This is a genomic window from Tianweitania sediminis (genome assembly GCF_017813335.1).
Classification (GTDB): domain Bacteria; phylum Pseudomonadota; class Alphaproteobacteria; order Rhizobiales; family Rhizobiaceae; genus Tianweitania; species Tianweitania sediminis.
Window position 1 is genome coordinate 165328 of sequence record NZ_JAGIYY010000004.1, and the last position, 111734, is coordinate 277061.

General features: G+C 62.5%; 110 protein-coding genes and 2 tRNA genes (2 of these 112 only partly in view). 60 read left to right on the plus strand and 52 right to left on the minus strand.

The genetic code is table 11. The features are described from left to right. Window positions 1–388, plus strand: partial view of a tRNA dihydrouridine(20/20a) synthase DusA gene (gene dusA / locus J5Y06_RS13740; RefSeq protein WP_209335750.1) — the end only. The gene continues 647 nt to the left of window position 1, outside the view; the window shows 388 of its 1035 coding nt (coding positions 648–1035); its start codon lies beyond the left edge, outside the window; its stop codon occupies window positions 386–388. Window positions 389–475: 87 nt separating this feature from the next. After that, complete coding sequence (locus tag J5Y06_RS13745; protein ID WP_385932140.1) at window positions 476–1273, plus strand: sulfite exporter TauE/SafE family protein; 798 nt, start codon at window positions 476–478, stop codon at window positions 1271–1273. Between the two features lie 3 nt (window positions 1274–1276). On the opposite strand, the gene J5Y06_RS13750 is transcribed toward J5Y06_RS13745, so the two are convergent. Then, window positions 1277–1993, minus strand: coding sequence for a TIGR02281 family clan AA aspartic protease (locus tag J5Y06_RS13750; protein ID WP_209335752.1), 717 nt, complete (start codon window positions 1991–1993; stop codon window positions 1277–1279). After that, window positions 1990–2226, minus strand: a complete 237-nt coding sequence (locus J5Y06_RS13755; protein WP_209335753.1) for a DUF1289 domain-containing protein — start codon at window positions 2224–2226, stop codon at window positions 1990–1992. The genes J5Y06_RS13750 and J5Y06_RS13755 overlap by 4 nt, the downstream gene beginning before the upstream one ends. 105 nt (window positions 2227–2331) lie before the next feature. On the opposite strand from J5Y06_RS13755, the gene J5Y06_RS13760 reads away from it, so the two are divergent. Further along, on the plus strand, window positions 2332–3321 hold the full coding sequence (locus J5Y06_RS13760; protein ID WP_209335754.1) for a nicotinate-nucleotide--dimethylbenzimidazole phosphoribosyltransferase: 990 nt from the start codon (window positions 2332–2334) through the stop codon (window positions 3319–3321). Window positions 3322–3334: 13 nt separating this feature from the next. Here the strand turns inward: J5Y06_RS13760 and J5Y06_RS13765 are convergent, their stop codons facing one another. Further along, window positions 3335–4855 carry an ATP-binding protein gene (locus J5Y06_RS13765; RefSeq protein WP_209335755.1) on the minus strand — a complete coding sequence of 507 codons (1521 nt, stop codon included), beginning with the start codon at window positions 4853–4855 and terminating at the stop codon, window positions 3335–3337. A gap of 158 nt (window positions 4856–5013) precedes the next feature. Between J5Y06_RS13765 and J5Y06_RS13770 the strand changes: the two genes are divergently transcribed. From J5Y06_RS13770 to J5Y06_RS13780, 3 genes are all read left to right on the plus strand, one after another. Next, window positions 5014–5625, plus strand: coding sequence for a glutathione S-transferase (locus tag J5Y06_RS13770; RefSeq protein ID WP_209335756.1), 612 nt, complete (start codon window positions 5014–5016; stop codon window positions 5623–5625). Next, window positions 5588–6265 (plus strand): uracil-DNA glycosylase family protein, encoded by a 678-nt coding sequence (locus tag J5Y06_RS13775; protein ID WP_209335757.1) that lies wholly within the window; start codon window positions 5588–5590, stop codon window positions 6263–6265. The genes J5Y06_RS13770 and J5Y06_RS13775 overlap by 38 nt, the downstream gene beginning before the upstream one ends. Before the next feature lie 66 nt (window positions 6266–6331). Beyond that, window positions 6332–6820 carry an Lrp/AsnC family transcriptional regulator gene (locus J5Y06_RS13780; protein WP_209335758.1) on the plus strand — a complete coding sequence of 163 codons (489 nt, stop codon included), beginning with the start codon at window positions 6332–6334 and terminating at the stop codon, window positions 6818–6820. Window positions 6821–6844: 24 nt separating this feature from the next. Here J5Y06_RS13780 and J5Y06_RS13785 read toward each other — a convergent pair whose 3' ends face one another. The 8 genes from J5Y06_RS13785 to moaA form a co-directional block, all read right to left on the minus strand. After that, window positions 6845–7714 (minus strand): NAD(P)-dependent oxidoreductase, encoded by an 870-nt coding sequence (locus J5Y06_RS13785; protein WP_245247847.1) that lies wholly within the window; start codon window positions 7712–7714, stop codon window positions 6845–6847. Between the two features lie 25 nt (window positions 7715–7739). Then, window positions 7740–8564 (minus strand): ABC transporter permease, encoded by an 825-nt coding sequence (locus tag J5Y06_RS13790; RefSeq protein WP_209335759.1) that lies wholly within the window; start codon window positions 8562–8564, stop codon window positions 7740–7742. Next, on the minus strand, window positions 8561–9274 hold the full coding sequence (locus tag J5Y06_RS13795; protein WP_209335760.1) for an ABC transporter permease: 714 nt from the start codon (window positions 9272–9274) through the stop codon (window positions 8561–8563). The genes J5Y06_RS13790 and J5Y06_RS13795 overlap by 4 nt, the downstream gene beginning before the upstream one ends. A gap of 112 nt (window positions 9275–9386) precedes the next feature. Beyond that, the gene (locus J5Y06_RS13800; protein ID WP_209335761.1) at window positions 9387–10151 is read right to left on the minus strand and encodes an ABC transporter substrate-binding protein; all 765 of its coding nucleotides are present in this window, start codon (window positions 10149–10151) and stop codon (window positions 9387–9389) included. Window positions 10152–10243: 92 nt separating this feature from the next. Beyond that, window positions 10244–10765 (minus strand): molybdopterin-guanine dinucleotide biosynthesis protein B, encoded by a 522-nt coding sequence (gene mobB / locus J5Y06_RS13805; protein WP_209335762.1) that lies wholly within the window; start codon window positions 10763–10765, stop codon window positions 10244–10246. Then, window positions 10762–11361, minus strand: a complete 600-nt coding sequence (mobA, locus tag J5Y06_RS13810; protein ID WP_209335763.1) for a molybdenum cofactor guanylyltransferase MobA — start codon at window positions 11359–11361, stop codon at window positions 10762–10764. The genes mobB and mobA overlap by 4 nt, the downstream gene beginning before the upstream one ends. Next, on the minus strand, window positions 11358–12278 hold the full coding sequence (locus J5Y06_RS13815; RefSeq protein WP_209335764.1) for a DMT family transporter: 921 nt from the start codon (window positions 12276–12278) through the stop codon (window positions 11358–11360). The genes mobA and J5Y06_RS13815 overlap by 4 nt, the downstream gene beginning before the upstream one ends. An 89-nt stretch (window positions 12279–12367) precedes the next feature. Further along, window positions 12368–13357, minus strand: coding sequence for a GTP 3',8-cyclase MoaA (gene moaA / locus J5Y06_RS13820; RefSeq protein WP_209335765.1), 990 nt, complete (start codon window positions 13355–13357; stop codon window positions 12368–12370). Window positions 13358–13475: 118 nt separating this feature from the next. On the opposite strand from moaA, the gene J5Y06_RS13825 reads away from it, so the two are divergent. The 4 genes from J5Y06_RS13825 (at window position 13476) to J5Y06_RS13840 (ending at window position 17568) form a co-directional block, all read left to right on the plus strand. Further along, window positions 13476–13829, plus strand: a complete 354-nt coding sequence (locus J5Y06_RS13825) for a gamma-butyrobetaine hydroxylase family protein (RefSeq protein WP_209335766.1) — start codon at window positions 13476–13478, stop codon at window positions 13827–13829. 336 nt (window positions 13830–14165) lie between these two features. Continuing rightward, window positions 14166–16103, plus strand: a complete 1938-nt coding sequence (locus tag J5Y06_RS13830; RefSeq protein ID WP_209335767.1) for a L,D-transpeptidase family protein — start codon at window positions 14166–14168, stop codon at window positions 16101–16103. A gap of 119 nt (window positions 16104–16222) precedes the next feature. Next, entirely contained in the window at window positions 16223–16963 is a 741-nt protein-coding gene (gntA, locus tag J5Y06_RS13835) for a guanitoxin biosynthesis heme-dependent pre-guanitoxin N-hydroxylase GntA (protein ID WP_209335768.1), read from the plus strand. Next, window positions 16963–17568, plus strand: coding sequence for a DUF1989 domain-containing protein (locus J5Y06_RS13840; protein WP_209335769.1), 606 nt, complete (start codon window positions 16963–16965; stop codon window positions 17566–17568). The genes gntA and J5Y06_RS13840 overlap by 1 nt, the downstream gene beginning before the upstream one ends. Before the next feature lie 24 nt (window positions 17569–17592). Here the strand turns inward: J5Y06_RS13840 and J5Y06_RS13845 are convergent, their stop codons facing one another. The 3 genes from J5Y06_RS13845 to J5Y06_RS13855 all read right to left on the minus strand — a co-directional run bounded on the left by J5Y06_RS13845 (window position 17593) and on the right by J5Y06_RS13855 (window position 19146). Then, window positions 17593–18243, minus strand: coding sequence for a hypothetical protein (locus J5Y06_RS13845; protein WP_245247848.1), 651 nt, complete (start codon window positions 18241–18243; stop codon window positions 17593–17595). A 62-nt stretch (window positions 18244–18305) separates the two neighbouring features. Beyond that, window positions 18306–18380, minus strand: a tRNA-Val gene (locus J5Y06_RS13850). Between the two features lie 82 nt (window positions 18381–18462). Beyond that, complete coding sequence (locus tag J5Y06_RS13855) at window positions 18463–19146, minus strand: HAD family hydrolase (protein WP_209335770.1); 684 nt, start codon at window positions 19144–19146, stop codon at window positions 18463–18465. A gap of 101 nt (window positions 19147–19247) precedes the next feature. On the opposite strand from J5Y06_RS13855, the gene rpiA reads away from it, so the two are divergent. The 6 genes from rpiA (at window position 19248) to J5Y06_RS13885 (ending at window position 25228) form a co-directional block, all read left to right on the plus strand. Beyond that, complete coding sequence (gene rpiA / locus J5Y06_RS13860) at window positions 19248–19946, plus strand: ribose-5-phosphate isomerase RpiA (RefSeq protein ID WP_209335771.1); 699 nt, start codon at window positions 19248–19250, stop codon at window positions 19944–19946. Between the two features lie 19 nt (window positions 19947–19965). Continuing rightward, entirely contained in the window at window positions 19966–20538 is a 573-nt protein-coding gene (locus J5Y06_RS13865) for a DUF2059 domain-containing protein (protein ID WP_209335772.1), read from the plus strand. 106 nt (window positions 20539–20644) lie between these two features. Beyond that, window positions 20645–22033, plus strand: coding sequence for a glutathione-disulfide reductase (gene gor / locus J5Y06_RS13870; RefSeq protein WP_209335773.1), 1389 nt, complete (start codon window positions 20645–20647; stop codon window positions 22031–22033). 134 nt (window positions 22034–22167) lie between these two features. After that, window positions 22168–23541 (plus strand): class II 3-deoxy-7-phosphoheptulonate synthase, encoded by a 1374-nt coding sequence (locus J5Y06_RS13875; protein ID WP_209335774.1) that lies wholly within the window; start codon window positions 22168–22170, stop codon window positions 23539–23541. Window positions 23542–23559: 18 nt separating this feature from the next. Next, the gene (locus J5Y06_RS13880) at window positions 23560–24840 is read left to right on the plus strand and encodes an FAD-dependent oxidoreductase (RefSeq protein WP_209335775.1); all 1281 of its coding nucleotides are present in this window, start codon (window positions 23560–23562) and stop codon (window positions 24838–24840) included. Next, window positions 24833–25228, plus strand: coding sequence for a GFA family protein (locus J5Y06_RS13885; RefSeq protein WP_209335776.1), 396 nt, complete (start codon window positions 24833–24835; stop codon window positions 25226–25228). Before J5Y06_RS13880 ends, J5Y06_RS13885 begins: the two co-directional genes overlap by 8 nt. On the opposite strand, the gene J5Y06_RS13890 is transcribed toward J5Y06_RS13885, so the two are convergent. Beyond that, window positions 25217–25816 (minus strand): DedA family protein, encoded by a 600-nt coding sequence (locus J5Y06_RS13890; protein WP_209335777.1) that lies wholly within the window; start codon window positions 25814–25816, stop codon window positions 25217–25219. The two genes, J5Y06_RS13885 and J5Y06_RS13890, sit on opposite strands and share 12 nt — an antisense overlap. Before the next feature lie 173 nt (window positions 25817–25989). Between J5Y06_RS13890 and gltX the strand changes: the two genes are divergently transcribed. Further along, window positions 25990–27363 (plus strand): glutamate--tRNA ligase, encoded by a 1374-nt coding sequence (gltX, locus tag J5Y06_RS13895; protein WP_209335778.1) that lies wholly within the window; start codon window positions 25990–25992, stop codon window positions 27361–27363. On the opposite strand, the gene J5Y06_RS13900 is transcribed toward gltX, so the two are convergent. From J5Y06_RS13900 to J5Y06_RS13920, 5 genes are all read right to left on the minus strand, one after another. Then, window positions 27281–28390: a DUF2865 domain-containing protein gene (locus tag J5Y06_RS13900; RefSeq protein ID WP_209335779.1), complete on the minus strand. Its 1110-nt coding sequence runs from the start codon at window positions 28388–28390 to the stop codon at window positions 27281–27283. The genes gltX and J5Y06_RS13900 overlap by 83 nt on opposite strands. An 81-nt stretch (window positions 28391–28471) precedes the next feature. Further along, window positions 28472–30796 carry an NADP-dependent malic enzyme gene (locus tag J5Y06_RS13905; protein WP_209335780.1) on the minus strand — a complete coding sequence of 775 codons (2325 nt, stop codon included), beginning with the start codon at window positions 30794–30796 and terminating at the stop codon, window positions 28472–28474. Window positions 30797–30905: 109 nt separating this feature from the next. Next, a complete protein-coding gene (locus tag J5Y06_RS13910) occupies window positions 30906–31673 on the minus strand; it encodes a glycosyltransferase family 25 protein (protein ID WP_209335781.1) in 768 nt (255 codons plus the stop codon). Window positions 31674–31711: 38 nt separating this feature from the next. Further along, window positions 31712–32557 carry a fumarylacetoacetate hydrolase family protein gene (locus tag J5Y06_RS13915; protein WP_209335782.1) on the minus strand — a complete coding sequence of 282 codons (846 nt, stop codon included), beginning with the start codon at window positions 32555–32557 and terminating at the stop codon, window positions 31712–31714. Between the two features lie 33 nt (window positions 32558–32590). Further along, window positions 32591–33370, minus strand: coding sequence for an SDR family oxidoreductase (locus J5Y06_RS13920; protein WP_209335783.1), 780 nt, complete (start codon window positions 33368–33370; stop codon window positions 32591–32593). A gap of 209 nt (window positions 33371–33579) precedes the next feature. On the opposite strand from J5Y06_RS13920, the gene J5Y06_RS13925 reads away from it, so the two are divergent. After that, window positions 33580–34725, plus strand: a complete 1146-nt coding sequence (locus J5Y06_RS13925) for an MFS transporter (RefSeq protein WP_245247850.1) — start codon at window positions 33580–33582, stop codon at window positions 34723–34725. Here the strand turns inward: J5Y06_RS13925 and dgcA are convergent. Continuing rightward, window positions 34695–35678, minus strand: a complete 984-nt coding sequence (gene dgcA, locus J5Y06_RS13930; protein WP_209335785.1) for an N-acetyl-D-Glu racemase DgcA — start codon at window positions 35676–35678, stop codon at window positions 34695–34697. The genes J5Y06_RS13925 and dgcA overlap by 31 nt on opposite strands. A 66-nt stretch (window positions 35679–35744) precedes the next feature. Between dgcA and J5Y06_RS13935 the strand changes: the two genes are divergently transcribed. The 4 genes from J5Y06_RS13935 (at window position 35745) to J5Y06_RS13950 (ending at window position 39830) form a co-directional block, all read left to right on the plus strand. Further along, window positions 35745–36923 carry an ABC transporter permease gene (locus J5Y06_RS13935; protein WP_209335786.1) on the plus strand — a complete coding sequence of 393 codons (1179 nt, stop codon included), beginning with the start codon at window positions 35745–35747 and terminating at the stop codon, window positions 36921–36923. A gap of 44 nt (window positions 36924–36967) precedes the next feature. Next, window positions 36968–37771 carry an ABC transporter ATP-binding protein gene (locus J5Y06_RS13940; protein WP_209335968.1) on the plus strand — a complete coding sequence of 268 codons (804 nt, stop codon included), beginning with the start codon at window positions 36968–36970 and terminating at the stop codon, window positions 37769–37771. Continuing rightward, complete coding sequence (locus tag J5Y06_RS13945; RefSeq protein WP_209335787.1) at window positions 37772–39145, plus strand: MlaD family protein; 1374 nt, start codon at window positions 37772–37774, stop codon at window positions 39143–39145. A gap of 85 nt (window positions 39146–39230) precedes the next feature. Continuing rightward, the gene (locus J5Y06_RS13950; protein ID WP_342453427.1) at window positions 39231–39830 is read left to right on the plus strand and encodes an ABC-type transport auxiliary lipoprotein family protein; all 600 of its coding nucleotides are present in this window, start codon (window positions 39231–39233) and stop codon (window positions 39828–39830) included. A 102-nt stretch (window positions 39831–39932) separates the two neighbouring features. Here J5Y06_RS13950 and J5Y06_RS13955 read toward each other — a convergent pair whose 3' ends face one another. Continuing rightward, a complete protein-coding gene (locus J5Y06_RS13955; protein ID WP_209335789.1) occupies window positions 39933–46751 on the minus strand; it encodes an apolipoprotein A-IV repeat region-like domain-containing protein in 6819 nt (2272 codons plus the stop codon). 260 nt (window positions 46752–47011) lie between these two features. Between J5Y06_RS13955 and J5Y06_RS13960 the strand changes: the two genes are divergently transcribed. Together J5Y06_RS13960 and J5Y06_RS13965 are read left to right on the plus strand one after the other, a co-directional pair. After that, window positions 47012–47386: an Hpt domain-containing protein gene (locus tag J5Y06_RS13960; protein WP_209335790.1), complete on the plus strand. Its 375-nt coding sequence runs from the start codon at window positions 47012–47014 to the stop codon at window positions 47384–47386. A 75-nt stretch (window positions 47387–47461) separates the two neighbouring features. After that, window positions 47462–47782, plus strand: coding sequence for a 2Fe-2S iron-sulfur cluster-binding protein (locus J5Y06_RS13965; RefSeq protein ID WP_209335791.1), 321 nt, complete (start codon window positions 47462–47464; stop codon window positions 47780–47782). A gap of 5 nt (window positions 47783–47787) precedes the next feature. Here the strand turns inward: J5Y06_RS13965 and J5Y06_RS13970 are convergent, their stop codons facing one another. After that, the gene (locus J5Y06_RS13970) at window positions 47788–48390 is read right to left on the minus strand and encodes a DUF922 domain-containing Zn-dependent protease (protein ID WP_209335969.1); all 603 of its coding nucleotides are present in this window, start codon (window positions 48388–48390) and stop codon (window positions 47788–47790) included. Window positions 48391–48531: 141 nt separating this feature from the next. Between J5Y06_RS13970 and folP the strand changes: the two genes are divergently transcribed. From folP to folK, 3 genes are read left to right on the plus strand one after another with little or no spacing between them, the layout of a single operon-like run. Further along, the gene (gene folP, locus J5Y06_RS13975) at window positions 48532–49389 is read left to right on the plus strand and encodes a dihydropteroate synthase (protein ID WP_209335970.1); all 858 of its coding nucleotides are present in this window, start codon (window positions 48532–48534) and stop codon (window positions 49387–49389) included. Between the two features lie 17 nt (window positions 49390–49406). After that, window positions 49407–49754 (plus strand): dihydroneopterin aldolase, encoded by a 348-nt coding sequence (gene folB, locus J5Y06_RS13980; RefSeq protein WP_245247852.1) that lies wholly within the window; start codon window positions 49407–49409, stop codon window positions 49752–49754. Then, window positions 49747–50256, plus strand: coding sequence for a 2-amino-4-hydroxy-6-hydroxymethyldihydropteridine diphosphokinase (gene folK / locus J5Y06_RS13985; RefSeq protein ID WP_209335793.1), 510 nt, complete (start codon window positions 49747–49749; stop codon window positions 50254–50256). Before folB ends, folK begins: the two co-directional genes overlap by 8 nt. A 4-nt stretch (window positions 50257–50260) precedes the next feature. On the opposite strand, the gene J5Y06_RS13990 is transcribed toward folK, so the two are convergent. The 5 genes from J5Y06_RS13990 to J5Y06_RS14010 form a co-directional block, all read right to left on the minus strand. Next, complete coding sequence (locus J5Y06_RS13990; RefSeq protein ID WP_209335794.1) at window positions 50261–52111, minus strand: monovalent cation:proton antiporter-2 (CPA2) family protein; 1851 nt, start codon at window positions 52109–52111, stop codon at window positions 50261–50263. Between the two features lie 88 nt (window positions 52112–52199). Next, complete coding sequence (locus tag J5Y06_RS13995; RefSeq protein ID WP_209335795.1) at window positions 52200–52736, minus strand: hypothetical protein; 537 nt, start codon at window positions 52734–52736, stop codon at window positions 52200–52202. Between the two features lie 62 nt (window positions 52737–52798). Next, window positions 52799–53887, minus strand: coding sequence for a YcjF family protein (locus J5Y06_RS14000; protein ID WP_209335796.1), 1089 nt, complete (start codon window positions 53885–53887; stop codon window positions 52799–52801). Beyond that, window positions 53884–55344, minus strand: a complete 1461-nt coding sequence (locus J5Y06_RS14005) for a YcjX family GTP-binding protein (RefSeq protein ID WP_209335797.1) — start codon at window positions 55342–55344, stop codon at window positions 53884–53886. Before J5Y06_RS14005 ends, J5Y06_RS14000 begins: the two co-directional genes overlap by 4 nt. Before the next feature lie 75 nt (window positions 55345–55419). Next, on the minus strand, window positions 55420–55908 hold the full coding sequence (locus J5Y06_RS14010) for a SixA phosphatase family protein (RefSeq protein WP_209335798.1): 489 nt from the start codon (window positions 55906–55908) through the stop codon (window positions 55420–55422). Between the two features lie 264 nt (window positions 55909–56172). On the opposite strand from J5Y06_RS14010, the gene dksA reads away from it, so the two are divergent. Continuing rightward, the gene (gene dksA / locus J5Y06_RS14015) at window positions 56173–56589 is read left to right on the plus strand and encodes an RNA polymerase-binding protein DksA (protein WP_209335799.1); all 417 of its coding nucleotides are present in this window, start codon (window positions 56173–56175) and stop codon (window positions 56587–56589) included. A gap of 66 nt (window positions 56590–56655) precedes the next feature. Here dksA and J5Y06_RS14020 read toward each other — a convergent pair whose 3' ends face one another. Beyond that, window positions 56656–57483 (minus strand): flagellar biosynthetic protein FliO, encoded by an 828-nt coding sequence (locus J5Y06_RS14020; RefSeq protein ID WP_209335800.1) that lies wholly within the window; start codon window positions 57481–57483, stop codon window positions 56656–56658. Between the two features lie 163 nt (window positions 57484–57646). Between J5Y06_RS14020 and cckA the strand changes: the two genes are divergently transcribed. The 5 genes from cckA (at window position 57647) to alaS (ending at window position 65492) form a co-directional block, all read left to right on the plus strand. Then, complete coding sequence (gene cckA, locus J5Y06_RS14025) at window positions 57647–60247, plus strand: cell cycle histidine kinase CckA (protein WP_209335801.1); 2601 nt, start codon at window positions 57647–57649, stop codon at window positions 60245–60247. 75 nt (window positions 60248–60322) lie between these two features. After that, a complete protein-coding gene (locus J5Y06_RS14030; protein ID WP_209335802.1) occupies window positions 60323–60517 on the plus strand; it encodes a hypothetical protein in 195 nt (64 codons plus the stop codon). 101 nt (window positions 60518–60618) lie between these two features. After that, entirely contained in the window at window positions 60619–61266 is a 648-nt protein-coding gene (locus J5Y06_RS14035) for a YiaD family glycine zipper/OmpA-like lipoprotein (RefSeq protein ID WP_209335803.1), read from the plus strand. A gap of 308 nt (window positions 61267–61574) precedes the next feature. Continuing rightward, window positions 61575–62675, plus strand: a complete 1101-nt coding sequence (gene recA / locus J5Y06_RS14040) for a recombinase RecA (RefSeq protein ID WP_209335804.1) — start codon at window positions 61575–61577, stop codon at window positions 62673–62675. 150 nt (window positions 62676–62825) lie between these two features. Next, the gene (gene alaS, locus J5Y06_RS14045) at window positions 62826–65492 is read left to right on the plus strand and encodes an alanine--tRNA ligase (RefSeq protein WP_209335805.1); all 2667 of its coding nucleotides are present in this window, start codon (window positions 62826–62828) and stop codon (window positions 65490–65492) included. A gap of 48 nt (window positions 65493–65540) precedes the next feature. Here the strand turns inward: alaS and J5Y06_RS14050 are convergent, their stop codons facing one another. The 4 genes from J5Y06_RS14050 to J5Y06_RS14065 all read right to left on the minus strand — a co-directional run bounded on the left by J5Y06_RS14050 (window position 65541) and on the right by J5Y06_RS14065 (window position 68568). Next, the gene (locus tag J5Y06_RS14050) at window positions 65541–65906 is read right to left on the minus strand and encodes a PRC-barrel domain-containing protein (protein ID WP_209335806.1); all 366 of its coding nucleotides are present in this window, start codon (window positions 65904–65906) and stop codon (window positions 65541–65543) included. Window positions 65907–66016: 110 nt separating this feature from the next. Continuing rightward, window positions 66017–66634: a glutathione S-transferase family protein gene (locus J5Y06_RS14055; RefSeq protein ID WP_209335807.1), complete on the minus strand. Its 618-nt coding sequence runs from the start codon at window positions 66632–66634 to the stop codon at window positions 66017–66019. Window positions 66635–66694: 60 nt separating this feature from the next. After that, window positions 66695–67315, minus strand: a complete 621-nt coding sequence (locus J5Y06_RS14060; RefSeq protein WP_209335808.1) for a glutathione S-transferase family protein — start codon at window positions 67313–67315, stop codon at window positions 66695–66697. A gap of 38 nt (window positions 67316–67353) precedes the next feature. Then, a complete protein-coding gene (locus tag J5Y06_RS14065) occupies window positions 67354–68568 on the minus strand; it encodes an NADP-dependent isocitrate dehydrogenase (protein ID WP_209335809.1) in 1215 nt (404 codons plus the stop codon). Window positions 68569–68711: 143 nt separating this feature from the next. On the opposite strand from J5Y06_RS14065, the gene J5Y06_RS14070 reads away from it, so the two are divergent. Further along, window positions 68712–69560: an RNA methyltransferase gene (locus J5Y06_RS14070; RefSeq protein WP_209335810.1), complete on the plus strand. Its 849-nt coding sequence runs from the start codon at window positions 68712–68714 to the stop codon at window positions 69558–69560. Then, the gene (gene murI, locus J5Y06_RS14075; protein WP_209335811.1) at window positions 69557–70372 is read left to right on the plus strand and encodes a glutamate racemase; all 816 of its coding nucleotides are present in this window, start codon (window positions 69557–69559) and stop codon (window positions 70370–70372) included. The genes J5Y06_RS14070 and murI overlap by 4 nt, the downstream gene beginning before the upstream one ends. 19 nt (window positions 70373–70391) lie before the next feature. On the opposite strand, the gene J5Y06_RS14080 is transcribed toward murI, so the two are convergent. After that, window positions 70392–71039 carry a class I SAM-dependent methyltransferase gene (locus J5Y06_RS14080; protein WP_209335812.1) on the minus strand — a complete coding sequence of 216 codons (648 nt, stop codon included), beginning with the start codon at window positions 71037–71039 and terminating at the stop codon, window positions 70392–70394. A 295-nt stretch (window positions 71040–71334) separates the two neighbouring features. On the opposite strand from J5Y06_RS14080, the gene rpsD reads away from it, so the two are divergent. Together rpsD and ttcA are read left to right on the plus strand one after the other, a co-directional pair. After that, window positions 71335–71952 (plus strand): 30S ribosomal protein S4, encoded by a 618-nt coding sequence (rpsD, locus tag J5Y06_RS14085; RefSeq protein ID WP_209335813.1) that lies wholly within the window; start codon window positions 71335–71337, stop codon window positions 71950–71952. A gap of 120 nt (window positions 71953–72072) precedes the next feature. Continuing rightward, window positions 72073–72939 (plus strand): tRNA 2-thiocytidine(32) synthetase TtcA, encoded by an 867-nt coding sequence (gene ttcA / locus J5Y06_RS14090; protein WP_209335814.1) that lies wholly within the window; start codon window positions 72073–72075, stop codon window positions 72937–72939. Here ttcA and J5Y06_RS14095 read toward each other — a convergent pair. The 10 genes from J5Y06_RS14095 to purC form a co-directional block, all read right to left on the minus strand. Further along, complete coding sequence (locus J5Y06_RS14095) at window positions 72933–74156, minus strand: multidrug effflux MFS transporter (protein WP_209335971.1); 1224 nt, start codon at window positions 74154–74156, stop codon at window positions 72933–72935. The genes ttcA and J5Y06_RS14095 overlap by 7 nt on opposite strands. A gap of 219 nt (window positions 74157–74375) precedes the next feature. Then, the gene (gene grxD, locus J5Y06_RS14100) at window positions 74376–74708 is read right to left on the minus strand and encodes a Grx4 family monothiol glutaredoxin (protein WP_209335815.1); all 333 of its coding nucleotides are present in this window, start codon (window positions 74706–74708) and stop codon (window positions 74376–74378) included. A 97-nt stretch (window positions 74709–74805) separates the two neighbouring features. Beyond that, on the minus strand, window positions 74806–75348 hold the full coding sequence (locus J5Y06_RS14105; protein ID WP_209335816.1) for a hypothetical protein: 543 nt from the start codon (window positions 75346–75348) through the stop codon (window positions 74806–74808). 8 nt (window positions 75349–75356) lie between these two features. After that, window positions 75357–76052 (minus strand): HAD-IA family hydrolase, encoded by a 696-nt coding sequence (locus tag J5Y06_RS14110; RefSeq protein WP_209335817.1) that lies wholly within the window; start codon window positions 76050–76052, stop codon window positions 75357–75359. Between the two features lie 9 nt (window positions 76053–76061). Next, the gene (locus J5Y06_RS14115; RefSeq protein ID WP_209335818.1) at window positions 76062–76295 is read right to left on the minus strand and encodes a BolA/IbaG family iron-sulfur metabolism protein; all 234 of its coding nucleotides are present in this window, start codon (window positions 76293–76295) and stop codon (window positions 76062–76064) included. 4 nt (window positions 76296–76299) lie between these two features. Continuing rightward, window positions 76300–78528 (minus strand): phosphoribosylformylglycinamidine synthase subunit PurL, encoded by a 2229-nt coding sequence (gene purL / locus J5Y06_RS14120; protein WP_209335819.1) that lies wholly within the window; start codon window positions 78526–78528, stop codon window positions 76300–76302. Window positions 78529–78539: 11 nt separating this feature from the next. Then, window positions 78540–79064, minus strand: a complete 525-nt coding sequence (locus tag J5Y06_RS14125; RefSeq protein ID WP_425348071.1) for a hypothetical protein — start codon at window positions 79062–79064, stop codon at window positions 78540–78542. Continuing rightward, window positions 79009–79680, minus strand: coding sequence for a phosphoribosylformylglycinamidine synthase subunit PurQ (gene purQ, locus J5Y06_RS14130; RefSeq protein ID WP_209335821.1), 672 nt, complete (start codon window positions 79678–79680; stop codon window positions 79009–79011). Before purQ ends, J5Y06_RS14125 begins: the two co-directional genes overlap by 56 nt. 232 nt (window positions 79681–79912) lie before the next feature. After that, window positions 79913–80155 (minus strand): phosphoribosylformylglycinamidine synthase subunit PurS, encoded by a 243-nt coding sequence (gene purS / locus J5Y06_RS14140; protein WP_209335822.1) that lies wholly within the window; start codon window positions 80153–80155, stop codon window positions 79913–79915. 17 nt (window positions 80156–80172) lie between these two features. After that, complete coding sequence (gene purC, locus J5Y06_RS14145; RefSeq protein WP_209335823.1) at window positions 80173–80967, minus strand: phosphoribosylaminoimidazolesuccinocarboxamide synthase; 795 nt, start codon at window positions 80965–80967, stop codon at window positions 80173–80175. Between the two features lie 224 nt (window positions 80968–81191). Between purC and J5Y06_RS14150 the strand changes: the two genes are divergently transcribed. Next, window positions 81192–81509 (plus strand): DUF1476 domain-containing protein, encoded by a 318-nt coding sequence (locus J5Y06_RS14150; protein ID WP_209335824.1) that lies wholly within the window; start codon window positions 81192–81194, stop codon window positions 81507–81509. 12 nt (window positions 81510–81521) lie between these two features. Then, window positions 81522–82301 carry an HpcH/HpaI aldolase family protein gene (locus J5Y06_RS14155; protein WP_209335825.1) on the plus strand — a complete coding sequence of 260 codons (780 nt, stop codon included), beginning with the start codon at window positions 81522–81524 and terminating at the stop codon, window positions 82299–82301. Here the strand turns inward: J5Y06_RS14155 and J5Y06_RS14160 are convergent. From J5Y06_RS14160 to erpA, 3 genes are all read right to left on the minus strand, one after another. Further along, window positions 82298–82849, minus strand: a complete 552-nt coding sequence (locus J5Y06_RS14160) for an RBBP9/YdeN family alpha/beta hydrolase (protein WP_209335826.1) — start codon at window positions 82847–82849, stop codon at window positions 82298–82300. The genes J5Y06_RS14155 and J5Y06_RS14160 overlap by 4 nt on opposite strands. Window positions 82850–83037: 188 nt before the next feature. Next, window positions 83038–83835, minus strand: coding sequence for an exodeoxyribonuclease III (gene xth / locus J5Y06_RS14165; RefSeq protein WP_209335827.1), 798 nt, complete (start codon window positions 83833–83835; stop codon window positions 83038–83040). A 4-nt stretch (window positions 83836–83839) separates the two neighbouring features. Next, on the minus strand, window positions 83840–84190 hold the full coding sequence (gene erpA / locus J5Y06_RS14170) for an iron-sulfur cluster insertion protein ErpA (protein ID WP_209335828.1): 351 nt from the start codon (window positions 84188–84190) through the stop codon (window positions 83840–83842). A gap of 97 nt (window positions 84191–84287) precedes the next feature. Between erpA and J5Y06_RS14175 the strand changes: the two genes are divergently transcribed. From J5Y06_RS14175 to J5Y06_RS14235, 13 genes are all read left to right on the plus strand, one after another. Further along, complete coding sequence (locus J5Y06_RS14175; protein WP_209335829.1) at window positions 84288–85502, plus strand: deoxyguanosinetriphosphate triphosphohydrolase; 1215 nt, start codon at window positions 84288–84290, stop codon at window positions 85500–85502. Window positions 85503–85565: 63 nt separating this feature from the next. Beyond that, the gene (argS, locus tag J5Y06_RS14180) at window positions 85566–87323 is read left to right on the plus strand and encodes an arginine--tRNA ligase (RefSeq protein WP_209335830.1); all 1758 of its coding nucleotides are present in this window, start codon (window positions 85566–85568) and stop codon (window positions 87321–87323) included. 96 nt (window positions 87324–87419) lie between these two features. Further along, the gene (locus J5Y06_RS14185; protein ID WP_209335831.1) at window positions 87420–90641 is read left to right on the plus strand and encodes an SPOR domain-containing protein; all 3222 of its coding nucleotides are present in this window, start codon (window positions 87420–87422) and stop codon (window positions 90639–90641) included. An 84-nt stretch (window positions 90642–90725) separates the two neighbouring features. Next, window positions 90726–91745, plus strand: a complete 1020-nt coding sequence (nagZ, locus tag J5Y06_RS14190; protein WP_209335832.1) for a beta-N-acetylhexosaminidase — start codon at window positions 90726–90728, stop codon at window positions 91743–91745. A 52-nt stretch (window positions 91746–91797) separates the two neighbouring features. Beyond that, window positions 91798–92643 (plus strand): segregation and condensation protein A, encoded by an 846-nt coding sequence (locus J5Y06_RS14195; protein ID WP_209335833.1) that lies wholly within the window; start codon window positions 91798–91800, stop codon window positions 92641–92643. Between the two features lie 2 nt (window positions 92644–92645). Then, the gene (gene scpB, locus J5Y06_RS14200) at window positions 92646–93350 is read left to right on the plus strand and encodes an SMC-Scp complex subunit ScpB (RefSeq protein ID WP_209335834.1); all 705 of its coding nucleotides are present in this window, start codon (window positions 92646–92648) and stop codon (window positions 93348–93350) included. 268 nt (window positions 93351–93618) lie between these two features. Further along, a complete protein-coding gene (locus J5Y06_RS14205) occupies window positions 93619–93852 on the plus strand; it encodes a twin-arginine translocase TatA/TatE family subunit (protein WP_209335835.1) in 234 nt (77 codons plus the stop codon). A 35-nt stretch (window positions 93853–93887) separates the two neighbouring features. Then, window positions 93888–94571, plus strand: a complete 684-nt coding sequence (gene tatB / locus J5Y06_RS14210; protein ID WP_209335836.1) for a Sec-independent protein translocase protein TatB — start codon at window positions 93888–93890, stop codon at window positions 94569–94571. After that, window positions 94568–95419 carry a twin-arginine translocase subunit TatC gene (gene tatC / locus J5Y06_RS14215; protein WP_209335837.1) on the plus strand — a complete coding sequence of 284 codons (852 nt, stop codon included), beginning with the start codon at window positions 94568–94570 and terminating at the stop codon, window positions 95417–95419. The genes tatB and tatC overlap by 4 nt, the downstream gene beginning before the upstream one ends. A 107-nt stretch (window positions 95420–95526) precedes the next feature. Next, the gene (gene serS, locus J5Y06_RS14220) at window positions 95527–96834 is read left to right on the plus strand and encodes a serine--tRNA ligase (RefSeq protein WP_209335838.1); all 1308 of its coding nucleotides are present in this window, start codon (window positions 95527–95529) and stop codon (window positions 96832–96834) included. Between the two features lie 31 nt (window positions 96835–96865). Beyond that, the gene (gene surE / locus J5Y06_RS14225; protein WP_209335839.1) at window positions 96866–97624 is read left to right on the plus strand and encodes a 5'/3'-nucleotidase SurE; all 759 of its coding nucleotides are present in this window, start codon (window positions 96866–96868) and stop codon (window positions 97622–97624) included. Then, window positions 97621–98274 (plus strand): protein-L-isoaspartate(D-aspartate) O-methyltransferase, encoded by a 654-nt coding sequence (locus J5Y06_RS14230; protein WP_209335840.1) that lies wholly within the window; start codon window positions 97621–97623, stop codon window positions 98272–98274. The genes surE and J5Y06_RS14230 overlap by 4 nt, the downstream gene beginning before the upstream one ends. Window positions 98275–98376: 102 nt before the next feature. Further along, complete coding sequence (locus J5Y06_RS14235) at window positions 98377–99552, plus strand: peptidoglycan DD-metalloendopeptidase family protein (RefSeq protein WP_209335841.1); 1176 nt, start codon at window positions 98377–98379, stop codon at window positions 99550–99552. Window positions 99553–99609: 57 nt separating this feature from the next. On the opposite strand, the gene J5Y06_RS14240 is transcribed toward J5Y06_RS14235, so the two are convergent. After that, window positions 99610–100473 (minus strand): ATP-binding protein, encoded by an 864-nt coding sequence (locus J5Y06_RS14240; RefSeq protein WP_209335842.1) that lies wholly within the window; start codon window positions 100471–100473, stop codon window positions 99610–99612. A gap of 178 nt (window positions 100474–100651) precedes the next feature. On the opposite strand from J5Y06_RS14240, the gene yajC reads away from it, so the two are divergent. Genes yajC through J5Y06_RS14260 form a run of 4 tightly spaced genes read left to right on the plus strand, consistent with a single transcriptional unit; the run spans window position 100652 to window position 104844 of the window. Further along, a complete protein-coding gene (gene yajC, locus J5Y06_RS14245) occupies window positions 100652–100993 on the plus strand; it encodes a preprotein translocase subunit YajC (RefSeq protein ID WP_209335843.1) in 342 nt (113 codons plus the stop codon). Between the two features lie 53 nt (window positions 100994–101046). Further along, entirely contained in the window at window positions 101047–103608 is a 2562-nt protein-coding gene (gene secDF, locus J5Y06_RS14250; protein WP_209335844.1) for a protein translocase subunit SecDF, read from the plus strand. Window positions 103609–103612: 4 nt separating this feature from the next. Continuing rightward, window positions 103613–104002, plus strand: coding sequence for an Mth938-like domain-containing protein (locus J5Y06_RS14255; RefSeq protein WP_209335845.1), 390 nt, complete (start codon window positions 103613–103615; stop codon window positions 104000–104002). Window positions 104003–104007: 5 nt separating this feature from the next. Beyond that, window positions 104008–104844 carry a phytoene/squalene synthase family protein gene (locus J5Y06_RS14260; protein ID WP_209335846.1) on the plus strand — a complete coding sequence of 279 codons (837 nt, stop codon included), beginning with the start codon at window positions 104008–104010 and terminating at the stop codon, window positions 104842–104844. Between the two features lie 3 nt (window positions 104845–104847). Here J5Y06_RS14260 and trmFO read toward each other — a convergent pair whose 3' ends face one another. Both trmFO and J5Y06_RS14270 read right to left on the minus strand, forming a co-directional pair. Next, the gene (gene trmFO / locus J5Y06_RS14265) at window positions 104848–106266 is read right to left on the minus strand and encodes a methylenetetrahydrofolate--tRNA-(uracil(54)-C(5))-methyltransferase (FADH(2)-oxidizing) TrmFO (protein WP_209335847.1); all 1419 of its coding nucleotides are present in this window, start codon (window positions 106264–106266) and stop codon (window positions 104848–104850) included. 399 nt (window positions 106267–106665) lie between these two features. Beyond that, on the minus strand, window positions 106666–106806 hold the full coding sequence (locus tag J5Y06_RS14270; protein ID WP_209335848.1) for a DUF1127 domain-containing protein: 141 nt from the start codon (window positions 106804–106806) through the stop codon (window positions 106666–106668). Between the two features lie 192 nt (window positions 106807–106998). Here J5Y06_RS14270 and J5Y06_RS14275 point away from each other — a divergent pair, with 192 nt between their 5' ends. The 4 genes from J5Y06_RS14275 (at window position 106999) to tig (ending at window position 110439) form a co-directional block, all read left to right on the plus strand. Continuing rightward, window positions 106999–108105 carry a DUF2157 domain-containing protein gene (locus J5Y06_RS14275; protein ID WP_209335849.1) on the plus strand — a complete coding sequence of 369 codons (1107 nt, stop codon included), beginning with the start codon at window positions 106999–107001 and terminating at the stop codon, window positions 108103–108105. Then, on the plus strand, window positions 108102–108677 hold the full coding sequence (locus J5Y06_RS14280) for a GDYXXLXY domain-containing protein (protein WP_209335850.1): 576 nt from the start codon (window positions 108102–108104) through the stop codon (window positions 108675–108677). Before J5Y06_RS14275 ends, J5Y06_RS14280 begins: the two co-directional genes overlap by 4 nt. Before the next feature lie 125 nt (window positions 108678–108802). Further along, window positions 108803–108887: transfer RNA gene (locus J5Y06_RS14285), tRNA-Leu, on the plus strand. Between the two features lie 82 nt (window positions 108888–108969). Beyond that, window positions 108970–110439, plus strand: a complete 1470-nt coding sequence (gene tig / locus J5Y06_RS14290; protein ID WP_209335851.1) for a trigger factor — start codon at window positions 108970–108972, stop codon at window positions 110437–110439. Window positions 110440–110509: 70 nt separating this feature from the next. Here the strand turns inward: tig and radC are convergent, their stop codons facing one another. Beyond that, on the minus strand, window positions 110510–111361 hold the full coding sequence (gene radC, locus J5Y06_RS14295) for a RadC family protein (RefSeq protein WP_209335852.1): 852 nt from the start codon (window positions 111359–111361) through the stop codon (window positions 110510–110512). A 7-nt stretch (window positions 111362–111368) separates the two neighbouring features. Beyond that, a protein-coding gene (gene map / locus J5Y06_RS14300; RefSeq protein WP_209335853.1) for a type I methionyl aminopeptidase crosses the window boundary here: on the minus strand, window positions 111369–111734 show its 3' portion. It continues 462 nt past the right edge of the window; the window shows 366 of its 828 coding nt (coding positions 463–828); the start codon falls outside the window, past its right edge; it ends in the stop codon at window positions 111369–111371.

The window sequence follows — 111734 nt, forward strand, 5'->3', positions numbered from 1 at the left end:
CATCGGCATCAACGGTGGCATCCAGAGCTTGGAAGAAGCCGCCAACCATCTCGAGATGGTGGATGGCGTGATGCTTGGCCGGGCAGCCTACGGGACGCCCGCGGTTCTGGCGGGTGTGGACTCCACCTTCTTCGGAGCGCCGCCCGCGCCAACGGATTACCGGGCGCTCTTCGAGACCATGGCAGACTACGCCACCCGCCACATCGCGGCGAGCGGCCGGCTGTCTCATGTGGCGCGGCATATGGTCGGCTTGTTCCACGGCTATCCTGGCGCACGGCGCTACCGCCAGATCCTTTCCACCGACGCCAACCGGCCGGGAGCGGGTGCGGAAATCTTGTGGCGCGCTCTGGATGCCGTTGATCTATCCCTCGCAAGCGCAGCGGCTTAAGGTTTACACCTCATCCCTGAAGGCGTAGCCGTCGCCCCACACGCCGGACGTGGTGCGGAGCTCGTTTTGTTTTCCCTTACAGAACTGATGATGTTTGCCGGCGCGACCGTGTTAGGCGGGGTGGTGTCCGGGTTCCTGGCAGGGGTGTTTGGGATCGGCGGCGGTGCCGTTCTCGTGCCCATGTTCTACCAGATCCTCGGCATGTTGCAGGTCGATGACAGCGTTCGCATGCATGTCGCGGTTGGAACCTCGCTTGCGATCATTGTTCCGACATCGCTGCGATCGTTCCAGGCCCATTACAAGCGGGGGGCGGTGGACATGTCCCTGCTGCGCAGCTTCCTTTTCCCTGTGCCTGCGGGCGTGGTGCTTGCGTCGCTCACGGCGGCCTACATATCCAGTGAGGGCCTGCGCATCATATTTACTGTCACAATGGTGGTGGTCGGGTTGCGTCTCCTTTTCAATCGCGAAAGCTGGCGGCTGGGCAGCACGGTGCCGGGCGGCGCTGCGCGGGTTCTGACAGGCGGGCTGATCGGCTATTTTTCGACCCTGATGGGGATCGGAGGCGGCATCATGAACAACACCTTCATGACGCTTTACGGCCGGCCCATGCACCAGGCCGTTGCCACATCCTCTGGCGTCGGCGTGCTGATCGCGGTGCCGGGAACGCTCGGCTACATCTGGGCGGGCTGGGGCGAGCCCTTCCTGCCGCCAGGTTCAACAGGCTTTGTGAACTGGATCGGTCTCGCCTTGATCATCCCGATTGCGCTGGTGGTGACGCCGCTGGGCGTGCGGGTTGCGCATGCGCTCTCGAAGCGCAAGCTGGAGGTGGCGTTCGGGCTGTTTGCTCTCGCGGTGTCCTTGCGCTTCTTCATCAGCCTTTTCTGACCGTCAGTCGCGCAGGATCATCCGGTCGCCGCGCACATCATATCCGGACAATGTGCCCATGAAGTTCATGCCGAGCAGGCTGCGGCTGAGCCCGCCGGCGCGGGCAACAAGCATAGGCACCCGAGATCGGGTGATGTCGCCGATCTCGATCGTGCCGGCGGGCGCCCGGGCGGCCAGCGAGGTGCCGTTGGCCGTGGAGATGGCCACGTTGTAGGTGAGGGATGCGACGTCAATGCCCACAGCTTCGGCATCGCTGGTTGTCAGAACCGTGGTGCTTGCGCCGGTGTCGATCAGCAGGCGAACCGGCGTGCCGTTGATCCGCCCCCGCGCCTCGAAATGGTTGTTGGCCGATCGGCCGATGGTCACGGTGGGGCGGCCGTTATCGCTCAGCGTCGAAAGCGGACTGCCGGGCACAAGACCCGCCGACAAGCGGTTGGCGACGTCCTGCAACTCGTAGCGATAAAGGTAGCCCGTGGTGAGCAGGAGCAGGATCACGCACCAGATTGCAAAATTTCGCGCGAGGTGGCCGAACCGCCCGCGGGAAGCGACGATGGCAACCGAAAACACCGTCAGGAGCACGCCCGTCCGCAAGAGATGCGCAAACGCATCATTGTCGAGGCCAAAGGTGGTGCCCGCATCGTGGTTGAGAACCAGAAGAACCAGTCCGCCGGCAAGAACGGCCAAGATGATCCAAAGCAGCTGCGGCGGACGTCGCCTCACGCGAGGGTCCCGCGCTCGCGAGCCATCCGCGCCCGGCGTGTTTCGCGGCGCGGCCGGCGTTCCACCGTTTCCAGCCGGGCCGGCAGTTCCGCCATCACCGAACGCCTCCGTTCCGGCGTCATGTCGATCCAGGCGCCGATCTCGTCGCGCGTGCGGCCGCAGCCGAAGCAGTAGCCGGTCTTGGCATCAACGGAGCAAACGAGAATGCAGGGGGATTCAATGGCGGCGGTCATGGGCTTCAACGGCTCGGGCTGCGTTCCACATGGGATGAACGGCTTGCCAATGCAAGCACCGAACGCTATCGCGCCGCGAGCCGGCTCATCCGGCGGAGCGACCCAATGACCAGCGCCTTGCCCTTCGATGATTTCCGCAGCCTCGTCCAGCGATTGCCGGAAGCCAACGATTTTGCCGGCAACCGTGTGCGCGAACGGCTGCGCGAGCTTGGCAGCCCTGGGGAGGGCCTGGGCAAGATCGGGGACCTGGCGGAATGGCTCGCAACTTGGAGCAGTCGTCCGGCCCAGGTGAACCGGCCACTCGTTGCGATCTTTGCCGGCACCCATGGCGTGATGAAGCAGGGTGTCGCCCGCGAGCGGCTGGAAGCCACGGCAGCCACCGTGGAGCATCTGGCGGCGGGCGGAGCGGCGGTCAGCCAGATCTGCGGCGCCAACGACCTTGGCCTCAAGGTCTTCGATCTCGCCCTAGACATGCCGACCGAGGATCTGTCGACGGGCGCCGCGTTCGACGAGCGGGGCTGTGCCGCTACGATGGCCTTTGGCATGGAAGCCGTTGCCGGAGGGTTCGATCTGGTTGCTCTGAGCGCTACGGGTGTCGGCGGCGACTTTGCGACGGCGACGGTCTTGACCGCTCTGTGGGGCGGCGCGCCATCCACTTGGATCAGCACGGAGGATGACAAGCTGGCTTCACGGCAGGCTGACGTGATTGATCAGGCGCTTCGCTTCCATGGTGCGGGCAATCTGCGTGATCCGTTTGAAATCCTGCGACGGGTCGGCGGGCGCGAGGTCGCCGCTCTTGTCGGCGCCATCATCGCGGCGCGAAGTGAGCGGATCCCGGTTATTCTCGACGGCTATCCTGCGCTTGCCGCGGCCGCTTTGCTGCAAGCCGGCAATCCCGCCGCCGTGGACCACTGCCAGGTGGCTTCCACGATGGGAACGTTGGCCGGGCGCGCCATTCTCGACCGCCTGGGCATGCAGCCGATCCTTGGCCTCAACGTTTCGCAAGCCGGCGTCGGAGCAGGGCTTGCGACCCTGGTTGTGCGCACGGCAGCTCAAGTGGTGAGCGGACTGCGGGCGATGCCCACGCCGAACTGAAAGCGGCAACCGTTCAGTAGCGGCGGCCGCCCATGGCTGCCGTGGGAAGAGGCGCCAGCGCTTCCATCACGCGCGAGGCGGGGAAGGTTGCGATCACTTCCGTGCCTTCGCGCAGCCTCGAGCGCAGTTCAAACGTTCCGCCGTGGATTTCCACGAGGCCCCGAACGATCGGCAGGCCAAGCCCGGTGCCCTGTTCTGCGCTCTTGATTGCGATGGATCCTTGCCCAAAGGCGGATAACACCACGGGAATCTCGTCGGCCGGAATACCCGGACCATTGTCACGGATGGAGAGATACTGCCCGCCGCCAGCAGTCCAGCCGACGCGCACCTGAATCTCACCCCCGCTCGGCGTGAACTTCACGGCGTTCGACAGGAGGTTCAAGCAAATTTGGCGCAGCGCGCGTTCATCGCCGTAAAGGCGCGGCAGGTCGCGTTCGAACTGCTGCACGATCCGGATCGCCTTGTTGCTTGTGCGCAGCTCCATCAGGTGGCAGCAGTCTTCCACGATGGAGGCGAGCGCGACCGCTTCCTCGTTGAGCTGGTACCGGCCGGCCTCGATGCGCGACAGATCGAGGATCTCGTTGATGAGGTCCAGCAGATGCGTGCCGGAATCGTGGATGTCCTGCGCGTAACCGCGGTAGGTCTTGTTTTCCAGCGGTCCCAGCACTTCGGTCGCCATTACCTCCGAAAAGCCGAGGATCGCGTTGAGTGGCGTGCGTAACTCGTGGCTCATCGAAGCCAGGAACCGGCTTTTGGCGAGGTTCGCTTCTTCCGCCCGCCGCCGCGCCTCGTCGGACATGGACTTCGCCGTTTCGAGTTCGGCGATCAGGGCGTCCTTTTCGCTGCGGAACGCCAGCAGCATCACGGCCGAGCGGTTGAAGTGGCCGGCTACGTAAGTGAAGAACGGCAAGGACGCGATCAGCAGGAAGACCATCAAAAGGTCGACCGGTCTCGATAATCCCGTGCCGCTTGCGGCAAACACGATCACGGGCAGCGCAAAGGTGGCGACGAGCGCGCCTTGAAGGGCGGAGGCGATGATGGCTGTGACCGCGATCGCCAGGAGAAGGATCACGGCCTTTACGACGGAAAACGGTTCCAGGCCGCAAGCGTCGCAGGCGATCCAAACAAAATAGATCCAGCCGATGCCGCTGACGGCGTGGGCCATCAGCAGGCGTCGCGACCACCGTGCGGCGTCGAGGTCGCCGCTGCCGAGGCGCTCCACCCGCCGCGCAACCAGCGCCAGCGCGGCGTAGCCCAGCATGGTCAGCGGCGCCCAGATCAGGAGTTCGATGTTCATGCCGGCGGTCAGCCCGGCCGCTGCGATCAGGATCACGAGCAGCGGCATGGCCACCACGGTGTTGATCATCGCGTGGGCGTGGAGCTTCAGGAGTTCGCGTTCGAAGGCAGGCGATCCGACCTGTTCCGCCAGGCGGTCGCGGGTGCGGCGAACGGCGCGTGCCACCTCGCTGCTCCGGCGGGCATTGGTGCGATCCACAATGATCTTGTCGGCCGAAGCCGAGCGCTGCACCGCCATGGAACTCGCAACCAAACCCTAACAACTATCCTTAACGGCAGACTAAGCGGCAATGATTAAGAGACCCTTCAGCGCATGTTGCGGAGGCGAGGGGCTTGGCGCGGGCGGCTGAATGTGATCAGAAAACGCCCGAGACCTGACATCGGGGAGGACCGGCGATGAAGCTTTACGACGGAGGACGCGCGCCCAATCCGCGTCGTGTGCGCATTTTCCTGGCGGAGAAAGGCATCGATGTTCCGCTGGAGTCGATCGACATGGGCACTTTCGGCCACAAGTCGCCCGAACTCACCGCCCGCAATCCCATGCAGCGCCTGCCGGTTCTTGAACTCGGCGACGGCACGGTGATCGCTGAATCTGTTGCGATCTGCCGCTACTTCGAAGAGCTTTATCCTGAGCCCCCCTTGTTTGGCATAGGGGCCGTTGGGCGCGCCATCACCGAGATGTGGCAGCGCCGGATCGAGCTGTACCTGCTCAGTTCCGTTGCCGCCGCGTTCCGGCACATCCATCCCGCCATGAAGGAATGGGAACTGCCTCAGCTCCCGGAATGGGGTGAGTTGAACAAACCGAAGGCCCTTGAATTCTGCCAGTTTCTGGAAGGCGAGTTGGCCAATCGGGAGTTCATTGCCGGCGATCATTATACGATCGCCGACATCACGGCGCTGGTCGCGGTGGATTTCATGAAGCCCGCGAAGATCGTGGTGCCGGCTGAACTGAAGAACCTGTTGCGCTGGCATGGAGCCGTTTCTGCCCGACCAAGCGCCCAAGCCTGACGTCGATCCGAGCGAGGTGGAGCTCTCCCGCCTCGCCAAAGCCATGCGGGCGTGTCGGATCTGTCGCGATATGCCGATCGGCGGTACGCTGCCCCATGAGCCGCGCCCGATCTTTGTCGTGTCACGGCGGGCAAGGATCCTGATTGCCAGCCAGGCACCTGGCGTCCGCGCCCATCAGTCCGGAATCCCCTTTCAGGACCCCTCGGGCATTCGGCTGCGGCAGTGGCTGGGCGTGGACGAAGACGCGTTCTACAACCCGGCGAACTTCGCCATCCTGCCGATGGGCTTCTGCTTTCCTGGACATGACCGCCAAAAGGGCGATCTCCCACCACGGGTCGAGTGCGCGCCCGCCTGGCAAAGGCAGGCTCTTGATCTCATGCCGCAGATCGAATTGATCCTGCTTGTTGGAAGCCATTCGCAGCGGTTTCACCTGGGGGCCAACCGAGCGATGGCGACGACGGTTGGGGATTGGCGGCAAATCCTCGCATCGTCAAACAAGCCCAACGTGTTGCCGCTGCCGCATCCGTCCTGGCGCAACAGCAGCTGGCTCAAGCGCAACCCGTGGTTCGAAGACGAGCTTCTGCCGGTCCTGCAGCATCGCGTACGTCTGCTTCTTCAATCGAATGGCGCCGCTTCTTAGGAAAATCTCGTTGCGGAGCGCCGCTCGCTGCTTCTATGTGAGCATAGATTTCCAGTGGAGTTAAAGATGGACCGCCTCGATCGGAAGATCCTGCGCCTTTTGCAGGAAGATTCCACCCTTGCCGTTGCCGATGTTGCCAAGAAGGTTGGGCTCTCCACGACGCCATGCTGGCGGCGCATCCAGAAGCTCGAGGAAGAAGGCGTCATCCAGCGTCGCGTCGCGATCCTGAATCCGGTGAAGATCAACGCCCGGGTGACGGTGTTCGTGTCGATCCGCACCAGTTCGCACAGCCATGAATGGCTGAAGCGCTTCTCGGAAGTTGTGCAGGAATTCCCTGAAGTCGTCGAGTTCTACCGCATGAGCGGCGACATCGATTACCTGATCCGGGTGGTGGTGCCGGACATCGCCGCCTACGACGCCTTCTATAAGCGGCTGATCGCGAAGATCGAGATCCGCGACGTGTCCTCGTCCTTCGCCATGGAGCAGATCAAGTACACGACCGAACTGCCGCTGGATTACATGGTGCTGGACACGCCGCGTTCCGCCGAAGCCTAGCCGCGGCGGGCTCGGGCTTCTCGCTTACCGTTCCAGCCGCGCCAGAAGCGAGGACGTGTCCCAGCGATTGCCCCCGAGCTTCTGCACATCCTTGTAGAACTGGTCGACAAGAGCCGTCAGCGCCAGGCTCGCTCCGTTGCGATCGGCTTCTTCAAGCAAGATGCCAAGATCCTTCCGCATCCAGTCGACCGCAAAGCCGAAATCGTATTTGCCGGCATTCATCGTCTTGTGGCGGTTTTCCATCTGCCACGACCCGGCAGCACCCTTTGAGATCACCTCCACCACCTTCTCAATGTCGAGACCAGCCTTCTTGCCGAAGTGGATGCCCTCGGCGAGGCCTTGCACGACGCCGGCAATGCAGATCTGGTTGATCATCTTGGTCAACTGGCCAGCGCCGGCCGGTCCCATCAGCCCGACCATCTTGGCATAGGCATCGATCACCGGTCGTGCCCGCTCGAACACGGGTTGCTCGCCCCCCACCATCACGGTCAGCTGCCCGTTCTCCGCACCCGCCTGACCGCCAGAAACTGGCGCATCAAGGAAGTGGAAGCCAGCTTCCGTTGCCGCATGGTCGAGCTCACGGGCCACCTCCGCAGAGGCCGTGGTGTTGTCGATAAAAATCGCGCCGTTCTTCATCGAGGAGAACGCGCCGTCCGCACCCGTGGTGACGGAACGCAGGTCATCATCGTTCCCAACGCAGCAAAACACGAAGTCCGCGCGTTTTGCCGCTTCGGCAGGGGTCGCGGCATGGCTGCCGCCGAACTCCTGCACCCACTTTTCCGTCTTGGCTGCGGTGCGGTTGTAAACGGTGACGTCATGGCCTCCCTTGCCCGCGAGGTGTCCCGCCATTGGGTATCCCATGACGCCCAGGCCGATGAATGCGACTTTCGCCATCGATGTGATCCTTCCGGTTCTTTGTTCAGTGGTGCAGGTGCCGGGTGAGCCGCCGTTCCAGCCAGTCGATCGTGTGGCGCAACGTTTCCACGATCGCTAGGTAGATCAGGGCGGCATAGAGATAGGTTTGGAAATCGAAGCTCCGCGAGTAGGCGCGCCGCGTTTCCCCCATCAGATCGTAGACCGTGATGATGGCCACGATGGCCGAGCCCTTGATCATCAGGATGATCTCGTTGCCATAAGGGCGGAGCGCAACGATCAAAGCCTGCGGGATCACCACCAGCCGAAGCGTCTGCCATCTGGAAAGCCCGAGCGCCGCCGCGCCTTCCCACTGGCCGCGCCCCACGCTCCGGATTGCCCCACGCAGGATTTCTGCCTGATAAGCGGCAGTATTCAGGGTGAAGGCGAAAAGGGCGCAGTTCCAGGCATCACGGAAGAACCACCAAAGGCCCGCCGCATCGAGCTGCGGCCGGAACGATCCCAGCCCGTAATAAATCAGGAACGCCTGCGCGATCAGCGGCGTGCCGCGAAAGAAGTAGACGTAGCCATAGGCAAGGCCGCCGAAGACCGGGTTCGCGGACATTCGTCCATAAGCAAGCGGCACCGAAAAGACCGCGCCCAGCACAATGGACAGGCCAACAAGTTGGAGCGTGACGAGGAGCCCGGAAAGGTAGCGACCGGCATAGGTGTCGAAAAGCACGGGGTCCCAGGCCCGCACCAGGTAGACCAGCAATCCGCCGATCAGCAGGAGCCAAAGGGCAACAAGAACGTGACCAGCCACGCGGGCCTTGGACCAGCGGCGCGGCGGCGGGGCAGGGCGCTCGACGACAGCCGTACTCGCGGCGCTCATCGACCCACCGTGCCGCGTTCGGCATGCCGCTCAAGCGCGCGGAAGACCCAGGACGACAGGATGGCGAGCAGGAGGTAGATCAAACAAGCGAGGCCGTAGAACAAAAACGACTCCCGCGTCACGCGCGCGGCAATGCCGGTTTGCCGGAGAATGTCGGTCAGGCCGATCACCGACACCAGCGCCGTGTCCTTCAAGAGGATCAGCCAAAGATTGCCCAATCCGGGCAGAGCAATGCGAAAGAGTTGCGGCAGAACCACCAGCCGCATGGTCTTGCGATACGACAGCCCCACCGCATAGCCGCCCTCGTACTGTCCCTGAGGGATGGCACGGAAGGCCGAAAGGAAGACCTCGCTGGCATAAGACGAGAACATGATGCCCAGCGCCACCATGCCGGCGGCAAAGGCATTGATTTCAATGGTGGCGCTGGTGCCTGAAAGCCGCAGCACCTGCTGCACGCCAAGCTGCGCGCCGTAGTAGATCAGAAACAGCGTGAGGAGTTCGGGCAGGCCGCGAAAGATGGTGGTGTAGATGTTCCCGGCGAGCCGCATAGACGGCTCTTCGGATTGCTTGGCAAGCGCCACCAGGAAGCCGAGCACCAGGCCGAAGGGCAGGGTCGCCAGCGCCAGCGAGACCGTGATCAGGACGCCGGAGGCAATCTCGTCGCCCCATCCTTCGGGGCCGAAGCTCAAAAGCGTCTGCGCAGTCTCCATCGGGCTCAATATGTCCGCGCAGATCCTGAAAACTCAAGATGATAATGGCTGTGCAGCGGAAGCGCTGCGGAGAAAAGCAGGGCAGCTCCGGGCCGCCCTGCCGAAGGGGCTTTTACCCGCCGTACACGTCGAACGGGAAGTACTTGTCGTTGATTTCCTTGTATTTTCCGTTTGCGCGGATCGCTTCCAAAGCCGCGTTGAACTTGTTTGCAAGCTCGGTGTCGCCCTTACGAACCGCGATGCCGATCTTGTCGTCGGAGCTTACCGGCTCGCCCTTGAACTCGCAGCAAGCACCTTCTTCGCTGTTAACGTAGCCGTGCTGCACGCCGAAGTCGCCGAGCACCGCATCGACGCGGCCATTGTTGAGATCGGCCCAGGCTTCCACTTGCGTGGGGTAGGCGCGAACATCGGCGTTGGCGTAGTTGGCTTCAGCAAAGTCGGCTGCAATCGTGCCTTGCTGGACGCCGATGGCGGCGTCGGTTTCGGCGCTGGCACTGAACTCGCTGTCCTTGGGGGCAACGAAAACAAGCGAATTAGAATAGTAGGGATTGGTGAAATCGACCTGCTGCTTGCGTTCATCGGTGATCGACATGGAGGCCACGATCGCGTCGAAGCGTTCCGCCTGAAGCGCAGGGATGATGCCGTCCCAGTCCTGCGTCACGAACTCGCAGGTGGCCTTCATTTCTTCGCAAAGCGCGCGCGCGATATCGACGTCGAACCCCTCCAGTTCACCGGAAGCGGTGAGATTGTTGAAGGGAGGATAGGCGCCTTCCGTACCGATCTTGATCGTGGTGTCCTGGGCAACGGCTGCGGCGCTCAACGACAACGCGAAAACGGCTGCCGACGCAGCGAGCTTGAGAGGCTTGGAGTTCAGCATGAACCTTCCTTTCCATAAGGCACGACAGCCAACACACATGCTGTCGCTTCAAGCCGCAGTCTTCCCATTTTTAAGCAAGCCAATGCAACGGCTTAAACAGAAGCCGGTGTTGGAACGTTCAGCCTGTCCACGATGTACGTGGCGATGGAGGCAATGTCGTCGAGGTCGAACACCGGCAGCGCCGTTTCAGCAATCGGGTGATCCGATGCAAAGGCGACGATGTTGGGATCGGCCGCGGCGAGCGGTTCACGCGTGGCACTGGCAATCCGCCGCGCTTCAAGCTTGAGATGCCCTTCGCGCTTGTAGCCTTCCACCAGCACCAGATCACATGGCGAAAGACGCTGGAGGACTTCGGCCAGCGTCAACTCCGTTTCGCCGCGGCTTTCATGCATCAAGGCCCATCGCTGGTTCGAAACGATCGCGACTTCGCTTGCCCCGGCAGCACGATGGCGAAACGAGTCGGTGCCCGGAACGTCGATGTCGAAATCATGGTGCGCATGCTTGACGGTGGAAACGCGGTAGCCGCGCCGGACCAGTTCGGTGACGAGACGCTCGGTCAACGTGGTTTTGCCCGAGTTTTTCCAGCCGGTGATGCCGAAAACGCGTTGGGTCACGGGAGCAAGGCCCGTTGTTGCGCTTCCTCGAGATCCGAGGGTGTGTTGACGTTGAAGAAGGGATCGCCGCCAGCCGTCGAAAAGGCGACCAGGCGATGCGGCTGGCTTTGGACAAACGACAGGACGCGACGTGTTGTTTGGTCCGCCAGGAAACGCGCCAGCGGTTCGTGCAGTTCTACTGGCCAGCTTGCCGCCGTTGGATGGGTGCGCCCGTCCGATGTCGCGACCGCGATCTCGCTCGGTGCCGCTTCTTCAGCCAAACGCCCGGCAAGATCGGCCGGAAGAAAGGGCGTGTCTCCGGCCACCGTGATCACCCGAGCAGCGCCTTGTTCCGTTCCCCAGCGCAACGCAGCCAAAATGCCGGCCAAAGGGCCATCGAAATGGCCGAACGTGTCCGGGATCACCGGCAGGCCATATGAGGCGAAGCGGGAGGGATCGCCATTAAGGTTGATGGCCAGCGCTTCCACCTGTGGGGCAAACCGCTGAACGACGTGATCGAGAATGGTCGCCGAGCCGAGCGGAAGCAGCGGCTTGTCGCCGCCACCCATGCGGCTGGAACGGCCGCCCGCGAGGATTACGCCGACCACCTGTGTCATAGCCCATCCGCAGCCATGTTGGGCCCCGTCGTCGAGGTCACCGGTTTCGTGCGGCTGACCTTGCGCTCGCGCAGCAGCGTGTAAATGCCGGAAAGCACAATGATGGTCGCGCCAATGATCATCGGCATGTCCGGAACGTCGCCAAAGATCAGCAGCCCGAGCGCAACCGACCAGATCAGAGCGGCATAACGGAACGGAGCAATGACGCTGAGTTCACCGGTGCGCATAGCCATGATCACGAATGTATAGCCAATCAGCACGAGGGCGGCACTCAGGGCCAGCAAGGCGATCATCTCGGTGCGCATCGGAGTCCAGCCGCCCATGGGGGCGATCAGCAAGCCTCCCGACACCATAACAGACGCCGCCGTCAGCAGCGAAATCAGCAAGGATGGTACGGTAGGAGGGATTTGCCGCGTAGCGAGATCACGAACGGCGCAGAACAGGACAGAAAGAAGGGCAAAGAGCGCGAAGGAATTAAACCCCTCAAAGCCCGGGCGAACGATAATCAGGACGCCCACAAAGCCAGTCAGAATGGCAAGAATCCGGCGCCATCCGACCCGTTCCCCGAGGAACAGGGCTGCGGCCAGGGTAATCAGCAGGGGCAGCGCCTGCATGATGGCCGTGGTGTTGGCCAGGGGAAGTTGCGCCAGGGCAATCAGGAAGAAGATGGTCGCAGCGTTCTCGCCCAGGATGCGAAACAGCACAGCCGGCTGCCAGAACGCTCTAACCGGCACCAGCGCTTTTTGGTGCCAAACGATCGCGCCCATCAGGAGAACGGCAAAGATGCCGCGGACAAACATGATCTGGCCCGCGTTCATGTCCGCCGATGCGACCTTGGTCAAAGCGTCGTTGATGGTGAAGCCGGCTGTGGCGACAACCATGAACAGGCTGCCGCGCGTATTCTGGGAAAGAGGCAAGAAGACAGGGCTCCAGACTTTCGCACCGGTCTACCAGCCTCGGGGCGGAACACAACCGCCAACGTTTGGACCACAAGATCCGCGCCCGGTCAGCCGCCGGTGACGCTCATATGACGCGCCACCGCAGGGCGGCTCGTTGTCCGGTCGATGATGAAGTCGTGCCCCTTCGGCTTGCGCGAGATCGCCTCGTCGATCGCGGCAGACAACAGCTCGTTGCCTTCGGACCGGCGCATGGGCGCCCGAAGATCCGCCGCATCCTCCTGCCCAAGACACATGTAAAGCGTGCCCGTGCAGGTGAGGCGAACGCGATTGCAGCTTTCGCAGAAGTTGTGCGTCATCGGCGTGATGAAGCCGAGCCGGCCACCAGTCTCCTGCACCGAAACGTAGCGCGCCGGACCGCCTGTCTTGTAGGGCGTGTCGACGAGGGTGAACTCCTGCTCGAGACTGGCGCGCAACTGGCTCAGCGGCAGGTACTGATCCGTCCGGTCAGCATCGATCTCGCCCATCGGCATGGTCTCGATCACCGTCAGTTCGATGCCGCGGCCATGCGCCCACCGCATGATCGCGGGGATCTCGGCGTCGTTGAAGCCCTTCAGGGCGACCGCGTTCAGCTTGATGCGCAGACCGGCCGCTTGCGCCGCGTCGATGCCTTCCAGAACCCGCGCAAGATCGCCCCAGCGCGTGATGGCACGGAATTTCTGGGGGTCGAGGGTATCAAGCGACACATTGATCCGTCGCACGCCCAGTTCGGCAAGCTCGGCAGCGTGTTTTGCAAGCTGCGAGCCGTTGGTGGTGAGCGTCAGCTCGTCCAGCGCCCCGGACGCGAGATGGCGCGATATCTGGCGAACAAGCGACATGATGTTCTTGCGCACGAGCGGCTCGCCGCCGGTGAGGCGCAGTTTGCGCACGCCCTTTTCCACGAACACCGAGGTGATGCGGTCGAGCTCTTCCAGCGTCAGCAGGTCGCGCTTCGGCAGAAACGTCATGTCTTCCGCCATGCAATAAGTGCAGCGGAAGTCGCAGCGGTCCGTCACAGAAACCCGCAGATAGGAGATCTTGCGGCCGAAAGGATCGATCATCCAGCACCATGTCTCAAGCAAAGCGCCCGCCGGCGCCGTTTGCCTTATATAGGCGGACCGGGTGGGGAATGCGAGCCGTGCTTTCCCTCATCGCAGGTCCGTGGCACAAGCGGATGTGATGATCACACCCACCGAACTCAGAGTTTCAAAAAATCGGAAGCTGCTCACCGTCAGCTTCCCCGACCACCGTCCGATGGAACTGACGGCGGAACTGCTGCGCGTCACGTCGCCATCGGCCGAAGTTCAAGGTCATTCGCCTGAACAGCGCGTTACGGTTCCAGGCAAACGCGACGTGACGATCGCCCGCATGGAGCCGGTAGGGAACTACGCTGTCCGAATCGTTTTCGATGACGGGCATGACAGCGGTATCTTCACCTGGTCCTACCTGCATTCCCTTGGTCATGAGAAGAACGCGCGCTGGGACGCGTATCTCGGAGAACTGGCCGCCAAGGGATTGTCGCGCGACCGTTGAACGGCGTGCCGTTTTCCAAGAAACTTTCTGCCCCGAGGCGCCGTAGCTCCTCGTCTCCTTCGCGGGAGGGCATGGCGACGCGAACAGGCTGTGCCCAGGAAAGCGACGGCGCGAACGATTGAGCTGAGCCTGTTTGCGCCGAAGCGGGGGGCCGTTCAGTTTTTGAACGGCCCTTCTCGCGCATATGGCTTGTGGCCCCGGTGCACCACTCAGCGCTTATCGTTTACGCCGGCTTAACGCGTTTCGCGACAATCAATAGTGTCAGATCTCATCGTGCCAGCTTCCGGCGAATCGAGCGGCTCGGAATGATAGGATCAAAGCGGAGCGGGGACCACGATGCGCCAATTCACAGTGCTCAAACACAGCCTAGCCATGGCGATCGTGGCGACAACGTCGCTTTCCACCGTTTCGGAGGCGTCGGCGCAGAACTTTTTTGGTCGGCTGTTCAACAGCAACCGCAATGTTCAGCAGGACGGGCCACATGCGCCCGTTCGCCGCGTGCAACCCGCGCCTCAGGTCAAGGCGCCCGCCGCGACCGCCCCATCCGCACCGGTGGCGGCCGCGCCCGCGGCGCGTCCCAAGCCCGCGCCCATCAAGAAGGTTTCGGCCCCCAGCTATTACACCTATCGGACGCCGGCCCTTGTGCCGATCAATTTCGCCCGTCTGCTGCCAACCGGTTCGGCCGAGATCACGGGCTCCATCGAGCCTGCCGCAGCCGAAAGCGCCTTTGATCGCGCGCTGGATGGTCTGCGCGACTACCAGCTCACGGCTGAAAAGGAGATCGCGGCAGCCATTGAGAAGCATTACGCCGCCCACCCCGACTTCATCTGGGTGCAAGACGGTTCGACCCACGCAAGGGCTGAAGCAGCACTGGCTGTGCTGGATGATGCAGCAAGCTATGGCCTTGAGCCTGGCGACTACCAGGTGACCCGACTGAGCGCGGCTGCCGAAGGTGAGGTGAGCGCAACGACCGAGGCAGGCTTGATCCGCTTCGAGATGGCGCTTTCCGCGCGCGTGCTGCGCTATATTCGCGATGCCCATGCCGGCCGCATCAACCCGAACCTCATTTCCGGCTACCATGACTTTCCGGACAAGCCGATCGACTATGCGGCGGCGCTGGACAGCCTGACGAGTGGCATCGACGTCAAGAGCTACCTCGAAACGCAGCACCCTCAGAACGCCGAATATCGGGCGCTGCGTTCCGAACTGAAAACGCTGCGTGCCGAACTTCCGGAAACGGCCATCCGCGTCGATCCGAAGCTTCTCCTCAAGCCGGGCCAGTCCAGCTCGGAACTTCCGAAGATGCTGAGCCTGATCGTGCAAAAAAGCGATGCCGCCTACAAAGCTGCGCATGGGGCGGCGATCGAAGCCAATGCCGGCGGGGAAATCTACACTCCGGAACTGGTGACGGCGGTCAAGGCGGCGCAGGAAGCGCATGGCCTCAAGGCCGACGGAGTGATCGGTCCGCGCACGGTGGCGGTGATTGCCGGCATGTCCAAGGCCGACAAGATCAACAAGGTCGAAGTTGCGCTGGAACAGTTGCGCTGGCATCCGTCGCAGCTTGGCGACACCTTGGTGCTTTTGAATGCAGCGTCGTTCCAGGCTATCTACCGGGAAAACGGCGTCGACAAGCTCACCATGCGAACGGTTGTTGGTAGTCCGGCCACGCAAACGAGCTTCTTCTACGACGAGATCGAGCGGGTGGAATATAACCCGTATTGGGGCGTGCCGCGCTCCATCATCGTCAACGAGATGCTGCCGCGCCTCCTCAATGATCCCGGCTATCTCGACCGCGCAGGCTACGAAGTCACGGATGCGAAGGGTCAGCGCATCCCCTCATCGGCGATCAACTGGGCCGCGCATGGCAGCAACATCCCCTATAATGTTCGCCAAACGCCAAGCGAGGCCAACGCGCTCGGTGAGCTGAAGATCATGTTCCCGAACAAGCACGCCATCTACATGCACGACACGCCGCAAAAGTCGTTCTTCAGCCGCGACGCGCGTGCACTCAGCCATGGTTGCGTGCGGTTGTCGGATCCCCGGGGCATGGCTGCCGCCGTGCTTGGGAGCGACCTGGCGCATGTTGAAGCCAAGCTTGCCAAGGGTCACTCGTCGGAAAAGATCACCCGCAAGATCCCGGTTTATGTGGCCTACTTCACCGCATGGCCGAACCAGGCCGGCCAGGTCAGCTATGTTCCCGACGTTTATGACCGCGATGAAAAGGTGCTGACCGCACTTCGCAAGACCAGCGACTCACGCGCTCCAGCTATGTAGGCGGAGCCCAGTTCCAGAGCGCATCCGAGGGCGCACTGCGGCTTTGTCAGGAGCCGCGCGCTTGGTGCGGAACCAAGATGCCGCCCTTCTGTTCCTGGTTTTCGAAAACAGGAACAGGCATGCCAAGTATCAGTGTCGAGCTTGACCGAGTGGAAGCGTCGAGCGTTGAGGAGCGGCTCCGCCGCTTTATCCAAAACCCGGAGTTTCCTTGTGTTGGCGCGAAATCTGCCGTGCAGAAGGGCCGATTGACCGTTTACCCCGCACGCGACATCACAAGCGCCTGGAATGATGTCGAGATCCAGGATCATCTCATGCATTTTGCGTGGGCCTATGGGCAGGAGCCCACCCTCTTCACGAGCTTTGCCGTGGTTTTCGAGCGTCCCGACGACCTGAGCGAGGAAGCCTTCGAGGTCGCGCTTTGGGAGCGCGTCCAGTCACTGGCCGACAAGGATGCGTGGCGTGGCCAGCAGCACGATCCCCGAGTGAGCGCAGATCCAGGCGATCCGCATTTCTCCCTGAGCTTCGGCGGCGAAGCCTTTTTCGTGGTGGGCCTGCATCCCAAAGCCAGCCGCCCGGCGCGCCGCTTTGAACATCCGACCATGGTATTCAACCTCCACGACCAGTTCGAGATGCTGCGCGAACAGAACCGCTACGAAAAGCTCCGCGCGTCGATCCTGGAGCGCGACGAGAAGCTCGCGGGCGACATCAACCCGATGCTGGCCCGGCACGGGACCATCTCGGAAGCGCGGCAATATAGCGGCCGTGCGGTTGGCGAAGACTGGCGCTGCCCCTTCGATCGCAAGTCCGAACCGGACCTGCCGCGGGCGCTGGATGAGCTTCTTCAAAAGCGGCAAGACTGATGCACCACGATCACGAGCACCCGCATGCCGACATCATCCCGCCTCGCAGCGGCACCGCCTTTGAGCTGCGAGCCGGCGACACGATGACCGTGATTGATGCGGAAGGCGGTCAGGTAGCGGACCTTCTCGCCGTCAGCAAGGCGGATATCCGTGAGATGCTGTCGTCGGGGCGGACGCTGGATTATGCCGAGCGCATCTATCTGACCACAGGCGACAAGCTTTACTCCAACCGCTCCAATGTCATGCTCGAGATCCTCGAGGACGATGTCGGCCGCCACGACTTTCTGCTCACGCCCTGCAGCGAAGCGACGTTCCGCCTTTGCTACGACAACGAACCGCCGCACCAGGGCTGCCACGGCAATCTTGCTGCAGCGCTGAAGCCCTATGGCGTCGCGGAAGACGCGATTCCGGTGGCGTTCAACTGCTTCATGAACGTGCCCGTGGACGGCGAAACCGGCAAGTTCAGGGTGCTGCCGCCGCTGAGCAAGTCCGGCGATCGCATCGTGTTCCGCGCTGCCATGGACCTCATCATCGGGTTGACCGCCTGTTCTGCGCCGGCCAGCAACGGCGGAACGTTCAAGTCGATCCAATACAAGGTCAACTGACGCGTTCTCTGTGAAGGCATGCTGTTACCTCAGGATGCCGAGGCTTTCGAACACATCCCAGCCATCGAGGTCCCCGGCGCCGTCGGGCGTGCCACCGGCCTCGGCCTGCTTGCGCCGCGCCGCGCGCGCCATGGCAGCCTTGCCCGCGGCCATCCGGCGATTCTCGGCAGCTGCCATGGCGTCCTGTTCACGCCAAAGGTCTGGGAGCCCGCCGTCGAGCACGTCCTCGATGTGGCGGGGATCGAAAACATGAAACGTGATCTGTCTGGCGCGGCCGCGCAGCTTCACCGTCCTTGTGCCCGCGCTTTTGAGCCGCCCGTCCTTGAGCCATCGATGACGTTCGGCTGACGAGATCGACAGGATGTCCTCGACCTCGCGGGGGATAACCGGGAGTGTTCCGGCGCCCACCAGGACTTCGTCGACAGAGCGCCTCACGTCCTCGTAGCCATCCGTCGAATCCTCCGGCACCCGAAGAACGAGGAATGTGCCGTCTGCGTGAAGAAGTTTTCTGCTGGCAAAGGACAGGTGAGCCTGAACTTCCTGCAGAATTCCCTTGATGCGTACCGAAGAGCCCAAGGTCGCTGCCGGGTTCAGCGGCCATTGGCAAAGCACCCTGGTCGGTTCGGAAGGCTTGCGTGGAGCGGGCATCCTGCGAACATGGTGCTTCCCACCCATGGATCAACCATTGGCTCAAGCCGTACTGGTATGCGTCAAAAAGATTGGTTTCGGGAAGAAAATGGTGGGCGATGCAGGGATTGAACCTGCGACCCCACCCGTGTGAAGGGTGTGCTCTCCCGCTGAGCTAATCGCCCGTTAGGGCATATCGCCCGAACGTTTCGCGGGTTTATGACCGCAGCCGGAGCAAGTCAAGATGCCGGCTGAGGCGAGTTCCGCTCACGCGTTGCCGGCAGCAATCAGCCGCTGCGCCATCTCGACGGTCAATTCGTCAAAGCGGGAGATCACCACGCTGGGCTCGAAGCTCGCCACCGGCTGATCGGTATAGCCGAAATCAACTGCCACCACGGGAATGCCGGCCGCCTTTGCCGTTTCGATGTCGGTCTTCGAATCGCCCACCATGATTGCTTGGTGGCGGTCTCCCCCGGCCCTTTCGATGGTTGAAAGCAGATGGCGCGGATCGGGCTTGCGCCAGGCAAAGGTATCGGCGCCGCAGTTGGCGGCGAAATGGGCCTGGATGTTCAAACCTTCGATCAGCGAATGGCTCAGCTTCTCGAACTTGTTTGTGCAGATCGCGAGCTTCCAGCCCGCATCGGCGAAGCGCGTCATGGCGTCCAGCACGCCAGGGAAGGGCTTTGACCGGCCGGGAATGTTGTCCGTGTAATGCTGCAGGAACGTCGTGATCAGCTGATCGTGGTGGTCGGCTTCAAGTACGCGATTGGCTTGCCGGAAGGCGCGCTCGATCATCGCGCGGCCACCCATGCCGAGATAGTTGTGAAAAAGCACGGGGTCGATCGGCGGCAGCCCTGTGTCGCGGAGTGCATGGGCCAGAGCGTCGAGAAGATCCGGCGCGGTGTCCACCAGCGTGCCGTCGAGATCGAAAACGATGATGGGCTGCGTCATGGCGGAGGCGTTACGCTGCCGCGCTTTCCCGAGCAAGTCCGACTTTGCGGGTGCGTGCAAAGATGATAGGAGCGCCGCCACGACCAACCAGAACCTGCTTGATGGACGCGACAACTCGCAAGATCGAAGCCGCTCGGGCCGCCCTGGCCTATGTTGAAGACGGAATGCGCCTGGGGATCGGCACCGGTTCCACCGCCGAAGAATTCGTCCGGTTGCTGGCCGAGAAAGTTGCGGATGGCCTCAGCGTGACGGGCGTGCCGACGTCTGAGCGCACCGCGCGCCTTTGCCTCGACCTCGGCGTGAAGATCTCTTCTCTGGATGAGCTGCCTGAACTTGATCTTGCCATCGACGGGGCCGACGAAATTGATCCGGCGCTGAACCTGATCAAGGGCGGGGGCGGGGCGCTCCTGCGCGAAAAGATTGTTGCCACGGCTTCGAAGAAGCTGATCGTAATCGCCGACGAGAGCAAGAAGGTCGAGTGTCTCGGCGCCTTTCCCTTGCCGATCGAGGTTAACCGGTTCGGCCTGGCATCCACTCGGCTCGCCATCGAAGCCGCCGCGGCGCGGCTTGGCCTCACCGGTTCGATTGACTTGCGATCGTCGCGTGACGAGCCTTTCGTCACAGATGGAGGGCATATGATCCTCGACGCATCTTTTGGCCGCATTCCAGATTCAAGAGCCCTGTCGACCGCTCTTTTCGCCATACCCGGCGTCGTGGAGCATGGCTTGTTCCTGGGCTTGACCACCATCGCCATTGTGGCGGGCGAGGGTGGCATCGAAACGTTGCGGCCGGCTGGCTGATTAGGAGTTCAAAACGAAGATGATCACGATAAATCATGCGCGCCGGATCATGGCTGGCGTTTTCGGCGCGGCCCTTCTTGCTGCCGCACTTCCCGCAAGCGCCCAAGAAATTTCGCCGTCGCACTTGGCTGCGGCGCGCTCAGCACTTGCAGCTGTGGAAATCACGGATCAGTTCGACGCAATTCTTCCTGCTGCCGCGCAAGCGTTGAAGGCGGAAATGATCCAGAAGGATCCCAACCTGGAACACCTCATCGTGCAAACGGTGGATGAAAAGACGCTGGAACTCGCGAAACGCCGCGCGGATCTCGAAACTGAAGCTGCGAATGTTTACGCACGCACGTTCAGTGAGGAGGAGCTGAACCAGATTGCATCCTTCTACAAGTCGCCCGCTGGCGTGAAGCTCCTGCAGCAGGGCGGCAACGTTACCAGGGAAGTGATGCAGTCCGCGGAAATCTGGCAGCGGGGGATTGCGCGCGATCTCGCGCAGGACGTTGCGGAAAGCTTTGAAGCGGCCGCACCGCGTCCCGCGGCAGCGGATGCGGCGACAGCAGCACCCGCGTCGGGCGAAGCTCCGGCTCAGCCCGCGCAATAACGCTTGTTCTGCACGATCAAGAAAAGCCCGGCCTCGCCGGGCTTTTCTTTTTGGCCAAGGCCCCATACGTGCTTGGCAACGATTTTCGCGCAGCGGGAAGGCCACCATGAGCTTTGATTTCGACCTGTTTGTTATCGGCGGCGGATCAGGGGGCGTGCGCGCCGGGCGTGTTTCGGCACAGCTGGGCAAAAAAGTGGCGGTGGCGGAAGAATACCGCTTTGGCGGCACCTGCGTGATCCGCGGCTGTGTGCCCAAGAAGCTGTTCGTGTATGCGTCGCAGTTTTCCGAAAAGTTCGTGGACGCCAAGGCCTATGGTTGGGACATCGGCGAAACCCGCTTCGACTGGCCGACCCTGATCGCAAACAAGGATCGCGAGATTGCGCGGCTTGAGCATGTGTATCGCGGTGGGCTCGACAAAACCGGCGTCACGATCTTCGACGAACGCGCGACGCTGAAAGATCGAAACACGGTTCAGCTCGCCTCGGGCAAGACGGTGACGGCCGAGCACATCTTGATTGCAACGGGCGCCCGGGCGAACCCGCATGACGCGCTGCCCGGCTCCGAACTTGCGATCTATTCCGACGACATCTTCGACCTGAAGGAGCTGCCGCGCTCGATCGTAATCGTCGGCGGCGGCTATATCGCGGTCGAGTTCGCCAACATTTTTCATGGCCTCGGCGTCGACACCACGATTGTTTACCGCGGCCAGAAGATCCTCGGCGGCTTCGACCAGGACCTGCGTGATCACCTGCAGGAAGAGATGCAAAGCAAAGGCATTCGCATCCTTTGCCATACGATCTTCAAGCAGATCACGAAGCGCGGCGACGGTCGCCTCGATGCCGAACTGTCGGACGGCAACATCATCTGCGCCGACCAGGTTCTGATGGCGATCGGGCGGCTGCCCAACAGCGGCGGGCTTGGCCTTGAAGCGCTCGGGCTGGAGCTCGGCATCAAGGGTGCCATCCCCGTTGACGCGTATTCCCGCACGGCCATCGACAACATCTGGGCGATCGGCGATGTGACGAACCGCGTCCAGCTGACCCCGGTGGCGATCCACGAAGCCATGTGCCTTGTGGAAACGCTGTGGAAAAACAACCCAACTTCGCCCGATCATGACGTGATCCCCACCGCGGTGTTCTCGCAGCCGGAAATCGGCACCGTCGGGATGACGGAAGAAGATGCGTGCAAGGCTTACCCGGAGATCGAAGTGTACCGCGCGACGTTCCGCCCCATGAAAACGGCCTTCGCGGGGCGCGACGAACGGATGCTAATGAAGCTGATCGTGGATGCCGACAGCAAGGTGGTGCTTGGCGCGCATATCCTTGGGCCTGACGCCGGCGAGATGGCGCAGCTCCTCGGCATTCCCTTGAAGGCCAAGCTGACGAAGGAATGGTTCGACCGCACGATGGCGGTTCACCCGACTGCCGCCGAGGAACTCGTGACCATGTATTCGCCCAGCTACCGCGTCAGAAACGGCGAACGGATCGCCGCCTGATCCTTGGTCGACCTGCCGTTAGTGCTCCAAGTCACACTGGCAAGGGGCAGAGCCTTGCTGTATAGAGCCGCCACTTCCCAAAAACGGAGAAGATGCGCGCCAGAGCGCCGCAAGACGAGAACATAGGTGCAGTCATGACGAAGTGGTCGCCAAATTCGTGGAGAGCAAAGCCGATCCAGCAGGTCCCGTCCTATCCGGACATGGCCGCTCTGGAAGACGTAGAGGCTCGTCTCGCGACATTTCCGCCGCTCGTTTTTGCAGGTGAAGCGCGCAAGCTGAAGAAGCAGCTGGCGTCGGTCGCCAACGGCGAGGCCTTCCTCCTTCAAGGTGGCGACTGCGCGGAAAGCTTTGCCGAGCATGGCGCGGACAACATCCGCGACTTCTTCCGCGTGTTCCTGCAGATGTCCGTGGTGCTGACCTTCGCCGGCTCACAGCCGGTGGTGAAGGTTGGCCGTATCGCCGGCCAGTTCGCAAAGCCGCGTTCGTCCGACGTCGAGGCAAAGGGCGACGTAACCTTGCCGTCCTACCGCGGCGACATCATCAACGGCATCGAGTTCGACGAAAAGTCGCGCATTCCCGATCCGGCCCGCCAGGAAATGGCCTACCGCCAATCCGCGGCAACGTTGAACCTGCTGCGCGCCTTTGCGCAGGGCGGCTATGCGAGCCTCGAGAACGTGCACAAGTGGATGCTGGGCTTCGTCGCCGACAGCCCGCAGGCTGCGAAATACGAGGCCCTGGCCAACCGCATCACCGAAACCATGGATTTCATGCGGGCGGTTGGGATCACGTCTGAAACGAACTTCGCGCTCCGCGAAACCGACTTCTACACGAGCCACGAGGCGCTGCTGCTTGGCTATGAGCAGGCATTGACCCGCGTCGATTCGACCAGCGGCGACTGGTACGCGACGTCGGGCCACATGATCTGGATCGGCGACCGGACACGTCAGCCGGATCATGCCCACATCGAATATTGCCGCGGCATCAAGAACCCGCTCGGTCTGAAGTGCGGTCCATCCCTGACGCCCGACGGCCTGCTGCAGTTGATCGACCAGCTGAACCCGGAGAACGAGGCGGGTCGCCTGACGCTGATCGCCCGCTTTGGTGCGGACAAGGTGGGTGACCACCTGCCGAAGCTTGTTCGGGCGGTGGAAAAGGAAGGCCGCAAGGTCGTCTGGTCCTGCGATCCCATGCACGGCAACACGATCACGGCTGCCGGCTACAAGACGCGTCCCTTCGATCGGATCCTCAAGGAAGTCCAGAGCTTCTTCGAGGTTCATCGTGCGGAAGGCACGCATCCGGGCGGCATCCACGTCGAGATGACCGGCAACAACGTCACCGAATGCACGGGCGGTGCCCGCGCCATTCGCGACGAGGAACTGCAGGATCGCTACCACACCCATTGCGACCCGCGGCTCAATGCCGACCAGGCGGTGGAACTGGCTTTCCTTGTCAGTGATCTCTTGAAAAAGACGCAGGCTCCGGCCGCTAAAAAGGCCGCCAACGGCTAGTCAAATAGGGGACCTGGCATGATAACCAACGTGCCGGCCCCCGATCTTCCCGCCGCGATCGATACGACCTGCTGCATTGCGGGGGGCGGACCTGCCGGCCTGATGCTCGGCCTCCTTCTGGCGCGCGCCGGCGTGCCCGTGGTGGTGCTGGAAAAGCACCGAGATTTCCTGCGCGATTTCCGCGGCGATACGCTGCATCCTTCCACCCTGGAGGTGATGGAGGAACTCGGGCTCGGCGAAGCGCTCCTGTCCTTGCCGCACCAGAAGCTGGAGCGGGTGGGCGCCCAGTTCGGTGATCGGCATGTGCCGGTGGCCGACTTTCGGCAGCTGCCGGTCCGTCACCCCTTCATTGCGCTGATGCCGCAATGGGACTTCCTGTCCTTCCTGGCAGCGGAAGCATCACGCCACCCGCATTTTCAGCTGAACATGGACTGCGAAGCCGTCGATCTTCTGCGCCAAAATGATCGCATCCTCGGCGTGCGCGCGCAAACCGCAACCGGCGCCGTGGAGATCAAAGCCGATCTCGTGGTGGCGGCCGACGGGCGTTCGTCGAAGTTGCGAGAAAAGGCGGGGCTGGATTCCACACCGCTTGGCGCGCCCATCGACGTTTTCTGGTTCCGCGTTGGCCGCGCTCCGACCGAAAGCGCTGATACGGCCGGGCAGTTCGCTTCCGGCCAGGTGCTGGTGCGGATCAACCGCGGCGACTACTGGCAATGTGGCTATGTCATCAAAAAGGGTGCGGCCGACAGGATCCGCAAAGCGGGAATCGAGCAGTTCCGCGATCGGCTGCAGCCGCTTTTTCCCGCCGGCACTGATCTGCAGGAAGACATCCGCAGCTGGGACGACATCAAGCTTTTGACTGTGGCGGTCGACCGGCTTGAGCGCTGGTACCGACCGGGGTTCCTCGCAATCGGCGATGCCGCGCATGCCATGTCGCCGATCGGTGGCGTCGGCATCAATCTCGCCATCCAGGATGCAATTGCCGCGGCAAACATCCTGGTCGAGCCGCTCCTCAACAAGCGTCTGACCGTCGAGGATCTCCGATCCGTGCAGCGAAGACGATCGCTGCCTACCCGCGTCACGCAACGTGCCCAGATCCTGATCCAGAACAGGGTGCTCGGCCCTGTTCTATCCGCCACGCGCGCCCTGCAACCGCCTTGGCCCTTACGGCTTTTCAGCCTTGTCCCCTTGCTCCAGCGTATGCCAGCGCGCTTGATAGGCATGGGCGCAAGGCCGGAACATGTCGGCGCGCGTTGGCGGGTTTTGGCTGAGCGGCAGGGAGGGGAACCAAATGAGTGAGAACAATGGCGCATGCTTGTGCGGCGGCGTGCGAATCCGCACACACGGCGAGCTTCGCGGGGTGGTGTTTTGCCACTGTTCGCAGTGCCGCCGGCAAACCGGGCTCTACTACGCCGCGACGGATGTTGCGGATGAGCAGCTAGAGGTACAGGGCAGCGACAACATCACGTGGTTCGAGGCCAGCGCAGAAGCGCGGCGCGGCTTCTGCAAGATCTGCGGTTCCGCACTGTTCTGGAAGCGCGCTGGTTCGGCGAAGACCTCGATCATGGCCGGGCTGTTTGACCAGCCTTCCGGTCTCCAGCCTGCGCACCATATCTTTGTTGCCGACAAGGGCGACTTTTATAAGATCGAGGATGACCTGCCGCGCTTTCCCGGCTCAAACGCCTAGGTTCGCGCGCGATCTGCTGTTTCGCTCCCGGATGCGGCGTATCGCCCAAAACGCGAAAACCCATACGGCGATGCCGATGGCGACGGCGATAATCAGGCGCTGGTGACTGTGAATAGCCTGGCCGAGAAGTGTTTCGAGGCCAAGCCCGAAGAAGTAGCCGATGCCCACGAACAACGTCGCCCAAACGATCGAAGACAGCGCGTTGTAAAGCAGAAACAATCCCCAATCGATCCGCGCCAGGCCGCAGGCAATGCCACCGAGTAGCCGGACGCCGTAAGCATAGCGGTTGAAGAAAACAAAAACGCGCGGCCTGGCTTCCGCAAGCTGAAGCGCCTGCTTGAAGCCTGGTTTTGAGCGAAGCTTCCAGATCCAGCGATGATCCGCGAAGCGACGTCCGATGATGAAGCAGGCGGTGTCGCCGAAGAACGTGCCAGCCAGCGCTGCCATTGCCGTTGTCCAAATCGGCAGGAGACCTTGATGGGCAAACAAGCCGCCCAGGATTGCGACGCTTTCGCCTTCCAGCGTGCTTCCGGCAAAAACCGCTAGAACGCCATACTCCCGCACGAGTGCATCAACGACATCAATCATGGAGTATGGGAGCTTTCCGGAACGCGCTGAAGCGCAACTGACGAGGGAGCAGTGAAGCATCGTTCCCTCTTTGACAACCAAGAATGTCCTTCATAACGGCAATTCAACGACAGAACCTGATCTGTCGCATCGATGCGCTTGCGCGGCTGGTTGTCTGAGGCTAGGCCGCTTGCATGACAACGACCGTCCGCTTCGCACCGTCCCCAACGGGGATGATCCACATCGGCAACGCCCGCACGGCGCTGTTCAACTGGCTGTTCGCGCTGAAGAGCGGCGGGCAGTTCATTCAGCGCTTCGATGACACCGATGTGGCGCGCTCCAAGCAGGAATATGCCGATGCGATCCTGGAGGACCTGCATTGGCTGGGCATTCGCCCGACGCTGGTGGACTATCAGTCACGCCGCTTCGCAATCTACGACGCGGCAGTCGGCCGCTTGAAGGATAGCGGGCTGCTTTACGCCTGTTATGAAACGCCGGAAGAGCTTGAACTGCGCCGGAAGATCCGCTTGTCGCGCAAGCTGCCGCCGGTTTACGGTCGTGAAGCCCTGAAGCTTTCGTCTGCCGACATTTCCGCGTTGGAGGCCGAGGGGCGGCGGCCGCATTGGCGCTTCCTGCTGCCGAACTACGAAACCGATCCGTTCGCCACGCAACGCACGGAAGTGCGCTGGGAGGATGTGGTGCGTGGGCCGCAAACCGTGGACCTCGCGTCCATGTCGGATCCCGTCCTAGTGCGCGAAGATGGAAGCTATCTTTATACGCTTCCGTCGGTGGTGGATGATATTGATCTCGGCATCACCCACGTCATCCGCGGTGACGACCACGTCACGAACACCGGCGCGCAGATCGCGCTCTTCAAAGCGCTGGGAGCGACGCCGCCGGCGTTCGGCCACCATAACCTGCTGACCACGAGCACCGGTGAGGGATTGTCAAAGCGCACCGGCGCCTTGTCGATCGCGGGCTTGCGGGAAGCGGGCATCGAGCCAATGGCGGTGGCTTCGCTGGCCGTTCTGATCGGCACCTCCGAAAGCGTCGAGCCGGTGCCAACCATGGAAGCGCTTGCCGACAAGTTCGACCCGGCTGCCACGTCGAAATCGGCAGCCAAGTTCGATCCGGCCGAAGTGGGTGTCCTGAACCGCGCCTTGATTCACCAGATGCCCTTCGATTCAGTGGAGGTGCGGCTGCGCGACCTCGGCATCGTTGGGGGGGATGCGCCGGCCTTCTGGGCGGTTGTGCGCGGCAATCTGGAAAGGGTGGCGGACGCGGGCCTCTGGTGGCGCATTCTCCGCGACGGTCCCGATGATGCGGATGCGCTTTCCGAGGAAGACCGGGCCTTTGTGGCCGAGGCTTTCGACCTCCTGCCGGCGGAGCCCTGGGATGGCTCGACCTGGAAGCAGTGGACCCAGGCGGTGAAGGATGCGACTGGCCGCAAGGGCAAGATGCTTTTCATGCCCCTGCGCGTTGCCCTTACGGGTCGGTTTTCCGGCCCGGAGCTCGCAGATCTATTGCCTCTTCTCGGTCGGGCAAGAACGTTGGCCCGACGACCCTGACGTTCCGTTCGGCGTCCGACATCGTTCGCGGCTTGGGTGGTTCCGGCGGCGGCGGCAGAGCCTGCGGCGCAGTCTCCTCCTTCGGTGGAGGGGCGATCACAGTGGGTTCGGCTTTCGGAGCGGGCACGGCGGCCGTCTGGTTGCCGCGCGGCAGGCTGTCGTCAGGCAGGACCTGGAAGGATGGGCTCGTTGTTTGAGTCTCAGGCTGGATCGCAGATGGGGCCGGATGCGGGGGAGCGACGGCCGTTATCGCCCCCGATCCAGTCGCAGGGGCGCAGCCGCAGGAGCCCGGCGCGGACGAATTCTCGTTGCGGTAAAGATTGGCGGTCGGAAGGGCGCTGTATGGCTGGTCTCCGTCCGCTGACACCATCGCCGACGCTTCTTGGTCCGGCACCGAATGGTAATAAAGCCGCATCTCCGTGGAGGGGCAGGAAGCTTGGCAGCTCCTGGCATCGCGTCCGAACTCTTCCTTCGTGACACCATAGGACAGGGGGAAGAAGTAGCCGTCACAGGTGCGCACGCACATCGTGCGCAGCTTTTGGGAGGATGGTGCGGCCGGGGCTGGCTGCGGCACGGCAGCTTCCTGGGGAAGCGCTGCTTGCTCGCGACAACCCGCTTCGTCGATCTCGCGCTGGATACGCCGCCGATCAGCCCGTGCATTGCCGCCGCCGTCCAGTTGCGCCCGCTCGCGGCTCAGCTGGTTGAGGTTTTCGTGCATGCGGTCGAGTGAGTCCTCGATGGACAGGCACAGATCGTCAGCCCCGTCGCGAGGACGGTAGCCGCATCCCATCTGCTGCCAGTCCGCTTCGGCAATGGCGATCTGCCGTTCCTGCGAGTCGAGAGCGCGGTCATAGCGACGGATCTGGTTTGTTGCCCCGGCGCCGCGGTTGGCGGCAACCAGATCGGCTTCGAGTTGACGGCACAGCTGAGAGGAGGCGGCTTGGGCGGCAGACGGGCTTGAGGCCAGCGCCGCCAGCACCAGCGCTGCCGCACCTGCTCCCCGCCATGACCAGCTCCGATGCATCATCCTGCGCACCTTACTCCCGAACCGCGCCGATCATGAAGCTCGATTGCGGCGAGCCTGTGCTTGCAGCGACGCCGACGCTCGTCAAAAAGCTTGCGGACGATGCATCCGCTGCGATGCTTCCACCACGGACAACGCCGTCATGTTGACGATGCCGCGCGAGGTTACGGAGGGCGTCAGGATGTGCGCGGGCTTGGCGATTCCAAGCAGAATCGGCCCGACATGCAGGGCATCCGTCATCATCTTGATCGTGTTCAGCGCGATGTTGGCCGAGTCGAGGTTCGGAAACACCAGTAGGTTGGCCTCACCCTTCAGCGTGGAGTGTGGGTAGGAGCGCTGCCGAAGCTGTTCCGACAACGCCGAGTCGCCGTGCATCTCGCCATCGCATTCGAGGTCGGGAGCGAGGCTGTGCAACAAGGCCGCGGCTTCCCGCATCTTGAGCGAGCTGGTGGTGTCTCGCGAACCAAATTCGGAATGCGAAAGCAGCGCTGCCTTGGGCTGGATCCCGAAGCGGCGGATCTCCTCCGCAGCCAGGATCGTCATCTGGGCGATCTCAGCGGCCGTGGGTTCTTCCGTGACATAGGTGTCGGTGAAGAAGGTCACGCCACGCTGCGAGATGAGCATGGACAGCGCGGAAAGGTCCCGGTCGGTGTTGTTTTCGTTGGGACCGATGATGATGCGCACATTGCGCAGGTGGCGCTCAAAGCGGCTTGTCAGGCCGCAGATCATGGCATCTGCATCGCCGCGTACCAACGCAATCGCCGAGATGGCCGTGGTGTCGGTGCGCACGAGGGTCCTGGCGCCTTCATGCGTCACACCACGCCGGCCGGCGCGCGCAAGAAGCGTGTCCACGTAGTCCCGGTAGCGCGGATCGTCTTCCGGGTTGATGACCTCGAAGTCGACGCCTGGCCGGATCTTGAGACCATAACGGGCGAGGCGCGTTTCGATGACGGCTGGGCGGCCCACCAGGATTGGTTCGGCGAGTGCTTCTTCAAGCACCACCTGGGCAGCCCGCAAAACCCGCTCATCCTCGCCGTCGGCAAAGATCACGCGTTTGGAAGCGGCCGACTGAGCCGCCGAAAAGATCGGCTTCATCACAAGGCCGGAGCGAAACACGAAGCGGTTCAGCCGGTCGACATAAGCGGTCATGTCGGTGATGGGGCGTCGGGCGACACCGCTTGCTGCCGCAGCCTGCGCAACCGCGGGCGCAATCCGCAGGATGAGGCGCGGATCGAACGGCGAGGGGATCAGGAAGTCAGGCCCAAACATCGGCGTGTCGTCGGAATAAGCACGTGCCGCGACATCCGATGGTTCTTCGCGCGCAAGAGTCGCGATGGCGCGAACCGCAGCCATCTTCATCTCCTCGTTGATGGCGGTGGCTCCGACATCCAGCGCACCACGGAAGATGTAGGGGAAGCAGAGGACGTTGTTGACCTGGTTCGGAAAATCGGAGCGGCCGGTGCAGATCATGGCGTCGGGCCGCGCCGCGCGCGCCAACTCCGGCATGATTTCCGGCGTGGGGTTTGCTAGCGCCATCACCAGAGGCTGGTGCGCCATCTCCTTCAGGAGTTCGGGCTTCAAAACGCCGGCTGCGGAAAGGCCGAGAAACACGTCGGCTCCCGGGATCACCTCCGCCAGGGTGCGGAACGGCGTGTCCTTCAGATAAGGCGTTTTCCACCGGTCCATCTCTTCCACGCGCCCGACATAGGCAACGCCATGGCGATCGGTGATCCAGATGTTTTCCGTTTGCGCACCCAGCGCAACGAGAAGGTTGAGGCAGGCGAGCGCCGCGGCGCCGGCGCCGGAGGTGACGATCTTGACCTCCCCAATCGTTTTGCCGGCGAGATCAAGCGCGTTGAGCACAGCTGCCGCCACAATGATGGCCGTGCCGTGCTGGTCGTCATGGAACACGGGAATGGCCATGCGAGCCTTCAACTGCTCCTCGACCTCGAAGCATTCCGGCGCCTTGATGTCTTCGAGGTTGATGCCGCCAAAGGTCGGCTCGAGCGCGGCCACGGTCTGCACCATCTGGTCGATCTCGGGCGCGTTGAGCTCGATGTCGAAAACGTCGATCCCCGCGAACTTCTTGAACAGAACCGCCTTGCCTTCCATGACCGGCTTGGAGGCGAGGGGCCCGATATTGCCGAGGCCGAGCACGGCCGTGCCGTTCGACACAACCGCCACGAGGTTGGCGCGCGTCGTGTAGTCGTCTGCCGCATCCGGATTGTCGCGGATGGCGAGACATGGGGCGGCGACGCCTGGCGAATAAGCGAGCGCAAGGTCGCGCTGATTGCCAAGCGGCTTCGTGGCCTGGATCTCCAGCTTGCCCGGCGTCGGGTAGCGGTGGAAGAACAGAGCATTCTGTTCGAGATCCCCGGAAGACGGCTTGTGGTCTTGTGTTTCGGTCATGGCGCCTTCTTTTTGCGTTCTGCTGTCCGCTGCTTCTATGCCATAGCGGCGCTCCGGCGCAGCCGTGTGACTGCCCAGCCGCCAGCGACGCCTTCCTGGTCCAGTGGTCTCAGGTCGCGCGGAAATAGCTCAGCCACAGGCGCAGTGTGTGCGCCTTGAGGCGGTACAGCAAGGTTGGCCAGCGCTGGCTCCAGTGGAACTTTTCGGGCTTGGTGATGGTGCTGGGCACCCCACGCTGGCGTGCCAGAGCCGGCACAATGGAGCGAACACGCACGCCCGTGATCCAGGGCGATTCCACGTAGTGGTCAACCGGCACGTGAAGCGGAAAGGCGCTGGCCATCAGGTCGCGCGCCGCGTCGCGGTCGATCAGGTAGGCTGCATTGCACGCCTGATGAGTGAGCGGACGCACGAGCGCATGTGTCGCATCGACGTTGCGCATGAAGCGCGTCAAGCCTTTGCGCTGCCACGACAGTTTCATCAGCATCCCGGGTCGGTAGGCCTGCAGCGCGTGCTGCAGCGTTTCGGTCCAGCCCGGCTCAAACACCGCGTCGTCTTCCACAACAAGAAGGAAGCGTTCCGGGCGTTCTGCCAGAAGTGTCCACGCTGCGACATGACTGAAATAGCAGCCCAGGTCGCCGGGTGTCGCTTCGCGGCCGTTTGCCTTCTCGAAATGCTCGTGATCCACGAGATCCGCCAAAGGCTGCGGCAAGCTGTTGCCCTCGAAAGCCGTCAATCGAACAAACGGCAACGCGGTTTCCTTCAGCTGGGCGCTGACTGCATCCCAACGCTCGGGCGAGCGGTCGAGGTTGATCACGCACACCAGCACCTCGCCGACGCCGTCACGGCGCGAGCGCGACCAGTCAATGGTCGCTTTCACTGGATGGTCCATGCGATGCAACACCCGACGCGCCTCCCTCAGTCGCGGGACACCACTTGCTGGCGCTGTTCGCCGAGCTTTGCCACGCCGAGACGGAGCTGGTCGCCAGCCCTCAGATAGACCGGCGGCTTCTTTCCGGCACCCACGCCGGGAGGAGTGCCGGTGGTAATCACATCGCCGGGCTCAAGCACCATGAACTCCGACAGGTAGGACACGATTTCCGCCACGGAAAAGATCATGGTGTCCGTGTTGCCGGTCTGGCTGCGCTCGCCATTGAGGTCCAGGAACATGTCGAGCGATTGCGGGTCGCCCACTTCGTCCGCCGTTACGATCCATGGACCGAGCGGTCCGAAGGTCGGCGCGCTCTTGCCCTTGATCCATTGGCCGCCACGATCCTTCTGGTAGTCGCGCTCCGACACATCGTTGCAGATCGCGTAGCCGAGCACATGCGAAAGAGCATCGGCTTTCGACACGTAATCGCAGCGCTTTCCGATCACCACCGCCAGTTCCACCTCATGGTCGAGCTTCAATGATCCGCGCGGCAGGAGGACATCATCGTCCGGGCCGCTCAGGCAGCTCGGCGCCTTCGAAAAGATCAACGGCTCCTTGGGGATCTCCGCTCCTGTCTCGGCGGCGTGATCCGCGAAGTTCAGCCCGATCGCGATGAAGTGCCCAGTGCGCGACAAGGGCGCTCCGATCCGAACGCTGTCTTCAACAACGGGCAGTTCATCGAGCTTGGCCGACCGAAGCTGCTCCAGAAGGTCAAATGACACGCTTTCAGGTCCGTAATCCGCCACAAGAGCGGATACATCGCGGATCGTGCCGTCGGCATGCAGAATGCCCGGCCGTTCCTGCCCCTTGGGTCCAAATCGCAAAAGCTTCACGCCGATCTCCGAATTGCTCGCATTGTTGTGACCTCAAAAAGCGGAGGGATAAAGGCCGCCATCGAGGATCAGGTTCTTGCCGGTGATGTAGCCAGCATGCGTGGAACACAGGAACGCGCATGCCTTGCCGAATTCCTCGGGGCGCCCGAGCCGTTTGGCCGGGATTTCACCACGCTGCTTTTCGTCGTAATCGGCTTCGCTCATCCCCGCCTTTTCGGCGGCGAACCGGCTTGTGCTGCGAATACGGTCCGTGTCGAACTTGCCCGGAAGAATGGAGTTGATCGTCACGTTGCGCCCCGCAATGGTCCGGCTCACACCGGCCAGAAAGGACGTGAGGCCGGCGCGCGCGCCCGACGAAAGATCGAGGCCGGCCAGCGGCAGATAAACGGACAGCGATGTGATATTGACGATCCGGCCGAAGCCGCGCTCGGCCATGCCGTCGACCACCGCCTGGATCAGTTCGAGCGGGGTCACGAAATTCTGCGTCACGCCTTCCAGAAGGGCCGCACGGTCCAACTGGCGGAAATCACGCGATGGCGGACCCCCATTGTTGTTGACGAGAATGTCCGGCTGCGGACAAGCGGCAAGCAGCGCTTTTTGCCCTACCGGGGTCGAGACGTCGGCCACGACTTCAACGACTTCAACCCCATAGGTGGTGCGGATCTCGGCAGCCGTAGCTGAAAGCGTTTCGGTGTTGCGGCCGTTGATCACGAGGTTGACGCCTTCTTCGGCCAGCGCCATCGCGCAAGCGCGTCCAAGCCCTCTGCTCGAGGCGCAGACGATCGCCCATTTGCCCTTTAGTCCGAGATCCATGCTTCTTCCTGCCCGCTCTTCCGTTGGTCAGTCGCGGTTAGGGACCTGCAGGCCGGCCTTTGTCCAGCGTTTTTCGACGGCAAGGTGGATCGGGATCGTTTGTGCGGTGAGCCCATGGTAGGGGCGGGTTCCTTTCGTTGTGAACGCCGATGCCGTTTTCCTCGCCCGCCCAGCCTGTTCCGCCGAAGCCGCCCCGATTCGAGATGCGGATGTCTGCGCTTTATGCCGTGGCCTTCCTGGCGATGGGGATCCACATCCCGTTTTTTCCGCTTTGGCTGCGGCACGTCGATTTCTCGCCCGAACAGATAGGCCTCATCCTTGCCATTCCGATGATCGTGCGAATCATTTCCGTGCCCGTCCTGACCGGCTTGGGAGACAAAGCGCGTGACCGGGCCGATGTCCTGTTCTTGTCAGCGGTGGCCGCCTTCTTCGCCTCGCTTGGCTACTTCTTTACCCCCGATTATTGGCTGGTGTTGGCCATCTCGGTCCTGATCGCAGCCTTTTGGACGCCGCACGTGCCCTTGATCGACAGCATCGCGCAGTCCGGCGTCCGTCGCTTTGCGACCGATTACACCCGGCTGCGCATCTGGGGTTCGATCGCTTTCGTGGTGATCAACCTCGCGGGCGGCGCAGTCCTCGGCGTCTTCGGCGCCGGCGCAGTGCCGGCTTTGTTTGCCGCCTCTTTGAGCCTGATGGTCGTGACCGCGCTCCTTGCGCCACGGCTTGGCAAGCCGCGCATCTCCTCGCCGCTCGGCGGGGGCTTTCTGAAGGGTGGAAGTGCGTTGTGGAGCAGGCCTTTCCTGCTCCTGGCCGGCGCTTGCGGGCTCATCATGGGCAGCCACGGCTTCCTGTATGCGTTCGGATCAATCTACTGGTTGTCGCTTGGAATTGACGACGCAACGATTGGCATTCTTTGGGCCTGGGGTGTGGTGGCGGAAGTCGCGCTCTTTGCGGTCTTTACAAGAAGCCTGGGCTTCCTGAACTCCAAACAGGTGATCATACTCGGCGGCAGCCTTGCCGTACTGCGCTGGGCCTTGTTTCCGTTGATCTGGCCCTTGGGAGGAGGCTTGCCCGGCTTCTTCTTTCTCCAAACGCTCCATGCCTTTTCCACCGGCCTGATGCTGATCGGCATCCAGAAGGTGATCGTTGAACTGATCGGAGAAGACCAGGCTGGCGCGGCCCAAGGCGTTGCTTATCTCAGCAACGGAACGGCGATGGCGCTGGTCACCCTCGGCGCGGGCTACCTGTACGAAGGCTTCGGCAGCGGCGGCTACTTTGCCATGGCTGTGCTTGCGGCAACCGGAACGCTGTTCGCCCTCATGGCTCAGCCCCAAAGATCCGCTTTAGGGGGGTAAAGCATCGATCCATCGTAGCGCAGCGCCGGGTCCCGGTCGCGCGCCAGAAGCAAAGGGCCGTCCAGATCCACGAAGGCTGCGCCTTGGGCAACAAGGGTCGCGGGCGCCATTCCAAGCGAGGTTCCGACCATGCAGCCAACCATGATGCCCAGCCCCGCAGCTTCCGCGTCGCGGCGCAGGCGGAGGGCAGCCGTCAGACCCCCGGTCTTGTCCAGCTTGATGTTGATAACGTCGTAGCGGTCGCGCAGCATGGCGAGATCATCCACGCCATGAGCGCTTTCATCGGCGCAAACCGGCACCGGTCGCGCAATTTGTGAAAGCAGGAGATCGTCACCGGCAGGCAGCGGCTGTTCAATCATCGCGATGCCGAGCCGCGCCGCTTCCGCCAGGTTGGGTTCCAGTGTTGCGGCGGTCCAGCCTTCGTTGGCATCCAGGATGATCCGGCTTCGGGGTGCCGCTTGGGCAACGGCACGCATGCGCTCCACATCGTCGGGGGTGCCGACCTTGACCTTGAGGAGCGGTCGCCACGCGTTTTCCCGTGCCGCTGCTGCCATGGCATCGGCTGTTGCGAGCGACAACGTGAAGGCCGTCTCAATCGGGGCGAGTTCGCCCAAGCCTGCAAGCTCGGAAGCACGCTTGCCCGCGAGCTTGCATTCGAGGTCCCAAAGCGCGCAATCCAAGGCGTTGCGTGCGGCTCCCGCCGGCATGAGCGCGAGCAACGCCTCGCGTCCTGCGCCTTCTTCGATCGCAGTTCGGGCAGCTTCGATTTCCGCACGCACGCTGGCGACGGTTTCGCCGTAGCGGCGATATGGCACGCATTCGCCCCAGCCGACCGCGCTACCTTCGCTCAACCGACAAACGACGACTTCCGCTTCCGTTTTGGATCCGCGAGCAATCGTGAAGGTGCCAGCGATTGGAAAAAGTTCCGTGGCAACAGAGAGTTCGCGCCGCATCAAACAACTCGTGAGTGTTGCCGCCAGCACCATGACAGCCATGCTGCGGCGGGCTAAGAAGACCTGATGTTGACCAAAGTCGAAGACGACGCAAGCGCCGAAGTGCTGAACGAGCGCGTGGCCTACCTTTCCGTGTCGGAAGAGGGCGACGCGCTGCATTGCGCGTTTTCGGGAACCTGGACCACGGTGACCGTTGCCCATGTCGACGAGCAGATGCGCGACCTGGAAGGATTGGCTGGCAAGCGCACGGTGCGGCTTGATCTCGGCGCGATCTCGGCGCTTGACACCGCCGGCGCCTGGTTGATCAAGCGGTTGGCACAGCGCCAGGCCGATGCCGGCGCAGACGTGGATTTCGTCCACGCTTCTGAAAATGCCGCCATCCTGCTTGATGCAGTGGACGAGATGGCGAAGCTTGAAGTGCCCGCTGCCAAGCCGTTCAAGTTCGATCCGCTCGCCCCGTTTGAAAAGGTCGGGAAGGGCGTCGTTTCGCTCGGCCACGATTTCGTTGCGGGCATGCACATCCTTGGATCAACCATCCAGGGCGCGCAGATGAAGCTCGGGCGCGGCCACGCGATCAACCCTGCCGCAATCGCTTCCCAGATCGACAAGATGGGCGTCGGCGCGATTCCTGTGGTCGTGTTGATGGCCGCGATCGTGGGCGCCATCATTGCGCAGCAGGGCGCCTTTCAGCTCCGCTATTTCGGCGCCGAGATCTTCGTGGTCGACCTCGTCGGCATCCTGATCATGCGCGAACTCGGTGTCCTGCTCACGGCGATCATGCTGGCAGGCCGGTCGGGCAGCGCGATCACGGCCGAGATTGGCTCCATGAAGATGCGCGAGGAAATCGACGCGCTCAAGGTGATCGGCCTCAACCCGGTTGGTGTCCTTGTGTTTCCGCGCCTGGTGGCGCTGGTGATCGCGCTGCCGTGCCTCACCATCATCGCGAATTTCGCGGCGCTTGGTGGCGCCATGTTCGTTGCGTGGAGCTATTCCGGCATTCCGCCGCAGGCCTTCGTGGATCGATTGCGCGATTCCATCGACCTCTCTTCCATTCTCGCCGGTCTGATCAAGGCGCCGTTCATGGCGATCATCATCGGCATCATCGGCTCGGTAGAAGGCATGAAGGTCGGCGGCAGCGCCGAGTCGCTCGGCCGTCAGGTCACCACCTCCGTGGTGAAATCCATCTTTATCGTCATCGTCGTGGACGGGCTTTTCGCCATGTTCTACGCGGCAATCGATTTCTAGAGGGCCGCGTGGACGCTTTTTCCTCCCCCACAACAGCAGAAAACCTGTCCCCGGGCACACGCCCAGGTGACAACCGGGAAGTCGTGCTTCAAGCGCGCGACGTCACCGTCTCGTTCGGCGAAAAGACGATCCTCGAGAACCTGTCGCTCGATGTTTACCGCGGCGAGATTCTCGGTTTCGTTGGCGGTTCGGGCACCGGGAAATCCGTGTTGCTGCGCACGGTTCTGGGCCTGAACAAGAAGCAGCATGGCACCATCAAGCTGCTTGGTGCCGACCTTGATGAAGTCGATGAAGCGACCCGCATGACGGTGGACATGCGCACCGGCGTCCTGTTTCAGCATGGCGCCCTGTTTTCCGCGCTGACTGTCCTGGAAAACATCCAGGTTCCTATGCGGGAATATCTCGACCTGCCTCCGAAGCTGATGAATGAGCTTGCGCGGCTGAAGATCGACCTGGTGGGCCTGCCGCAAGATGCGGCGCTTAAATACCCTTCCGAACTGTCGGGCGGCATGATCAAGCGTGCGGCACTGGCCCGTGCGCTCGCGCTCGATCCTGACATCGTGTTTCTCGACGAGCCGACGTCCGGCCTGGATCCAATCGGCGCGGCGGATTTCGACGATCTCGTTCGAACGTTGCGCGATACGATGGGGCTCACCGTCTACATGGTGACCCATGATCTCGACAGCTTGTTTTCAGTCTGCGACCGCATCGCGGTATTAGGCAAACGGCGCGTGATGGTGGACGGCACGATCGAAGACATGCTCAGGAGCGACGAACCCTGGGTGAAATCCTACTTCCGCGGCAAGCGGGCGCGCCAGATCGACCTCGAAGCAAGAGACGCCGAATAAATGGAAACCAGAGCCAACTACGTGATCGTGGGCATCTTCACGATCGCTGCGATCCTTGCGGCCTTCGGCTTCGTTTACTGGACCGCCGTCGTGGACAACCGCGGCGAAACCGCAACCCTTCGCGTGCGCATCCCCGGCTCCGCATCCGGCTTGGGGCGCGGCAGCGCGGTTTTGTTCAACGGTGTGAAGGTGGGTGACATCACCCGCGTCTTCATCGACCGCAACAATCCGACCGACGCGATCGCCGACGCTCAGATCGACATTTCAACGCCCATCACGCAATCAACGCAGGCTGACATTGGCCTCGCTGGTCTGACCGGCCAAGCCAACATCGAGCTAAAAGGCGGCAACCTCGCCGAACCGAACCTCTTGCAGGCTGCCCTGGAGGCCGGGGAGATCGCGCAGATCACCGCCAATCCGTCTGCGGTCACCAACCTCCTGCAGACTGCCCAGCAGATCTTCCGCAGGGCCGACTCCGTTCTGGTTGAACTCGAAGGATTCGCCCGCGACTCGCGCGGTCCGCTCACGGACACGGTGCAGAACGTGCAGGTGTTTTCCGAGTCGCTGGCGCGCAATGCCGCCGGCATCGACACGTTCCTGGCGAGCGTCAGCCGCTTGTCCACCACGCTCGACGGCGCATCGCAGAAGCTCGACGGCACGCTGACCGCCGCCGAAGGTCTGTTGAACTCGATCAACCGTCAGGAAGTGCAGCAGATCGTGGAAAACATCACCGCGTTCACTTCGACCTTGCGCACTTCAACGGAACAGTTGGACGAGATCGTCGGCGGCGTGGACTCAGCCGTGGAGTCGGTCAGTTCACTTGCGCAAGGTGCCACGGGTACGGTGGACCGCATCAATCGTGTTCTGGACGGCGTCGAGCCTGAGGTGATCCGCAACACGTTGAGCAACATCGAACAGGCTGGCGTGACCGCCAACAGGGCGATCAACGACTTTGCGACGGTGGCAGACCGCATCGGCAACCGGGCTGGCGACATCGATCAGGCCATCGCGGATGCGCAGCAACTCACCCAACGCCTCAACCAGGCGTCCGTGCGCGTTGATGGCATCCTGCTCAAGGTCGATAATCTGCTTGGTTCGGGCGAAGCAACAGGCTTGATTGCAGACGCCAGCGCCACGCTCTCCTCCTTCAAGCAGGTGGCGGATCAACTGAATTCCCGCATCGGCACGATCACCGATGGGCTAGCCCGCTTCACGGATCAGGGGCTTCGCAATTTTGAAGGGCTGATCTCGGATGGTCGTCGCGCCATCGGGCGCATCGAATCGTCCGTCAGCGACCTGACGCGCAACCCGCAACGCGTGATTACCGGCGGAGACGGTGCCGTTCGGGAATACGATGGGCGGGCGCGCCGTTGACAAGCTTCAAGCACAAAGCACAAGACACCAACTGTTCTTCCGTTCGCCGCCGCGAACGAAAGCAGGCGTAAGCGAGGTCCTTCGGGTGAAGTCCAAACGTCAACTTGCAGGCATTCTGGGCCTGTCGCTTCTGGTGTCCGGTTGTGCGCTGCTGCGGAGCGCCCCGCCGCCGCTCGACACCTATTCTCTTTCCGCGCCGACGGTCACGGAAGGTCCGCGTCGCCCCCGCATCCAGATCCTTGTTGCCGAGCCGACAGCGCTCAAGGCCCTGGAAGGCGAACGTATCGTTATCTTCCCCGCGCCCGACTCGATCGAGTATCTCAGCGGCGCGCAATGGGCTGACCGCCTGCCGCGCGTGATCCAGCTGAAGCTGGCGGATGCGTTCCAGCAGTCGGGGCGCTTTGGCGGCGTTGGAAAGCCGGGCGAGGGCCTAGCCATCGACTACCAGATCATCACGGAAGTGCGCCGCTTTGGCATCGAGGCCTTCGGCGCATCCGGAGCCGTGGTTGAACTGAACGTCCGCCTCCTGAACGACCGTACCGGCGTGGTGCGCGCATCACAAACATTTACCGCACGCGCGCCGCTGGGCGGTGGTGAGGGGAATGCCGCTTACGTCAACGCCCTGGACGCTGCCTTTTCGCAGGTCGGTGCCGACATCATTCGTTGGGCTGCGTCCTCGATCTAGGCATCAGAATGAACCGGCGCGGTTTTCGCGCCACCGGGACCAACAAAAAAGGCGGGCCGAGTGCCCGCCTTTTCTTTTGCTTTTGTTGCCGGTGTTCTGCCCCTAGCGCAGGCGCCCGCTGGTGTGAGCGAGCATCGTGTAAACCTTGCCCGTGTCGGACGACAGGTAGGTTTGCGCCATCAGGTTGTCGCGGTCATTGCGCGTGACATCGGCCAGCAGCTTCTCGAAGTCGTCGCAATACCGGTCCACGGCGGTGCGGAACTCCGTGTCGCCTTCATATTTGCGGCGGATCTCATCGAAGGTCTGCTGACCCTTGAGGGTGTAAAGCCGACGCGTGAAGACGTTGCGCTCGCCCTTGCGGTATCGGTCCCACAGCTCGATCGACGCTTCGTGATCGATAGCTCGCGCAATGTCGACGGACAGTGAGTTGAGCGATTCCACCACATGCAGCGGCGAGCGGGCCGGAGTTGCCGGGCGCGGCGCTGCGGATGCAGGGGGTTCTTCCCGCGATGCGCCGCGAAGAAGATCGCGCACCCAGCCGCCGCCGCTTGGGGCGGCCGGTGCAGCCTCCGAGGCTGGCGTCAACCGAGCCACCGGCTGCGCCTGCGCTGGCGCGAGTTCCGGAGTCGGTTGCGCCCGTGGCGCTTCCGGTGCCGGCGGCGTGATCACCGTTGCGGTGGTGGGGGAAGCTGGCTGAAGCGGTTCCGCAGGCCGCGGAGCAGGTGCGGGCACAGGTGCCGGTGCGGCCTGGCGAGGTGCCGTCTTCTGCGAGGCATCAAATGCACGGCCGGATTTTGCCACGATATCCGACAGTTCCTTCAGCGCGTTAATCTGTTCGGTGACAGCGCGCCGCATGGCTGATGTCGATTGCTTGGTTTCCTCCGGAAGGTCCAGCACACCCTTCTTGAGTTGTGCGCGTGTTTCTTCGAGATCCGAGCGGATCGCGTCGGCCGTCTTCTTCATTTCCACGGTCGCTTCAGAGAAGCGCTCGGTTGCAGACTCCACCACCTCCGAGATCGCACTGCGGATCTGCTCGGTAGAGCTGCGCGTGCGGCCTTCCGCGCGCTCAAGCGCCCGCCCGACCAGGTCTTCAAACGAGCGCATGGTGCGCTCGATCTCTTCCGATTTCTTGACGAGGCCTACAGCGAGTTCTCCCAGCGCCGCCTGCCGGTCGTCCAAGGTCGAGGCCAGCGTGCCCTGTGCGGAGCCCAGAAGCTCCGATGCGCCCGACAGCATCTTGCCATGCTCGTCGAAACGGCGGGCAATAGCGGCAATGTCCTTCAACGTGCTGGATGACAGCTCCGTGAGGCGGCCGGCATTCGCGTCGATCAGCCGGCTCGAGCTTGCAAAGGTCTGCGCCGCGCGTTCCGTGGTGGTCGCAAAGGACTGGGTGGTGGTGGACAGCTTGTCATCGATCGAGCTGAGGTTGCTCGCCGCCGATTGCACCAGGTCACCCAGACGCTCATTCGACGCCGACAAGCGCTCGATCAAGTCGTTGACGCCCTCGGTCAGCGTGTTGCGCGCACCTTCCACCGCCGACAGGGTTTCTGCCGTACGGCTTGCCAGCGCATTCACGAGCGTGGCGTTTTCGGCCCGCAGCCGTTCGGCAGCCCGCTGCGTGGCATCTTCGATGTTGGCCTGAAGAACCGTGCCGCTCGCCGCAAACTTTTCTACGAGCGGGCGCGCAGTCTCGTCCAGGAGGCGCGCGATCTCGTTGGAACGATGCGCCAACATGGCGCTGAGATCGCGGGCATGGCGCTCGATGGTTTGAGCGGCTTCGCCTGTGCGCTGGCCGATATGCGCGTTCACGGCGTTGAAGGTCTCGGCCAACTCGGCCGCGCTGGCGGCAAGCTTGGCTTCCGCCGCTTCCACCTGCTCGTTCAGCTTGTCCCCGATGGTTGAAGCACCGGCTTCGAGGCGGTGGTTGATGTCGCCAAGCTGCTCGCTGACGCGGTTCGCGAGCGCACCCATGCTGGAGGTCAAGCGGCGGTCCGCCTGGTACAAGGCGCCTTCCAGTGCCTTCGTCCGGCTGTCGAGCAGCTCGTTCGCCTGTTCCGACCGTTCGGCAATGCGGCGATCGGCTTCTGCGAAGATGTCGGCAAGCTCCTGCGCCCGCGCCGCGAGCATTGCGGCTGTTTCTTCGGCGCGGCCGGCCAAGCGCCCGTCGTTGGCCTCGAAGGCTTGGGCGATCTCTTCAACCTTTGCGAGCAAGGCGCCGCTGGCGCTTTCAGCCCGTGCCGACAACTGCCGGTCGGTTTCGCCGAGCGTATCGACGATTTCCTGTGCGCGTGCCGTCAGCAGGCTGCCGCTTTCCGCGACGCGATCGGCGAGGCGGCGATCCGTGGTTTCGAAGAGACGCGAGAGTTCCTCCGTACGCGCAGTTACGAGATAGCTGCTGTCCGTGAAGCGATCGGCAAGCGTTTGGTCTGCCTGTTTCAGAACACGGCTGAACTCTTCTGTGCGTGCGCCAAGACCCATGGCGCCATTCGTGAAGCGTTCGGCGAGCGCCTGATCGGCTTCCTGGAGGATCCGCGCAATCTCTTCCGAACGCTGCTGCATGGTGCTGTCGGTGGCTGCGATGCGCTCTGCGATGCGACGGTCGGTTTCAGCAAGAATGGTTTCGATCCCGTCGGTGCGATCCCGCAGAAGCGTGCTGCTTTCGCTGAACCGCGCCGCCAGCCGCTGGTCGGCGTCCACAATGGCGCGGGCAAGGTCCTCCGCATGGGCAGCCAACTGGTTGCCGCCTTGGGCAAAGCGAGATGCCAGGCGCTCGTCGAGCGTTTCGAAGCTCTGCTCGATGTCTGCGGCGCGGGTTTTGAGCAAGGTGGCGCTTTGCAGTGCCCGCTCGCGCAGGCGGGTGTCGGCCTGGTCCAGGGCGCTGGCAATCACATCCGCACGCTCGGTGAGGTCGGCACCGCTCCGGTCGGCGCGTTCGCGCAGGCGGGTGTCGGCCTCTTCCAAGGCGCGCGCGATCACCTCGGCGCGTTCGGTCAAGCCGGCTTCGCTCAGGGCAGCTCGATCGCGCAGCTTTGCATCGGCCGCATCAAGGGCCCGGCTGATCGCACTGGCGCGCTCGGCAAGAACCGAGCCGCTTTCTTCCGCCCGTTCGCGCAGGCGGGTGTCGGCTTCTTCCAGGGCACGCGCGATCACCTCGGCGCGTTCGGCCAGGCCCGCTTCGCTCAGCGCCGTGCGGTCGCGCAGTTTCGCATCGGCCACATCCAGGGCACGACTGATGGCGCTGACCCTTTCGGCGAGCACTGCGCTGCTTTGTTCGGCCCTTTCGCGCAACCGGGTATCGGCGTCTTCCAGCGCCTGGGAAATGACGCTCGCGCGCTCTGCGAGGTCCATGCCGCTCTGCTCGGCCCTTTCGCGCAACCGTGCATCGGCGTCTTCGAGAGCCTGCGAAATGACGCTCGCCCGTTCCGCGAGGTCCATGCCGCTCTGCTCGGCCCGATCGCGCAGCCGTGCGTCCGCCTCTTCCAGCGCCCGCGTGATTGCGCTTGCGCGCTCGGCGATGTGAGCGCCGCTTTGTTCGACGCGCACGTGGATCTGGCGATCCGCGTCGCTGAAGGCGGCGGCGATTTCGTCTGCGCGCGCAGTGAGTTGCGCTGCTGTTGCGTCGATTCGGTCAGCCAAACGCTGGTCGACGTTGATGAAGGCCTTGTCGGCCTCTTCATGCAAGGAGGAGGTGACTTCCATCAAGCGGTCGCGCAGGGCCGATGCCACAACGCCCGCGCTCCGCTCCAGCGTGCCGCGGACATTGTCCACGCCCGTCGCCAAAGCAGCCTCCATCGTGCGCGTCCGCTCTTCGATGATGCCTGTCTGGTTGCGGAAAGCCTGGTCGAGCCGTTCGGCATCCGAGGCCAAGGCAAGCGAAACGCTGGCCGCACTGGTGGCAAGCGCGTCGCTGAGCTCGGAGCGTCCGTTCGCCAGCAATTCGCTGATCTGGCGCCGGCTTTCAGCGAAGGACTGCGAGATTCCCGTGCTGCCTTCGGTAATGGCGCGAAGGTGAAGCGTCACTGTGTCGTCGATGGCCGAACGCGTCTCGTTGAGCTTCTGCAGGTCGTCTTCCATCACGCGCGACAGGAAGCTGCGGCCTTCCGCGAGCTTGCCAACGTGGTTGGACACCGCCGCGTCGATGTCGCTTCGCACCTCGTTCAGGCGTGACAGATCGTCTTCGATCGCACGGGTGAGGGCTGCGCGCCCTTCCGCCAGCTTCTCGACCTGGCCGCTCAAGGCGTTGTCAGCCTGGAGACGTGCGTCCGCAAACCGCTGAAGGTCCTTTTCCAGCGTCTGGATCAGCCGTTCACGGCCTTCGTCGAACCCGCGGATCTGGTCTGTGATGACGGCATCAACGGCATAGCGGGCTTCCGCAATGCGCTGCAGGTCGGCATCCAGCACGACACTGAGGCGTTCGCGGTTTTCCGCGAAACGGCGCTCCTGCTCATCCAACGCCGCAGCCATGCGGCGGGCGTGCTCGTCCACGGAAAGGTCGATGCCCTCGCGAGCCGCGCCGAGCGTCGCCTCGATGGAGGTGCGGGCGTCTCCGATGCGGGTCTCGAAGCCGGACACGGTTTCGTTGATCCGGGAATCGAAGCCCGAGACGGCGTCGCCGAGCGACCGATCGATCGTGGCCTCGCTGTTGCGCAGCGAGTCCTGCAAGCGCACCACGGCATCTTCCACCTTTGCGGCGATGCGCACATCGGCACCGCCCAGGCTGTTGCCGAGCGATGCTTCGGCATCACGGAAGCGAGCTTCCACGGCTGCGGCTGCATCCTGGACGAGAGCGCCCAACCGGCTGGCGGCATCGCCCACAACCATTTCCACGCGATCCGTTGCGCCGGAAAGCGATTGGCCCAGCGCCGCTTCGCCGTCGCGGAACTGTGTTTCCACCTGCGCGGCGGCATCGCGGATCAGGGTCGACAAGCGTCCTGATGCGCTGCCCAGCCGGTCATCCAGATGGTTGGTGGCATCTGCAAGAGCGGTTTCGATGCTCGAGCGCGTGTCTTCGGCAGCTGACGTAAAGGCGGCGCGGGCATCGGACAAGGAGACGTCGATGCGGGTGCGCGCATCTTCCAGCTTGCGCAGATCTTCGTCCAGGTCGGCGCCCAAGGCTTCCCGGCTCGCTTCCAAACGTCCGCTGAAGTCGGCCGCGCGCGTTTCCAGCATGGTCGATGCCGAGAGAACGAGGTCAGCCATTTCCGAGCCGATCCGCGCCTTGCCTTCGTCGATTACCGTGATGAGATCCTGGCGACCGGTGTTGAAGGTACCTGCGATGTCGCGGGCCCGCTCCATGAGCGTTTCGTTGATCGAACGCGCGCGCGCATCCAGAGCGGCATCAAGCCGTTCGGCGTTGGCGTCGAGGGTCATGGCCCGCGTTTCAAACGCGCTGATCAGCGCTTCGCCGCGTTCGCCCAGCGTGCGCTCGATGCCGCCGATCTTCAGCTCGATCTCGTCGCTCAGGTTGCGGCTGGCATTGCCGAGCACGGAAACCACGCTGGCCATGCGGTCGTTTAAGACGTCGCTCAGAGCATGCTTGGCGTTGTCGGTGTGCTGATCAAACGCTGCAACACGCGTGTCCAGCATGTGGGCGAAGGCTTCGCCGGAGGTGGTGATCCGATCGCCGATCGTGTCAATACGCGCGTCGATCGCCGCTTGCACGGCAGCGCCTTGTTCGCTGAAGCGTGCGAGCAGCGCTTCGCCGGAACCATTCAGGCTCGAGGTCAGGCGGGCAGTGACGCTGTCGATGTTGCCGCTGATCTGCGCGCCAGCCTGGTCGAGCTCGTCCTTCAACTGTTCATGCGCACCCGCAATGGAAGCGCGCACGCGCTCTGCATGGCTGACGACGGCTTCGCGTTCGGCGCCGAGCCCGTCCACAAGCGAACGGATGCGGGTTTCGTTGGCCGAATAGGCCCGTTCCAGCTCGTTAACTTCCGTATGAACGAGTGTTTCGAGTTCAACGGCCCGCGCCAGGGTGCGCTCGATGCCTTCGCCCATGGCCGCCACTTCACGGCGAATGGCCTGGCCGACCATCATGACGCGGTCCTGCGCCATGGTTTCGGGCTGTGCCAAGCGCATCGCGACTTCCGAGATGGACTGCGCGGCAATCCGCATTTCCTGTGCCCGGCGGATCATCACGGCAAAGGCCCAGAACAACATGGGCGGCAGAACAGTGCCCGCGGCGAGCCCAAGAACGGACGGGTCGGCCAGGATCTGCGGATAGCTCGCGGGCTGCCAAACGCCCGGCCCATACAAGGCGTTCGCCAGAAGCGCACCGCCACCGACCCAGGCGGTGGAAAGCACGGTCGCGCCCCAGTATGCGGCGCGCGACGGGCGGCGTTCCAAGGCGAGCGGTGGCCGCGATGTGCGGAAGCGATCATCGTTGGCGGGTGCGAAAGCAACAGGCGCAGGTTCTGCCCTGCGCGGCTGGGTCGTCGGTGCTGTATCCGCGGAAGCACTTGCTGCAGCAGGAGCCGCTGACCCGGCGGCCGCAGCCGGTACGGCTTGCTCCGGCGCATTCAGATGGTCATCGAAGCTAACAGACTCGCTCGGTGTCTGAGCGCGCTGAGCTTCTTCCGACGGTCCTTGGACTGTCTTTTGAGCAGGCGTGCCTGTCGGCCCGGAATAGAACATCGCATCATCGAGATCGAGTGTGTCGTCTTCCGCTGAACGCGACACATCATCGATTGCGATCTCACGGCGCGCAGCGTCGGCCCGGGTCACACTCTCTTCGTTGGACCGACCCTCGCGCGCCAGTTCCTCGGCGGCTTGCGAAATCTGGGCTTCGAGGTCTTCCATCGAAGCGGCGACATCGAGGTCGCCGTTCAGATCGAAGGCCAGCGCGTCCTCCAACTCCTTGCTGACGTCCTGCTCCTCGATGGAGCGATCGGGCTTACGGCTAGGAGAGAGTTTGAAAGCCATGTGACGCTACCCCGTACTACGATGGAGAAACACGCCTTGGACCGAGGTCAGGCCATCCCATCATTCACCAGCGTATCGTAGTGGCACAAGTTGCAGAAGAAAACCAACATCTGGCTGGATGCGTAAAACTTTAAACACAGGGTTAATGGCGGCCTTGTGGAAGCCTCGATATTAAGCCCGGCAACCAAGGTGCCGTTAACCCGCCAGCGACCTCGATTTGGTACCTCGGGGTTCTGATTTTTCTCGTATTGGAATCAAGAATGGCTTTCGCGGCAAGCACTTCCTGGCCAGCGGCTTCAATCCCCGGCGAAGCGGCAACGCAATCGACTGGAAAGCCGATCGACCTTGCGCACCTGGCGCGCCAGACCCTGGGAGACCGTAACCTCCAGCGCGAAGTGCTTGCGCTTTTCAGGGACCAGGCGGTAGCGGTGGATCAAGGCATCGATGAAGCCACTCCGGAAGAACGTCGCTTTCTAGCACATGCCTTGCGCGGGTCGGCGGCCGGCATTGGTGCCTTCGCGCTGTCGCAATGCGCGACCGAGCTTGAACACGACCCTGAAAGCGACGGCGCGTGCACGAAGCTGCGGGCCTCGATTGCCGACACGCTGCGCTTCATAACCGAAATCGGGACCTGAGCCGCAGCCTGTGACCATTGATTGACAGGCCCGGGAGAAAGCTTATCTCGGGAAAACCATCAGCCGGAACAACGCATGACCAACATCACCTTCGTTGCCTTCGACGGCACGCGTTTCGAGATCGACGCTCCCAACGGCTCGACCGTCATGGAGAACGCGTTGCGCCATTCCGTGCCTGGTATCGAGGCCGAATGCGGCGGCGCCTGCGCTTGCGCAACCTGTCATGTTTACGTCGATGAGGCGTTCACCGCGATCGTGGGGGAACCCGAGGCGATGGAAGAAGACATGCTCGACTTCGCCTATGATGTCCGCCCAACATCACGCCTGTCCTGCCAGATCAAGGTGCGCGACGAGGTGGAAGGCCTCGTGGTTCACGTGCCGGAGCGCCAGGGCTGACCGTCTTACATGCGTTCCATGCGCACTTTCAAAAGGCGCAGGATGCGGCTTTCGAAGTTGATGCCCTCGATCTTGTCGAAGCGCTCTTGAGCCTTGTCGTGGGCTGCAAGGACCTGTTCCGTCACGGCTTCGACCTTCGCCTGAGCGTCCGCGCAGGTCTTGAAGCGGCCGAGGCCCGCAATGGCGGTTTCCAGATCGCGCGCATGGTTCTTCGCGATGATCACGTGAGATTCTTCGTGCCGCTTGATGTCGGCTGAAAGCGTATCCCAGATCAGCGCCACGTCTTGTTCGGCGCGCCGCCGCATCTTCCAGCGCGGTAGGATCACCTTGGCGCGAACCGTCACCCCGACCTTGGCGATCCGGCAAAAGCCTTTCTGTTCCGCGTAGCCGACCTTGGAGGTAAACTCCATTTGGGTGGCGCCCGGATGTCGCTTGCCCGTGTTCTTCATCTGCGGGCCGCGTTTCGAAAGCTCCTTTTCGAGCTCTTCGAGCGTGCGGCCGCCGATGCTGAAGTAGCTGTAGCTTTTCAGCATGGAGGCGGCAGGCGCGGGCGCGGCAAGCGCCGTGAGCCCAATCGCCAGGGCCAATACCCGCACAACCTGCTTCATCACCGGGATCTCCGTTCCATCCGACCATGCGCTACACGCTCTTCGAGGGCAATGGCGCCTGGGTCTCGTGCTGCCGCTTGTGGCTCCGGCGTTGCATTTGCGCCGCGTCCGCCCCATAGCGCCAGCATGGCAACAACCAGGATCCCCGCCCGACAGTGGCGTTTGGCGCACGGACGAGCTTTGACGCTTGGTCCTGCGGCGCAGATCATGGGCGTCCTCAACGTCACGCCCGACAGCTTTTCCGACGGGGGCCAGTTCACAACGAACGATGCCATCTTGCGGCAGGCCGGGCGGCTGGTTGAAGAAGGGGCGGTCATCATCGACATCGGCGGGGAGTCGACGCGGCCCGGCCACAAAGCGGTTTCGCCGCAGGAAGAACAGCGGCGAGTTCTCCAGGCGATCGAGGCTGTCTCGCAACGGTTCGATGTGCTGATCTCCATTGACACCTACCGCGCCGAAACCGCGCGCCTTGCGGTGGATGCGGGTGCCCATATCGTCAACGACGTTTGGGGGCTGCAGCGCGAGCCTGGCATCGCGGAGGTTGCCGCCGCGACCGGGGCAGGGCTGGTGATCATGCATACCAACCGCGGCCGCACTGCGTTGCCGGATCCCATTGAAGACCAGCAGCACTTTCTTTCGCGCTCTCTTGCCATCGCCGCACAAGCGGGCGTCGCCGAGGGTCAGATCGTGCTTGATCCCGGCTTCGGCTTCGGCAAGGAAACGGTGGAAGCGAACATGGCGCTGATGGTCCGCGCCGCCGAACTTCACGGCCTTGGGTTTCCCTTGCTCGTGGGCACCTCGCGAAAGCGCTTCATCGGCACCCTGACTGGGCGTGAACCGGGCGACAGGGCGGCCGGCACGGCGGCAACCAGCGTGATCCTGCGGCTCGCCGGATGCGCCCTGTTTCGCGTCCACGATGTCGCGATCAACAAGGACGCGCTGGCGATCGCCGATGCTATGCTGGCAACACGCATGGCAAGCGAGGGCACGGAAGCTTGAGATACACGATCCGGTTGATGAACTGCGCATTCTTCGCGCGACACGGGGTGCTGGAAGAAGAAGCACGGCTCGGCCAGCGCTTCTTTGTTGATGCCGTGCTCCATGTGGAAGGCGGCGATGCAGTGGAGTCTGATTTGATCGAGGGCACGGTCCATTATGGACAAGCCTTCCAACGCATCGAGCACATCGTCACAACCACGCGGCGCGCACTGATCGAAACGTTGGCTCTGGACATCGCCCAGTCGCTTTGCGCCGGGTTTCCGCAGATCCAGGTGGCAGAAGTCACCGTCCGGAAGCCAAGCGCTCCCGTTCCTGGCGTCCTGGATTACGTTGAAACCACCGTGCGCTGGCCAGCGGATGGCTGAGCGCAGGCACCACGCCTTCATCGGGCTGGGCGGCAATCTCGGTGATCCGAAGGCGACGATGCGGGAAGCGCTTCTGCTTATTCAAAGCGATGCCATTCGCGTGGAAGCCGTGTCTTCGCTTTACCGCACGCCGCCCTGGGGCAAGGTTGACCAACCCGACTTTCTCAACGCAGTCGCATCTCTTCGAACGGCCCTTTCACCGCAATCGCTCCTTCAAGCCTGCCTCGAAGGGGAACGGCAACTCAAAAGAGAGCGCAAGGAGCGGTGGGGCCCGCGTCTGATCGACCTGGACATCCTTTGGTTCGACGGCCTTGCGGTAGCCGAACCGGAGCTTGAACTGCCGCATCCGCGGATCACCGAACGCGCCTTCGTTCTCGTGCCCTTCGCGGAGCTCGCCCCCGACCTGGTGCTCAAGGGCCGTTCGTTGCGCGATTGGCTGTCCGGGGTCGATCGAAGCGGCATCTCCGTCGTGGAGCCAGGCGCTGGTTGGGCGCTCGGCTGATCGATTAAACCGGCGCGCTGTCGCCTTCTTCCATTCGGATTGCATCGGCGGCGCCGTCGTTCATGGCGCGCCCGCGACGCTTGGGCGTAGCGAGCGGAGCAGGAACGGGCATGTTGCCCTTCATGAAGCCGCGGCCGGCCTGCAGGCCGCCTGCAAGTTGGGCTTCGAACCGTGCATCGTCGCGCCGACGCACTTCGGCGATGGTTTCGGCCGCTTCTTCGTCATCGACGCCTAGGTGCTGCAAGGCAGTTTTGCCGAAAACGAGTGCGGATTCGAAGGTCTCGCGCATCTGGTACTCCACGCCCTCGCGCAGCAGCTCCATGGCCACGCCGCGATCAAAGGCGCGCGCGAAGACCGGGATCAGCGGGAACTCCTCACGCATCTGCTCGGCGATCCGCACGGCAACGTCGCCCTTGTCGACGCAAATCAGCACCGCCTTGGCCCGGCCTGCGCCGGCAGCATGGAGAATGTCGAGCCGCGCACCGTCTCCGTAATAAACCTTGAAGCCGAAATTGGAGGCAGCCTGGATCATCTCGACGTCGTTGTCGATGATCGTGACGTCCACGCCGCGCAGAAGAAGCGGCTGCGCCACGATCTGGGCGAAGCGTCCGAAGCCGATGATCAGCACTGTGCCGTTCAGGCCATCGGCAACATCCACGTCGGCAAGCGAGGGCTGGTTTTCGGGCGTGAAGCGCCGATGCACGATCAACGCCAACGGGGTTACCACCATGGACATGATGACGATGGCGGTCAGCGTGGCGTTGGCCTGTCCGTCGATGATCCCGGCAGTCTGGGCGGCACTGTAAAGCACAAAGGCAAATTCGCCCCCTTGCGCCATCAGCACGGCGCGGTCGAGCGACTCGCGATGCGATGAGCGGAGCCGACCCACGACGTAGATGCCGGCACCTTTTACGACCATGTAGGCCAGCGTGTAGAAGGCGATCAGGTCCCAGGTCGCGGCCACCACGGCGAGATCGAGCGACATGCCCACCGCGAGGAAGAAGAGGCCAAGAAGAATCCCGCGGAAGGGCTCGATATCCGCTTCCAGCTGGTGGCGAAACGTCGATTCCGAAAGGAGAACGCCGGCAAGAAAGGCACCCATGGCCATGGAAAGCCCGCCAAGCTGAAGTGCGAGCGCCGATCCCAGCACCACCAGAAGCGCCGCAGCCGTCATCACTTCGCGCGCATGGGCGTCCGCCAGAATGCGAAACAGCGGGTTCAGGAGATAGCGGCCGGCAACGATCAGGGCGACGATGCTTCCCATCCCGATCGCAATCGAAAGCAGTTGGCTGAGGATGCTCGCTTCGCCATGGTCGCCCGAAACGGGCCCGAGGAAAGCGACAAGCGCCAGAAGCGGCACGATCGCAAGATCCTCGAGAAGCAGGATGGACACCACGCTTTGCCCCGCCTCCGATGACATGTCGCCGCGGTCTTCCAGAACCTGCATGACGATCGCCGTCGACGTCAGAACAAAGCCAGCGCCGGCAACAAAGGACTGAATGAGGGTGAAGCCCGTGAGGTAACCGACAAGCGTCAGGAGCAGCGCGCAGAACCCGACCTGAAGGACGCCCAAACCAAAGATCTGCCGCCGCAGACCCCAAAGGCGCGACGGGCGCATTTCCAGTCCGATGATGAAAAGAAACATCACCACGCCGAGTTCGGCAACGGACAGAATGGACGCAGGATCATAAAACAAGCCGAGCCCAAATGGGCCGATCAGGAGCCCGGCGGCAAGGTAGCCGAGGATAGAACCGAGGCCCAAGCGCTTGAAGATCGGAACCGCGATGACACCTGCTGCAAGCAACGCGACCACAGGCAGGAGGTCGACCCCGTGGTGAGCGGCTTCGTGTTCCATGATGGCCTCGCGTCAACTGAATCGTCGGCGCGCTGGCCGATGTGTTCAGTCATACAACGGCGAAGGCCGATCGCAAGTGACGGGCTGCTCAGTTCTTGGCGACGGTGCCCACCGCGGTGGCGTCCACCCGCTTCAAGCTCATGCCGATCACGGGCACCATGTCGTCGCTGACACGCACGGAGATGGTCACATTCATCGTGTCTTGATCTGCCAGCCGCGCCAGCATGGCGCCGCGCAGTTGCGAACGGTTCAAGCCGAACACAGCCTTCTTTCCGTCCACGCTGCCAGAGATCACGTCTAGGCCCTTGCCTGCAGCGCCATCCAGGAAGGTGCCCGAATAGCTCTTTCCCTTTTTCTCGAAGGATGCCGACATGTTCTGCATGAAGACACCGACGCGGCAGCCGCCATCAAGAGCCATGCCGGTCTTTTCGGCGTGGCTCGAACCCTTGAAGTGGCAGTTGAACTTGGTGCCCTTGTATTTGCCAGCCACGACTTCGCCGGCACCGGCCCAGGAGCCCTGGACGCCTTCAAAAAAGGTCTTGTCGTCTTCGGCCGCCATCACGGGTGAAGCCGCAGACATGAGGGCCGCAAGAAGTGCCACGGCAGAAGCAAGAGCGCGTTTCATTACAAGAAAACCCGAAGGAACCAGAAAGTCGGAGACGTGAGATTGACCATGCAGCCGAATGGTTAACGGTTGGTAGCCGGAGCGTTTTCTTTCGCGTCGCCATCCTGTTGCGCCCTCGTGAAAGCCGTGAGCGCCTGGAGGAAATCGGCGATGCCCGGTCGTCGCACGGCCATGAAGGGCAGTGGCCGCGCGGTTTCCATGGCAGCGAGCCCGATCCGCGCCGTCATCATGCCATTCACCACGCCTTCGCCGAGCCGTGCCGACAGCCGTGCCGCTAGGCCCTGCCCCACCAGTTGCTGCACGAGACTGTCGCCGAAGGCCACCGTGCCGGTGATCGCAAGATGCGCAAGAACGTCTCGCGCGATGCGCATGAAGCCGAGCGTGCCGGGCCGCCCGCCATAAAGGTGAGCGATCCGCCGGATCAGCCGGGCGGCTTCAAACACCACGTAAGCGACATCGAACAACGCGCGCGGGCTCACGGCCGTCACCAGGCTTACGCGCTTGGCAGCATCCAGGATCATGATGCGTGCGCGGGCATCCAGCGGCGTCAGCAACTCCGTTTCAGCCAGCCTCAGCCGATCCGTTCCGTCAATGATGTCGTCGCGCAACGCATCCATCGCACGTCGACCGGCAGCCGTTTCCGGTTTGGAAGACACGAAGGCGCTGAGGTCGTCGGCAAGGCGCTGGGCCTCCTTGGGATCGCCGCTCGCAACGACCTGCGCTGCGCGAGAATGAAAGCGCTCGATGGAGCGGAGCCGCGCAATCGCCAGAACTTCGCGTGAGATGATCACTAGCAGGGCAAGTGCGGCCACAACCGCAAGTCCCGCGCCAAGCCAGCCAAGCCACGGTGCCCTGGCAAACAGGTCGCGGATCAGCGCATCGACCCACAAGCCAAGTGCAAGAGAGATCAGGGCACCGACCGCGCCGAAGAACACGGCCGTCAGCGGCGACCGCTTGCGCCGTGGTGTGGCCGGCGGCGGATCTGCCACCACCACGTCCGGCTCGTCGAAGATGTCGTACTCGGCAGCGCGCACGGCCGAACTGTCCTTGATGGCGCGTGGCGTACGCGGCGGCAGGGGCGCTTCCGACCCCTTCGGAGCCTCCACCTTGAAAGCGGCGGGACGTCGTGGCGGTTGCGGCGGAAGGCTCACGCGAGTTGGTCTCCCAGCAGGAACTGCAAAGCCCGGTCGAGCCGGATATGAGGCAGGGACAGGGTCAGACCGGAAGCACCCTGTTCCAGCTTGGGGGGACGGAAGCGCACGAAGCGGATCGGATGACTGGAGCCATGGTCGCCGAAGATCGCGCCCGGCTGCGCAGGCAGATCACCAGGAAAGATCGCCGTTTCCGTTTGTCCGTCGAACCGTTCGCCGTCGATGGTTTCACCCGCCAAGGGCGTTCCGATGATCACAGGCAGGGCGTTCGAACCCTCATTGGCTGTGCCTTCGCGGGTCGCGCGCACGGCTGCCATAGCGACGACCTCCACCTGCGCGCCGACGAAATCAGCGCGGGCGATCGCTCGATCGGCGATGCGCCGGACGATGGCCTGCAGCCTGTCGTGGCTTTCGTGGTGGATATGGTCCGCCTTGGTGGCGGCAATCAGGATCCGGTCGATGCGGCGGGAAAACAGGTCGGTGAGGATGCTGCCGCGACCTTGCCGGAAACAGCCCAGGATTTCCGTCAGGGCACGTTCAAGATCGGCCACCGCGCCGGCACCGGCATTCATCGCCTGCATGGCGTCGACCAGAACGATCTGGCGGTCAAGCCGCGTGACGTGCTCGCGAAAGAACGGCTTCACCACATGGGTCTTGTAGGCCTCGAAGCGGCGCGCCATCATGGCGTGAAGCGAGCCGGGACGGGGGCGGCGCGCATCGTCGAGGCCGGGCAATGGAGCGAAGGTCAGGGCGGGCGAGCCTTCCAGATCGCCGGGCATCAAGAAGCGCCCGGGCGGAAGCGTGGAAAGCGCGCGGCTGTCGTCCTTCCCCGCCTTCAGATAGTTCGTAAAAATCTCAGCCAGATCCCGCGCTACCATCTCGTCGGCATCCCGGTCAGGATCCACCGCCGCGGCCGCCTTGCGCCAACCTGCCGATAGGTCGGCCCGCACGGGGGATGCGGCGAGTTCGAACACGTCACGCGAAAAGTCGGTGTAGCTCTTGCCGAGCAACGGAAGATCAAGCAGCCACTCGCCGGGATAATCAACGATATCAACCGAAAGGCGGCCGCGCGAAAACATGCGGTTCCAGCCCGACGCGGACTCATAATCGATGGTGAGCCGCAGTTCCGAGATCGCCCGCGTGGAGTCGGGCCAGACCCGCTGTTCCACAAGCGCGCGGATATGATCTTCATATTGGAAGCGCGGCACCGCGTCGTCTGGCTGTTCTTCGAGGTAAGTGCGCGCGATGCGGCCAGATTTTTGCGCTTCGAACAGGGGGAGGCGACCCCCATGGATAAGATTATGCACGAGCGCGGAAATGAAGACCGTTTTGCCGGCCCGCGAAAGCCCCGTCACTCCGATCCGCAAGGAAGGGTTCACCAGGCCGGCTGCGCGTCCGCCGATTGTGTCAAACACGATCCGCGCTTCATCGGTCAGACTGGTCAAGGAAGACGCCACGCGAGCTCCATGCAAGTTGCCGCACGCATATAGAGCCGCAGATCCCGTTTTGTAATGTCGTGCTCCGCGCGAGCCTTAGCGCCCTTGAGGCTTGAGGAAGTGGACGACACGCCCTTTGCCGGTCTCGATCCCTTCCAGAGTGCCCTCGAATTCCAGGATGGCCAAACCCGCTGTGGGGAATCCCGATCGCCGCATGTCGTCAGCCTTCGGATCGTTCGGTTGCGCCAGCGCCAAGGCAAGATCTTCCATCATCGGGTTGTGGCCAACCAGCATCAACGATGACGCGGCCTGTGCCTGATGAACCAGTTGGAGATAACCGGCGGCGTCGGCATTGTAGAGCGCGTCCGTCCATTCCGTGTCCACGGCGGGAAGCTTCGTTTGCGCGGCTTCCCATGTTTGGCGTGCCCGCAGGCCGGTGGAGCAGATCACCTTCTCCGGCAGCAGGTTCTGCTCGGAAAGGGTGGCTCCCATGGCCCTTGCGTCGTCCAGCCCTCGGGGTTCGAGGGGACGATCGAAGTCGCGCATCCCTGATGCCGCAAACTGCGCTTTGGCGTGACGAAACAAAAACAGCCGGACTGGAATAGGAGCCTCCCACGCAAACAGAATGTCGCGCGCATTCTTTAGCCAATCGGTGCCCGGCCGGAAAGCAAGCTGCGTTCCGATTGAGCTTCGGCTGGTGTAGGGTCGCCGGGGTGTGGCGCTTAAGCCCTTGCGCTAGAACAACAATCTCGCGAAACTAACTTTCATGTGTCCGGGTCATCTGGCAGCTTGTGCAGGAATCTAGCTCGAAATATAAGGGCGCCGGGTTCAATGTTCTGGGGTGAGTCTATGAGCGCGCTCGTGATCGAAGATTATGTACCCTCTGAAGAAGAGCCGTTCATGAATGATCGGCAGCGCTCCTACTTCCGTTCCAAGCTGATGAGCTGGAAGGGAGACATCCTGCGGGAAGCACGCGAAACGCTGGAACTTCTTCAGCAAGAAAACGCCAATCACCCTGACTTTGCCGACCGGGCTTCTTCCGAAACGGATCGCTCCATCGAGCTTCGGGCCCGCGACCGCCAGCGCAAACTGATAGCCAAGATCGACGCGGCCCTGCAAAGGCTTGATGAAGGCACCTACGGCTATTGCGAAGAAACTGGTGAGCCGATAGCGCTGCGCCGTCTCGACGCCCGGCCGATCGCCACTCTGTCGATCGAAGCGCAGGAGCGCCATGAGCGGCGCGAAAAGGTGTATCGCGACGACTGAGCGTCGGGTGAGATTGCGAATGAAAAAGGCGCCGGGAGGCGCCTTTTTTGTGACGCGATGCTCCGCTCAGCGCCCTGAGGAAGGGGAAAGGTTGCCGAGCAGTCGGCTCATCTCTTCTTCAAGCGAGACTTCATCCGCATCACGGTTGCGCGCACCTGAACGCTGGTCGCCCGGCTGGGGCGGGTGGATGTTGACGTCGAGGCTATGCGGTTCCACCGACGGTGCACGTTCGCCTTGAGCGGTTGAAGCCGCGCGCGCGACCTGCGGCGAAGGCGCTTGGAAGCTGGGCTCTGCCCGCACAGGCAATCGCGCCGGTTCACGCTCCAAGGGTGGCGGAACCAGGGGCGCGGTTGCGGCGGGAGGCGGCGCGGCCTGGGAGCGCGACGTTGGCCCTGCAGAGACAGGCGGCTCGTTGCGGGAAGGTGTGTCAACCGTCGCGGACGGGGCGGGCGCAGCGCTCCGCGCCGTAGCGGCGCTCGCCATCGCGGCTTGCGGTCGCTCCGCGCGCGGGGCAGGGGCTGCCGGTGCTTCGTCCCCCGATGCCGGCGAAACGCTGCGCTGACTTGTTGCAACAGGCTCTTCCCGGCGCGGTGCATAAGGCGGTCGGATGCCTTGCTCCACAACAACATCTGTGGGGCCGCCGATCAAAATCAGATGCTCCACATCGTCGCGGCGCACCAGCACAAGCCGGCGGTTGGCATCCACAGCCGTCGCATCCATCACCGCCAGTCTGGCTTTGCGATTGCGCCCACCCATCACGAAGGTGCCGGAAGAAAGGCCGCGCAATAAGCGCAGCACGATGAGAAGCAGAATAAGAACGGCCAGCGCTATCACGGTCCACATCACAGCGGGCGCGTATTCGGGGCCGACGATCGATTCAAACCAGGCGATCAAAAAAGCTTCCAGTGCTGCTCTGCTTGAAGGTGTGGCACGTTAATCACGCACCGCTTCATCCGGCAAGCGCGGCGCTCCGCGCGGGATCAACTCGGGTGCGACACCTTTCCGCTCCGACCGGAATGTGATTCAACAAACCGGGGCAGGGAATCGGACAGCAGGCATGGCCAGGGATCTGAATGGAGCGGGGTCTTCCGCGCCGGTCGTGGATCAAAACACGCGGCCGGGCACGGTCACGCGCCTTTTGATCTTCACCATCGTGCTGATCATCGCGGCAATCCTCTTTACGCTTTTCCGCGAACGGCTGGGCGATCCGTTCCTTTTGGGGATGCTCGGCATCCTGGCGATGATCGGCGTGGGATATCTTTTCGCCACCGCAATCGGCTTCGTCCAGATTGCGCCACGTTCGAGTTCCGACGACCTGTCCAAGGCGTTCGTCGATACGATGCGGCAGGGGCTGCTTGTTACCGATGCTAAAGGTCGCGTGCTTTACGCGAACCGCGCTTATGCAGACATGACGGGCGCCACCTCCGCCGCAGACATCAAGACGGTGGAAAGCCTGCTGTCCGACGTTCAGGATGCATCCCCCACCATTTACCGGCTGGCGTCCGGTTTGCGCAACGGACGCGACGGTGACGGCGAGTTCCGGATGCCCAAGGCCATTCACCCCACCGGCGGGGAAGGTGCGCGCTGGTATCGGCTGGTTGCGCGCAGCTTCGTTTCGCCGGGCGAGCGTCAGCCGCTCAACGCCTGGCAGCTGGCGGATATCTCCGCCGAGCGCGCCGAGCAGGAGCGCTTCTTTCTCGACCTGCAAAAGGCCATCGACCACCTGGATCACGCGCCAGCCGGCTTTTTTGCCGCGGATCCCGATGGCGGCGTGACTTACATCAACGCGACGCTTGCGGAATGGCTCGGCGTCGATCTTGCGAACTTTACGCCGGGATCGCTCACCCTGCGCGAAATCGTGGCCGGTGACGGCATGGCCCTGATCCGCTCCGTGAAGGCTGACCCCGGCACCACGCGCAACGCCGTGATCGATCTCGATCTTGCAACCACAACGGGCGAAGCCTTGCCCGTTCGCTTCATGCACCGGGTTTCGGCCACGCGCGATGGGGTTCCCGCTGCCTCCCGAACCATTGTCCTCAACCGCACGCAAGGCGAGGATTCGTCCGCCGACCTCCGCGCGTCTGAAGTCCGCTTCACCCGCTTTTTCAATTCCACGCCCATGGCGATTGCAGGTGTTGATGCACAGGGCCGTATCCTGCGCACCAACGCACCGTTCCTTTTGCTGTTCGCCACCGTGGTCGACCGGGACGCGGTAGATCGCAAGCTGCGCTTCGACAGTGTGATCCACGAGCGGGATCGCCCAGCCCTGCAGGCCGCCTTCGAGAAAGCGCGACAGCGGCAGGCGGATATCGCCCCGATCGACACCGTGCTGCCCAACAATGAAGAGCGGCACATGCGGGTTTATGTCAGCGCAGTTGCCGACCTGGGCGAAGGCGAAGAAGGCGCCGAAGAAGCGGCCATCGTTTACGTCGTGGAAACGACGGAGCAGAAGGCGCTCGAAAACCAGATGGCGCAAAGCCAAAAGATGCAGGCCGTGGGACAGCTTGCGGGCGGCATCGCGCACGACTTCAACAATGTGCTGACCGCCATCATCATGGCCTCAGACCTGCTTCTGACGAACCATCGTCCGTCGGATCCGTCCTTCCCTGACATCATGAACATCAAGCAGAATGCAAACCGGGCGGCTTCGTTGGTGCGCCAACTGCTTGCATTCTCGCGCAAGCAAACGCTGCGGCCCCAGGTCCTGAACCTGACCGACGTTCTGGCCGATCTGCGCATGCTCTTGGCGCGGCTCGTGGGCAACAAGGTGAAGCTGCAGATCGACCATGGTCGCGACCTGTGGCCAGTGCGCGCCGACATCGGCCAGTTCGAGCAGGTGATCGTCAATCTGGTGGTCAACGCGCGCGACGCCATGGCCGGCGGCGGCGAACTCACGGTGCGGACCCTCAATGTCCAGGCCGACGATGCCGACAGCTACGGATACCGCGAACTGGTGCCCGCCGATTACGTGGTGGTGGAAGTGCAGGACACCGGCAGCGGCATCGCGCCGGAAATCATGAAGAAGATTTTCGAGCCGTTCTTTACCACCAAGGGGGTGGGTGAAGGAACAGGCCTCGGCCTTTCCATGGTGTACGGCATCATCAAGCAGACCGGCGGCTACATCTTCTGCGACTCCGAAGTGGGCAAGGGAACGGTGTTCCGCATTTTCCTGCCGCGCCACGTGGCGGAAGTCCAACCTGCGCCCGCAGAGGATACGGCTGCCCCATCAGAGATCGCGCCGGTGGCGCCCGTGGCCGTGCAGCAGGATCTTTCCGGAACAGCGACCGTGCTTCTTGTGGAAGACGAAGATGCCGTGCGAATGGGCGGCATGCGGGTACTGACCTCGCGCGGCTACACGGTGCACGAAGCCTCCTCCGGCGTGGAAGCCCTGGAGATCTTCGAGCAGCTCGACGGCAAGATCGACATTGTGGTGTCGGACGTGGTGATGCCCGAAATGGATGGTCCGACGCTGCTGGGCGAACTGCGCAAGCGTCAGCCGGACATCAAGTTCGTGTTCGTGTCGGGCTACGCCGAGGATGCCTTTGCGCGCAACCTGCCAGCCGACGCGCAGTTCGGCTTTCTGCCCAAGCCGTTTTCACTGAAGCAACTCGCATCAACGGTAAAGGAGGTTCTGGAAGGAGCCCCTGCGAACAAGTAGGCGCAGTGCGGGCCTCGTCGGAACCGAGCCTTGGGGAGAGCGTTTCCCAAGCGATGTAACCAGCGGAGACGCGCCATGAATTCGAACCCCCAGGACAAGGCACATGCGGCCGAATCACCGGCGGTAAAGTCGCTCGAGCAGGAGAAATCCGACAAGGCGCGTGTGGACAAAAGGGGGTCCCTGACGGAAGCGGTTGAAGAAACCTTCCCGGCCAGTGACCCGGTTTCCGCCTCCAACCCCACCAAGCCCGGCGCGCCCGAGGACGAATAACCAACCGCGATCCACCTTTCGCCGCATTCTGTGTTAAGAGCGGCCGGCTTGCCGAAGCCGGCCGCTTCGGCGTTTCAGGACCGAAAAAGGGGGATCCATTTATGCGCGTCATCGTCGCCACTGCAATCACGGGAGCGCTGCTCGTCGGCGCTTGCACCACCGACCCTTACACCGGCCAGCAGAAGATCTCGAACACGGCCGGAGGCGCAGCAATTGGCGCTGGTCTCGGCGCACTGGGCGGCATGCTTGTGGGTGGCGATGATCGCCGCAATGCGCTGATCGGCGCGGGCATCGGCGCCTTGGCCGGTGGAGCAGCTGGCGCTTACATGGACCGACAGGAAGCCGAGCTGCGCGCCCAGCTTCAGGGCACGGGCGTATCCGTGTCGCGCATGGGCGACCGCATTGTCCTCAACATGCCGTCCAACATCACTTTTGCGACCGATCAGGACGCGGTGATGCCGGGCTTCTATGGCACTCTCAACGCGGTGGCGCTTGTTCTGAAGAAGTACAACCAGACGATCGTGGACGTGAACGGCCACACCGACTCGCAAGGCAGCGACGCCTACAATTACGGTTTGTCGCAGCGTCGCGCGAGCTCGGTCGCCGATTACCTCAGCGCCCAAGGCGTAGACGGCCGCCGCTTTGCGGTCAACGGATATGGCGAAACGCAGCCGATCGCGTCCAACGCTTCCGAAGCCGGTCGTGCGCAGAACCGCCGCGTGGAAATCTACCTTACGCCCATCACCTGAGGTGGCTGCCCGCTCCTTCGGCCCGGCCACTGCCGCGCGTCTGCGGCGGTGGCTTTCCTTGGGAGGCAGAATCGCAACGCGGCTCCGGGGCCATCAAGTGCCGCGCGGTGGACCTGTCACAGTCCTTCCCTTGCGTCATACTATCGCCAGCATCGAAGAACGAAGGGAAAACATAGGACTAAATTCCGTTTGTAAACAGTCGCTTGTTGCCCCTTGTAAAATGAGAACAAAGGCAGTACATCTGTCCCGTGGGTAAGCCGGTCGATCCTCACTTTCGACCAAGATAAACGACCAAGGGGTGTTGTATCATGGCGCAGAATTCGTTGCGGCTAGTCGAGGAAAGTTCGGTGGATAAATCAAAGGCTCTGGATGCGGCGCTCTCACAGATCGAGCGTGCTTTCGGCAAGGGCTCGATCATGCGGCTCGGCAAGAACGAGCAGGTAGTCGAAATTGAAACCGTTTCCACCGGTTCGCTCAGCCTCGATATTGCGTTGGGCGTTGGCGGCTTGCCCAAGGGCCGCATCATCGAAATCTATGGCCCGGAAAGCTCGGGCAAGACCACCATGGCGCTCCACACGGTTGCGGAAGCACAGAAGAAGGGTGGCATCTGCGCCTTCGTGGATGCTGAGCATGCGCTTGATCCAGTTTATGCCCGTAAGCTCGGCGTGGATCTGGAAAACCTCCTGATCTCGCAGCCGGACACCGGTGAACAGGCGCTGGAAATCTGCGACACGCTGGTGCGCTCAGGTGCCATCGATGTTCTGGTGGTGGACTCCGTTGCAGCGCTGACCCCGCGGGCGGAAATCGAAGGTGAGATGGGCGACTCGTTGCCAGGCCTGCAGGCTCGCCTGATGAGCCAGGCGCTCCGCAAGCTGACAGCCTCCATCTCGCGCTCCAACACGATGGTGATCTTCATCAACCAGATCCGCATGAAGATCGGTGTGATGTTCGGCTCGCCGGAAACCACCACGGGCGGCAATGCGCTGAAGTTCTACGCCTCCGTGCGTCTCGACATCCGCCGCATCGGCTCGGTGAAGGATCGCGACGAGGTGGTGGGCAACCAGACCCGCGTGAAGGTGGTGAAGAACAAGCTGGCTCCGCCTTTCAAGCAGGTGGAGTTCGACATCATGTATGGCGAAGGCGTGTCGAAGACCGGCGAGCTGGTCGACCTTGGCGTCAAGGCTGGCGTGATCGAGAAATCGGGTGCCTGGTTCTCGTACAATTCGCAGCGCCTGGGGCAGGGGCGTGAAAATGCCAAGCTGTTCCTGCGCGAGCATCCGGAAGTCATGCGCGAGGTGGAACTCACCTTGCGGCAGAATGCGGGTTTGATCGCCGAGAAGTTCCTTGAAAATGGCGGTCCCGGCGGTTTGGACGGAGACGACGACGGCGACATCGCCGCGGAAGGCTGACATCAAAGGCGTCGGAGCGATCCGGCGCCTTTTCTCTGTTCTGGAAGGCGTGCAGGGGCGGGCCGCACGTTCTGGACACTGACCGCGGCTTGGCGCTAAAAGGCCGGTTCTCTAGGCCGCAGCCGCGGCACTCCTTCGAAGGCCGGAAGCATGAGCAGCGTCAACGACATACGGTCGACCTTTCTCGACTATTTTGCAGCCAACGGGCATCAGGTGGTTTCATCGAGTCCGCTCGTCCCGCGCAACGACCCGACGCTGATGTTCACCAATGCGGGCATGGTGCAGTTCAAGAACGTGTTTACCGGTCTTGAACAGCGGCCCTATACGCGCGCATCCACGGCCCAGAAGAGCGTGCGCGCCGGTGGCAAGCACAACGATCTCGACAATGTCGGCTACACGGCTCGCCACCTGACCTTCTTCGAGATGCTGGGCAACTTTTCCTTCGGCGATTACTTCAAGGCCGAAGCGATCGAGCTTGCTTGGAACCTGATCACCCGGGAGTTCGCCCTTCCCAGGGATAAGCTGCTCGTCACGGTCTACCACACGGACGACGAAGCGGCCGCGCTTTGGAAGAAGATCGCCGGCTTTTCCGATGACAAGATCATCCGGATCGCCACGAGCGACAACTTCTGGGCCATGGGTGACACGGGACCCTGCGGACCGTGCTCGGAGATTTTCATCGACCGCGGCGAGCATATCTGGGGCGGTCCTCCCGGCAGCCCGGAAGAAGACGGCGACCGGTTCCTGGAATTCTGGAACCTCGTCTTCATGCAATACGAACAGGTCACCAAGGAGGAGCGGGTCGACCTGCCGCGGCCGTCGATCGACACCGGCATGGGTCTGGAGCGCATGGCTTCCATCCTGCAGGGCGTGGAAAGCGTCTTCGAAACGGATCTGTTTCGGCATCTGATCGATGCCATTGCGTCGGCACTCGGCAAGGGCACCACGCCGGAAACGATTGCATCCTACCGGGTCATTGCCGATCACCTGCGCTCGTCCTGCTTCCTTATTGCCGACGGTGTTCTGCCGTCCAACGAAGGCCGCGGCTACGTCCTGCGCCGCATCATGCGGCGCGCAATGCGCCACGCCCAGCTGCTCGGGGCATCCGACACGGTGATGTGGAAGCTTGTGCCGGCGCTGGTGCGCGAAATGGGCCAGGCCTATCCGGAGCTGGTTCGCGGCCAGGCGCTCATAACTGAAACGCTGAAGCTTGAAGAAAGCCGGTTTCGCAAGACACTGGCACGCGGGCTCACCCTGCTGTCGGAAGCAACGGAGGACTTGGGCGAGGGCGGCACGCTCGACGGCGAAACCGCGTTCAAGCTCTACGACACGTTCGGCTTCCCGCTCGATCTCACGCAGGATGCCCTCCGCCAGCGTGGCATCGGGGTGGACGTGGCGGCCTTCGATACGGCAATGCAGCGTCAAAAGGCAGAAGCCCGCGCCAACTGGTCCGGCTCGGGCGACGCGGCAACGGAAACCGTCTGGTTTGCCGTGCGGGATCGCGTGGGCGCCACGGAGTTCCTTGGCTACGACACCGAACAGGCGGAGGGGGTCGTCACCGCGCTTGTGCGCGAGAACGCCGAGATTGACGAGGCTTCAGAGCGCGAAACGGTGCTGGTTGTGGTGAACCAGACCCCGTTTTATGGCGAGTCCGGGGGGCAGGTCGGCGACACGGGTACGATGACCGGCGAGGGCTTCAAGCTCGAAATCACCGACACGCAAAAAAAGGGCGACGGCATCTTCGTTCACGCTGCCAAAGTCGTGTCAGGTTTGGTGCGCACTGGGATGGCCGTGGAGATGACGGTCGATCATGCGCGCCGCACGAGGCTGCGCGCGAACCATTCGGCCACCCACCTCATCCATGAAGCGTTGCGCGAGGTGCTTGGCACCCACGTCGCGCAGAAGGGATCGCTTGTGGCGCCGGAGCGGCTGCGCTTCGACATCTCCCATCCGAAGCCGATGTCGCCGGCGGAACTGGAAGACGTGGAACGCATGGCGAATGCGATTGTCGTCCAGAACAGCCCCGTGACCACTCGCTTGATGGCCGTGGATGATGCCATCGCGGAAGGCGCCATGGCCCTGTTCGGCGAAAAATATGGCGACGAGGTTCGTGTGGTGTCGATGGGAACCGCCACGGATGGCGAACGGGCCGGCAAGGCCTATTCCACTGAGTTGTGTGGCGGCACGCATGTCACGGCAACAGGCGACATTGGCCTGATTCGCTTGCTTGCTGACACGGCCGTGGCGGCTGGCGTGCGACGCATCGAGGCTGTCACCGGCGATGCGGCCCGTCGCCACTTGGACGAACAGGACCGTCGCTTGAAGGCGGTTGCCACGGCGCTCAAGGTGGCGCCGGCCGACGCGCCTGCCCGGGTGGAAGCGCTTGTGGAAGAGCGCCGCAAGCTCGAGCGCGAATTGGCGGATGCCCGGCGCAAGCTGGCCCTGGGTGGCGGAAACAGCGAAGCGGGCGGCGGAGCGAACAGCGAAACCGTCGCGGGCATCACCTTTGTGGGGCGCTCCGTCACGGGCGTCGCTCCAAAGGACCTGAAGCCTCTCGTCGATGATGCTAAGGGCCAGATCGGGTCTGGCATCGTGGTGTTCATCGGCGTCGGTGAAGACAACAAGGCGAGCGCCGTGGTCGGGGTGACGCCGGACCTCGTTGGCCGCTTTTCGGCTGTGGATCTTGTTCGGGTGGCTTCCGGGGCGCTTGGCGGCCAAGGCGGAGGCGGGCGGCCCGACATGGCCCAGGCCGGCGGGCCGGACGGCAGCCGGGCAGGCGAAGCAATTGCTGCCGTTAGGGCTGCGCTTGCAGCCTGATCGTAAAAGGGGTGGCCGGCGGCATCTCGCCAGCCACCTTGCTGTTCCTCAGTCGTCGTAGGTCTGGAACCCCTCAACCGCGGCGGCATCGGCGTTCAGCACCAGCCGGTCGCCGTTCATGGAAAAGCGGTCGAGCGGCACAACCACATCGTCCCGGTCCGGGTAGCCGGCTTCGCCGTCAAACTCCACAACAAGGGCAGTCGGCGTGGTCTCGTTGGTACCGATCACCTTTTCAACTTCGCCGATCTCCTGCCCGGCGCTGTTGTGAATGTCCATGTCATCAAGGTCGTCCGCTTCCACGTTGAACGGTGCGACCATCACGTCGTCGTCGATCTCGACCCAGCTTGTTTGCGCAAAGGCAGGCAGGGACAGGCCGACAAAGGCTGCGGCGAGGAGGATCGGCGTTTTGGTCATGAAGAAGTCTCCCTTGTTCAGTGAGACCTGAAATATGGGCCGATCAGCCTTGGCGTCAGCCCTGCTCCTGTTCACAGACGCGTCAGCAACGATGTGCCGCCGAATGTGGCCTACGGCTGGGCTGGCATGGCGGCATCGTCGAGTTCGTTTGCGCGCTTGAAGGCCAGCCTTTCCTTCAGGCGTTCATGGTAGGCGACAAACGCCGGTCGCTTTTCAAACGAGCCAAAGGACAGGCCGAAGCCGATATGGGAGCCAAGGTAAACATCGGCTGCCGTGAAGCGATCCCCCGCGATGAAGGACCTGCCTTCCACCGCCTTTTCGAGCGTGTCGATGACTTCCTCGTAGCTGCCATAGCCGACAAAGCCACGTTTCTCGTCCGGCACCTGCACGCCGAGCGACCGGTTGGTCACGGCTGATTCCAGCGGTCCCGCAGCAAAGAACATCCAGCGATAATAGTCGGCGCGGTCGGCGGGCTCCGGCGCGAGGCCGGCTTCGGGAAAGGCGTCGGCGAGATAGGCGCAGATTGCCGCGCATTCGGTGATCACCTTGCTGCCGTGAACAACGGCCGGGACTTTTCCCATCGGGTTGATGCTGCGATACTCGCCCTTCATCGGCGCTCCGTACTGCACGAGGTGCGTGTCGTAGGGTTCGCCGACCTCTTCCAGCATCCATCGGGCGATGCGGCCGCGGGACATCGGGTTCGTGTAGAGGGTGATCTTATCCATCATATTCTCCGGCTGCGACTCATGAATGAAGCTTAGACTACCAGAGGGAAGGACAAAGACGCGTCAGGAGCTTAAGCTGCGGAAGCTCTCCCGGTGTTTCAAACGAGCCCACCATTTTTCCAGCAGAGGCACCTCTTGAAGCAAAGCAGCGCCTTCAGGCGCGCGCTTGAAATATTCCAGCATTGGTCCGGCGTGGAGGTCGGCGAGTGTCAGCTGGTTTCCAAGCATCCAAGGTCCTTCCCTTTTCAGGCGGGACAAAGTTCCCAGGACAAGACGGGCTCGCGGCAAGGCGGCTGCTATCCGCTCTTCGTTGGAAGGGCTGCGCTCACAGCGCTCGACGAAAACATCCCAAACCAAGGAAGGATAGGCATAAGCATCGAGTAGCCCAATGATCTGGTTCATCACGGCTCGCGCGACCGGCTCGTCGGGCTGGAGAGGCGTTCCTTCGAATGCCTCATCCACATAGCGCGTGATTGCAGACGTCTCGAAGAGTGTCAGCGCTCCATGTTGGAAGGATGGTATTTTGCCGAACGGGTGGAGCGTTGCATACCAGTCTGGAGCACCATCTTCGGCGAAGATGTCGATCGGCACTAGCTCGTATCCGACCTTCTTTTCGGCCAGCACCAACTGCGCAATTCGAACATAGACGCTGTACTTCGCACCAAAAAGGCGCGGTGTTTCCACCGCGCCTTTTGCTGTTTTCGGCTGTTTCGCGAAGGGGCTCAGGCGCCCATCGCCTTCTGGAGGTTCTCGTCAACCTTGTCGAGGAATCCGGTGGTGGAGAGCCACGGCTGGTCTGGACCGATCAGGAGCGAAAGGTCCTTCGTCATGTGGCCGCTTTCAACCGTTTGCACGCAGACCCGTTCCAGCGTGTCGGCAAAGCGGGCGAGGTCCGCATTGTCATCGAGCTTCGCGCGATGCGCGAGGCCCCGGGTCCAGGCAAAGATGGACGCGATGGAGTTGGTGGAAGTCTCCTGGCCCTTCTGGTGCTGGCGGTAGTGACGGGTCACCGTGCCGTGGGCGGCTTCCGCTTCCACCGTCTTGCCATCGGGCGTCATCAGAACGGAGGTCATGAGACCGAGCGAGCCGAAGCCCTGTGCAACCGTGTCGGACTGCACGTCGCCGTCATAGTTCTTACAGGCCCAAACATAGCCGCCTGACCACTTCAGCGCCGAGGCGACCATGTCGTCGATCAGGCGGTGCTCGTAGGTTATCTTCTTTTCCTTGAACTGCGCCTCGAATTCCTGCTCGTAGACTTCCTGGAAGATGTCCTTGAAGCGGCCGTCATAAGCCTTGAGGATCGTGTTCTTGGTGGACAGGTACACTGGGTAGCCGCGCAGCAGGCCGTAGTTCAGCGAGGCGCGGGCGAATTCGCGGATCGACTCATCGAGGTTGTACATCGCCATCGCGACGCCAGAACCCGGTGCCTGGAACACTTCGTGCTCGATGTTCTGGCCGTCTTCGCCTACGAACTTGATGGTCAGCTTGCCCTTGCCGGGAAAGCGGAAGTCGGTTGCGCGATATTGGTCGCCGAAAGCGTGACGGCCGACGATGATCGGCTGCGTCCAGCCTGGAACCAGGCGCGGGACGTTCTTCATGATGATCGGCTCGCGGAAGATCACGCCGCCAAGAATGTTGCGGATCGTGCCGTTGGGCGACTTCCACATCTTCTTGAGGTTGAATTCCTCGACGCGCTGCTCGTCCGGCGTGATGGTGGCGCATTTCACGCCCACGCCGTGCTTGGCGATCGCGTTGGCCGAGTCGATCGTTACCTGGTCATCGGTGGCGTCGCGGTTTTCGACGCTGAGATCATAATAGTCGAGCGGAATGTCGAGGTAAGGGTGGATCAGCTTGTCCTTGATCAGCTGCCAGATGATGCGGGTCATCTCGTCGCCGTCGAGTTCGACAACCGGATTCGCTACTTTGATCTTCGTCATGAAAAGCCTCGTCTTTGGGCAGGAAGGGCGGGTCCGTAGGGAGTGCGGCCCCTATAGCATTCGCTTCCGGCAAGGCAAAGGCGAGCGACGTTTCGTGCAGCGTTTCCTCCGCAGGCAAAACATGGCACAGGACATCGTCTTCCATGTCGAGCGAGCAGAATGAAGTGAACGGCCCCGCGATCATCCTGGTCGAGCCGCAGATGGGCGAGAACATCGGCATGGTTGCGCGCGCCATGGCGAATTTCGGCCTGAGCGAGTTGCGTCTTGTTGCGCCGCGTGACGGTTGGCCCAACGAAGCGGCGCGCGCAACCGCCGCCAAGGCCGATCATGTGATCGACCAGGCCACGGTGTTTCCGACGCTTGAAGAGGCGATTGCTGATCTCACCTACGTGCTCGCAACCACGGCGCGCCAGCGCGATGGCTTCAAGCCGGTGCTGGCGCCGGTTGAAGCGGCTCCTGTCTTGCGGGCGCGGGAGACAGCGGACGAGCGCACAGGCATTCTGTTTGGCCGCGAGCGCTTTGGCCTGTCCAATGAAGAAGTAGGGCGCGCCGATGCGATCGTCACGTTCCCGATCGACCCCGCTTTTGCTTCGCTCAACATCGCGCAGGCCGTTCTTCTGATGGCCTACGAATGGATGAAGTCGGGCCTTGCCACCGAAGCTGACACGCCGTTCCGCGGACCCGACATCACCCCTGCGCCCCGCGAAGAGCTGCATGGCCTTCTCGACCATCTGGAAACGGCATTGGCCGCACGTGGCTATTTCCGGCCGGAAGCAAAAAAGGAAAAGATGGTGGACCGGCTGCGCGCCGTGCTCACGCGTCCGGGCTTCACGCTTGGCGAGATCAAGGTTCTGCGGGGCATCGTGTCGTCGCTCGATTACTTCTCGCCCAGTGAGCCGCGCGGCGTCGGCTATCCGGAGCGCAAGCAGGCGGCAGATACGCCTCGCATGCAAAGGCAGCCGCGGCTCGCCCCCAAGGGCGACGACGCATGAGCGAGCGTCCGATCCTCATGTTCGATTCCGGTGTCGGCGGGCTGACCGTGCTGCGCGAAGCCCGTGTCCTCATGCCGGATCGACGCTTCGTTTACGTGGCCGATGACGCGGCCTTTCCTTACGGCGACTGGGAAGAAGCAGCGCTGGACGCCCGGATTGTCTCCCTGTTTGGTGACCTTCTCGACCGTTTCACGCCCGAACTGGTGGTGATCCCGTGCAATACGGCGTCGACGCTTTCGCTCGGCAGCCTGCGTGCCGCTTACCCCGACACGCCGTTCGTAGGCACAGTGCCAGCCATCAAGCCGGCGGCCGAGCGCACCCGCTCCGGCCTAGTATCCGTTCTCGCTACCCCCGGCACCGTGAAGCGGCAATACACCCGCGACCTGATCACCCAATGGGCGCAGAAATGTCATGTGCGCCTGGTCGGAAGCACCCAGCTGGCGCGGTTGGCTGAAACCTACATGCGCGATGGTTTTGTTGACGAGGAAGCCGTCAAGAACGAGATCATGCCCTGTTTTCTCGAACAGGATGGCAAGCGCACGGACATCGTTGTGCTCGCATGCACCCATTATCCATTTTTGGCAAACCGCATGCGCAAGGTAGCACCCTGGCCGGTGGACTGGCTCGACCCGGCCGAAGCAATTGCGCGACGCGCGATGACCCTGCTCGACAAGAATGGCGCAGAGAACGCGAGAACTGACGATGCGCCGGACGTCGCAACCTTCACGAGCGGCAAGGTCAGTGCGGCGTCCAAGCGCCTGCTTCAGGGGTTCGGCCTGACGCTTGCGGAGGACGTCCGCGTTTCGGGTTGAGGATCAGTCGAAGGCCGGGCTAAGCGGCCTTTCGAGACTGTCTTGCCGCAAACCTTGCGTTCTTTCGCACCGTCGCGACGAAGTGGAGCTGCCGGTCGAACATCGCACCAAATGGCGCAGGATAGATGTTGAGCTGCGGGTCGAGGCGGGTGCTTTCCACACCGATGGCGTCGAAGATCGCGTGCCATTCGCGTCTGGACAGGTAGTTGTAGGGCAGGCGGACATCATGGCCGCGGTTGCCCACCCAGTCCATGAAGCGCAGCGTCTTGTCTGCCAAGAGGCCGTCGCGAAAATGATCCTTGATCACCACGCCGCGCCTTGCCACCCGCGCGCATTCCTTCAGAACGGCCGCCGGAGTGTCGGTGTGGTGGAGCACGTCCACGATGGTCACCCAGTCAAATGCGTCATCCGCGTACGGGATAGTGACACCATCATAAACCTCCGCCGGAATGGCAACGCTCGGACGCAGGAAGACATCGATGCCGGAAAATGTCAGATCCGGCTTCATTTCCATCACGGCACGCGCGAGCGTTCCGTCGCCGCAGCCCACGTCGAGCACGCGGCCGTCCTCCAGGTGGTTGGCGAGATGGCCGGCGAGAACACGGATCCGCCGGTTGAACACGGCTGCCGCATGCACGGAGTTGAGCGCCTGCTTCGCTATTGCCATGGGTTCTGCTCCCGAAAGCTGCTTGATCCTTGCGCCCACGCTACCGCAGCGGCAATGAAGGAAAGGTTTGCAGCGTTGCGACCTGTCCGGCCGAGCTGTTGACTTCAACCGGCTAAGCGACTAATCACGCGCCAACGCCGGGCAGAGATGCTCGGTGTTTTATTTGACGTGTCCCGTGGACCTCTTCACCGCAGTGCGTGAAGGGTCCTGTCGAACTGCCGCAGGCGGTTAGAGGAGGGCGCGTTTCCTTGACCTGTTGCGTGAGCAGCGGGTTCTAACCTGTTGAGGAAATGCGATGAGCAAGCGCGAATCCGCGAAGTATAAGATTGACCGCCGTTTGGGTGAAAATCTTTGGGGTCGCCCGAAGTCCCCGGTCAACAAGCGTGAATATGGTCCCGGTCAGCATGGCCAGCGCCGCAAGGGCAAGATCTCCGATTTCGGTCTTCAGCTGCGCGCCAAGCAGAAGCTGAAGGGCTACTACGGCGACATCTCAGAGAAGCAGTTCCGCAAGACCTACGAGGAAGCCAACCGCCGCAAGGGCGATACCTCGGAAAACCTGATCGGCCTTCTCGAGTCGCGTCTCGATGCGATCGTATTCCGGTCGAAGTTCGTTCCGACCATCTGGGCTGCCCGCCAGTTCATCAACCACGGCCACGTGAAGGTGAATGGCGTTCGCGTCAACATCGGTTCCTATCGCTGCAATGCCGGCGACGTCATCGAAGTTCGCGAAAAGTCGAAGCAAATGGTGATGGTTCTTGAGGCCGTGCAGCTCGCCGAGCGCGACGTGCCGGATTACATCGAAGCCGATCACAACAAGATGGTGGCGACTTACCAGCGCGTTCCGGGCCTGGGCGACGTTCCTTTCGCCGTTCAGATGGAACCGAACCTGGTGGTCGAGTTCTATTCCCGCTAAAACGCGACGGCATCTTGCCGTTGCAGGCTTGGGCCGCGCTTTCCAGCGCGGCCTTTGTGCTTTAGGGGCTTGGGCGACCGTTTCATCGTCGTCGCCAACGATGCTCAAGGGGAAGCCCGGATGAACCTTCATGTCGCGCCAGATCCAGCCGTGTCGTTTGACGACGCCGCCTGCCATCCAATGTTCCGCGACGTGCCGGGATCCGTCGGTTTCAACAAGCTCCGCAAGCGTTTGTTGCGCAATGTTCGCCAGGCACTTGAAGACTTTGCGATGGCGAAACCCGGCGACCGCTGGCTGGTCGCGTTATCCGGCGGCAAGGATTCCTATGGCCTCCTCGCCCTGCTTCTTGATCTGAAATGGCGCGGACTGCTGCCGGTCGAGCTTGTTGCATGCAACCTTGATCAGGGCCAGCCGAACTTCCCCAAGCACATCCTGCCGGACTACCTCGCCCACCATGGCGTTCCGCATCGGATTGAATACCAGGACACCTATTCGGTGGTGACGGACAAGCTGCCGGAAACGAGCACCTATTGCTCGCTCTGTTCACGGCTGCGCCGCGGCCACCTTTATCGGGTAGCGCGGGAGGAAGGCTGCCAGGCGCTGGTGCTTGGCCATCACCGCGAAGACATCCTTGAAACCTTTTTCCTGAACCTCTTTCATGGGGGCCGACTGGCTGCGATGCCGCCGAAGCTGCTCAACGACGAGGGCGACCTGCTGGTTCTGCGGCCGCTCAGCTACTGCGCCGAAAGCGATATGAGCAAGCTGGCGGAAGCCATGGCTTTCCCCATCATCCCTTGTGATCTTTGCGGCAGCCAGGACGGCCTTCAGCGCAACGCCATGAAGGCGATGCTGGCCGACATTGAGGCCCGGATGCCGGGGCGCAAGGACACCATGATCCGCGCGATGACGAATGTGCGGCCGAGCCATCTGCTCGACCGTAGCCTGTTTGATTTCGCCGCTTTGTCGCCCACCCAAGGGGGTCAGTGACCGCCCCCCACAACCGGCTCGATGGGTTGGCTGACGGTTCTGAACAGTTTGCCGCGTTCGGCGATCAGGACGAGGCAGAGCGCGATGACGCCAACGGTAAGGAAGCCGATGATCATCGGCTGAACCGTGCCGTCAAAAGCCTGGCCGATATAAGCCCCGATCAGCGCGCCTCCGAGCGTCGTCACGAAGCCCTGCACGGAAGAGGCCATGCCTGCGAGGTGGCCGAGCGGCTCCATCGCCAGGGCGCCGAAGTTGGAGCCGATCCAGCCGAACTGGAACATGCAGGCTCCAAAAAAGATCACGAACAGCCAAAGCGGCATCGGACCGGCGAGGGAGGCTAGGTACCAGAGGGCGCTGACAAGGACGAAGCCGCACAGCGCTCCATGCGACAAGCGGCGCATTCCTAGGTGACCCACGAGACGTGAATTGAGGAAGGACGAAACCGCCATCATTCCCGCGATTGCCGCAAACAACAGCGGGAACCACACGCCCAAACCATACACCCCAACATAGATCTGCTGCGCGGAGTTGATAAACCCGAACAGCGCGCCGAACACGAAGGTCGACGCCAGCGAGTACCAGAGGGACATGCGATTGGTGACCACGATGCGGAAGCCGCTGGTAATCGAGTTCAAGGTAAGGGCGCGGGTGTTTTCGGGGCGCAGTGTTTCGGGCAGGCGCGTTCCCAGCCAGAACAGCGCGGTCGCTCCAAGCACCGCCATGAACACGAAGATCATGTGCCAGTCGGCAAACAGCATCACGCCTTGTCCCAGACTCGGCGCAACCACCGGGATGACCATGAAGACCATGAAGATCAGCGACATGACTTCAGCCATGGCCCGTCCACCGAACACGTCGCGGACGATCGACACGACGATGACGCGTGTGGACGCGGCCCCAATGCCCTGAAGGACACGCAAAAGAAGCAGCGCTTCGAAAGTGGGCGCGAAGGCCGCGGCGAAGGCTGCCACGACATAGGTGGAGATCCCCAGCAACAGCGGAATCCTTCGGCCAAAGCGGTCGGAGATGGGGCCGAAGGCGAGCTGTGCCACGGCGAATCCGAGGAGATAGGCCGTGATTACGAACTGCCGGTTATTTTCGCTTTCAACGCCCAGGCTGGCGCCGATCTGCTGCAGACCGGGCAGCATGATGTCGATCGCCAGCGCGTTCAAAGCCATGATCGCCGCACAAAGGGCAATGAATTCCATTCGGCCGATGCGTCGCTTTCCGTCCTGCGCGACGTAAGCCGTTGCAGCCGCAACAGGTTGATCCATAGGATGTCCAATCAAGTATGCACTGCGCCCCGGCGGGTCGCCGGGAAAGGATGAAAAGAATCGGGTAAGCGCAAAAGGAGCGCGTATGGCCATACGCGCCCCGATTGCGATCAGAATATTACAAGTATGGTCAGCGCCGCTGGTCCAGCCGCGCAGATCTTGTTAGGCAGCCTTTGCGGCAACACCCTTTTCGTTCAGGAAGGTCTGCAATTCGCCCGCCTGAAACATTTCGCGGATGATGTCGCAGCCGCCGACGAACTCGCCCTTCACGTATAGCTGCGGAATGGTCGGCCACTGGGAATATTCCTTAATGCCCTGCCGCAACTCGTCGGAGGTGAGGATATTCACGCCCTTGTAGTCGATCTCGAGATAATCGAGGATCTGAACCACTTGGCCGGAAAAGCCGCACTGGGGGAACCCCGGCGTTCCCTTCATGAAAAGAACAACGTCGTTGCTCTTCACTTCATTGTCGATGAACTGGTTGATGGCGGTCATCAGGGGGTCCTTTCACTGCCGGGTTGAAGGCCCGGTGTCAAACATCTGCGCTTATGTAAGCCACGCCTTGGCCGGAAGCAACGCCGCCGCGAGGCGGCTATTGCGAAGGGTCACAGCGCGTGTTGTTGCTCGCAGTGGCGGTGGCAGTCGCGAAGTCGAAGCGTGTTTCCACGGCAATGTCCGCGCCGAACCCGTCGGCCTTGTACTCTTCGAACTGCGGACAATTTGCCGGCGTCCCTTCATCGATGCGCTCCCAGAACGTGGCACCGGTCGCGTCAATAACGGCTTCATCTGAAAGCGCGTCGAGCACGATGTCGCGCGCGTCGAGATCGTAGATGACAAGTTGACCCTGTGGTCCCCACGAGCGCCGCATGATCAGATAGCGGTCGGTGATTGCCTCGAAGTGGAAGGGGTCGTCCTCCGATCCAACGACGAAATCGGCCTCCGCTTCCTTGAATTTGCAGCCCGCTGCTGCCGAGCCGTTTGTACCGGCCTTCACGGCAAAGCGCGTGCCGATGCCCTCGGTGTTTTCCACCTCCAGGACATCATAACCGGCCACGGAATGGCAGGTGGGCTCTTCCGCCCACGCTGGAGCGGCAAGGACAGCAAGCAAAGGCAAGCCAAAAAGAACACTGCGCACGGAAGCCCTCAAAGATAATCCACGATGTCTTCGCCACCGTCCTCCGCAACGCTGCCTTCGGCAAGCGGTGAGGCACCGGCTATCCCCAGTCGGTCCGCGATCCAAGGGTGATCGGTGAAGTCCTTGAGGTCGTGGTACAGCACCGTTTCCCATCCGGCGCTGCCGGCGGCCGCAATGACGCGCTCGGAATCGTCGAAGATCAACGGCGCTTCGGCGTCTCCGCCGACGACCTCCTCGACCTTTGTATAATAAGCGGCGTCGCTCTTGCTCACGCCAAGACGTGCGGCATGGAACATGTCGTCGAAGTAGTGCCTCAAGCCGACTTCGTTCCACAGGTGAAAGGCGCGGATGTGTTCTTGGTTGGTGGCGATGTAGAGCGCCGCGTCGCTCCGCGTCCGCAGCCGACGGATCAGGTTCAGCAGCGGCAAGTTGATATGCGTGTCGCGCATCAGCCAGTAGGACAGGAAGTCCAGCGACGAACCCACATAGCCAATGGTTGGCAGATAGGCGTCCAGTTCGGTGATGATCGAGGTCTGGCCGAGCATCGCGGCGTTGAAGCGGGTTTCGAAAAACCCGTTCAGCTGTTCCGGCGCAATACCAACATCTTCCAGGAGATGGTCGTCCCACCGACGTCGCTTGGCGGGATCGGGATGAAAGAAGCTGTGGAGCAGCACGCCGTCCACATCGAAGAAGACGGCGCGCATGGGCGTTGCTCAGTCCGGCGCGCTAGTTTGCAGGGCCAGCGCATGGAGGACACCGCCCATGTTCCCCTGCAGCGCCTTGTAGACCATCTGGTGCTGCTGAACGCGCGACTTGCCACGGAAGCTTTCCGCAACCACTTCCGCCGCGTAGTGGTCGCCATCGCCGGCGAGGTCGCGGATCGTCACCTTGGCATCCGGAATCCCCTGCCGGATCATCGCCTCGATATCGCGCGCATCCATTGGCATTAGGTCAAACCTCATTTTCCATAAAGGAAGGAAACCAGGATTCGTGCGCTGCGATCAAGTCCGACACGGCCACGCGTCGCGAGTGCCCGAGCTTCAGGTCACTGCCGCCCGTTGTGCCGATCCATGGCGCAAAGATACCAGCCTCCTCGGCTTCCCGCCAGATGTCCTCCAGCGCGCCGTCCTGTGGATCGAGATCCATCGCTACGAGGTAGCGATTTTGATCCTCGCCAAAAAACACGGGAACAGGATCGATGTCTTCCAGACCGGGCACGGCGGCGCCGATGCCAGACGCCATGGCCATTTCAGCGAGGGCGACAGCCAGCCCGCCATCAGACACATCGTGCACCGACCGCGTCAGCCCGCGCTCGATCAACCTGCGTACGAAGTCACCGACCTTGCGTTCTTGTGCGAGATCCACCGGCGGCGGCGGACCATCCGTGCGGCCATGTAGGTCGCGCATATAGATGGATTGCGCGAGGTGGCTGCCCCATTGCCTGGGCGCGCCAACGAGGAGGATTGGCTGGTTTTCGGCGGCAAAGCCGATCCGGGCCATGCGGCTCCAGTCGCTCAGGAGCCCGACGCCGCCGATCGTGGGTGTGGGTAGGATCGCCTGGCCATTCGTTTCGTTGTAGAGCGACACGTTGCCAGACACGATCGGGAACTCGAGGGTCCGGCAAGCTTCACCGATTCCTTTAACGGCGGCCGCGAACTGCCCCATGATCTCAGGCTTTTCCGGATTGCCGAAGTTGAGGTTATCGGTTGCTGCCAGGGGCAGGGCGCCTGTTGCCGTCAGGTTGCGCCAGCATTCGGCAACCGCCTGCTTGCCCCCCTCGAACGGATCCGCTTCGCAGTAGCGCGGCGTCACATCGGAGGAAAAGGCCAGTGCCTTCTTAGCGTGGCCTTCCACCCGCACCACGCCGGCATCCCCACCCGGGCGCTGCAGACCGTTGCCCTGAATGTAGGTGTCGTATTGCTCGTAGACCCAGCGACGCGACGACAGGTCCGGAGAAGCAAGGAGCTTGAGCAGAGCGTCGGCAACGTCGGTCTGGGGAATGTCGTCAGGGGCCAGCGGCGCGCGCGCCGTGGGCTCAACCAGCGGGCGATCGTATTCCGGCGCCTCGTCGCCGAGTTGCTTGATGGGGAGGTTCGCGACCTCCTCGCCTTGATGCATGACCCGGAAGCGCAGATCGTCCGTGGTCTTTCCAACGATGGCGAAGTCCAAGCCCCACTTGCGGAAGATCGCCTGCGCTTCTTCTTCCTGCTCGGGACGCAGCACCATCAGCATGCGTTCCTGGCTCTCGGAAAGCATCATCTCGTAGGCCGTCATCGCTTCTTCGCGGACCGGCACTTTGTCGAGATCGAGCTCGATGCCGAGGTCGCCCTTGGCGCCCATCTCCACGGCGGAACAGGTGAGACCGGCCGCACCCATGTCCTGAATGGCGATCACCGCGCCCGACGCCATCAGCTCAAGGCAGGCTTCCAGCAGGCACTTTTCGGTGAAGGGGTCGCCAACCTGAACGGTTGGGCGTTTTTCCTCGATCTTCTCGTCGAACTCTGCGGACGCCATGGTCGCGCCGCCCACACCGTCGCGGCCGGTCTTGGCGCCAAGATAGACGACCGGCAAGCCAACGCCTTCCGCCTTGGAATAAAAGATCGCGTCCGTCTTCGCCAACCCGGCGGCAAAGGCATTCACCAGGCAGTTGCCGTTGTAGCGCGGGTCGAAATTGACCTCACCGCCCACGGTCGGCACGCCGAAGGCATTGCCGTAGCCACCGACCCCCGCAACGACACCGGACACAAGGTGGCGTGTTTTCGGATGATCCGGGGCGCCAAAGCGCAGCGCATTCATGGCCGCGATCGGGCGCGCGCCCATGGTGAAGACGTCGCGGAGGATCCCGCCCACACCGGTTGCCGCACCCTGGTACGGTTCGATGTAGGAAGGATGGTTGTGGCTCTCCATCTTGAAGACCACGCAGTCGCCATCGCCAATATCCACCACCCCGGCGTTCTCGCCGGGCCCCTGGATCACCTGCGGACCGGACGTTGGGAGCGTGCGCAGCCATCTCTTGGACGACTTGTAAGAGCAATGCTCGTTCCACATGGCCGAAAAGATGCCAAGCTCGGTAAAGCTTGGTTCGCGTCCGATCAGATCAAGAATACGCTGGTACTCGTCAGGCTTGAGGCCGTGCGAAGCAACAAGCTCGTTCGTGATCGGGCGGGTGTTCTGTATCATTCTGTCCAACGTCAGGTTCTGGCGCCGCAAGTGTCGTTGCCGCTGCTCCAGCGGACGAGATCGGCGTTGATGCGGCTGCCGAGTGGTTCAGCAAGAAGCGGTCCGAAGCTATCCACTCGGCCTGAAGCGCCTTCGGCCTGTACGACAAGTAAGGGGCGACCGCCATAATTGTTCTTGGGAACAAGTAGGAAGCGAGGACGTCCGCTCATCGAGTCGAGTTCATTGGCGAAGCTGTAGCGCGCAAAGGCAGGATCCTTGGAGCCGAACCAGCAGCGATAAGCCGCAATCGAGACTTGTTCCATGTTGCGTAAAGCAGCGCTCTTGCCCGATGCCGGTCTTGGAGCTTCGGCGGGTTTGTCCGACTGGCACGCGACGAGGGCTGCTGTTGCCGACAGGGCCAAGAACAGCGTGAGGGTCTTGCTAGCCCGGATCATCTCGAGAACCTCGTGCGCGGGCTGATTGCCGCCGGTGACGTTTCGCTCAGGCGACCTTGGCCAAAGCACTTTCGAAGATGGCTCGACCATCTTCGCCGCCATGTGCAGCTTCGATCAGGTTTTCGGGATGCGGCATCAGACCGAGCACATTGCCCTTGTCGTTGACGATTCCGGCGATGTCGTTCATCGAGCCATTCGGGTTGGTGCCTTCGGCATAGCGGAACGCGACCTGGCCTTCGCCCTCAAGCCGCGCCAGCGTTTCCCCGTCCGCAAAGTAGTTGCCATCGTGATGAGCCACGGGGCAGCGGATCACCTGGTTCGGCTCAAAGCGGCGGGTAAAGGCGGTGTTCGCATTGGCGACCTCCAGCTTCACTTCGCGCGACACGAACTTCAGCGAGGTGTTGCGCATCAGGGCACCGGGAAGCAGGCCCGCTTCCACAAGGATCTGGAACCCGTTGCACACGCCCATCACCATCACGCCGCGCTCTGCAGCGTCGGCCACGGCCCGCATCACTGGCATGCGCGCGGCGATCGCTCCGCAGCGGAGATAATCTCCGAAAGAAAAGCCGCCGGGGATGACGATCAGGTCCAAACCGTCAGGCAGCGTGGTTTCGGTCTGCCACAGTGTTTGCGGCGCTTGACCGGAAACCTGGGCCAGGGCCGTGATCATGTCACGATCGCGATTGAGGCCGGGGGCCAGAACAACAGCTGATTTCATGTCGTGTAGGGTGCCTGCGGTGCTTCTGCCAATTCACGGAGTTCAAGCCGAGGCTTGATGCGGTCGAGGCGGTCCTCCTGGCGGCCAAGGACGCCATAGATAATGTGAGTGTCGTTTTGGACGCCCATCATGGACAGGCGGATAGAACCAATGAAGAGATGTCGGACTGCATCTTCTTCAGCACTTCGTAGATCAGGTTGTTCGTGACTTCCGCCATTCGCAACTCCCGCCGTCAATTCACCGCTATAGAATAGTTCTCGATCACGGTATTTGCCAGCAAACGCTCACACATTGCCTTGATGTCGGCCTCAGCTTTTGCCTTGTCTTCGCCTTCGACCTCAAGGTCGAAGACCTTGCCCTGGCGCACGCCCGAGACGCCCGCAAAGCCGAGGGTGCCAAGCGCGCCCTCGATTGCTTTTCCTTGCGGATCGAGAACGCCGTTTTTGAGCGTGACCGTCACGCGTGCCTTGATCACAATTCCAACTCCAAAAATCAGTGTGGCTTGCCGCGGCTTGTGTCCTTGCCGGCAACAAGCACGGGACCGGACGGACGCGGAGGTTCGTTCTCGTTCATGATGCCGAGGCGGCGCGCGACTTCCTGATAGGCTTCAACCAGCCCGCCCATGTCACGGCGGAACCGATCCTTGTCCATCTTGTCCTGCGTGTTCACGTCCCACAAACGACAGGAGTCGGGCGAGATTTCGTCGGCCACCACGATGCGCATCATGTCACCTTCGAAAAGGCGGCCGCATTCCATCTTGAAGTCGACAAGCTGGATGCCGACGCCCAGGAAGAGGCCCGACAGGAAGTCGTTGACGCGGATGGCCAGCGCCATAATGTCGTCGATCTCTTGCGGCGACGCCCAACCGAACGCCGTGATGTGTTCTTCGGTGACCATCGGGTCGTCGAGCTGATCGGCCTTGTAGTAGAATTCGATGATCGAGCGCGGCAGCACCGTGCCTTCTTCGATCCCAAGGCGCTTCGCCAGTGAGCCGGCCGCGATGTTGCGCACAACCACTTCAAGCGGGATGATCTCGACTTCCTTGATCAGCTGCTCGCGCATGTTCAAGCGGCGGATAAAGTGGGTCGGGATGCCCATGCGGTTGAGATGCGTGAAAATGTGCTCGGAAATGCGGTTGTTGAGCACGCCCTTGCCGTCGATCACTTCATGCTTTTTCGCATTGAACGCGGTCGCGTCATCCTTGAAGAACTGAATCAGGGTGCCCGGCTCGGGTCCTTCATAAAGGATCTTGGCCTTGCCTTCATAAATGCGGCGGCGTCGGTTCATTTCGGCTTTCTCGGGGGTTGAAGGGCAGATCGCATGGCAGCGCGTCCCCTTGGCGTGGCGGCCATTGCCAGAATGTTATTGCGCGTCCTATCGCATAGCACCCGCAGCCTCAATCAACAAATTGGGGGCGGCGTGTTTCAGAAGGGTTGTCCACGGCGGCGCAGCTTGATTTGGACGCCGCGAGTTTCTATTGGAGCGGACGCTGGTTTCGATGGAGACGCGACATGACCTCGATGAAGGACCGCCAGGACGGATACGAGCGCAAGTTCGTGCATGACGAGGAACTGCGCTTCAAGGCGATGGCGCGGCGCAACAAGCTGCTCGGCTTGTGGGCAGCAGAGCATCTCGGCAAAACAGGCTCCGAAGCAGACGACTACGCCAAGACCGTCGTGGCCGCCGATTTCCAGGAAGCCGGAGATGAAGACGTCTTCCGGAAGGTGCGGAGCGACTTCGATGCCGCCAACGTCGCGCAAAGCGACGGCCAGATTCGCGAAAAGATGGTGGAACTGATGGGCACGGCAATCGCCCAGCTCAGCGCCTGATCGGACGCCCGCTTGCCTTCAAACTTGCGGGATCGGCTGCAAACGGAAACGCTGATCACGGCATGGTCGGGCATTCCTGATCTTCTGACCGTCGAACTGCTGGCAGCTCAGCCCTACGATGCCGTCACGCTGGACATGCAGCATGGCGGCCATGACGAGGCCAGCGTTCTGCGCTCGCTGCCTATGGTGTTGGGCCGAAACAGGCACGCGCTTGTGCGGATCCCCGTTGGCCGCTTCGACATGGCAAGCCGTGCCCTGGACTTCGGGGCAGAAGCCGTGATCGCGCCGATGATCAATTCGGTGGCCGATGCGCAGGTCTTCGCCGCTGCCATGAAGTATCCACCCTTGGGCGAGCGCTCCTGGGGCGCAACCTTCGCGATGTCGCGACGAGGTTACGCTGGAGATGCGCTGTCTTGGCTGCGCAACGGCAACCAGGACACGTTGGCGATCGCGATGATCGAAACGCGGCCGGCGCTCGAAGCGCTGGACGGCATTCTGGCCGTTCCCGGTATTGACGGCGTCCTGGTCGGCCCCTCCGACTTCTCGATTGCATGGAGCAACGGCACGCTGGTCGATCCGGCGCTTGAAGATGCGATGGGGGCGTTTGTCGACATCGCCGCACGCGCGAAAGCCGCAAACAAGCTTGCGGCGACTTATGTGGTGGACCCCGTGCTGTGCGGGCGATTCGAATCGATGGGCTACAGCCTGATCGCCTGCGGCACGGAACATGCCCTTGTACGCACAGGCGCCAAGGTCATGCTGGACGCCGCGCGGGCATCGCTCAAGGCTTAGCTCAGCTTCGTCAGGAAGTTCGCGAAGGTCATCGAGCCTTCCGGCCAGGGACCATGGCCGGACTCTGCGTTAATGTGGCCCGCACTTCCGGCGTCGATGAACAACGATCCCCAAGCACCTGCGATGTCCTCCGCGGCTTCAAAGCTCGTGAAAGGATCATCGCGACTTGCGATGGTCACTGACGGAAACGGCAGCGGGTCACGCGGGTAGGGGCCGAAGGTCATCAGGTGCTTGGGCCGAATCTGCGGGTTCGTGACATCCGGCGGCGCAACAAAGAATGCGCCGGCGATCCGCTTCCGGAAAAGCGGAATGGCATGAACGACACTGGGGATACCGAGCGAGTGCGCGACGAACACCACCGGCCGTTCAGCCTCGTTCACGGCGTTCGCCACGCGCGCGACCCAATCGTCGCGTACGGGCTTGGACCATTCTTCCTGCTCCACCCGGCGGGCCGTCGACAAGCGACCTTCCCAGCGGGTCTGCCAATGATCGGGACCGGAATTGGTGTAGCCGGGGACGATGAGGATGTCTGCGTCTTTGACTTTCATGGCCGCGCATGTAGCCACACCGCCGCACGCGGACAAGACATGGCTGCTTTGCAAAAGCAGAACGGGCCGCGGCAGGGGAATCGCGACCCGTTCTTGACTGGATGATCAGATCCGAGGGGGAAAGATCTGTCACTGCACCAACAACGAGCCACGAGCAAAAGAGTTCCGCCTACACGGATACGTGATGCCTAAATAACAACTGGCACCACATCGAGATGGGCGACTACCGGCACGTGGTCGGAAGGCTTTTCCCAGCCGCGCACATGTTTCTCAATGTCGGCGGACACCAGCCGGTCAGACGCTTCCGGGGACATCATCAGGAAGTCGATGCGGATGCCGTTGTTCTTTTGCCAGGCCCCCGCTTGGTAGTCCCAGAACGAGTAAGCGCCGCTCGCGTCATCCACTTCCCGGTAGGCATCCACGAAGCCAAGGTTGGTGAGTCGCCGAAACGATGCGCGGCTTTGCGGCTGGAACAGCGCGTCGTCCAGCCAATGGTCTGGATAGCGCGCATCGAGCGGCTGCGGAATGACGTTGTAGTCGCCTCCGAGGATCAGCGGCTCTTCCAGGGCAAGCCGCTCTTCGGCCCAGCGTTCGAACCGTTCCATCCACCGCAGCTTGTAGCTGAACTTGTCCGTACCAACAGGGTTGCCGTTTGGGAGGTACAGCGACACCACCCGCAAGGCCCCCCGTGAGGTGGAAAATACGCCCTCGATGAAGCGCGCCTGCTCATCATCCTCGTCTCCGGGAAGGCGGCGGTTCACCTCGTCGAAGCGCAGCTTCGACAGGATCGCAACGCCGTTGAAGCCCTTCTGGCCGTGCGTTTCCACGTGATATCCGAGCGCCTCGATCTCCAGGCGCGGGAACCCCTCGTCGAGGCTCTTGATCTCCTGCAGGCACACGATGTCCGGCTCGCTTTCGCGCAGCCAGTGAAGAAGGTTGTCGATGCGCGCCTTGACGCCGTTGATGTTCCAGGTCGCGATTTTCACGAGATCAGATCGTGAAGCTGGTGCCGCACCCGCAGGACGCGACCGCGTTCGGGTTGCGGATCTGGAAGGATTGTCCGATCAGGTCGTCCACGAAGTCGATCACGGAGCCGCCCATGTAGATGAGCGACATCTCGTCGACGAGAACGGTGGCGCCATCCTTCTCGATGGCCGTGTCGTCGTCGTTGCGACCCTGGACCAGGTCGAATTTGTAGGAGAATCCCGAGCATCCGCCGCCTTCCACGGACACGCGCAGCGCATCCTTGTCCGGCTCCTTGGCGATGATCTTGTTGATACGCCGCGCTGCCGCGTCCGTCAGTTCAACGCCCTTCATCAGGGTCTTGGCGTCCGTGCCCATGGTGTCACCTTGCGCTGGCCTTCGCCTCATAGGTATGAACCGGCCTGAAGCTAGTCAACTGCCGCTGGACAACCTGCGAGAACGGGACGCAAAACCCTTGAGCCTCGATGCCTCCGACATTGGCTTTGGTTACCGGCCGCGCGCCTCCTATGCGACCGATCCCGCCCGAACGCGCGGGCGCTTCGTGGATGAGCCCGAAAGCCCCACCCGCACGCCGTTCCAGCGCGACCGCGACCGAATCATCCATTCCACCGCTTTTCGCCGATTGAAGCACAAGACGCAGGTCTTCGTGGCCCATGAAGGCGATCATTATCGCACGCGGCTCACCCACACGATCGAAGTCGCGCAGATTGCCCGTGCGCTTGCCCGTGCGCTGCGCCTGGATGAGGACCTCGCGGAAGCAGTGGCGCTGGTGCACGACTTCGGCCACACGCCGTTCGGCCATACCGGCGAGGATGCGCTGAACCTCAAGATGCAGCCTTTCGGAGGCTTCGACCACAATGCGCAATCGCTGCGCGTGGTGACCAAGCTCGAGCGGCGCTATGCCGACTTCGACGGACTTAACCTCAGCTGGGAAACGCTGGAAGGCCTCGTGAAGCACAACGGGCCTCTGCTCGACCCTGCCGGCGAACCGATCGGGAAACCACTTCCGCAGGCCATCGCCGTTTACAACGAGTTGCACGATCTCGAGCTGGACCGCTTCGCCGGGCCCGAAGCGCAGGCCGCGGCGATTGCCGACGACATCGCCTACAACACGCATGACATAGACGACGGCTTGCGGGCAGGGCTCCTGACCTTGGAAATGCTGGAAGACGTGCCGCTCACCGCAGGCATTCTGCGCGCCGTCAAGATGCGCTACCCGCAACTCGACACGGTTCGAATGGCGCATGAACTCATGCGTCGCCAAATCACGCTGATGGTGGAGGACGTGATTACCTCCGCCACCGCCAACCTCGGCCGCCTGCGGCTGGAAAGCGTGGAGGATGTCCATAGTGCCGGGCAAACCCTGATCGGCTTCTCCAAGGACATGGCCGCTGCGGAGGCCGCCCTGAAGCGCTTTCTCTACGCCAATCTTTATCGGCACCCGGAGGTCATGCGGGTTCGAGCCGACGCGGATCGCATCGTGTACGAGTTGTTTGACGCCTACATGCACGATCCCCGCGCCATGCCCGAAGGCTGGCGGGAAGGGCTGGATCGAGCGCAGGAACCGGTAAAGGCGCGACATGTGGCCGACTTCCTGGCGGGCATGACCGATACCTACGCTTTGAAGGAGCACCGGCGCTTGTTTGACCGAACGCCGGTTCTGGGCTAGGTCGCGCCTCAGCCATGCGGGTCAGCATCAGCCCGCCGCCGAAAACCCATTTCCGAGTTGAGCATGAACCTTTTCGCTGAATTCAGCGCGCGTATCGTCGATATGGTGCAGGCGCTTGGCCTGAAGACTGCGAGCGGCGAACCGCTCGACATGGCGCGCGTGGCCGTGGAGCTGCCGCGCGACGTCAACCACGGCGATCTTGCGACCAACGCGGCGATGGTGCTTTCCAAGGCTGTCGGCACAAACCCCCGCCAGCTTGGCGAACAGCTGGCGGCCGAACTGGCGAAGGACCCGGATGTATCTGAGGTCTCGGTGGCCGGTCCGGGCTTCGTGAACATCCGCCTGGCCGATGGCTTCTGGCAGGCGCGTCTACGCGACATACTAGCGGCCGGCACGGATTACGGCCGCTCCAAGGCAGGTGCCGGGCGCAAGATCAACGTGGAATATGTGTCGGCCAACCCGACCGGACCGATGCATGTCGGGCATTGCCGCGGCGCTGTTGTGGGGGACGCGCTGGCCAATCTCCTCGCTTTCGCGGGCAGCGAGGTGACCAAGGAATATTACATCAACGATGCCGGCGCGCAGATCGGCGTTCTCGCGCAATCCGCCTTCCTGCGCTACCGCGAAGCATTGGGTGAGGACATCGGCGACATCCCTGCCGGTCTTTATCCCGGTGACTACCTTGTTCCGGTTGGACAGACGCTCGCTGATCGGTTTGGTCGCGCACTTCTCGAAAAGCCGGAGAACGAGGCGCTCGCCCTGGTTTCAGACGAGACTATCGACGCCATGATGGGGATGATCCGCGAAGACCTTGCGGCGCTCAACGTTCATCATGATGTGTTCTTCTCTGAGCGCACGCTCCATGCCGATCATGCCAAGGCGATCCGCTCGGCCATCAGCGACCTGACGCTGAAGGGCCATGTTTACAAGGGCAAGCTGCCGCCGCCAAAGGGCCAGAAGCCGGAAGACTGGGAAGATCGTGAACAAACGCTGTTCCGGTCCACCGAAGTCGGCGACGACATCGACCGTCCGCTGGTGAAGTCGGATGGCGCCTACACCTACTTCGCCGCCGACGTCGCTTACCTGAAGGACAAGTATGCGCGCGGCTTCAACGAGCTCGTTTACGTTTTGGGGGCGGACCACGGCGGCTATGTAAAGCGCCTGGAAGCGCTGGCGCGCGCGGTTACCGACAGCCAGGTCGAGCTTACGGTTCTTCTGTGCCAACTTGTTCGTCTGCTGCGCAATGGCGAGCCGGTGAAGATGTCCAAGCGGGCCGGGGAGTTCATCACCCTGCGCGACGTGGTGGACGAGGTCGGCCGCGATGCGATTCGCTTCATGATGCTGTATCGCAAGAACGGTGAGCCGCTGGATTTCGACTTCGCCAAGGTCACGGAGCAGTCCAAGGACAACCCTGTCTTTTACGTGCAGTACGCTTCCGCACGGTGTTATTCCGTGTTCCGCCAGACCAAGGAGCACCTTGGGCTTGATCGGCCGGACCGCGCTGCCTTGAGCGAGAATACGCACCTCCTGACGGATCCGGGGGAGCTTGCCCTGATCCGCAAGCTCGCCGAATATCCGCGCGTGATCGAAGCCGCCGCACAGGCCATGGAGCCGCATCGCATCGCGTTCTACCTGTATGATCTCGCCAGCAGCTTCCACGCCCACTGGAATCGCGGCACCGACAATCCGGATTTACGGTTTGTAAGGGTTAATGAATCTACATTGACGGTCGCCAGGCTGGGACTGGTGCAGGCGGTGTCGGATGTGCTGACATCGGGATTGGCGATTGTGGGGGCGGAGGCGCCCGAAGAGATGCGCTGAGCCGGCTGCCACCTTTTTCCCATAAAGGCTTGGTACGGGCGCAGCCCGTTGAGCGACGTCGCCGGCGTCCGACCGAGTGCGAGTGCGGGAAAGATCATGGCAGGCACTTCATCCCTTCGAAGCCCATCCGCGACGCCGATCGCGGAAGACGATCCGTTTGCGGAACTCACCCGCATCATCGGCTTCGATCCACGCGTGAAAGTGCAGCCGGCTTCAGATCCGGAGCCAGATTTTCAGATCGACCTCGAGCGCGAACTGATGGGCGACTTCGGAGAGCCCGAAGAAGCACGCGATAATTCGGACGTCCACGCGCAGGAAGCTCAGTTTCCGCGAGATTTCACGCCGCAAAGCGAGGTCGCAGAGCCCGGTGTCGAGGATCACGCCGACACAAATGCGCCCGCAGACGAGCCCGTCCCTGGCTTGGATGAGGCTGATTTGCCGACTGCCGCCTTCGTATCGGTGGAGCCGACGGGTCATGCTGCATTGGACGCCGAACGCGCGCCGGACCTGAATTCGCCCTACGACTTGCCTGCCGAGGTTGACGACGCCCCTGCCGCTGTTGCCGCGGACGACGACGACGCCGCTGTTTTCGCCGAGGACACCCGCGTGGCCGACGTGCCTGCGGTGGATGAGGCCGCCTTCGAGGCCGCTCTCACCGAAGACAAGGCTTTCAGCGCACCAGAAGCGGATGCCGAATTCTCTCCGGCCGCAACTGCCGATCCTGCTGTGCAGGCTGCTGAGCCAACAACAGAAGAGCCAACGGCAGCTGAGTCGACGACCTCTGAACCGGCGTCGACCTTCTATGATGATGAGCTGGAGCGCGCCTTTGCCGCTTTGGAAGCGTGGGAGCGCGGAAGCGAATCACGCGTGAAGGGGCCGCAGCCACAACGCGACGAGCCTCTCTTTTCCCTTCCGTCCGGTTCGGCAACAACGCCATCTGCGCCCGCTGCAGAGCAGGACGCCGCTCCCGATCATCAGCCGTCCGAGCCGGATTTTGCCCCGCGCGATCAGTTCACCGCGGAAGAAGGCTGGACCGATGAAGGCGCCGTTTCGCTGAACGAACCGCAGGTGCTCCACACTGGCGCCGAGTTCTCCGATGCGCCTTCCGAAGACTTGGCGCCTCACGACGATCGGGCGGACCCCGTCTCCCAAGCCGAGCCTGAGCAGGCTGAACGCTTCGACGACGAGTTCGAGCAGCAGTTGTTCGAACTTCTGGGGGCTGATGAGGCGGAAGCCGCTGAGTCGACCCGCGCCTTCGACGATGACACGTGGGCGGACGACGTTGCGCTGAATGAGGCTGTGCTTGCCGCTGATGCCGATGATGCGCCCACAGATGAGGCAGCCAGCTTCGACGCTGGAGATGGGTCGGCGGACCCGCACCAGGCGCAGGATTTCTTCGACGTCGAGGTGCAGCATCAGTCCGCATTCGGCGCACCGGAGCACGAGCGGGAAGTTCTTCCGTTTGCTTCAGCTGGCTTGAGCCACCCTGCTGAGGCGGGCACTGCTGAATTGGCCGATGAAACCTCTCCCGAGCCAGCCGGCGTCAGCGATGATCCCTTTCTTGCCGAACTCGATCGGTTCGAAATGTCGTTGAACGATCTGATGGCCGACGAAGCGTTTGGCCAACACGAGCCGGAAGAGGGCCAGGCGCCGTCGCCGGATGATCACGACGCTCCGCATGTATCCGCCGTTGCCCAACCTGATCCCGCGGAGATTTCCTCCGCCACCCCTTCACTGGAACCCAAACCCATGCAGCCCTTCAATGAACGCGCCTTCGATGCTGCTCTTGCCGAAGAACTGGGTTATGACGATGCGCAAGGTAGCGACTGGAATGGAGGTCGCAGCGTCGGCAATTACGCCGCGGCACCCGTCGCAGCCGCTTATGCGTCGCAAGCTCCGCAGCGGCGTGCCCATGTTCATGCGCCTGCCATGCACGCGGATGTGCCGGATATCGAAACGGTCGACTTCGTGGATCAGCGCGTCGCCCCGTCCGACGAACTCGACCTGCCCGAGGTCGATTACGGCCGCGAAGACCGTCCAGTTGCCGCCTTTGACGATTTTGATGCCGAGTTCACGTCAGCCTTCAACGCGTTGAGGGAAGAGCCCGTTGCGGCCAAGCCGGCTGAAGAGCCGAAGCGCGCGGCCGCATCCAATAGCTGGGATGACGGCTTCGACTTCCACATGGCTCCTGCAGCGGCGCCAGCTGTCGGTGGAGCGTCTGCTTCGAGCCTGTCGCGCGCAGGCCTTTATGAGCCCGAAGAAGAAGAGGCCTACGTCGCGAATCCGGCCATGCGCGAGTCGCGTTCCGCGCGTCCGGTGCAGCGCCGCGGAGTGATGCTGGGCGGTGCCGTGGCCCTGCTTGCGCTGCTTGGCGGCGTCGCCTATTTCGTTCTGCCATCGAGCGACCTTGGCAATGGCGAGCCAGCGATCGTGCGTGCCGACGCTGATCCCCTGAAGGTTCGTCCAGAAAACCCCGGCGGCATTGTTGTGCCGAACCAGGAAAACGCCGTGTATGAGCGCGTGGGCTCTGGCCAGATCGCTGTTCCGACTCAGGAGCGCCTGATCAATTCCGTGGAAGAACCCGTGGATCTCACGATCAACCAGCCGGAAGACACCGATTCGGCGCCGCTGGACGGCCTTGCCGCTCTCGAAGGTGAGGACGCATCCGGAGACTTCGGCGAAGATTCCACCGGGACGGTGAAGGCCGAAGATCGGATCTTGCCCGAAGACACCGCCGACGCGTCGTCGCCGATCCCCGAAGAAATGATCGCGGTGGCGCCACGCCGGGTGCGGACCATGGTGGTGCGGCCGGATGGAACTTTGGTGCCGCGCGAAGAGGCTGCGCCGGCTCCGGCACCGCTTGAGGTCGCTTCAGCCGCAGAAGCCGCTGTTTCGGCCGAACCCCTTGCCGCTCAGCCGGTTGCTGCCCCCGCACTTCCAGAACCCGCGCCTGCCGAAGATCCGGTCGCAGCGGAACCTGCATCCGCACCGGAACCGGCACCGCAAGTGGCAGCCGTCGAACCGCAGCCAGCACCGTCCGCGACACCCGAACCCGTGACAACGGCTTCCCCGCCGAGCGGATGGTCCGTGCAAATTGCTTCCCAGCCGAGCGAAGCCAGCGCGCGAGCGAGCTATGAGGATCTGGCGCGGCGCTACGCCAGCGTGCTCGAAGGCCGGCCTGTCAACATCGTGAAGGCCGACATCGCGGGCAAGGGCACCTATTACCGTGTCCGGATCCAGGCCTCGTCGCGGTCTGAAGCCAACACGATCTGCAGCAGCTACAAGAGCGCAGGCGGCAACTGCTTCGTATCGCAGTGACGCCGTCGTTCTGATCGTTTCTGACCAGGCCCGCTGCGGTTCTGTCGCAGCGGGCTTCTTTTTCTTACTTGGGTTTGCCTTTCCATGTCCGACTGCAAAGCTGTCATCTTTGGTGCCGCGGGTCCTTCATTGACCCCCGAAGAGGAAGCGTTCTTCCGCGAACATAAGCCGTGGGGCTTTATCCTTTTCGCGCGCAACATTGTGGATGCCGAGCAGGTGAGGGCGCTCGTGTCGGCTATGCGCGCCTGCACCAACCAGGCCGAGGTGCCGGTTTTCCTTGACCAGGAAGGCGGTCGCGTCCAGCGGCTGCGTCCGCCACTCGCACCCAACTACCCGCCCGCCTCGCTGCTGGGTGAGATCTATGCCCGCGACCAGCGTCGAGGGCTTCGCGCGGCGTGGCTTTTGTCGCGCCTGCATGCCTTCGATCTCCTCCGTTACGGCATCAACGCGGACTGCTTGCCCGTGCTCGATGTGCCTGTTCCAGGCGCCCATGATGTGATCGGCAATCGTGCTTATGGCACCGAACCCGAGGTGGTGGCGTCGCTTGGCCAAGCGGCTGCCGACGGGCTGCTCGCCGGTGGGGTGCTGCCGGTGATGAAGCATATTCCCGGCCACGGTCGCGCGTTTGCCGACAGCCACCTCGCCCTGCCGGTGGTAGACACGCCGCTCGAAGAGCTCCGCGCGCGCGATTTCCTGCCGTTCCAGCGGTTGTCCGATCATGCCATGGCAATGACCGCGCATGTGATCTATTCCGCTATTGATCCGGACCTTCCGGCCACCACCTCGCCCACCGTGGTGGAAGGGATCATCCGCGGCGAAATCGGCTTTGACGGCCTCCTGATGAGCGACGACGTGTCCATGAAGGCGCTGTCGGGCGATTTCGCCAGCCGCACGCGCGCGATCTTCGCGGCGGGCTGCGATGTGGTTCTCCATTGCAATGGCAACATGGGCGAGATGGAAGCAGTGGCAGCGGAAACACCGCGGCTTCTGGGGCGCTCGCTGGAACGTGCGCATCGCGCTCTTGCCCCCCTCGGCACAAGCGACGGCGGCATCGAGGAAGCAGCCCGCGCCGAATTTGCCGAGCTCACGCAGATGGTGGCATAAGGCTGCCAAAGGCCCGGCCGCGATCGGGCCGTGTGCTGGAACCGGATCGGGCGTGACACAGGGCAACCACATCGGTTTGAAGACGGGTCGTTCCGGCGAAGCCTTCGACGACTGGGCGCGTTCAGCGGTTGTTGAGCCGGCGGAGCCGGAGCTTGTGGTGGATGTCGACGGCTTTGAAGGGCCGCTCGACCTTCTGCTCCATCTCGCTCGCACCCAGAGGGTCGATCTCGCGCGCATTTCCGTGCTCGCCTTGGCCGAGCAGTACCTCCTGTTTATCCAGCACTCGCGCATGGGCCGGCTGGAGCTTGCAGCGGACTATCTCGTGATGGCGGCGTGGCTGGCGTTTCTGAAGTCCCGCCTCCTGTTGCCGGCCCAGCGCGGCGATGGGGGAGAAAGCGGCGAGGAACTCGCGGCCGGGCTTCAGTTCCGGTTGCTGCGACTGGAAGCAATCCGCGAGGCGGCCTTTCGCTTGAACGAGCGCCCACGCCTCGGGCGTGAGGTCTTTCCCCGCGGGATGCCGGAAGCGGTGGCAATCCGCCAGCGCACGACCTTTCAGGCGAGCCTTTACGATCTTCTTCTTGCTTATGCTTCGCAGCGCCAGCGACAGGCGGTGAGCAATGTCCGGATCGCACGTCGCGGCGTGTGGTCGTTAAAGGAAGCGCGGGCGGTGCTGGAGCGGCTGATCGGACCTTCCGACCGTTGGGAGACGCTCGACCAGTTTCTTCTCGACCATCTTGTTCCACCGCAGGACCGCGCAACGGCGATTGCGAGTACCTTTGCGGCCAGCCTCGAACTTGCACGGGAACAGCGAATCGACCTGCGCCAGGACGCGCCGTTTGCTCCGATCTTCATGCGCGCAGGTCCCAAGGCCGCGGAACCTGAGACTGACCTTCCGTAAGCATGGCTGACCCGCTTCCTTTCCCGACCTCGACCGATGCAGGTGTAGAACAGCAACGCTTGTTCGAAGCGGTGCGCGTGCTGGAAGCACTCCTTTTCGCCAGCGCCGAGCCGGTGACACATGTTGCCCTCCAAGAGCACCTACCGGCTGGCGTCGCCTTCGCTGCCGCGATAGCGGAGTTGGGAAAGCTTTACGCCACCCGCGGCGTCAATCTCGTGCGTGTGGGCGAGGCATGGGCGTTTCGCACCGCGCCCGATCTCGCGCACCTCCTGCAACGTGAAGCCTCGCAGCAAAAGAAGCTGTCGCGGGCCGCGCTCGAGGTCCTGGCGACGATCGCTTACCATCAGCCCGTGACCCGAGCCGAGATCGAGGACGTGCGCGGCGTCGAAACCTCCAAGGGCACGCTTGACCTTCTTCTGGAGAGCAACTGGATCCGCATGCGCGGCCGGCGCCGCACACCGGGGCGTCCGGTGACCTACGGAACCACCGCCGAGTTCCTCGATCATTTCGGGTTGGCCGACATCGGTGACCTCCCGGGCATGGAGGAACTGAAGGGAGCAGGGCTCCTTTCAACCCGTTTGCCGCAGAACTTCTCAATTCCATCGCCGGCCAATGATGGCGAGGAGCCGGCCGAGGACGAGGATGCCTTCACGCCGCAGGATCTTGAAGAACTCGGCCTGCTTCCGCCCGGAGGCACGCAAGAGTGATCAGGCCACCGGTCACACTGGCGGCGCGACAAACCCTTGGTGAAACCGATCCGCGCGTGGTAACGCTGCATCGGTCGGGAAAGGTGGCGATATCGCAGCGTTGCCGACCACAAACATCCGCGCAACTGCGGCGCATTGTCTGCATGACGGCAGGAGGTCTTTCTCTTGCCTGAAATGTCTGATGTGTTGATTGAGGCGGCAGACAATTTGAATGGGCGGGCGAAACCGCTTACCTGTCTAGCTGGGAAGCATTCGAGAGAGAGTTATCATGGGTTCCTTTTCGATCTGGCACTGGCTGATCGTGCTCGTTGTAGTGCTGCTGCTGTTTGGCCGCGGCAAGATCCCCGAGCTGATGGGCGACATGGCCAAGGGCATCAAGAGCTTCAAGAAGGGCATGACGGATGACGATACGGCCGAGGACACGCGCAGTGATCCTCGCACGGTCGACCACCGTCCCGGCGAAACGGTGGTGGCTTCGGATCGCAACGCGACCAAGCCCTGAACCCGTCAACGCCCTGAGAGGCCGGTAAAGCACCAATGTTCGAGCTCGCTTGGTCCGAGATGCTCGTCATCGCGGTCGTGATGATCGTGATCGTGGGTCCAAAGGACTTGCCGAAGATGCTGCGCACCTTCGGCAAGTTCGCGGGAAAGATGTCGTCCATGGCGGGCGATTTCCGCAAGCAGTTCGACGAGGCCATGAAAGAGGCCGACCTTGATGATGTGCGCAAGTCGATGAACGACCTGCGCGCGCTCAACCCCAAGAACCAGATTCGCCAAGCGTTGAGCCCTGTTGAGCAGGCGGCAGCCGATATCCGTGCGGGTGCCGACTCGATCATGCGGCCCAAGACGCCGGTGCCGAGCACGCCGGCCTCCACGGAACCGACCGCATCCGAGCCGTTGAAGAACGGGTCAGGAGTGGACTCCTCGATACCGGCGGCGGCCTCGCCGGAGGCAACGGCACCCGCCGTCGCTCCCCTCGCGCCACCAGCTTCTGTCGCGCCAACAGCCACGCTCGCCCCGACGGCGAGCGTGGCTGCGCCGGCCAAGAAGCCCCGTGCCACCAAAGCCGCGAGTCCCACCGGTGCATCATCCGCACCGGCCAAAGCACCGGCACGACCCAAGGCTGCAACCGCGCCCAAGCCATCCAACGGCTTGAATGGCGCTTCCGCCGAAAAGCCGGTGCGTACCCGCAAAGCCAAAGAAACCGGAACACCGACGTGAGCACCACGGACGACGACGTCAACAAGTCTTCCGCACCGCTCATCGAGCACCTGATCGAGCTGCGCTCGCGGCTGATCTGGGCGATCGGCGGCTTTTTCGTCGCCTTCCTCGTCTGCTTCTTTTTCGCCAAGGAGCTTTTCGAACTGCTGGTGATCCCCTTCAAGTGGGCGACGCAGTGGGCCGGTATGGCCTCCGACAAAGTGGAACTGATCTATACGGCGCCGCAGGAGTTCTTTTTCACGCAGATCAAGCTCGCGATGTTCGGCGGCACGGTGCTCGCGTTTCCCATGATCGCAGCCCAGATCTACAAGTTCGTGGCTCCCGGCCTTTACAAGAACGAGCGGGCTGCCTTTCTGCCGTTCCTGATTGCTTCGCCGGTCCTGTTTCTGATCGGGGCCGCGCTTGTGTATTTCTTCTTCACCCCCATGGTGATGTGGTTCTTCCTTGCCATGCAGCAGGTGGGGCCGGGCGAGGAAGTGCAGATTTCGCTGCTCCCCCGCGTGTCGGAATACCTCAGCCTCATCATGACGCTGATCTTTTCCTTCGGCCTTGTATTCCAGCTGCCGGTGGTCACCTCGCTGATGGCGCGGGTGGGCCTCCTCACGGCGGAAGGTCTCGCTTCCAAGCGCAAATGGGCCATCGTGATCGCCTTCGTTGCCGCCGCGATCCTCACGCCCCCGGATCCGATGTCGCAGATCGGCCTCGCGATCCCAACGATCCTGCTTTACGAAGTTTCGATCTGGCTCGCCCGCATGATCGAGAAGAAGCGCGCGCAGGAGCAGCACGCCCGCGATGTCGCCGCTGCGGCCGAGCCTCTGCCGCCGAGCGTGGATCAAACGCACAGCTGATTTCAGAAAGAGCGGGGGACGCTTCCCCCGCCCGCTGCCTGTTTTCCCGTCTTGCGTGATCGCGTCCGGCGGTTTACCCCCGGCCGAACTCTCAACGGACCACCATCATGCTCGACATCAAGTGGATACGCGAAAACCCTGCTGCGCTCGATCAGGCGCTGCAAGCGCGATCCATGGCACCGCAGTCGGAGGCGTTGATCGCTCTGGATGAAGAGCGGCGCGCGCATCTCGGCCGCCTTCAGGAAGCGCAGGAGCGCCGTAACGCGGCGTCAAAGGAAATCGGCAACGCCATGCGGGCCGGCGATGCGGCAAAGGCCGAAGCGCTGAAGGCGGAAGTGGTCGACATCAAGACCTTCATCCAAGGCGGTGAAGCCGAGGAGCGCCGCCTGATTAAGGCGCTGAACGATGCTCTTGCCGTGATCCCGAACCTTCCCCTTCCGGACGTGCCGTTCGGCCGCGATGAAAGCGGCAATGTCGAGCATCGCAGTTTCGGCCGGGAGCTGATCGACAGCCGCCGGGCAGGGATGCGCAACAAGCCGCGCGAACATTTTGAGCTCGGCGAAGCCATGGGGCTGATGGACTTCGAAGTGGCGGCGCGGATCTCCGGCTCGCGCTTCACGGTGCTGAAGGGGGAGTTGGCGCGCCTGGAGCGGGCGATCGGCCAGTTCATGCTCGACCTGCATACGGAGGAGCATGGCTATACCGAGGTTCAGCCCCCGCTTCTGGTGCGCGACGAGGCGCTGTTCGGCACAAACCAATTGCCCAAGTTCGAGGAAGACCTGTTCTTCACCCCGCACGGCGAAAGCCGCCTTGGCCTGATCCCGACCGCCGAGGTGCCGCTGACCAATCTGGTGCGCGAACAGATCCTGGCGCAGGAGCAACTGCCGCTCCGCTTCACGGCGCTCACGCCGTGCTTCCGCTCCGAAGCGGGATCGGCCGGCCGCGATACGCGCGGCATGCTGCGCCAGCACCAGTTCAACAAGGTTGAGCTGGTGTCGATTACCGATGCGGAAAGCTCGATTGCCGAGCACGAGCGGATGACCGAATGCGCCGAGGCGGTTCTGAAGACGCTCGAGCTGCCGTTTCGCACCATGGTGCTTTGCACCGGCGACATGGGCTTCGGCGCCCGCAAGACCTATGACATCGAGGTCTGGCTGCCCGGCCAGAATGCCTACCGCGAGATCTCGTCCTGCTCTGTGTGTGGAGATTTCCAGGCGCGGCGCATGGACGCGCGCTATCGCGTCAAGGACGAGAAGGGCACGCGCTATGTTCACACGCTAAACGGATCGGGCACCGCCGTTGGCCGGGCGTTGATTGCCGTTTTGGAAAACTACCAGAACGAGGACGGTAGCGTGTCGGTACCCGATGCGTTGCGCCGGTATATGGGTGGCAGGGAACGGATCGGCGGGCGCTGAGCCTGCAAGGAATTCAGGGAACACGAAGCCGATGCGCATTCTGATTACCAACGACGACGGCATTCACGCCGAAGGCATTCAGGTGCTGGAGCGCATTGCGCGAACGCTGTCCGACGACATCTGGGTGGTCGCGCCAGAAACCGATCAGTCCGGCTTCTCCCATTCGCTCTCGATCTCCGAGCCGCTGCGCATGCGCCAGCTCGACGAACGACATTTCGCGGTTCGGGGCACCCCAACCGATTGCGTCATCATGGGTGTACGCAAGCTGATGCCCGAGGCGCCTGACCTGATCCTGTCCGGCGTAAACTCCGGCTCCAACGTTGCCGATGACGTGACCTATTCCGGAACGGTGGCCGGCGCGATCGAAGGAACGCTGCTTGGCATCCGCTCCATTGCGCTCAGCCAGGGCTATACCTTCGCCAACGACGGCCGCGTTCTGCCCTGGAGCACAGTGGAAACGCATGCGCCGGCCTTGCTCGATCGCTTGATCGGTCTCGATTTGCCGCCCGGCGTCCTGCTGAACGTCAACTTCCCCAACTGCCAGCCCGAAGAGGTTAAAGGCGAGCGCGTGACCCGACAGGGCAAGCTGGTTTACGGGATCTGGCTCGATGAGCGGAAGGACGGCCGCGGCTTCCCCTATTACTGGCTGAATTTCGGTCGCGAGCATAGCGAGATGCCTGAGGGCACCGACATTCACGCGCTGCGCAACGACTACATTTCCGTGACGCCGCTCAAGCTCGACCTCACTGCTTATGAGGTGCAGGATCTCGTCGGAGCTGCGCTGAAATGACAGCTGACGCGCTGGATCGTGAAGGCTTTGCGGCATTCATGCTCCGGCTCCGCGGCCGTGGTTTGACCGATAAGGCGATCCTGGCGGCCTTTGAAGCGACGCCGCGGCGCAGTTTCGTGCCCGGACAATGGCAGAACCATGCCTGGTCGGATCGCATGGTTCCGATCCCCTGCGGCGAGGCGTTGGAGGGCATCGACATCCAGGCCGTGGTGATCGCGGCGCTTGATCTGTCTAGTAGCGTGCGGGTGCTCGAGATCGGCGCCGGCACCGGCTATACCGCTGCCGTGATGGGGCGCTTGTCGGCGCGCGTTCTGACGCTGGACCGTTACAAGGCGCTCGTGGAACAGGCACGTGCCCGCTTCGAAGCGCTCAACATCACCAACGTCATCGCGCGGCACGCCGATGGTGCGCATGGCGTACCGGCAGAAGGTCCGTTTGACCGGATCATCTCCTGGGCCGCCTTTGAAAGCCTGCCGCGCGAGTTCGTGGACCAGCTTTCCAGCGGCGGCGTCATGGTCGCACCGGTCGGGCCTGCCGATGGAATTCAAACGCTGGTGCGCTTGACCAAAACCGGCAGTCGCTTCGAACAGCACGACCTCGGGACGGTGCGTTTGCAGCCCATGGCACATGGTCTGCCTTCGGTTCTTTAGCGGCACTTTTTTCTGCCGAAAGCACCAGCCTTAACCACCCGGTAACGCTAACAGGTTCTAATCAACCTTGTGTTGGTAACGGGTTGGGTGCGGGTTGATACCATGCAGGTGAGAATCCTCGATAAAAACGGGCGCCTCATGCTGAGGGGTGCAGCGATCCTGCTTGCAGGCGTCGCGGCGGGCTGCTCTTCGGGCGTTTCGCGCTTCACGAGCGACATGTTCACCACCGCGTCCACGACGCGGCCGGAAGCAACGGCTTCAACGGCGCAAACGGCGTCCGCATTGCCGGCAGCGCCCAGCGGCACCGTCCAGCGCAACTCTCTTACTCCGGTGAGCGTGTCGGGCGGCCAGATGGCCAGTTCGTCCTTGCCACCCCCGTCGCCGGCAGCTGGCGAAGCGCCGCTTCAGGCGCGCACATCGCCTGCTGCGGCACAGCCGGTTCAGGTTGCTGCCATGCCCCGCGCCGAGGCGCAGCCGGCTGCTGCCAAGTTGAAGCCGGGCGGCAGCTACACGGTTGCTTCCGGCGACACCTTGTCGGGTGTGGCCCGTCGGTCGGGCGTCAGCGTGGATGCCTTGAAGCAGGCGAACGGCATGTCCGATGGCAACATCCGCATCGGCCAGACCCTGGTTCTTCCGGCAGGCGCAACGGTTCCCGCCCAGACGCAGGTCGCCGCGGCTCCCAAGCCAGCTGCCCCGACCATGGCTGCTGCGCCGATGGCCAAGCCCGCCACGGCTGAAGCCCCGCCGAAGGTCGCCGCGGCCCCGAGCGCCACGGCAGAGGCACCCAAGATTGCTGCTGCGAAGCCGGAACAACCCGCCGTTCAGCCAGCCGCTTACACGCCTCCCAAGCAGACCGCCCGCGCGATCGTGGAAGAATCAGAAGCTGAAGCGCCGAACGGTACCGGCATCGGCAAGATGCGGTGGCCGGTGCGTGGCCGTGTGATCGCCAACTTCGGCAAGAGCGGCGGCAAGGCCGGCGACGGGATCGACATCGCGGTGCCGGAAGGAACGCCGGTGAAGGCTGCCGAAAACGGCGTGGTGATTTATGCCGGCGACGGCCTCAAGGAGTTCGGCAACACGGTCCTCGTGCGCCACGAGAACGGCCTCGTCACCGTGTATGGCCACGCCAGCGAGTTGAAGGTGAAGCGGGGTGAAAATGTGAAGCGCGGCCAGGACATTGCCCTGTCCGGCATGAGCGGGTCGACGCAAAGCCCCAAGCTGCACTTCGAGGTGCGCAAGAATTCAGCGCCGGTCGATCCTTCTACCTTCCTGGAATAGCCGTCGCGGCATCTTCAAAGGAACCCGCCACCCTCAGGGCCTGGCGGGTTTCGTCGTTCAGGGCTGTCTCAGGGTTTGGCCGAGCCGCCCGGCAAGATCCTGCACGAACTGCCAGGCCACACGGCCGGAACGGCCGCCGCGTGTGGTCGACCATTCAAGCGCCTGGGCGTGAAGTTCGGCGGCGTCTAGCTGCAGCTGATGATACTGGGCATAGCCGTCCACCATGGCGAGGTAGTCATCCTGACTGCACTTGTGGAAGCCGAGCCAAAGCCCGAAACGATCCGAAAGCGAAACCTTTTCTTCTATGGCTTCCCCCGGGTTGATGGCCGTGGAGCGCTCGTTGTCGATCATGTCGCGCGGCAGCAGATGCCGCCGATTGGACGTCGCATAAAAGATCGCGTTGTCCGGCCGGCCTTCCACGCCGCCTTCCAGCGCAGCCTTGAGCGACTTGTAGGACGTGTCATCGTGATCGAACGACAGGTCGTCGCAGAAAAGAATGAATCGGAAACTGGTGCTTTTCAGCAGGGCAAGGAGCTTCGGCAGGGTGTCGATGTCCTCGCGATGAATCTCGATGAGCTTCAGTTGATCGTCGCCGATTGCCGCATGCGCAGCCTTCACGAGGGACGATTTGCCCATGCCGCGGGCACCCCAAAGAAGGATGTTGTTGGCCGGCAGGCCGCGCGCGAAACGCTCCGTGTTCGCCACCAGAATGTCGCGCACGTGATCCACGCCCTTGATCAGGCTGAGGTCGACCCGGTTGACGTGAGGGACCGGCTGCAGGCGCGACGCTTCTGCCGACCACACGAAGCAGGTGGCTTCATCGAAGGACGGCTGCACCGCAGGCTCGGGGCCGAGTCGCTCGATTGCGGCAATCAAGCGGTCGAGCTTGGTGCTGATATCCTGCAAGTCCGGGGCAGCCATGATGTCACGTCTTTCTGTACGGGCGAAGTGCCGGCGCTGTATCACGCGAACGTTGCGGCGCAAAGCAAGGGCATTGATGCCTGAAACGGTTGCTTTGAGGCAGCGGGTGACTATAGTCCGCCCACTTTCGGGGAGCGTCTGCGCGCTGCCCTGCACCGCTTTGCTTGGAGACGTTTCGATGTTTGTCACACCGGCCTATGCTCAATCCGCAACCGGCGGGGCGCCTGAAATCCTGATGAGCATCCTGCCGTTCATCCTCATCTTCATCATCATGTATTTTCTGATCATCCGGCCGCAGCGGGCTCAGCTGAAGAAGCGGGGCGAGATGCTCGCCAATGTGCGGCGGGGCGATACGGTGGTCACCGGCGGCGGCCTGCTCGGCAAGGTCACTAGGGTCATCGATGAGAATGAGCTCGAAATCGACCTCGGCAATGGGCTTAAGGTTACCGCGCTGCGTTCGACGCTGGCGGAAGTGCGGGTCAAGGGCGAGCCAATCGCCAACCAGAACGCCAAGAAATAGTCGTATTCGCGGCGGCATTCCCGCCGCCTGGACGCTCGGCCGATAGAGGCAACATGCTGTATTTTTCCCGCTGGAAGACCGTCGCCATCTGGCTCGTCGTGCTGATTGGCGTCGTGGTCTCGATCCCTAATCTCCTTTCACGGGAAACCATCGACGCTCTGCCCGACTGGATGCCGAAGCGCACCATGGTGCTGGGCCTGGATCTGCAGGGCGGATCCCACATCCTTCTGCAGGTCAACCAGCAGGATCTCATCGACGACCGTTTGGAGGCGACGCGCGACACAATCCGCACCGCCCTGCGCGACGCGCGCATCGGCTATTCGGGCTTGTCGGGCACTGGTCGCAGCGTGCAGGTGCGCATCCGCGACTCAGCCCAGTTCGACGCGGCCCGGACGGCCCTCCAGCCGCTGACTGCGCCGATCTCCAGCAGCCTTTTTGCGGCCACCACGGTTGCGGAACTGGCCATGGACGAGCCGGAGCCGGGCCTTTTCCGCTTTACGCTGACCGACGAAGGCGTCACCTACCGCACCAGCTCGGCCGTACAGCAGTCGGTCGAGGTGATCGGCCGGCGCGTCAACGAACTCGGCACCACGGAACCGATCATCCAGCGCCAGGGCACGGATCGTGTTCTCGTGCAGGTGCCAGGCCTCGAAGATCCGCAGCGTCTCAAGGACATCCTCGGCCAAACGGCCAAGCTGACCTTCCAGATGGTCGACCAGTCGATGCCGGTGAGGGAAGCGCTCAATGGGCGCCCGCCTGCCGGCTCCACCGTGCTTTATTCGACCGACGATCCGCCGGTTCCCTACCTGATCGAGAACCGTGTCATCGTGGCGGGCGAGAACCTGACGGACGCCCAGCCGTCGCTCGACCAGACCAACAACCAGTGGACCGTGTCCTTCCGCTTCGACAACCAGGGCGCCACCCGCTTCGGTCAGGCAACGCAGCAGAATGTCGGCCGCCTGTTTGCGATCATCCTGGACAATCAGGTGGTGTCGGCGCCCCAGATCCGCGAACCGATCCTTGGCGGGCAGGGGCAGATCTCAGGCAACTTCAATGCGCAAAGCGCCAGCGATCTTGCCGTGCTTTTGCGTGCTGGCGCGTTGCCTGCCGACCTGACCATCGTGGAAGAGCGCACTGTGGGCGCAAGCCTCGGCGAGGATTCCATTGCCGCGGGTGAGATTGCCTCGGCAGTGGCCGCCCTTCTGGTCGTGATCTGCATGCTGGTGGTCTACGGCACGCTCGGCATCATCGCCAACATCGCGCTGATCGCCAATGTCGGTCTCATCATCGGGGCGCTGACGCTGCTTGGCGCCACGCTGACGCTGCCCGGTATTGCCGGCATCGTTCTGACGATGGGCATGGCGGTGGACTCCAACGTCATCATCTTCGAGCGCGTTCGCGAAGAACGGCGCGCGGGTCGATCGCTGGTGCAATCCTTTGACTCCGGCTTCCAGCGGGCGCTGGCCACGGTAGTGGACGCCAACATGACGACCTTCATGGTGGCAGCCATCTTGTTCTATATGGGCACTGGTCCGGTGCGCGGCTTTGCCGTCACGCTTGGCATCGGCATCCTGACGACGGTTTTTACGGCCTTCACGCTGACCCGCTGGCTCGTCGCCTTCTGGGTGCGCCGGCAAAGGCCGAAGGAGTTCCCGAAGGGGCTCGTCCATTATCTGCCGCTTGATCCCAGAGTGCCATTCATGAAATGGCGCAACGTGGGCTTCGCCCTGTCCGGGCTGATCTCGCTTGGCGTGGTCGTGCTGGTGCTCACGACACCCTTTAACCTCGGCATCGATTTCCGCGGAGGCTCGCTGATCGAGATCCAGGCAAAGGATCAGACATCCGATGCCGGAGACGTTCGCGCGCGCTTGAACGAACTCAACGTCGGCGAAGTCCAGGTCCAGGAGTTCGGCGACGACGGGGCTTTGATCGTGCGCGTCGGGACTCAGGAGGGCGGTGACAACGCCGAACAAACGGTCATCACCAAGGTTCAAGACGAGCTTGGCGGCGATTACGACTTCCGCCGGGTGGAGGTCGTCGGTCCCACCGTTTCGGGCGAGCTTGCCTGGAGCGGTACCATCGGCGTGATCCTGTCGATGATCGGCCTGATGATCTATGTTTGGTTCCGCTTCGAATGGCAGTTCAGCGTCGGCGCGATCATTTCCACCATCCACGACGTCATCGTGATCGTGGGCGTGTATCTGGCGTTCGGACTCGAGTTCAACCTGTCCAGCATCGCGGCGATCCTGACAGTGGTCGGCTATTCCATCAACGATACGGTGGTGATCTACGATCGTATCCGAGAGATGCTCCGACGATACAAGAAGATGCCGCTGGATGAGGTCATCAACATCGCGCTGAACCAGACGCTGTCGCGCACGATTTTGACCGGCTTGACGGTTCTGCTCGCCTTGTTTGCGCTCTACTTCTTCGGCGGCGAGGTCATCTCGTCCTTCGTGTTCGCGATCATCGTTGGCGTGTTCGTCGGGACCTACTCGTCCTTGTTTATCGCGGGGCCGATGCTGATCCTGTTCAAGCTGCGCCCGGATATCTTCGACAACGCCGACGCGGCGAAGGGCGACGTGCCCATTTCCGCCCAGCCGTCCAAGGGCTGAGCGGGTGGCGCGCGGATTGGAAATACGCCAGGCCCATTTTCCTGGCCGCGCGCCCATCGATGCCTATGGCGACGGCGGCTTCCGCTTCGCGGACATGTCGCACCGCGGATCGATCCTGTGCCTGCCTTCCGGCATCTACGGGTGGGAACCGCAGGATCGCGCCGCGCTCACCGAAGCCGACTTCGAGCGGCTTTTCCTTGAGGCCGAGGCGGTCGAGGTGCTCCTGGTCGGGACTGGACCATCCTTGCAGCCGCTGCCGCGCGAACTGAAAGCCCGCTTTCGCGAGGTGCGCATCACGGCCGACCCAATGTCCACGGGTGCCGCGGTTCGCACCTTCAACGTGCTTCTGGCGGAAGACCGTGCCGTGGCAGCGGCCCTGTTCAGCGTCGACTGACGGCGATGCCGACCTCCGAGGCCGATTACTGCCGCGATCGGGTCAGGCAACTCGACCGGGATCACTACCTGAGCGCACTCTACGCGCCGGAAGAGAAACGCGCGCAGCTGTTTGCGCTTTACGCCTTCAACGCCGAGGTGGCCGAGGTCACCGAGCGGGTCAAGGACCCGATGCCTGGCGAAATCCGGCTTCAATGGTGGCGTGAAGTTCTGACCGGCGGGAGCTACGGCGCGGAAGGCTCACCGATTGCTGCCCCGCTGCTTGCTGCGATCGTCGAGAACAAAGTGCCGCGCTCCGCCTTCGACACCTATCTCGATGCGCGGATCGGCGATCTTTATGCAGATCCGTTTGAGAACCGCACGGATCTGGAAGCTTATTGCGGAGCCACCGCTTCCACGATCATCCAGGTCGCAGCCCTGATGCTCGATGGTGATGCCGCCCGCACGATCACCGACGCCGCCGGACATGGTGGCTGCGCCCGCGCGATCGCCGGCCTGGTTCGACTGATCCCGCTCCACCGAAGGCGTGGCAAATGCACAGTTCCGCGCGACCTCCTGGCTGCGGCGGGTTTGACGCCCGAACAGTTTTTGACCAACGAAGATCCGGCTGCCGTGGCATCCGCAGTCGGTATGATGATCGCCTTGGCGCAAGAACACCTGAAGCGTTTCGAGGCCGCGGCGGTCGGAACGCCGGCTTCGCTGCGCTCTGCCTTTCTGCCGGTCGCCATGACCGCGGCCTATCTCGAAAAACTGCGGCCGGACGCGCCGTTCGATCAGGCGCCGCCGGTTTCCGAGCTGCGTCGGCAGTGGATCATGATGCGCCGGGCAAGCCGCGGCTGGTAGCAGCTACTCGGCTGCCTCGGAGATGATTTCGCTTGGCGGCAGGCCCAACCATGTGCGGCAATCCGCAAGCGCGCGTGACGTGATTGCGTGCCGCTTGGCAACGATCTTGTCTTTGCCCCGCAGCCGCTTGCCGACCGCTTTCGGGGCCTCCACGGGCGGAAACAGCCCGAAGTTCACGTTCATGGGCTGGAAAGACCGCTTGCCGGGCTCATCTTCCGACACGATGTGCCCGCCGGTGATGTGGTTGAGCAAGGCCCCGAATGCCGTGGTGATCGGAGGAACGGCGGGCGTTTCGTTTTGCCGATCCGCTGCCGCGAAACGTCCGGCCAAGAGACCGATGGCGGCGCTCTCGACATAGCCTTCGCAACCGGTGATCTGACCGGCGAAGCGCAGGCCCAGCCGGGATTTCAGCTGCAATGAGCCGTCCAGCAGGGTCGGGGAATGGATGTAGGTGTTGCGGTGGAGGCCGCCGAGCCGCGCAAATTCTGCGGTCTCCAGCCCCGGGATCATGCGGAAGATGCGCACCTGCTCGGCATGCTTCAGCTTCGTTTGGAAGCCCACCATGTTGTAAAGCGTGCCAAGGGCATTGTCCTGGCGCAGCTGCACCACGGCGTAGGCCTTGGTTTCCGGTTGGTGCGCGTTGGTGAGGCCCATGGGCTTCATCGGGCCGTGGCGAAGGGTTTCCACGCCGCGCTCAGCCATCACCTCGATCGGCAAACAGCCGTCGAAATAGGGCGTGCCTTCCCACTCCTTGAACTCGGTCTTGCCGCCGTCGATCAGCGCCTGAACAAAGGCGTTGTACTGCTCCTTGTCCATCGGGCAGTTGATGTAGTCCTTGCCCGTGCCGCCCGGCCCGACCTTGTCGTAGCGCGACTGGAACCAGGCCTTGTTCATGTCGATCGTGTCAAAATGGACGATCGGCGCAATGGCATCAAAGAAGGCGAGCGCATCTGCGCCGGTCTCGGCCTGGATCGCAGCCGCAAGGCTCGGCGCTGTCAGCGGACCGGTCGCGATGATCGCCTGATCCCACTCCGCCGGTGGCAGCCCGGCGACTTCTTCGCGCGCGATTGTGATCAGAGGGTGCGCTTCGAGCCTCGCCGTCACGGCCTGCGAGAAGCCATCTCGATCAACTGCAAGCGCGCCGCCGGCCGGGACCTGGTTAGAGTCCGCTGCTGCCATGATCAACGAACCGGCAAGCCGCATTTCGGCATGCAAAAGGCCAACCGCGTTGGCTTGCGCATCGTCGGAGCGGAAGGAGTTGGAGCAAACGAGCTCCGCCAAGCTGTCGCCCTTGTGGGCGTCGGTGCCGCGCACGGGCCGCATCTCGTGGAGGACAACTGGAACGCCTGCCTGGGCCGCCTGCCAGGCGGCCTCGGAGCCGGCAAGGCCACCGCCGATGATGTGAATAGGTTTGTGTGTCATCGCGCATCGAATACGCTCCGGCGAAGCCTAACGCAATCGTTGGCACGGCAGGCAGGGACCGAACGCAGGAGACGGAAGCAACCTCAAGATACAACAACACCCGCCGGGGGAGGAGGTCCGGCGGGTGTCGTTTGGGTGACCGATACCTGGGAGGAGGTAGGCATCGGCCGTATTCGCTGAAGCCTGGGAGGAGGTAGGCTCAGCGAAATTCCGGAGCAGTGAATCTCACTGCCACGCCGCAAACGCGCGGCTTACAATCTTGTTCCGTTTACAACACCCGCCGGGGGAGGAGGTCCGGCGGGTGTCGTTTGGGTGACCGATACCTGGGAGGAGGTAGGCATCGGCCGTATTCGCTGAAACCTGGGAGGAGGTAGGCTCAGCGAAATCTCGTAGCGTCGCTTACGACGCCTTGCGTGCAACGTACGGGATATCGCCGCGAGCGATGCCCAGGTCGTTCAGTTCGCGGTTCGACAGGCGGCTCAGCTCGGATACCGTATCGCGGTAGCGGCGCCAGTTGCGGTAGTTGCGGATGATGTTCATTTTTTTCAACCCTAGTATGTTTTTTCTTGCTGTTCGTTGGCGTCTTTGCTTCGGACAAGTCAGTAGATATGCCATGCCCTCGGCTTTGAGAATTGCCGATGTTGCATAGCAGCGATGCGGATGGTGCATTGCAACATTAATGGATTTAAGTCCTGCAACAGCAGGGCTGCGGTAGGAAGTGAGTCTGTTCGCATGGCGTCCTACACCGAGCGGGTGAAAGCCGAGATCAGCCGTTGGCAGGCAGGCGGCCTGATAGGCCCGGAAACTGCGGCCGTCTTGACGCGCGACATAGACATGCGTCGGGGGGCGGGCTTCAGCCTCGGCACAGTCCTGGCGATGCTGGCGGCCATTCTGATTGGTGCCGCGGTTCTCCTGTTTGTTGCCGCCAACTGGGAAGGCATCCCGCGCCTCTTGCGTGTCGCCCTGTTGTTCGGCCTATTGTTTGCCGGAACCATCGGCGGCGCAGTCGCAAAAATCCGCGGATCGTCCGGCATCGGCGAAGCGCTGTTCGTGATTTCGGCAGCGACCTTCGGAGCCTCCTTGGCTCTGATCGGGCAAATGTATCACCTGTCGGGCGACGAGGTGCAGGCGATCGGCACATGGGGCGTGGCAACGGCGATCGCTTCCGCGCTGCTGCGATCGCCTGCACTTTGTGTGGGGGCTGTGATGCTGGCGGTGGCATGGATGCTCGGGACGACGTCGGGCTTCTGGAACGAGCATACGCCTTCCGCGTGGTTCCTTGCAGCAAGCCTCCTGCTTTGGCTGCTGTCGTTCTGGGTAAACAGCCCGCTTTCACGAGTCGGCGTTTTGTTGGCGCTCCTTCTTTACGGAACGCTTTTTGCGCTTGTTCGCGGCGGCTCCGAAATGCTGTCCCTGCTGATTGCACTCCTATCGGCTGCTGTGTTCGCGTTTTCGGTGTGGATGCCCAGGGAGGCAGCACGCTTCTTTGCTTTGGGTGCAACCCTGCCGGCACTGGGCCTGCTCGGCTTTTATTGGGGCATGGGTCTCGTGCAGATTCAGGTTGACGATGTGGCCGCGGCCTTCCTTCTGGCCATCGTTGTGTTCGGCGGAACAGCGCTCGCGCTTTGGGCGGCAGGTCGGGACAACCGCCGTTTGCGGCGGCTGGCTTATGCAGGGTTCACCGCCGAACTCGTTTATCTTTATGTGCAGGTGCTGGGCACCATGCTGGACACGGCGACACTGTTTCTGGCCAGCGGCTTTGCCTTCGCCGCGATCGCGGTCGCCATTCGCAGGATCGAGCGCCGTTTTGCACGTCACGTGGAGGGCACCGCATCATGAACGGGCGCAAGCTCCTTGTTGCCGCCGTTGTTGTTGCGGTGGGGCAGGTCGCGTTTCTCGCCGCGATGATCCAGGGCCGGGCGGCCTTGTTGCGCGATGGACGTGAGGTGGTTCTGCGAACGCAGCCGGTTGATCCACGAGATCTCCTGCGCGGTGACTACGTGGCGCTGTCCTATGACATCTCTCGCGTCGCCTCCACGCTGGTGCAGTCGCCCCGTCCCCGGGATGACCAGCCGCTTGGAGCGGTCGCGGTTCGCTTGCAGCAGGGCGAGGCGCTCCAGCCCGCCCAAATTGTTGCAGTGTTTGCCGGGCAAGCACCCGGACCCGCGGCCGAGGGACAGATCGATCTGGCGGGGGAAAGCGACACGCGATGGAGCGCGAATGTCGAGGAGATCATGATCTCCTACGGGCTCGAGCGCTTTTATCTGCCCGAAGGCGAGGGCCGCGCGGTGGAGCGGGGCATGCGCGAGCGGACCTTCAAGATGGTTGTTGCCGTGGGCGAAGGTGGGCAGGCGCAGATCAAGCGTTTCTATGACGGCGAGACGCCAATCTACCAGGAGCCGCTTTACTGAGCCGGCAAGCCGACAGGAAATCTGAGCGGATCCGCGGAAAAGGCCGCGCCCACACCTAAATTTTCCTTTTGAACGCCCGCGAGCCGATGATATAGGAACCCCGCTTTGAGGGCGTCCGCTCGCAAGCGGGTGTGGTGGAATTGGCAGACACACTTGGTTTAGGTCCAAGCGCCGCAAGGCATGGGGGTTCAAGTCCCTCCACCCGCACCAACGGCTTCTGGCTCCATGATGGGTAGGCCCGACGATTTTCCGCGCTGCCGTAAACGGCACGCAACGACAAGAAGGTTCAACAATGCAGGTTACCGAAACGCTCAACGAGGGGCTTAAGCGCGAGATCAAGGTCGTCGTGCCTGCGAGCGATATGGAAGCACGGCTGTCCGGCCGGCTTACCGAAGCTCAGGGCAAGGCTCGCATCAATGGCTTCCGTCCGGGCAAGGTGCCGCTCCAGCATCTGCGCAAGATGTACGGCAAGTCGTTCATGGCTGAGGTCGTGAACGAGATCTTGTCCGATTCCACGCGCTCGATTCTCGCTGACCGCGGCGAGAAGGCTGCCATGCAGCCGGAAGTCGCGATGACTGAAAACGAAGTCGAAGCCGACAAGATCCTCGCCGGCCAGGCAGATTTCGAGTTCTCGCTGAACTACGAAGTGATCCCTGCCATTGAGGTGAAGGACTATTCCGACATTGCGGTGACCCGCCCGGTTTACGACGTCACGGACGAAGAGATCGATGAAGGTCTCCAGCGTGTGGCAGAATCGGCCCGCACCTATGAGACCAAGGATGGCGCCGCGGAAGATGGTGATCGCGTCACGATCGATTATCTCGGCAAGGTCGATGGCGAAGCCTTCCAGGGCGGCCAAGATTCCGACGCCCAGCTCGTTCTCGGCTCCAAGCAATTTATTCCCGGCTTCGAAGAGCAGCTCGTGGGCCTGAAGGCTGGCGACGAGAAGGTCATCACCGTGACGTTCCCGGCGCAGTACAACGCCTCGCATCTGGCCGGCAAGGAAGCCACCTTCGACATCACGGTCAAGGAAGTTGCCGCTCCGAACAAGATGGAAGTAACCGACGAGGTCGCCAAGAACCTCGGCATCGAGTCACTTGAACGGCTGCGCGAGATCGTGAAGGGCCAGCTCGAAAACCAGTATGGCCAGATGACGCGGCAGAAGGTGAAGCGCGAGCTTCTCGATGCACTCGACGGCAGCTACCAGTTCGAAGCGCCTTCCAAGCTCGTGGACGCGGAATACGAGAACATCTGGAATCAGGTGCAGCGCGACCTTCAGGCCGCCGGCCAGACCTTCGAGGACGAGGGCACCACGGAAGAAGCCGCGCAAGCCGATTACCGCAAGCTCGCCGAGCGTCGCGTGCGTCTGGGCCTCGTTCTGGCGGAGATCGGCGAAAAGGCCGGCGTGACCGTGTCGGACGAGGAAATGCAGCGCGCTTTGTTCGACTTCGTGCGCCGCTATCCCGGCCCGCAGCAGCAGGACGTGTTTGACTTCTACCGCAAGAACCCGAGCGCTCTCGCCTCCATCCGGGCGCCGCTCTACGAGGAAAAGGTCGTTGACCATCTGCTCGGCCAGATCAAGGTTACGGACAAGAGCGTTTCCAAGGAAGAGCTGATGGCCGAGGACGAGGGTCAGAACTCCGAAGCGACCGCGTCCGAGGAAGAAAAGAAGCCCGCGAAGAAGAAGGCAGCTCCAAAGAAGAAGGCTGCCAAGTCTGAGGAAACCGCCGCGGAACAAGACGCCGCGGACATCGAAGGCTGATCGCGTCTCACTTCGAGAAGATAAAAAGGCCGCCCTCGAGGCGGCCTTTTTCGTTGCTGCATAACTCACGTCAGATGTAGCCGAGCCCTTTCAGGCTGGCGTGGCCGTCGCGGCCCACGATGATGTGGTCGTGCACGGTGACGTTGAGCGCCTTGCCGGCTGCTATCATTGTTCGGGTGAGCTCGATGTCAGCCCGAGACGGTTCCGGGTCTCCCGAAGGATGGTTGTGGACTAGGATCACTGCGGTCGCGCCGAGGTTATAGGCGCGGTTGATCACTTCTCGCGGATAGGCGGGCGTGAAATCGATCGTCCCTTCCTGTTGAAGCTCATCTGCAATCAACGCGTTCCGCTTGTTGAGGTAGAGCACGCGGAACTGTTCGCGCTCCTGAAACGCCATCGTGGTACGGCAATAGTCCAGGAGCAAGTTGTAGGAGGTCAGCACATCCCGCTTCGCCACTGCACCCCGCACGAGCCGCTGCGCGCCCGCCGCCATCGCTTTCAAGTGGATTGCGGCCCCTGGTCCTACGCCCTCCACCTCTGCTAGCTGATGGTAAGGAGCGCCCAACACTTCAGCGAAGGTCTTGAACTCTCTCAAAAGTCTCTTGGCAATGGCCTTGGTGTCGCGTCGTGGCAAGGCATTGAAGAGCAGAAGCTCGAGCAACTCGTAGTCCTGAAAGGCCTCACCTCCGACTGTGGCGAAGCGTTTGCGCACACGTTCGCGGTGCCCGAGATGATCGGGCTTCGTGTCATCGGCGGGAACAAAAACAACCTCCTCGGGCTGAGCCTTCGGCGGCGCGCTCGTCGCTTCTGCTTCGTCTTCAGGAGGAAAGGCCGGCACCGCTCGCCCGGCGAGCGGGCCCCGTGCGAGGCCTAATTCGCGGAAAAACTTCTCTTCATCGAAGTCATCCGCGTCGTCTTTCATCTCGATGTCAGACCGTGATGCCGGGGGCGAACAGCCCGGCTGGTGAAAGCGTGAAGATTTCGCAGCCGTTGTCGGTGACGCCAACCGTGTGCTCGTACTGCGCCGAAAGCGACCGGTCGCGCGTCACGGCAGTCCAGCCGTCCGACAAGACCTTCACATGCGGACGTCCGAGATTAATCATCGGCTCGATCGTGAAGATCATGCCCTTGCGCATCTCCACGCCCTCGTTTGCACTGCCATAGTGCAGGATGTTCGGCGCATCGTGGAACAGGCGACCAACACCGTGGCCGCAGAAATCGCGCACAACGGAGCAGCGCTCGCCTTCGGCAAAGGACTGGATGGCGGCGCCGATTGCGCCGGTTCTGGCGCCGGG

Coding starts and splice junctions, on each gene's coding strand:
- J5Y06_RS14055 (WP_209335807.1), bottom strand. CDS start 66,634: ATGATGGATAAGATCACCCTCTACACGAACCCGATGTCCCGCGGCCGC.
- nagZ (WP_209335832.1), top strand. CDS start 90,726: ATGTCCGACTGCAAAGCTGTCATCTTTGGTGCCGCGGGTCCTTCATTG.
- J5Y06_RS13765 (WP_209335755.1), bottom strand. CDS start 4,855: ATGGCGGTGCAGCGCTCGGCTTCGGCCGACAAGATCATTGTGGATCGC.
- J5Y06_RS13970 (WP_209335969.1), bottom strand. CDS start 48,390: ATGAAGCAGGTTGTGCGGGTATTGGCCCTGGCGATTGGGCTCACGGCG.
- J5Y06_RS13905 (WP_209335780.1), bottom strand. CDS start 30,796: ATGACCGAAACACAAGACCACAAGCCGTCTTCCGGGGATCTCGAACAG.
- J5Y06_RS13840 (WP_209335769.1), top strand. CDS start 16,963: ATGCACCACGATCACGAGCACCCGCATGCCGACATCATCCCGCCTCGC.
- J5Y06_RS13900 (WP_209335779.1), bottom strand. CDS start 28,390: ATGATGCATCGGAGCTGGTCATGGCGGGGAGCAGGTGCGGCAGCGCTG.
- J5Y06_RS13855 (WP_209335770.1), bottom strand. CDS start 19,146: ATGACGCAGCCCATCATCGTTTTCGATCTCGACGGCACGCTGGTGGAC.
- recA (WP_209335804.1), top strand. CDS start 61,575: ATGGCGCAGAATTCGTTGCGGCTAGTCGAGGAAAGTTCGGTGGATAAA.
- folB (WP_245247852.1), top strand. CDS start 49,407: ATGAACTGCGCATTCTTCGCGCGACACGGGGTGCTGGAAGAAGAAGCA.
- tatB (WP_209335836.1), top strand. CDS start 93,888: ATGTTCGAGCTCGCTTGGTCCGAGATGCTCGTCATCGCGGTCGTGATG.
- ttcA (WP_209335814.1), top strand. CDS start 72,073: ATGAACCTTCATGTCGCGCCAGATCCAGCCGTGTCGTTTGACGACGCC.
- J5Y06_RS14270 (WP_209335848.1), bottom strand. CDS start 106,806: ATGAACATCATCCGCAACTACCGCAACTGGCGCCGCTACCGCGATACG.
- J5Y06_RS14035 (WP_209335803.1), top strand. CDS start 60,619: ATGCGCGTCATCGTCGCCACTGCAATCACGGGAGCGCTGCTCGTCGGC.
- J5Y06_RS14185 (WP_209335831.1), top strand. CDS start 87,420: ATGGCAGGCACTTCATCCCTTCGAAGCCCATCCGCGACGCCGATCGCG.
- J5Y06_RS13945 (WP_209335787.1), top strand. CDS start 37,772: ATGGAAACCAGAGCCAACTACGTGATCGTGGGCATCTTCACGATCGCT.
- purQ (WP_209335821.1), bottom strand. CDS start 79,680: ATGAAATCAGCTGTTGTTCTGGCCCCCGGCCTCAATCGCGATCGTGAC.
- J5Y06_RS13935 (WP_209335786.1), top strand. CDS start 35,745: ATGTTGACCAAAGTCGAAGACGACGCAAGCGCCGAAGTGCTGAACGAG.
- purL (WP_209335819.1), bottom strand. CDS start 78,528: ATGATACAGAACACCCGCCCGATCACGAACGAGCTTGTTGCTTCGCAC.
- murI (WP_209335811.1), top strand. CDS start 69,557: ATGAGCGAGCGTCCGATCCTCATGTTCGATTCCGGTGTCGGCGGGCTG.
- radC (WP_209335852.1), bottom strand. CDS start 111,361: ATGAAAGACGACGCGGATGACTTCGATGAAGAGAAGTTTTTCCGCGAA.
- dksA (WP_209335799.1), top strand. CDS start 56,173: ATGAGCGCGCTCGTGATCGAAGATTATGTACCCTCTGAAGAAGAGCCG.
- J5Y06_RS13885 (WP_209335776.1), top strand. CDS start 24,833: ATGAGTGAGAACAATGGCGCATGCTTGTGCGGCGGCGTGCGAATCCGC.
- J5Y06_RS13880 (WP_209335775.1), top strand. CDS start 23,560: ATGATAACCAACGTGCCGGCCCCCGATCTTCCCGCCGCGATCGATACG.
- J5Y06_RS14275 (WP_209335849.1), top strand. CDS start 106,999: ATGGCGTCCTACACCGAGCGGGTGAAAGCCGAGATCAGCCGTTGGCAG.
- secDF (WP_209335844.1), top strand. CDS start 101,047: ATGCTGTATTTTTCCCGCTGGAAGACCGTCGCCATCTGGCTCGTCGTG.
- yajC (WP_209335843.1), top strand. CDS start 100,652: ATGTTTGTCACACCGGCCTATGCTCAATCCGCAACCGGCGGGGCGCCT.
- J5Y06_RS13790 (WP_209335759.1), bottom strand. CDS start 8,564: ATGAGCGCCGCGAGTACGGCTGTCGTCGAGCGCCCTGCCCCGCCGCCG.
- J5Y06_RS14125 (WP_425348071.1), bottom strand. CDS start 79,064: ATGGCGGCGAAGATGGTCGAGCCATCTTCGAAAGTGCTTTGGCCAAGG.
- J5Y06_RS13955 (WP_209335789.1), bottom strand. CDS start 46,751: ATGGCTTTCAAACTCTCTCCTAGCCGTAAGCCCGATCGCTCCATCGAG.
- J5Y06_RS13825 (WP_209335766.1), top strand. CDS start 13,476: ATGATCACACCCACCGAACTCAGAGTTTCAAAAAATCGGAAGCTGCTC.
- J5Y06_RS14065 (WP_209335809.1), bottom strand. CDS start 68,568: ATGACGAAGATCAAAGTAGCGAATCCGGTTGTCGAACTCGACGGCGAC.
- gor (WP_209335773.1), top strand. CDS start 20,645: ATGAGCTTTGATTTCGACCTGTTTGTTATCGGCGGCGGATCAGGGGGC.
- J5Y06_RS14230 (WP_209335840.1), top strand. CDS start 97,621: ATGACAGCTGACGCGCTGGATCGTGAAGGCTTTGCGGCATTCATGCTC.
- J5Y06_RS14070 (WP_209335810.1), top strand. CDS start 68,712: ATGTCGAGCGAGCAGAATGAAGTGAACGGCCCCGCGATCATCCTGGTC.
- gntA (WP_209335768.1), top strand. CDS start 16,223: ATGCCAAGTATCAGTGTCGAGCTTGACCGAGTGGAAGCGTCGAGCGTT.
- scpB (WP_209335834.1), top strand. CDS start 92,646: ATGGCTGACCCGCTTCCTTTCCCGACCTCGACCGATGCAGGTGTAGAA.
- J5Y06_RS13960 (WP_209335790.1), top strand. CDS start 47,012: ATGGCTTTCGCGGCAAGCACTTCCTGGCCAGCGGCTTCAATCCCCGGC.
- J5Y06_RS13890 (WP_209335777.1), bottom strand. CDS start 25,816: ATGATTGATGTCGTTGATGCACTCGTGCGGGAGTATGGCGTTCTAGCG.
- J5Y06_RS14240 (WP_209335842.1), bottom strand. CDS start 100,473: ATGGCTGCCCCGGACTTGCAGGATATCAGCACCAAGCTCGACCGCTTG.
- J5Y06_RS14260 (WP_209335846.1), top strand. CDS start 104,008: ATGCCGACCTCCGAGGCCGATTACTGCCGCGATCGGGTCAGGCAACTC.
- J5Y06_RS13795 (WP_209335760.1), bottom strand. CDS start 9,274: ATGGAGACTGCGCAGACGCTTTTGAGCTTCGGCCCCGAAGGATGGGGC.
- rpsD (WP_209335813.1), top strand. CDS start 71,335: ATGAGCAAGCGCGAATCCGCGAAGTATAAGATTGACCGCCGTTTGGGT.
- J5Y06_RS13965 (WP_209335791.1), top strand. CDS start 47,462: ATGACCAACATCACCTTCGTTGCCTTCGACGGCACGCGTTTCGAGATC.
- J5Y06_RS14280 (WP_209335850.1), top strand. CDS start 108,102: ATGAACGGGCGCAAGCTCCTTGTTGCCGCCGTTGTTGTTGCGGTGGGG.
- J5Y06_RS14050 (WP_209335806.1), bottom strand. CDS start 65,906: ATGACCAAAACGCCGATCCTCCTCGCCGCAGCCTTTGTCGGCCTGTCC.
- grxD (WP_209335815.1), bottom strand. CDS start 74,708: ATGACCGCCATCAACCAGTTCATCGACAATGAAGTGAAGAGCAACGAC.
- purC (WP_209335823.1), bottom strand. CDS start 80,967: ATGAACCGACGCCGCCGCATTTATGAAGGCAAGGCCAAGATCCTTTAT.
- serS (WP_209335838.1), top strand. CDS start 95,527: ATGCTCGACATCAAGTGGATACGCGAAAACCCTGCTGCGCTCGATCAG.
- J5Y06_RS14110 (WP_209335817.1), bottom strand. CDS start 76,052: ATGCGCGCCGTCTTCTTCGATGTGGACGGCGTGCTGCTCCACAGCTTC.
- J5Y06_RS13770 (WP_209335756.1), top strand. CDS start 5,014: ATGAAGCTTTACGACGGAGGACGCGCGCCCAATCCGCGTCGTGTGCGC.
- J5Y06_RS13775 (WP_209335757.1), top strand. CDS start 5,588: ATGGAGCCGTTTCTGCCCGACCAAGCGCCCAAGCCTGACGTCGATCCG.
- J5Y06_RS13865 (WP_209335772.1), top strand. CDS start 19,966: ATGATCACGATAAATCATGCGCGCCGGATCATGGCTGGCGTTTTCGGC.
- J5Y06_RS14080 (WP_209335812.1), bottom strand. CDS start 71,039: ATGGCAATAGCGAAGCAGGCGCTCAACTCCGTGCATGCGGCAGCCGTG.
- J5Y06_RS14205 (WP_209335835.1), top strand. CDS start 93,619: ATGGGTTCCTTTTCGATCTGGCACTGGCTGATCGTGCTCGTTGTAGTG.
- J5Y06_RS13995 (WP_209335795.1), bottom strand. CDS start 52,736: ATGAAACGCGCTCTTGCTTCTGCCGTGGCACTTCTTGCGGCCCTCATG.
- surE (WP_209335839.1), top strand. CDS start 96,866: ATGCGCATTCTGATTACCAACGACGACGGCATTCACGCCGAAGGCATT.
- J5Y06_RS13800 (WP_209335761.1), bottom strand. CDS start 10,151: ATGCTGAACTCCAAGCCTCTCAAGCTCGCTGCGTCGGCAGCCGTTTTC.
- erpA (WP_209335828.1), bottom strand. CDS start 84,190: ATGGGCACGGACGCCAAGACCCTGATGAAGGGCGTTGAACTGACGGAC.
- J5Y06_RS14150 (WP_209335824.1), top strand. CDS start 81,192: ATGACCTCGATGAAGGACCGCCAGGACGGATACGAGCGCAAGTTCGTG.
- dgcA (WP_209335785.1), bottom strand. CDS start 35,678: ATGCGGCGCGAACTCTCTGTTGCCACGGAACTTTTTCCAATCGCTGGC.
- J5Y06_RS13925 (WP_245247850.1), top strand. CDS start 33,580: ATGTCTGCGCTTTATGCCGTGGCCTTCCTGGCGATGGGGATCCACATC.
- J5Y06_RS14235 (WP_209335841.1), top strand. CDS start 98,377: ATGCAGGTGAGAATCCTCGATAAAAACGGGCGCCTCATGCTGAGGGGT.
- mobA (WP_209335763.1), bottom strand. CDS start 11,361: ATGACACAGGTGGTCGGCGTAATCCTCGCGGGCGGCCGTTCCAGCCGC.
- trmFO (WP_209335847.1), bottom strand. CDS start 106,266: ATGACACACAAACCTATTCACATCATCGGCGGTGGCCTTGCCGGCTCC.
- rpiA (WP_209335771.1), top strand. CDS start 19,248: ATGGACGCGACAACTCGCAAGATCGAAGCCGCTCGGGCCGCCCTGGCC.
- J5Y06_RS13990 (WP_209335794.1), bottom strand. CDS start 52,111: ATGGAACACGAAGCCGCTCACCACGGGGTCGACCTCCTGCCTGTGGTC.
- moaA (WP_209335765.1), bottom strand. CDS start 13,357: ATGATCGATCCTTTCGGCCGCAAGATCTCCTATCTGCGGGTTTCTGTG.
- folK (WP_209335793.1), top strand. CDS start 49,747: ATGGCTGAGCGCAGGCACCACGCCTTCATCGGGCTGGGCGGCAATCTC.
- J5Y06_RS13785 (WP_245247847.1), bottom strand. CDS start 7,714: ATGGCGAAAGTCGCATTCATCGGCCTGGGCGTCATGGGATACCCAATG.
- J5Y06_RS13760 (WP_209335754.1), top strand. CDS start 2,332: ATGACCAGCGCCTTGCCCTTCGATGATTTCCGCAGCCTCGTCCAGCGA.
- J5Y06_RS13745 (WP_385932140.1), top strand. CDS start 476: ATGATGTTTGCCGGCGCGACCGTGTTAGGCGGGGTGGTGTCCGGGTTC.
- gltX (WP_209335778.1), top strand. CDS start 25,990: ATGACAACGACCGTCCGCTTCGCACCGTCCCCAACGGGGATGATCCAC.
- J5Y06_RS14030 (WP_209335802.1), top strand. CDS start 60,323: ATGAATTCGAACCCCCAGGACAAGGCACATGCGGCCGAATCACCGGCG.
- J5Y06_RS13845 (WP_245247848.1), bottom strand. CDS start 18,243: ATGGGTGGGAAGCACCATGTTCGCAGGATGCCCGCTCCACGCAAGCCT.
- J5Y06_RS14160 (WP_209335826.1), bottom strand. CDS start 82,849: ATGAAAGTCAAAGACGCAGACATCCTCATCGTCCCCGGCTACACCAAT.
- alaS (WP_209335805.1), top strand. CDS start 62,826: ATGAGCAGCGTCAACGACATACGGTCGACCTTTCTCGACTATTTTGCA.
- J5Y06_RS13875 (WP_209335774.1), top strand. CDS start 22,168: ATGACGAAGTGGTCGCCAAATTCGTGGAGAGCAAAGCCGATCCAGCAG.
- J5Y06_RS13780 (WP_209335758.1), top strand. CDS start 6,332: ATGGACCGCCTCGATCGGAAGATCCTGCGCCTTTTGCAGGAAGATTCC.
- tig (WP_209335851.1), top strand. CDS start 108,970: ATGCAGGTTACCGAAACGCTCAACGAGGGGCTTAAGCGCGAGATCAAG.
- J5Y06_RS13830 (WP_209335767.1), top strand. CDS start 14,166: ATGCGCCAATTCACAGTGCTCAAACACAGCCTAGCCATGGCGATCGTG.
- J5Y06_RS14115 (WP_209335818.1), bottom strand. CDS start 76,295: ATGCCAATGGATGCGCGCGATATCGAGGCGATGATCCGGCAGGGGATT.
- cckA (WP_209335801.1), top strand. CDS start 57,647: ATGGCCAGGGATCTGAATGGAGCGGGGTCTTCCGCGCCGGTCGTGGAT.
- J5Y06_RS13755 (WP_209335753.1), bottom strand. CDS start 2,226: ATGACCGCCGCCATTGAATCCCCCTGCATTCTCGTTTGCTCCGTTGAT.
- argS (WP_209335830.1), top strand. CDS start 85,566: ATGAACCTTTTCGCTGAATTCAGCGCGCGTATCGTCGATATGGTGCAG.
- J5Y06_RS13920 (WP_209335783.1), bottom strand. CDS start 33,370: ATGGATCTCGGACTAAAGGGCAAATGGGCGATCGTCTGCGCCTCGAGC.